The organism is Variovorax sp. JS1663 (assembly GCF_002157355.1).
Lineage (GTDB): Bacteria > Pseudomonadota > Gammaproteobacteria > Burkholderiales > Burkholderiaceae_C > Variovorax.
The window spans coordinates 1-111,079 of the sequence record NZ_LYMK01000012.1 but is presented as its reverse complement, the minus strand read 5'-3'; the positions used below and the strand labels follow the sequence as shown (position 1 = coordinate 111,079).

Genomic DNA, 111,079 nt, shown 5'->3' with positions numbered 1-111,079 from the left:
CGCGGTTGCCCTCGTCCTCGAGATAGGCCAGCGGCTGCGGATGGTCCGCGGGCCGCGTCCATGGCAGGCGGTAGGGCGCCAGCGCCTCGAGCGTCACGATCCATGGCGACACCGTGGTCGCGAAGTTCTTGGCGAGGAAGGGCCCGAGGGGCGCCATTTCCCAGAACTGGATGTCGCGCGCCGACCAGTCATTGAGCAGGCACAGGCCGAAGATGTGGTCTTCCGCGCGCGCCAGCGGGATCTGCTTGCCGGCCGCGTTGCCCTGGCCGATCCAGATGCCGAGTTCGAGTTCGTAGTCCAGCCGGGCGCATGGGCCGTAGGCCGGCGCGCGGGCACCGGGCGCCATCGTCTGCCCCATGGGCCGGTGGAAGCGCTGGCCGCTGACTCCGATCGTCGAGGCGCGGCCGTGATAGGCGATCGGGATCCACTGGAAGTTGGGCGTGATCGGGTCGTCGGGCTTCCATAGCCGCCCGACGTTGAGTGCGTGGTCGATGGAGGTATAGAAGTCGGTGTAGTCACCGATGCGCGCGGGCAATGCGAACTCCGCTTCCGCCAGCGGGATCAGGCATGCGCGCACGGCGTCGGCAACTTCCGTCGGCGCGTCGTCCTCGAGCAGCGCGAACACGCCATGGCGCAGGGCACGCCACACGCGCGGGCCGAGCGCGAAGAAGTCGTTGAGCGCGGACTGCGCGCAGGCGCGCGCGCCATCGAGCGCCGCGCCGTCGAGTTGCCGGCTGGAGGCCAGTGCCGCCAGGTCCAGCACCTGGTCGCCGATCGCGATGCCGCCCCGGTAGGGTTCGCGGCTTCCTGTGCGGTGGAACACTGCCATGGGAAGGTTCTGGATCGGGAAGTCGCAGCCTTCGGCCTGGGCCGTGGGCACCCAGCTGCGCACGCTTGCGTCATGCGTGTGGTTGAGCGTCGTCGTCATCGCGGCTGCACCGTGCTCGCCATCAGGGCATCGTCGAAGATCGCGACCGCGCGCGTCCAGCCGGCCGAGGCGCCGCGGATCTTGTGCGGGAAGCAGCTGATGAAGAAGCCGTCCGGCGGCAGCGACTCCAGGTTGTGCAGCTTCTCGATGTGGCAGTAGCCGATGTCGCGGCCGGCCTTGTGGCCTTCCCAGATCAGCGAGGCGTCGTGCGTCTCGCCGTATTTCTTCGCGGTGTGGACGAAGGGTGCATCCCAGCTCCAGGCATCGGTGCCGGTCAGGCGCACACCGCGCTCCAGCAGGTACATGGTGGCCTCGTAGCCCATGCCGGCGCCGGCGGCGACATAGTCGTTGTGACCGTAGCGCGAGCCCGCACGGGTGTTGACGACCACGATCTCCAGCGGCTTAAGCGTGTGGCCGATGCGCTTCAGCTCCGCCTCGACGTCGTCGGCGGTCACCACGTAGCCGTCCTCGAAATGGCGGAAGTCCAGCTTCACGCCGGGCTGGAAGCACCACTCCAGCGGCACATCGTGGATGGCGATGGCGGGCTTCTTCTCGCCCAGCGCCTTGTCCATCGTGGAGTGGAAGTGGTAGGGCGCATCGAGGTGCGTGCCGTTGTGCGTGGACAGCTGCACCAGCTCCACCGCCCAGCCCTCGCCGTCGGGCAGGTCTTCCTTCTTCAGGCCGGGGAAGAAGGGCTCGATCTGCGCGAAGGTGTTCTCGTGGGTGAAGTACTGGATCTTCGGCGCGAAGGCCGGCGGGTCGCTCATCACGTCGTTCTCCAGGTAGATCGAGAGGTCGACGAATCGTCGGGTCATGGGTGGGGCTCCTTGTCTTCAGGGACGCTGCCAGCGCAGCAACTTGTTCTCGGCGAAGGCCAGCAGCGCGTTGCTCGCGAAGCCGATCAGGCCCAGCAGCGCGATGCCGGCGAACAGCTCGCTGGCGCGGAAGGCGCGGGCTGCGAGCAGGATGGCCTGGCCCAGGCCGCTTTGCGAGGCGATCATCTCGCCGACCACGGCGACGATCAGCGAGATGGTGAGCGCCAGCCGCATGCCGGCCAGGATGTCGGGCATGGCATTGGGCAGGCCGATCTTCCAGACGAATGCCGCGCGCGGCATCTGCAGGCAGCGCGCCACTTCCGCGAGGCGGGGGTCGACGGCCGCGAAGCCGTGCACGGTGGCCAGCAGCACCGGCCACATCGCGCCGAAGGCGACCACGAACAGCACCATGCCGGGGTTGAGCCCGAAGATCGAGATCGCCAGCGGCAGCAGCGCCGAGGCCGGCAGCGGGCGGATGAATTCCAGCGTGGGCTGCACCCAGGCCCGCACCGCCGGCGAGACGCCGATGGCCGCGCCCAGCAGCACGCCGAAAAGCGAGGCCAGCAGCCAGCCCTCGACCATGCGGCGCACGGTGGCGAGCGTGAAGGCCAGCAGCTCGCCCTGGCCGCCGCCGCTGCGCAGGTTCAGGCCCTCGGCCAGGCTGGCGAAGGTGGCCTGCGGCGTGGGCAGGAAAACGCGGCTGACCCAACCGGCATTGCTGGCGATCCACCAGAGCGCGACAAGTGCCGCGAACAGGGCGGCCGAGCCCATCCAGGCGTTGAGTCGCGCACCGCTCATGCCGCGCTGCCCATGCGCCGCGCGACGTGCTGTTGCAGCCGCAGCATCGCCGCGTTCACCGCGAAGCCCACCACGCCGATCCAGCCCAGCCAGGCCAGCATCAGCGCCGGGTCGAAGCTCTGCTGCGCGATCATCGTTGCGTAGCCCATGCCGTGCGGGTTGGCCGCGATCTCGACCGTGACCGCGACCACCAGTGCCACCGCCACGCCCAGGCGCAGGGCGACGAAGAGGCGCGGCACGATGGCCGGCAGCACGATCTTGAAGGCGCGGTCGCGCGCGGACAGGCCCAGCACGCGGCTGACCTCGAGCAGGCGCGGCTCCACCTGCTGCACCGCCGACTGCACCAGCACCAGCAGCGGCCAGAAGGTGGCGAAGGCGACGATGGCCAGCTCCATGCGCAGGCCGAAGCCGAACGTCAGCATGGCCAGCGGGATCAGCGCGACCGAGGGCACCGGGCGCAGCACCTCGATCGAGAGCGCGCCGATCTGCGCCGCGCGGCGCGACAGGCCGAGCACGATGCCCAGTGCGATGCCGAGCACGGCACCGCAGACGAGGCCCAGCGCGGCCGTGCCCAGCGTGAAGCCGGTGGCCTGCCAGAGCGAGCCGTCCGCCGCGGCGCCGCCGAAGGCCTTCAGCGCGGCGCTGGGTGGTGCCAGCGCATCGCTGCCGAGCGCGGCGGCGCGGCGGGCGTACCACTCGAACAGGGCGAGCAGCAGCGCGGGAAAGACCCAGGGCCGAAGCCGCAGGAGCAGACCGCGCGTGAGGCCGTCACTCATGGCCGTGCTCGATGAAGGAGAAAAGCGCACGTCTGAGGCGCAGGAACTCCGGGTGCTCCTTGGTGGTGAGCTGATCGCGCGGACGCGGGATCTTCACGTCGATCATGCGCGCCAGGCTGGGCCGTCCCAGGCCGGGATCGGCCTGCAGCGCGATCACCCGGTCGCCGAGATAGATCGCTTCCTCCAGGTCGTGCGTGACGAACACAACCGCCAGCCCGTCCTCGCGCACCAGGCGCGCCAGCTCGTCCTGCAGACCCTGGCGCGTGAGCGCGTCCAGCGCGCCGAAGGGCTCGTCCATCATCATCAGCTCGGGCTTCTGCACCAGGCAGCGCGCGATCTGCGTGCGCTGCTGCATGCCGCCGGACAGCTGCATCGGGAATTTCTGCGCATGCCCTGCCAGGCCCACCTTGCGCAGCACCTCGGCGATGCGCGGCTCGCGCTCCTGCGGCGGCACGCCGGCCGCCTCCAGCGCCAGGCTCACGTTGCCTTCCACCGTGCGCCAGGGCAGCAGGGCGCGGCCGTAGTCCTGGAACACGAAGGCCACCTCGCGCGAGGGCGCGTTCACCGGCTGGCCGCGGCGCCGCACCTCGCCGCTGCTGGCGCGCACCAGGCCGCTGGCCGCGCGCAGCAGCGTGGTCTTGCCGCAGCCGCTGGGGCCGACGATGCACAGGAACTCGCCGCGCGCGACCTCGAAGGAGGTGGGCGACAGCACTTCGCGCTCTTCATAGCAGATGCGCACGTCGTCGACGCTGAGCAGCACTTCGTTCATTTGACGACGAGCTTCGCGATGTCGATCGGGGTCTTGAGCATCTCCTGCTCCTTCATCAGCCCGACCCAGTAGGTCAGCTGCTTGTCGCTCACCACGGGCCCCGGGGGCGAGATCTGGACCTTGGCGAGCACCTCGGGCGGCAGCTTGATGTACTTGCCGATGATGGCGCGCACGCGCGCGTCGTTCTTCGGCTGCTGCATGAAGGCGGCGGCCTCCTGCACCGCCTCGCGGAAGGCCCGTGCGGCGGCCGGATTCTTCTGTACCCATTCGCGCTTGGCCGCGTGCACGATCGTCTGGTTGCCCTCGGGCAGGAAGGTCGAGTAGTAGGAGGCCACGTAGCCGGCGCCGCTGTCGGTGATGCGGCTCATGAACGGGTCGGCCGAGACCACCGCGTCGATCGAGCCGCCGCGCAGCAGGTCGGCATGCTGCGGGAAGGCGGCCTCGACGAAGCTGACCTTGCGGTAGTCCACGCCCTGGTCCTTCAACCAGGCGCGGAAGGTGACGTGCAGGAAGGCGCCCAGGCCGGGCACGCCGATCTTCTTGCCCACGCAGTCCTGCGCGCTCCTGATGCCGGAGCCCGCACGGGCCACCAGGCCGAAGGCGGTGATGGTCTTGGAGGTGAGGCCGCCGCCGGCCACGAGGACCAGGTCGAGGCCGCCGTCCACCGCCTGCAGGAAGACCGAGGGCGTGGGCCCGCCGATCTGCAGCGAATCGGATTGCAGCGCGGCGGGGATGGTGGAGTTGAGCGGGATGAACTTGAGCTCCACGTCCAGGTTGCGCTTCTTGAAGGCCCCTTCCTCGGCGGCCACGAAGACCGAGGCGAAGTCGGTCACGGCGGTGTAGCCGAACACGATCTTCGTGGCGGCGGCCTGTGCGTGCGCCGGCAGCGCAAGAGCGGAGGGGCTCGCGGCGAGTGCCGCGAGCAGGGAGCGTCTATTCATCATGGCTCATGTTTCCTTTTGTCTTCGGTATGAGGGAGTCGGCGACCGTGACGGCTCTTGGGACTCGCTGGCATGCGCGGGCAAGCCGCCCAGTGCGAGGGTCAGTGCAATCAGATGGCCGCGTGGTCCTCTTTGCTACAGGATCGGGAGCAGCGAATGCTAGAGATGGCTTGCCGAGTTATCGATGCGCTGCGACATTTCGCGGAAGTTGGAGAGTCAGCCCTGTGAACGCGCCGCCAGCAGGGAGCGTCGTTCATCATGGTTTGCTTCTCCTTGAAATGGTTTTCTTCCTCGCGGCCCGGGGCGGCGGCAGCGCCGCGCGCAGGCCACCGACGATGAAGTTCACCAGCATCGGCGCCACGGCGGGGTCGCTGCGCCGATTCTCACCACGCGAAAGCCGCTCGACGCGGCTGTCGTTCAGGTGGTGCAGCAGCGCGCCCAGCGCGAACTGGTAGCCCCACGCCGCCTGGGCGCGCGTGGCATGGGGCAGGGCGACGTGCAATGCGTCGATGTAGGCCTCGGCCAGTGGGTCGAAGTAGCTGCGCAGCACGCGGTCGGCCTCTTCGGTCGCGTGGTAGAGCTCGCGCGCGACCAGCAGTGCGTAGTACTCGCCCTCGGCGCTGGCGCGCAGTGCGAGCACCGGCGCTGTGAAGGCCTCGACGATGCGCGGCAGTGTGCGCGTGTCGTCCGGGTCCATGCGCACGGCGCGCAGGCCCGCCAGGCGCTCCTCGATGCTGTGGCTCCAGTGCTCGAAGATCGCGTGGAAGAGCTCCTGCTTGGGACCGAAGTAATAGCCCACCAGCGCCAGCGGCACCCCGGCCTCGTCGGCGATCTGGCGGATGCTGACCGCGTGGTAGCCGTGCTGTGCGAACAGCTTCTCCGCCGCGAGCAGGATGGCCTGCCGGCGGTCAGGCCGCGTGGCCTCGGCGCGCGCGGCCCCTGCGCGGCGCGGCGACCGGCGAAGCGGAAAAGAGGGTGGCGCATGGTTGACCATGACCGGGATTGAACAAGTGTACAAACCTGTTGAACACTCGTACAAACCCTGAAGCCACCCGGCGAAACTGGTTACACCCTTCTTGCATCGCGGCGCGGGCGCGGGCTACAGTGCTCGACCGGCCGGCCGCGACGGCGCCGGATCATCAGGAGACAACCCATGGAGCTGCGGCAGCGCGAGCACATCGACGCCGTGGTCGAGCTCACCACGCGCAGCGTGCCGCCGCAGGCGCTTCTCCAGCAGCACGACGCGGTCATCCGCTCGTCATGGCAGCGCTGCGTGCACGAGCACGGCCTCGACCCCACGCGCATGCAGGAAGCCCGCATCCTGCCCTGGGGCGAACTGCGCGAGCACCAGGAGCGGCTGGAGGACTTCACGCAGATCGCGCGCCACGGCCTCACCGCGCTCTACCAGCAGGTGGCAGGCACCGGCTACGTGGTGCTGCTGACCGATGCGCAGGGCGTCACCGTCGACTACCTGGGCGATCCCAACTCGGGTGTGAGCTTGCGCCGCGCCGGCCTGTACCTCGGCGCCGAATGGACCGAGACGCATGCGGGCACCTGCGCGGTCGGCACCGCGCTGGCCACCGGCGAGGCGCTGACGGTGCACCAGGCCGACCACTTCGACGCCACGCACATCCCGCTGACCTGCACCGCGGCGCCGGTGTTCGATTCGAGCGGGCGGCTCAACGCCATCCTCGACATCTCGGCGCTGGTGTCGCCGGGACCCAAGGCCAGCCAGCAGCTCGCGCTGCAGCTGGTGAAGATCTACGCGCACCACATCGAGAACGCGCAGTTCGCGCGCGCCCACCGCGACGACTGGATCCTCAAGCTCAATGCCGCGCCGGCCTTCGTCGACGTCAATCCCGACTACCTGATCGCGCTCGACGCGCGCGGCCGCATCGTGGGCCACAACCATCGCGCGCGGCAGATGCTCGAAGCGGAGCTCGGGCTGCCGGCCGCCGACCCGCAGGGAGAAAGCCCGCTGCTGGGGCGGACCTTCGAGAGCCTCTTCGATGCCCGCTTCGATGCGCTCGGCCAGTATCTGTACGCACGCCCCAGCGAGCAGCGGGTGGTGACGCTGGCCCGCAGCGGCGACGCGTTGTTCCTCGGCGCGGTGCCGCCGATCGAGCGCATCGCGTCGGCGAGCCGCAGCGAGGCCCCCGCGGCGGCGATTCCGGCGCCGTTGGCCGCCCTGAGCGGCGGCGACGCAGCCCTGCAGCGCCAGCTCCAGCGCGCCGCCCGCCTGGTCGATTCGCCGATCAACCTGCTGATCCATGGCGAGACCGGCAGCGGCAAGGAATACTTCGCGAAAGCCCTGCACGCGGCCAGCGCGCGCAGCCGGCGGCCCTTCATCGCGGTGAACTGCGCCGCCATCCCCGAGACGCTGATCGAGAGCGAGCTGTTCGGCCACCTGCCCGGCAGCTTCTCGGGCGCGGGCAGCAAGGCCAAGCGGGGGCTGATCCAGGAATCCGACGGCGGCACGCTGTTCCTCGACGAGATCGGCGACATGCCGCGCGAGCTGCAGTCGCGCCTGCTGCGCGTGCTCGCCGAGCGCGAGGTGCTGGCGATCGGCGCCTCGCGGGCGGTGCCGGTCGACATCCGCGTGATCTCGGCCACCCACCATCCGCTGGAGCGGCTGGTGCGCGAGGGGCGCTTCCGCGAGGACCTCTACTACCGGCTCAACGGCGCCCTGTTCGCGCTGCCGCCGCTGCGCGAGCGCGGCGACCTCGACTGGCTGATGCGCAAGCTGCTCGGTGAATCCGTCGCGCTGTCACCGGCGGCACGCGAGCGCCTGCATGCGCACCGCTGGCCGGGCAACCTGCGCGAGCTGCGCAATGTGCTGGAGTACGCGCGCGCCGTGTGCGAGGGCGGGCGCATCGAGGCGCATGACCTGCCGGACGGCTTCGGCGGCGAGGGAGCGCAGCCGGCCGCACCACCGCTGCAGCATGTGCATCCCAACGACCCGCACCACCTGCCGCCCGAAGGCATGCTGCTCATGCAGTACCTGCGCGCCGCCAGCTGGAACCTCAGCGCGGTCGCCCGCCAGCTGGGCATCAGCCGCATGACGCTGTACCGCCGAATGGCGCGACTGGGTATCCAGTCGCCCAACCGGCGCGATGTCGGCGAGGGTTGAGTTCAGCTGTATCGCGTGGGACAGGCGGACCTGTGACACCTGTATCGCGCAAGCCTGACAGAGGCCGTGACGGGCTGATTTTTCAAGGGTAATCCCGCGCTTTTCGACGCTGCGGCGCGCTCTGCGCACGTGGCACGTCGCTTGCGAAAACCTGGTGCGAACCACCACCAGGAGACACCCCGCATGCACCGCATCGCGCCAGCAGGGCAGCAGCAGCGACAGGCCACGGTCGGCATCATCGCCAACCCCGTGTCGGCGCGCGACATCCGCCGCGTGGTGGCCAATGCCAACAGCCTGCAGTTGGCGGACAGGGTGAACATCCTGTTGCGGCTGGTGGCCGCGCTGGGCAGCTGCGACATCGCGCGGGTGCTGGTGATGCCGGACCGCGAGGGCCTGCGGCCGATGCTGCGCCGCCATCTCGACCGGCTCCATGCCGCGGCCGATGAGGCCACGGTGCTGCCGCAGGTCGCCTGGCTGGAGATGCCCGTCACCGGCTGCGTCGACGACAGCTTCCGCGCCGCGCGCATGCTGCACGAGGCGGGCGTCGCGGCGATCGTGGTGCTGGGCGGCGACGGCACCCACCGTGCGGTGGTGCGCGAGTGCGGCGAGGTGCCGGTCGCCGGGTTGTCCACCGGCACCAACAACGCCTACCCCGAGATGCGCGAGGCCACGGTGGCCGGGTTGGCCGTGGGCCTGTATGCCGCCGGGTGCATTCCCGATGCGCTGGCACTGGTGCCGAACAAGCGGCTGGAGCTCAGCGTCAATGCCGGCCGCGCCGACGAGCGGCGCGACATCGCGCTGGTCGACGTGGCGATCTCCAGCGAGCACTTCATTGGCGCGCGCGCCCTTTGGAAGGCCGACACGCTGTCCGCGGTCTACCTCGCCTACGCGGAGCCCGAGGCGATCGGCATCTCCGCCATCGGCGGCCTGCTGGCGCCGGTCGGCCGGCGCGAGCCCGGTGGCCTCGCGATCGAACTGGCGCCCGAGGGCCGCACGATCTTGCGCGCGCCGATCGCACCAGGGCTGGTACGGCCGGTCGCGGTAAGCGGCTGGCGCCGCATGGCCGACGGCGTGCCCTGCCGGGTGCGCCAGGCCAGCGGCGTGATCGCGCTGGACGGCGAGCGCGAGATCGCCTTCGTTGCTTCCGACGAGATCACCGTCACATTGCGCGAACGCGCCTTCCGCTCGATCGACATCGCGGCCTGCATGCGCCATGCGGCGCGCGCCGGGCTCATGCGCGGCGCCGCGCCGGCCGTGGCCCCGGCCCCCGGCATCGCTTCACCCACCCCCCGTCCACTTCAAAGGAGACAGGCATGACCGCCAAAGCCAGAAGCGCCGAACCGGCGCACCTGCCCATCGACCGGCCCGAGCTGCTCGCGTGCTACCGGAAGATGCGCACCATCCGCGAATTTGAGGAGCGGCTGCACGTCGACTTCTCGCGCGGCGACATCCCCGGCTTCGTCCACCTCTATGCCGGCGAGGAGGCGGCCGGCGTCGGCATCCTGCACCACCTGCACGACGGCGACCGCATCGCCAGCACGCACCGCGGCCATGGCCACTGCATCGCCAAGGGCGTGGACGTGGTGGCGATGATGAAGGAGATCTACGGCCGCAGCGGCGGCTCCTGCAACGGCAAGGGCGGCTCGATGCACATCGCCGACCTGTCCAAGGGCATGATGGGCGCCAACGGCATCCTCGGTGCCGGGGCGCCGCTGATCTGCGGCGCGGCACTCGCGGCCAAATTCCGAGGCAAGGGCGAGGTCGGCATCACCTTCACCGGTGACGGCGCCTCCAACCAGGGCACCTTCCTCGAGAGCCTGAACCTGGCCGCGGTGTGGAACCTGCCGGTGATCTTCGTCATCGAGAACAACGGCTACGCCGAGTCGACCTCGCGCGACTACGCCACCGCGGTCGACAGCTACGTGGACCGCGCGGCCGGTTTCGGCATTCCGGGCGTGACGGTGGACGGCACCGACTTCTTCGCGGTGCACGAGGCGGCCGGCGAGCTGATCCGCCGCGCCCGCGAGGGCGGGGGGCCCTCGCTGCTCGAATGCAAGATGGTGCGCTTCTATGGCCACTTCGAGGGCGATGCCCAGACCTACCGCGGGCCCGGCGAGCTCGACGAAATCCGCGCCAACCGCGACTGCCTGAAGCTCTTCTCCGCCAAGGTCACGGTCGCCGGCGCGGTCGCGCAGCAAGAGCTCGACGCCATCGACCAGGAGGTCGCTGCCCTGATCGAACGCGCGGTGCAGGAGGCCAAGGCCGCGCCGCAGCCCACCGCCGCCGACCTGCTCACCGACGTCTACGTGAGCTATTGAACACGCCACATCACAGGAGACCTGACATGGCCCGCAAACTCAGCATGAAGCTGGCGATCAACGAGGCGATCGACCAGGAAATGACCCGTGACCCGAGCGTGATCATGCTCGGCGAAGACATCGTCGGCGGTGCCGGCGCCGACGGCGAGAAGGACGCCTGGGGCGGCGTGCTCGGCGTCACCAAGGGCCTGTACGCCAAGCACGGCGACCGCCTGCTGGACACGCCGCTGTCCGAATCGGCCTATGTGGGCGCTGCGATCGGCGCCGCCGCCTGCGGCATGCGGCCGATCGCCGAGCTGATGTTCATCGACTTCATGGGCGTGTGCTTCGACCAGATCTACAACCAGGCCGCGAAGTTCCGCTACATGTTCGGCGGCAAGGCCGAGACGCCGGTGGTGATCCGCGCGATGGTGGGCGCGGGCTTCCGCGCCGCCGCGCAGCACAGCCAGATGCTGACGCCGCTGTTCACCCACATCCCCGGCCTCAAGGTGGTGTGTCCGAGCACGCCGTACGACACCAAGGGCCTGCTGATCCAGTCCATCCGCGACAACGACCCGGTGATCTTCTGCGAGCACAAGAACCTCTACGGCTTCGAGGGCGAGGTGCCCGAGGGCGCCTACACCATCCCCTTCGGCGAGGCTCGCATCGCGCGCGACGGCAAGCACGTGTCCATCGTCAGTTATGGACTGATGGTGCACCGCGCGCTCGAGGCCGCCGCGACGCTCGCCAAGGAAGGCATCGAGGCCGAGGTGATCGACCTGCGCACGCTCTCGCCGCTGGACATCGACACGGTGCTGGAGACGGTGGAGAACACCGGCCGCCTGGTGGTGGTGGACGAGGCCAGCCCGCGCTGCAACATCGCCACCGACGTCGCCGCGCAGGTGGCGCAGCGGGCCTTCGGCGCGCTGCAGGCCCCGATCGAGATGGTGTGTCCGCCGCACACGCCGGTGCCCTTCTCGCCGGTGCTCGAAGACCTCTACATCCCCAGCGCCGCGCAGATCGCCGAGGCCGCGCGCCGCACCCTGGGCAAGGGAGGGAAGCACTGATGAGCGCTGCCGCCAACACGGCCATCACGCCGATCGTCATGCCCAAGTGGGGCCTGTCGATGAAGGAAGGGACCGTCAACGCCTGGCTGGTCGAGGAGGGCGCGGACATCACGGTCGGCATGCCGATCCTCGATGTGGAGACCGACAAGATCTCCAACGCGGTGGAGGCGCCTGATGCAGGGCGCCTGCGCCGCAAGGTGGCGGCCGAGGGCGACGTGCTGCCGGTCAAGGCGCTGCTGGGCGTGCTGGCGCCCGCCGAGGTGAGCGACGAGCAGATCGATGCCTACGTTGCGGCCTACGAGACGCCGGCCGACGGCGAGGACGAGGAGGCCACCGCCTCTGCCTACCAGTTCGCCGGGGTCGACGGCCTGCGGGTGCGCTATGCGCGCAAGGGGACGGGCGCGCAGACGGTGCTGTTCATCCACGGCTTCGGCGGCGACATGGACAACTGGCTGTTCAACCTCGATGCACTGGCGGACGGCCACACGGTGGTCGCGCTCGACCTTCCGGGCCACGGGCAATCGAGCCCGCAGCTGCCCGGCACGACGCTGGTGGCGCTGGCGGGTTTCGTCGCGCGCTTCATGGACGTGCTGGACATCGAGGATGCGCACCTGGTCGGCCACTCGATGGGCGGCGGTGTGGCGGCGCAGCTCGCGCTCGATGCGCCCCAGCGCGTGCGCTCGCTCACGCTGATCGACGGCGCCGGCCTCGGCGACGAAGTCAACAACGGCTACACCGAGGGCTTCGTCAACGCGCAGTCTCGGCGCGAACTCAAGCCGGTGGTGGAGCTGCTGTTCGCCGATCCGGGATTGGCGAGCCGCCAGATGCTCGACGACCTGCTCGCCTACAAGCGCCTCGACGGCGTGGCCGAGGCGCTGGGCGCACTGGGTGCCAGCCTGTTCGCCGACGGTCGCCAGCGCGAGCAGCCGGGCCGCCGGCTCGATGCGAAGGCCCTGCCGGTGCTGGTGCTGTGGGGCGAGCAGGACCGCATCATCCCGGCAGCGCACGCACGGCAGGCGCCGGAGGGCGCGACGGTCCACGTGCTGCCGGGCGCCGGGCACATGCCCCAGATGGAGAAGGCCGGCGAGGTCAACGCGCTGCTTCGGCAGCACCTGGCGCGCTGAGGCGAGGGCGAAGCGCGGCCCATTCACAATGGCGCGCTGATGCCCTTCAACCTCGTCGACCCGGCCGCGCTGCCCGCCGACCCCATGGCGGCGGAGTCCGTGCTGCTCGACCGGGCGGCAGCCGGCGATTCCGTGGCGCACGTGTGGGAGGCACCGCTCTCGCTCGCCGTGCCCCGCAGCTACCGCCGCCATGCGGAACTCGATGCAGCGCGGGCGCGCTTCGCCGCGGCGGGCTGCCCGGTGCACCTGCGTCTGTCCGGTGGCGGGCTGGTGCCGCAGGGGCCGGGCATCCTGAATCTCAGCGCCGCCTGGATGGAGGCGGGCGTGGCCGGCGAGCGGGCCGAGCCGATCTACCTCTGGCTGTGCGAGCTGCTGCGCGATGCGCTGGCGGATGTCGGCGTCGCGACGCATTGGCAGGCGGTCGAAGGCTCCTTCTGCGATGGCCGCTTCAATCTCGCCTGGGGCGAGGGCGCAGCCGCACGCAAGATCGTGGGCACCGCGCAGTACTGGCGGCCAATCGTGGGCACCACGCCGCGCCGGCACGCGGTGCTCGCGCATGCGGTGCTGCTGGTGGACGCCGATACGTACGAGGCCAATGCGCGCGCCAATGCCTTCGAGGCTGCGATCGGGAGCGGCCGCAGCTACCGTGAGGACCGCATCGTCAGCGTCGCGCAGGCGCGTGCGGTCGGCGGGGTGCCGTCCGGCGGTCCGTGCATGCCGGCCTTCTCCCAGGCGTTGAGCGAGTGCGTGCGCGCGGCGCCGTCACCCATGGGACATTCCCGCTGACACGACCGGCGCGGGCGCCGATACCCTCGGCTGTCATGACAGCGCCCTTCGTCCCCCGGATCCGTCTCTACCAGAACTGGCTGCGCGACCAGCGCGGCCTCGTCTTCGATTCGTACGATGCGCTATGGCGCTGGTCGGTCAGCGACCTCGAGGGCTTCTGGCGCAGCATCTGGGACTACAGCGGCCTGCAGTCGCCGGCACCGCCCGGCCAGGTTCTGGTCGAGGCCCGCATGCCCTGTGCTCAGTGGTTTCCGGGCACGCAGGTCAACTACGCGCGAGAGGTGCTTCGGCATGTCGACGCGGCGCAGGCGGCCGGGCTGCCGGCGATCGTCAGCGAGAACGAGCTGGGCGAGGTACGCGAGATGTCCTGGCCCGAGCTGCGCCGGCAGGTCGCGGCCTTCGCGCTCACGCTGCGTGCGCTGGGCGTGGAACGGGGCGACCGCGTCGCCGCCTACCTCCCCAACCGGCCCGAGACCATGGTCGCTTTCCTGGCCTGTTCCAGCATCGGTGCGGTGTGGAGCGTCTGCGCGCCCGACATGGGCACGGCCTCGGTGGTCGACCGCTTCCGGCAGATCGAGCCGACGCTGCTGATCGCGGCCGACGGCGTGCACTACGGCGGCAAGGCGCTGGACCGCAGCGCCGTGGTGCAGGAACTGCGCGCCGCGCTGCCCAGCGTGCGCACGCTGGTGCTGCTGCGCACGCCCTTCGCCGCGCAGCGCATCCCGGCCGAGGCCGACTGGGCCGAGTCCATCGCGCGTGACGACGCGGCCACCGTGGCCTTCGAGCCCGAATGGCTGCCCTTCGACCACCCGGTCTGGATCGTCTATTCGAGCGGCACCACCGGCCTGCCCAAGCCCATCGTGCACGGGCAGGGGGGCATCCTGCTCAACATGTATGCCTGCGGGCTGCACCATGACCTGGGGCCCAGCTACGAGGCCAACAATGCCGGCGAGCGCTACCACTGGTACAGCTCGACCGGCTGGGTCATGTGGAACTCGCAGCTCGCGGGGCTGGCGTCCGGCACCACGATCTGCCTCTACGACGGCAACCCGGCCGGCAGCAAGGAGAAGCCGGACTGGGGCGTGCTGTGGCGCTTCGTCGCGCGGCACAAGATCACTTTCTTCGGCGCGGGCGCGGCTTACTTCGCCAACTGCATGAAGGCGGGCGTCCAGGCCCGCGACTGCGGCGACCTTTCACGGGTGCGCGCGCTCGGCAGCACCGGCTCGCCGCTGTCGGAAGAGGTGCAGCGCTGGGGCACGGCGCAAGTCCTCGCCGCCGGATCGCCTGCGGTGTGGTGGTACAACATTTCCGGCGGCACCGACTTCTGCGGCGCCTTCGTCGGCGGAAACCGCGAACTGCCCGAGGTGCCTGGGCAGATGCAGTGCCGTTTCCTCGGCGCCGCGGTCGAGGCCTGGAACGAACAGGGGCAGCCGGTGATCGGCGAGGTCGGCGAACTGGTGTGCACCCAGCCCATTCCCTCTATGCCGCTGTGCTTCTGGGGCGACGAAGGCAATGCGCGCTACCTCTCGAGCTACTTCGACATGTACCCCGGCGTCTGGCGCCATGGCGACTGGATCCGCATCGGCGAGGACGGCGGCTGCATCATCTACGGCCGCAGTGACGCCACCATCAACCGCCAGGGCCTGCGCATGGGCACCAGCGAGATCTACAGCGCGGTCGAGGGTCTGCCCGAGGTGCTCGACTCGATGGTGGTGGACCTCGAATACCTCGGCCGCGAGAGCTACATGCCGCTGTTCGTGGTGCTGCGCCCCGGCGTCGAACTCGACGATGCGATGCGGGCGAAGATCAACGAGGCGATCCGCACCCAGCTGTCGCCGCGCTTCCTGCCCAACGACATCTTCCAGGTGGCGGAGATCCCGCGCACGCTCTCCGGCAAGAAGCAGGAGCTGCCGATCAAGAAGCTGCTGCTGGGCCAGCCGATCGAGAAGGTGGTGAACCGCGAGGCCATGGCCAATCCGGGCAGCCTGGATTGGTTCGTGGCTTTCGCAGCGCGAAGGGGGGCGCAGGCGGAGGTGGCGGGCACATGAAGAAACGCACTGTGCAGGGCGGCCGCCTGTCTCGATGAGTTTCTCCTGGCGATGAGGAGTCCGCGCCGAGCGGCAGCGTGCTTTTTGCGGCACTGCAGCAAAAAAGGCGACGGCATGCTAAGGTTCCGAGCCTAGGGTTTACCCCTGCTCGCCGAACTCCCCATGTCGCCCGCCACCACCCCTCCCTCTTCCGCGCCGGCCCCCGGCTTCCTGCAGGCCGTGCTCGCCCTCGGCGTCGGCGGCTTCGCCATCGGCACCGGCGAATTCGTCATCATGGGCCTGCTGCCCGAGGTGGCGCAGGACATCGGCACCACGATTCCCCAGGCCGGCCATGTGATCAGCGCCTATGCCCTGGGCGTGGTGATCGGCGCGCCCGTGCTCGCCGTGCTGGCCGCCGGCTGGCCCCGTCGGGCATTGCTGATCGCGCTGATGGCGGTGTTCGCCGCCGGCAACTTCGCCAGCGCCCTGGCGCCGGGCTACCTGTCGCTCAACCTGCTGCGCTTCGCCAGCGGGCTGCCGCACGGCACCTACTTCGGCGTCGCGGCGCTGGTGGCGGCGGGCCTGGCCCCGGCCGGGCGGCGTGCCAGCGCGGTCGGCCTGGTGATGCTGGGCCTGACTGGCGCCACGCTGGTCGGGGTGCCCATCGCGGCCTGGCTGGGTCAGCATTTCGGCTGGCGTGCTGCCTTCGTCTTCGTCGGCCTGATCGCGGTGCTCGCCATGGCGATGTTGCTCCGCGCCTTGCCGCCGCTTCCCGCCTCCTCGGGCGCCAGCCCGTGGCGCGAACTGGAGGCCCTGCGACGCAAGCAGGTCTGGCTGACGCTGGGCATCGCCGCGATCGGCTTCGGTGGCATGTTCGCCGTCTTCAGCTATGTGAAGCCGACCTTGACCGAGGTGGCGGGGCTGCCGCTGTCCGGCGTGCCGCTGGTCCTGGCACTGTTCGGCGCCGGCATGGTGGGCGGCAACCTGGTGGGTGCGCGGCTGGCGGACAAGGCGCTGATGCCCACCATCGGCGGGCTGCTGGTGTGGGCGGCGCTGGTGCTCTGCGGCTTTTCCTTCGCGGCGCACCACGTGGTCACGGCGGCGGTCAGCGTGTTGCTGGTGGGGACCATCGTCGCCATCGGCCCGGCGCTGCAGATCCGGCTGATGGACGTGGCTGGCGACGCGCAGACGCTCGCGGCTGCGCTCAACCACTCCGCCTTCAACATGGCGAACGCGCTGGGTGCCTGGCTGGGCGGCGTCGCCATCACGGCCGGTCTGGGCTGGACCTCGACCGGCTGGGTGGGCGCGCTGCTGGCGCTGGCCGGGCTGGGGGTGTTCGTGTGGTCGCTGGCCAGCGAGCGCCGGGCGCCTTCGGGCGGCCAACCGGCCGTGGGACGCGCGGGCGCGTAGGCCGGGCCAGGGCGTTGACGCGCCCTACAGCCAGTTGCCCTGCGGCATCTGGATCGTGGTTGCCGGATCGCTGCCGCCGACCAGCGCACCGAAGACGATGCTCAGCAGCGAGACGAAGAGGCTCGCGAACAGGGCGGTCCAGAAGCCGGAAACCTTGAAGCCCTTCACCAGCGCCGCCACCAGCAGCAGCATCAGCGCGTTGATCACCAGCAGGAACAGGCCGAAGGTCAGCAGCGTGAGCGGCAGGGTGAGCACGATCAGCACCGGCTTGACGATGGCGTTGGCGAAGCCCAGCAGCAGGGCGGAGACCACCAGCGCCGAGGTGCTCTCGAATCGGATGCCGCTGAAGAGGTGGCTGGCCACCCAGAGCGAGAGGGCGATGATGGCCCAGTGGAGAAGAAAGGGGGCCAGGTCGTTCAGCATCGGCGGGCGTGGGCTTCTGGGTGTCGGAAGCGGGCCATCATATCGATGCGCCGGCGCTGCCGGCCCCCGGCGGGCTCAGCCCTTGCCGTCGTCGTTGCGCGGCGCCGCCTTGGGCATGAAGCGCCGCATCCAGGCGCCCAGGCCGGGTCGACGCGCTTCCTCGGCGGCGGTGGTGTCGGGGCGGCTGGCGTAATAGACCTCGCGCTCGTGCTCCAGCACGGCGGCCAGAGCCTGCAGGTTCACGGGGTTGTATTCCCACAGCCCGCTGACGATGAAATGGCCCATATGCTCCGCATTGGGCTTGGGCGCGATCACGATGTGGCCGGCGCCGAGGCTCTGCAGGAAGGCGGAGCGCGCACCGGCGAGCCGCATGCCGTCGCCGTAGCCCTCCACCTGCCGGCTCAACGACAGGCTGATGGCCTGCACCGAGGTGAAGTTCTCGGCGATGAAGTACACCATCTCGACCAGCGCGAGCTTGCTGATCTCCAGTTTCTGCTGGATGACGATGGCCGTCGGCGTGAAGTGCTCAATGTGAACCTCCGTGCCTTCCCGGTTGACGGGAACGGGGTCCAGGGTCGCGATGTGGAGCGAACCGTCGTACAGGTACATCGGCGCGCCGAGCACGTACGGGCTCGAGTCGGGTCCCGTGATTCGCAGTTTCGCTCTGGTCATGATTCCCTTGGGGTACGCCACTTTAGACCGGCCCGCGCCCGGGCAGACCGGGCCTGGCGACGATTTCGACGATTTGTGCGGGCAATTACCGATGATGACGGCGGTAAACCACACCGTCTTCCGCCGGACGATCTATGGCGCTTCGGTCGATGCATAGCTTTGCCTTACATGGCTGGTGGTTTGCCATCGATACAACCCGTAACCCCAGGTTGCCATTCGCCTGCCAAAGGAGACTTGAGAAGCCCGGGTCGCCCGCTGCCCCAGGGGGTTCGGTGATTACTTTAGGTAACACTTTGTACTATTCTTGCGACTAAAACTGGACGAGCGTCACATACAACTTGCGTCATAACTGTGCAAGTGGAGTAATGCGCAATCTCTTGTGGGAATTCCTCCCCTTCCTGGCCCGCCGGGCCGAGCAACGCAAATACTTCAAGGACACAGCCATGGAACTGTCGGAGATCGCGGAATACCAGGATCAACTCGTAGGTCAGCTGGAGGAATCCGGCCTCAACGTCACCTTCGGTGACGATCTGTCCGTGCTGTTGAAGACCTACGAAGCGGCCACCGGGACCGGCTACGTCCAGCTCCCCTTCGTGCTGGAGGATCCGAAGGACTTCAACCCCTACAACTTCTGGGTCTGCTTCGACGACGGCAGTGCCCCGGTGGCGCTGACCGGCTACCGGACCATGGTCAACGGCAGCAGCGTCCGCCGCGTCGGCGAGGCCTACAGCCAGGGCACGCTCTACCGGTGCAAGCAGAAAGAAGGCTGGCTGCCGCAGTCCGGCCCGGCGCTCGAGCCCCAGGCGCTCTATGGCTACATCGGCGCGGGCTGGGTGCATCCCCGCTATCGCGGCCACAACCTCGCGGGCTTCATCGCCCGCATCGCCCAGGCCGAAGCGCTGCTGCGCACGCGCGGCACGCTGGCCGTCTCGACCGCCATGACGGCCGAGGCTCTCTATCTCTCCGGGATGAACCTGCGCGCCAGCGGTCTGCATCACCTGCACGTCGAGCTGGTGCTGGACGGCTACCTGGGCATTGCCGAACACGACATGCGGCTTTACATCTCGCACAGCACCGGCGCCGAGCTGATGCGCTTCTACGAGCACGAACTGGCGATGCTGCGTCAGGACGCGACGATCCCGTGGCTCCATGGCCACGACAAGACCCATGCCGAGGTCGTGCTGGCCGAGGCCGGGCAACTCGGCGCGCCCGTCCACGCCGAACCTTCCAGCGTGCTGGCCGGCCTGACCGCCTGATCTCCTCCCCTTCGCGCCGCTGACCCGGCGGCGCCGGCAGCTTTCCGCGCCTTGCTTCGGGCGCGGGTTCTCTCCGATCTCCCTGTTCGCCCCGGGCGTGTGTCCACACCCGGGGCGACGTCGTTACGCGTCGATATAGTTGTATATCGGGATAATTAATATTAATATCTCGAAAGACGCAATTATCAAAGCTTGCCGCCGTTCCGTTGCGTCGCGAGAACGCGCGGCGCCATTGGAGAGCGCATGCCCCCAAGCATCGAGGACAGACTTTTGGAACTGGACATCGTGCTGCCGACGCCGAAGCCATCGGCAGCACGCTATGTCGCCGCGCAGCGGGTGGGCGACACCCTCTACGTCTCGGGAACGATGCCGATCGGCGAGGCCGGCCCGCTATGGAAGGGGACGCTCGGCCAGGACGTATCGATCCCCGAGGCGCAGGCCGCCGCGAGGACCGCGGCCGTCCTCGTCCTGGCCCATGCCAAAGCCGCGCTCGGCGAACTCGGGCGCATTCGCCAGTGCCTGCGGCTGGAGGTCTTCGTCCGGGCGACCCCGGCCTTCGAGGACCACCCGCAGGTCGCCAATGGCGCCTCCGAGCTGCTGCTGCAGGCCCTGGGCGACAAAGGTGCCCATACCCGCTTTGCCGTCGGAGTAGCCAGCCTGCCCTTCGGCGTCCCCGTCGAACTGGCGGCGAGCTTCGCCGTCGATTGATGTCTTCATCCCGCCGGCCCCACGCCGGCTTCATCCCCGAGGTCATGCCATGAATCAAGTGAATACCGAAGAACTGCCCGAGGTCGTGGACCAGCGCATCCTGGCCGGCTGGCGGCTTTCCGAATGGGCGGACAGGATCCTGGAGTACGCCGGCGTCGGCGTCACCCTGGTCGATCGCCTGGGCCGCTGCGTCTACTACAACCAGTGGGCCAAGGACCACCTGGACCGCAAGCCCGGCTACATCGGCGACGAGATCCACAACCGGCACCGCCGCGCGATCACCAATCCGCGCTTCGACGCCATGCTGAAGCTCTTCGAGGAGGGCCGCATGGAGCCGGTGCGCTACGTGGCGCGCCCCTACGGCAAGACCACCATCCTGGTCACCGTCTCGCCGATCTACGTCGAGGGTGAGCTGGTGGGCTACTCGCAGATCGTCCTGCTGAAGGACGAGGTCGAGGCGCTGTGCCAGCGCTTCAACGCCTCGGGCCGCGAATCCTTCGAGCGCGAGATGCTCCCGGATTCCACGCCGTCGAACGACGACTGAGCGCACCCGGCGAACGCCGCCACAACAACCAGGAGACAAAGAGATGCGCAAGCCGTTCTACAGGCAGCTCTACGTGCAGGTGGTCCTCGGCATCGCGGCCGGCGTGCTGATCGGCATGGCCTGGCCGTCCACCGGGATCGCCATGCTTCCCCTCGGCGAGGGCTTCATCAAGCTCGTGAAGATGGTCATCGGCCCGGTGATCTTCTGCACGGTGGTGTCCGGCATCGCCAGCATGCAGGGCATGAAACAGCTCGGCCGCATCGGCGGCAAGGCGCTGGTCTATTTCGAGATCGTGTCGACCATCGCGCTGATCGTGGGCGCCTGCGCCGCGACCCTGCTGCATCCGGGGCATGGCTTCAACATCGACCCGAGCACGCTGGACACCGGCGCGGTCCGCAACTACGCGGCGAAGGCCGAAGACCAGTCGATGGTGAAGTTCATCGTCAACATCATTCCCGACACGTTGATCAGCGCCTTCAGCCGTGGCGACATCCTCCAGATCCTGCTGGTTTCGATCCTGGTGGGGTTCTCGCTGAATGCGCTGGGCGACCGGGTGCAGCTGGTCCGGGACATGCTCGACCAGGTCACGCATTCGCTCTTCCGCATCATCCACGTCGTGACCAAGGCCGCGCCGATCGGCGCGATGGGCGCCATCGGCTTCACCGTCGGCAAGTACGGCCTGGGCTCGCTGCTGCCGCTGCTGAAGCTGATCGCCACCTTCTACGGCGTCGCCATCGGCTTCGTGGTCGTCGTGCTCGGCGGCATCTGCGCCATGGCCGGCGTCAAGATCTGGCGCCTCCTGCGCTACCTGCGCGAAGAGCTGCTGATCGTGCTGGCGACGAGCTCGTCCGAAGCCGCCCTCCCGCAGCTGATGGACAAGCTCGAGAAGGCGGGCTGCAGCAAGCAGGTGGTAGGCCTGGTGGTGCCGACCGGCTATTCCTTCAACCTGGACGGCACCAACATCTACATCAGCCTGTCGATCCTCTTCATCGCGCAGGCCATGAACATCGACCTGACGCTTTGGGAGCAGTTGACGATCTTCGGCGTCGCCATGCTGACCTCCAAGGGCGCCAGCGGCGTGGCCGGCGCCGGCTTCGTGACCCTGGCGGCCACGCTGGCCGTGGTGCCCACCGTGCCGCTGGCGGGGCTGGTGCTGTTGCTGGGCGTCGACCGCTTCATGAGCGAGTGCCGCGCCCTCACGAACTTCATGGGCAATGCGGTGGCGTGCATCATCGTGTCGGCCTGGGAAGGGGAGCTGGACCGCTCGCAGCTGAAGGAGCAGCTCGGCGACGCGGCGCTCGGACGCGCGGGCTATCCGGCCCGCTGAAGTCCGAGCCGCAGCGCCGACCCAGAAGGAGCAAGCCATGAACCTGTTCGGATTTCTCCGCCGTCCGCGCGCGCCGGCCGAGAGCGCCTCGGCGCTGCTCAACAGCGCGCTGGACCTGGCGCTCGACTTCGGCAACTGGCTCAGCCCGATCCAGGGGCGGCTCAAGGCCCGCCATCCGTCGCTGGATGCGCAGCAGCTCGACAGGCTCAACCAGACCTGCATGGACGCCATCCGCTTCGGGCAGCAGACGGCGCTGAGCCTTTCCCGCACGGTGGAACCGGCCTCGGTCCAGGGCCGCTTCGATGCGCTGTTCATCGAGCGCTATCCGTGGGCGAGCCAGGACAATCGCGAGCGCGCCTGGCGGCACTGCATCTACTATGCGACCAAGACCGCGCGCGTCGGCTGATCGACAGGCCGCCCGCGCGGGGGCGCTCCCTCATCGATCCCCGGACAAGCACACGCGACATGGCCATCAACGAAGCCAACATCTCCACCTCCCAGCTGCGCGCGGTCGTCGCCGTGGCCAAGTGCGGCAGCTTCGTGTCGGCTGCCTCGACGCTGGGCCTGTCCCAGTCCTCCCTGAGCCGCATCGTGCAGAGTGCCGAGGAGGCGCTGAACATGCCGCTCTTCGCGCGCAGCACGCGCAGGGTCGAGCTGACCGACTCCGGCCGGGAGTTCGTCGCGGTGGCCGAGCGGATCCTGAACGACCTGGGCATCGCCCTGCGGAACATGGAGGACCTGCGCTCGCTGCGGCGCGGACAGATCATCGTGTCCTCGCTGCAGTCCTTCGCCCAGGGACCGCTGTCGGCCATCCTCTCGAAGTACGCCGACAGCTTCAGGGGCGTCGAGATCCAGCTGCGCGAGGGCGTGCAGGAATCGGTCACGCAGGACGTGCAGAGCGGCGTGTCCGATTTCGGCATCTGCGCGGTCGACGGCATGGAGGGCGACTTCCACGTCGACGTGCTGGGCACCGAGTCCTTCCACCTGATCTTTCCCGAAGGCGCGCTGCGGGCCGATGTGGCGTCGCTCGGGCTGAAGGCGATCGATGGCCAGCGCCTGGTCTCGCTGCCCCTGGGGTCGCGCACGCGCGCGCTGATCGACGCCGCCTGCGCCGCCGCCGGCATCGGGGTCGATGCGTCCATCGTCGCCGCCAGCTTCGCCACCGTCATCAGCCTGGTGCAGCAGGGCGCCGGCGTGGCGATCGTGCCCTCCGGCATCGTGCCCAGCGCGCGCAACGCAGGGCTGCAGTCGGTCGCCCTCGACGATCGCATCCTGGTGCGCACGCTCGGCATCGCCCGCCTGCCGAACCGCACCCCCAATCCCGCCGCCAGCGAACTGCTGCGCCGACTGATGCAGGAGGTCAGCCCCTCATCGCTGGCGGGGACGCTCGGCACCACCCACGCTTCGACACGACCATGACTTCCCCGAACCCCTCCGACGCCACCTCGACCGCCCTCGGGCCGATCACCTACCGCGGAACCGTCTACCCCTGGCAATGCGACCACGTGGGCCACATGAACGTCATGTGGTACGTCGGCAAGTTCGACGAGGCCACCTGGCAGTTCTTCAACCTGCTGGGCCTGACGCCGGCCTACCTGCGCGAGCACCAGCGCGGCATGGCGGCGGTCGACCAGCACCTGAGCTACCTGCGCGAGCTGCATCCAGGCGACCTCGTCACCGTGCGCTCGGAGCTGCTGGAACTCAAGGAGAAGAGCGTGCGCTTCGTGCACGAGATGCGCGCCGACGGCGACGGCGGCCTGGTCGCCCGCTGCACGCTCAAGGCCGTGCACCTCGACACCACGCTGCGCAGCTCGTGCGCCTTTCCGCCGGAACTGGCGCAGAAGGCGCGGGACCTGTCCGGCTGGCCCCGCGAAGGCTGAGTTCAACCCGGCGCGTGACGCCGGTGGCCCACTTGGAAGTCGTTGCGCCCGCTGCGGTCCACGCCCCTGAGCAGCCACAGCGGCCGCTGCGCGAAGTTGACAGCCACGCCGGTCTTGCCGTCGGCCGGCCGGATGTCGCGCTCGAACACCGAGGTCGATGGCATGTAGCGCAAGGCCACGCCGGTGCGCCGCCGGTTCGAGGTGTTGGCGCGGGCGCCGTGGATCATGTAGACGTCGTGCAGCGACATCTGGCCGGGCTGCAGTTCCAGGTCCACCGCCTCGGCCTCGTCAAAGCTGCCGGCCGCCATACGCTGGTTGAGCGTGAGGTCGTCGCGGTCCTCGTGCAGGTGCGGATGCAGCACCTGCGCCTCGTGCGAGCGCGGGATCACGCGCAGGCAGCCGTTGGCCGAGGTCGAAGGCTCCAGCGCCACCCACACCGTGCAGTTGGCCAGCGGCCGGATCGGCCAGTAGTGGCCGTCCTGGTGCCAGGGCGTCTCGTAGCCCTCGCTGGCCGGCTTGCAGAAGACGTGGCAGCCCCAGAGGATCACGTCCTCGCCGATCACGCCGGACACCAGCTCGACGATCCCCGGGTCCATCGCCAGGTCGAGGAACTGACGGCTGCCGTGCACGCCCTCGCCGTTGTCGCCTTCGATGTGCGCCGAGACCAGCTTCTCGGGCCGCACGCCCGGGTTGCGCCGGATCAGCTCGTTCAGGGCGTCGTGCATCTGCGCCACCCGTCGGGGCGGCAGGCGGAATTCGGGAATCACCCAGCCTTCGCGCTGGTAGTGGGCGATCTCGCCGGGGGACAGCCGGGCCATGTCTTCAGGGCTCCTTGCCCGTCTTCATCGGATAGCCCGCCTCGCGCCAGGCCTTCATGCCACCGTCGAGCGCAACCGCATGCTGGAAGCCCATGTCGCGCAGCGTGGCCGCCGCCAGTGTCGAGATGTAGCCCAGCTCGCAGCAGCTGAGGATGCGCCGGGTGGGATCGGGCAGGTCCTGGTTGACGCGCAGCTCCAGCTGGCCGCGCGGCAGGTGGCGCGCGCCCGGCACGTGGCCGGCCTCGTAGGCTTCGCGCTCGCGCACGTCGAGCACGATCAGGTCGTCCTCGCCGGCCTCCACCCGCGCCTTGAGCTCGGCCAGCGCCATGAAGGGCACCGTCGCGCCCGCCTCGGCCAGGAGGCGCGCCACCGTCTTGCCGCCGCTCATATTGGTGCGCAGCGCCTCGGTGACGTGGGTGGGCATGGTGAGGTTGAGGTTCCTCATCATCTCGACGAACTCGGCGCGCTCGCGCTTCTGCAGCCGCGGGTTGGCGGCCAGCTCCTCGCCGATGGTCGAATGCGTGCGCCCCTTGTAGTCGTGCGCCGGGCAGACCTTCAGTGTCGGGTCCAGCTTCAGCACGCGGTTGAACAGGCTGTCGTACAGCGCCTCGGGGTCGCCGCTGGGCAGGTCGGTGCGGCCGGTGGCGCCGATCAGCAGGGTGTCGCCGGTGAAGAGCCGGTCCTCCACCTGCAGGCACATCGAGTCGGCCGTGTGGCCCGGCGTGTGCAGCACCGACAGCCGGAGCTTGCCCAGCACCAGCATCTCGCCGTCGGCCAGCCGCATGTCGACGAAGGGCGCCGGGCTGGCCCGGTGCATCACCACCGGCAGCTTGAGCTGGCGCGCCAGCTCGCGCGTGGCCGAGAAGTGGTCGGCGTGCGTGTGCGTGTCCACCAGGTAGCGGATGCGCACCCCGTCGCGCGCCGCCAGCCCGAGGTAGTGGTCGATCTGGCTGAGTTCCGGATCGATCAGCGCGGCGACGCAGCTCTGCTCGCAGCCCACCAGGTAGGACTGGCAGCCGCCGGTGGCAACCTGCTCGAAGAGCATGCGGCCCGCCGCGCGCTCAGCCGGGTTGCTTGACCACGCGCAGGTAGGGCTTGGGTGCGTTCCAGCCGCCCGGGAACAGCTTCTTGGCGTCTTCGTCGGAGACCGAGCCGGCGATGATCACGTCCTCGCCCTGCTTCCAGTTCACCGGCGTGGCCACCTTGTGCTTGGCGGTCAGCTGCATGGAGTCGAGCACGCGCAGGATTTCGTCGAAGTTGCGCCCGGTGGTCATCGGGTAGGTCAGCATCAGCTTGATCTTCTTGTCGGGGCCGATGATGAAGACGGAGCGCACGGTCGCGTTGGTGGCGGCGGTGCGGCCTTCGGACGTGCCGGGCTCCTCGGCGGGCAGCATGTTGTAGAGCTTGGCCACCTTCAGGTCGGTGTCGCCGATCATCGGGTAGGTGGGGCGGTGGCCCTGGGTCTCCTGGATGTCGTCGGACCATTTGTCATGGGCGTCCACCGGGTCGATGCTCAACCCGATCAGCTTCGCGTTGCGCTTGGTGAACTCGGGCTCGATCTTGGCCATGTAGCCCAGCTCGGTGGTGCACACCGGGGTGAAGTCCTTCGGGTGGGAGAACAGGACGGCCCATTGGTCGCCGATCCAGTTGTGGAAGTCGATATCCCCCTTGGTGGTCTTGGCGGTGAAATTGGGGGCTTCGTCGTTGATGCGCAGTGACATGTTCGCTCCTTCGAGTTGGTGGGCGGCGGGCGCCTTCTTGCCGTGCGGACGGCAAGAGTCGAAGCATAGAAGACTGGCGCGCCGTGCGCCAGCGTCGGGAATAGGACAGGACGGCGCCCCGGCCATGCCGCGGCGCACCATGCGCACCCTGGCGCGCCGCTCAGCTTTTCTTGGAGGTCTTCGCGAAGAACTGCGTCGGTTTGTGCTCGATCGAGTCGCTGCCGCACTTGGGGCAGCGCAGTTGCACGGTCGCGTGCTCTGCAATGTGCTCTGCGTGCTCGAATACCTCGCCACATTTCTGGCAACGGTACTGGTAGGTAGGCATGACGCACCTCCATCGTGACGGCCGCACATGCTAAACCCAAAGCGGGGGCCGGACCACCGCCATTCACCGGCGCACCGTCGCCTTCGGCTGCGGCATCCCGGCGGCTCATGGCGGCCCGGCCGCCTCCCCCATCAGCCAGTCGCGGAAGGCGGCCAGTGCCGGACGCTCCTCGCCGCTGGCAGGCGTGACCAGGAAGTAGCCACGCTCCGCGCGCAGCGGCCGGTCGCAGGCCACCACCAGTTCGCCGCGCTTCAGCTCCGGCTCGATCAGCATGCGCGGCATCAAGGCCACGCCGAGGCCGTGCGCGGCGGCCACCGCGATCATGGAGAACAGCTCGTAGCGCGGCCCGCTGCGCGCGCGCGGGGCGTCCACCTTCTGCGCATCGAACCACTGGTGCCAGCCGTCGGGCCGGGTGCTCTGCTGGAGCAGCGGCATCCGCGCGATCGCGGACGGCGACATCTGGGCCTTCGTGCCGAGCAGGGCGGGGCTGCAGACCGGCAGCACGTCCTCCGCCAGCAGCAGCACCGAACGCGTCCCGGCCCAGTTGGCGGCCTGTGCCGGCGTGCCCGCGTAGAGGGCGGCGTCGAAGGTGGTGTCGTTGAAGAGGAAGGGACGGGTGCGTGTCTCGATGTGCACCGTGATGTCCGGATGGCGCGCCGCGAAGCCTGGCAGCCGCGGGATCAGCCAGCGGGTGGCGAAGGTCGGCACCGCCGCCAGCTGCAGCGCGCCGCCCACGCCCTGCCGCGCCATCGCGTCCAGCGTGTCGCGCTCCATGCTGTCGAGCTGCCGCGAGATCTGCCGCGCGTAGTCGGCGCCGGCCGGCGTCAGCGCCACGCCGTGGCGCGTGCGGCGGAACAGCGCCATGCCGAGGAAGTCCTCCAGCGCCGTGATCTGGCGCGAGACCGCGCTCTGCGTCAGCGCGAGCTCCTGGGCCGCGCGGGTGTAGCTTTCGTGGCGAGCGGCGGCCTCGAAGCAGATCAGGGCCTGGGTGGAGGGGAGTCTTCGGCGCATGGTATGCGGGCGCTACATAGTTGATGGAGGCCGTTCACCTTTGGAATTCGGTCCCCGATTGTGCGTTGACGTGAGCAAAACGCATAACTGGGTGCCGAATCTTCGTTTGCGCTCGGCGGGGCAGCCGCTTAGGATCGCATTCAGCTTCCTCCCCCGACACATCCACCGGAGACCGCACATGGCCCACGCCGCCTTCCAATGGGACGACCCCCTCCTGCTCGACCAGCAACTCACCAGCGAGGAGCGCCAGGTGCGCGACGCCGCGCATGCCTACTGCCAGGGCCAGCTCGCCCCGCGCGTGCTCGAGGGCTTCCGCAACGGTGAGACCGATCCGAAGATCTTCCGCGAGATGGGCGAGCTCGGCCTGCTCGGCCCGACCATCCCCGAGCAGTACGGCGGCCCCGCTCTCAACTACGTCTGCTACGGCCTGATCGCCCGCGAGGTCGAGCGCGTCGACTCCGGCTACCGCTCCATGGCCAGCGTGCAGAGCTCGCTGGTGATGGTGCCGATCAACGAATTCGGCACCGAGGCGCAGAAGCAGAAATACCTGCCCAAGCTGGCCACCGGTGAATGGATCGGCTGCTTCGGCCTGACCGAGCCCGACCACGGCTCCGACCCCGGCAGCATGGTCACCCGCGCCAAGAAGGTGCCGGGCGGCTACTCGCTCACCGGCGCCAAGATGTGGATCAGCAACAGCCCGATCGCCGACGTCTTCGTGGTCTGGGCCAAGGAAGTCAGCGAAGGTGGCGCCGTCGGCCCGATCCGCGGCTTCGTGCTGGAGAAGGGCATGAAGGGCCTGTCCGCCCCCGCCATCCACGGCAAGGTCGGCCTGCGCGCCAGCATCACCGGCGAGATCGTGATGGACAACGTGTTCTGCCCCGAAGAGAACGCCTTCCCCGAGGTGCGCGGCCTGAAGGGCCCCTTCACCTGCCTCAACAGCGCGCGCTACGGCATCTCCTGGGGCGCGCTCGGCGCGGCCGAGGACTGCTGGCACCGCGCCCGCCAGTACACCCTGGACCGCAAGCAGTTCGGCCGCCCGCTCGCCGCCAACCAGCTGGTCCAGAAGAAGCTGGCCGACATGCAGACCGAGATCACGCTGGGCCTGCAGGGCTGCCTGCGCCTGGGCCGCATGAAGGACGAGGGCACGGCCTCGGTCGAGGTCACCTCGCTGCTCAAGCGCAACTCCTGCGGCAAGGCGCTGGACATCGCCCGCCTGGCCCGCGACATGATGGGCGGCAACGGCATCAGCGACGAATTCGGCGTGGCCCGGCATCTGGTCAACCTGGAAGTGGTCAACACCTACGAGGGCACGCATGACATCCATGCGCTGATCCTGGGGCGCGCGCAAACGGGCATCGCCGCCTTCGCGAACTGACATGGCCACGGCGGCACTCGAAGGCATCAAGGTTCTCGACCTGTCCCGCGTGCTGGCGGGGCCCTGGTGCACCCAGATCCTCGCGGACCTGGGCGCGGACGTGGTGAAGATCGAGCGCCCCGGCGTCGGCGACGACACCCGCACCTGGGGCCCGCCCTTCCTGAAGGACGCCCACGGCCGCGACACCGATCAGGCGACCTACTTCACCGCCTGCAACCGCAACAAGCGCTCGGTCACCATCGACATGGCGACCGCCGAGGGCCAGGCGCTGCTGAAGAAGATGGCGGCCCAGGCCGACATCGTGGTCGAGAATTTCAAGACCGGCGGCCTGAAGCAATACGGCCTGGACTACGAGAGCCTGCGCGCGATCAATCCCCGGCTGGTGTACTGCAGCGTGACCGGCTTCGGCCACGACGGCCCGCATGCCGCGCGCGCCGGCTACGACCTGATGATCCAGGCCACCAGCGGGATGATGAGCATCACCGGCCGACCCGACGAGGAGCCCGGCGGCGGCCCGCTGCGCGTGGGCGTGGCGCTGACCGACCTGTTCACCGGCGTCTACGCGGCCACCGCGATCCTGGCCGCCGTCGAGGTGCGGCACCGCACCGGCGAAGGCCAGCACATCGACATGGCGCTGCTCGACGTCGGCATGGCCATCCTGGCCAACCAGGCCAGCGCCTTCCTCAACACCGGCGTCGCGCCCAAGCGCCAGGGCAACAGCCACCCCAGCCTCGCGCCCTACCAGGACTTCCACACGAAGGACGGCGCGATGCTGCTGGCCATCGGCAACAACGGCCAGTTCACCCGCTTCTGCGAGGCGGCCGGCCAGGCCGAATGGGCCACCGATCCGCGCTTCACCACCAACACGCTGCGGGTGCGGCACCGCGAGGTGCTGGTCCCGATGATGGAGACCATCACCCGCACCAGGACCACCGCCGAGTGGATCGCGCTGCTGGAGGACAAGGCCGTGCCCTGCGGCCCCATCAACAACATCGCCCAGGCCTTCGAGGACGAGCAGGTCAAGGCGCGCGGCCTGGCCGTGGCGCTGCCGCGCGATGCCGGCGATGGCATCTCCCAGATCGTCGGCGTGGCGAGCCCGCTGCGCCTGCAGGCCACGCCACCGGTGATGCGGCGCGCGCCGCCGGCGCTGGGGCAGCACACGGACGAGGTGCTGGCCGAGCTGGGGCTGGACGACAAGCAGCGCGCGGCGCTGCGCGATGCGGGCGTGATCTAGAAGCAGCCCGCGTCCCGGCTGGCGATCGGGTCCGCCGCTACAGCACCCGCCCAACGATCGCCAGCGCGAACACTCCCACGCCCAGCGCGAGGTTCACTTCCACCAGCCTGCGGATGGTGTTGAGCTGGGCCGCGGCCACCGGCCATTCGCGCGCCGCCACGGCCCGCACCAGGCGCGGGTAGGGCGCGAAGCGGATGTGGAGGTACAGGCCCATCATCAGGAGCCCGATGCCGAGCATCGCGTGCACGCTCCAGTGCACGCGCGCGAAGCCGCCCGCGAGCCAGACCATGCCGAATCCGCTGGCCAGCAGCACGGCGATGGCGACCGCCACGCCCGCCAGGAAGCGCGACAGCGCCTGCGCCATCAGCGGAAGCCGCAGCGGCGGCTCCAGCACCGCGACGGCGGAGGGGCGGACGGCGAAATGCATCACTGCCATGCCGCCCACCCAGAAGGCGGCGGCGAGCAGGTGCAGCAGGAGCAGAAGGGCGTGGGGCATGTGCGGAGCTTAGTTCACGGCCAACGCCGCGCGCAGCTTCGCCACCAGGCGCCTTGCCTCGGGCTGAGTCGCGATGTTGGTGAAGCTCATCAGCAGGCCTTCGGTGCGCGGCCCGGCCTGATAGCGTTCCGACAGTGCGCGGCAACTCAGCCCCGCGGCCTGTGCGCGTTGGCTCAGGGTCTGGTCGTCACCCAGTCCGTGGAAGCGCGCGATCAGGTGCATGCCGCCGCTGCGCAGCTCGACGCGCACCGCGTCGCCGAAGGCGCGCTGCAGTTCCGCCGCCAGCACCGTGCGGCGCCGCGCGTAGAGCAGCCGCATCTTCTTGATGTGGCGCGCGAAGTGGCCTTCCCGCATGAAGTCGCAGACCACGGCCTGGATCAGCTGCGGGCAGCCATTGGATGTGACGCGCGCGGCCCGCGCGAAGCGCTCGACGAGGGGCGCAGGCACCACCAGGTAGGCCAGGGCCAGACCGGGGTAGAGCACCTTAGAGAAGGTGCCGGCGTAGAGCACGCGTTCCTGCCGGTCCAGGCTCTTGAGCGCCGGCAGGGGATGCCCGGCGTAGCGGTACTCGCCGTCGTAGTCGTCCTCCACGATCCACGCTCGGGCAGTCTGTGCCCAGGCCAGCAGTTCGAGCCGGCGCGCCATGCTCATCGCATAGCCCAGCGGCGCCTGGTGCGAGGGCGTGACGACCGCCAGCCGCGCATCGGGCGCGCGGCGCCGGCCCTGCGCCACGCGCAGCCCCTCCTCATCGACCGGTATCGGCACCACGCGCTGGCCGGCGTCCTGCAGCACTTCATGCGTCTGCGGGAAGCCGGGGTCCTCCAGCCACACGCGCTCGCCCGGTGCAAGCAGCGCGCGCGCCACCAGCGCGATGCTGGCCCGGTGGCCGGCGGTCACGAAGACCTGCGCGGGGCCGCATGCGATGCCGCGCGCCACCAGCAGGTGGGCCGCGATGGCTTCGCGCAGCGGCGCATGGCCCGCGGGGTCGCCGTAGTGCAGGTCGGCGAGGGCGAGCGAGCGCGCCCGCCGGGCAGCCAGCCGCGTCCAGAGCTTGCGCGGAAAGGCATCGAGCGCCGGCAGGCCCAGCTGGAAGGGGCGAGGCATCGGCACCGGCGCCAGTGGTGGCCCGGCCGGCGCCTTGCCCACCGGCGCCGCGCTGCGCGCGGGCCTGCGCCGCGGCAGTGCCGGCGAGACCACCGTGCCGGCCTGGCCGCGCGCCTCCAGGTAGCCCTGACCGACCAGTTCGGCATAGGCCAGCTCGACCGTGCCGCGCGCCACGCCCAGCTCGCCGGCCAGGCTGCGCGCGGAGGCCAGGCGCTCGCCGGGCTGCAGCAGTCCCTGCTCGATGGCAGCGCGGAAGCGCTCGCAGATCTGCCGGTACAGCGGCGTCGCCTGCGCGCGGTCCAGCTGCAGCAATGCCGCGTAGGAGGTGGGGGTCGTCGTCATGGCCCAGTCGTTTCCGCCAATCTTGGCTCTTTGTCCTGGTGCATCCTAGCCCTACGCTGAAGCCCTCGAATCGAATGGGAAGCACATGAGCGAAAAGAAAATCTTCCTGGCCGGCGCCACCGGTGCCGTCGGCTCGGTGCTGGGGCCGCTGCTGGTCGATGCCGGCTACACCGTCTACGGCAGCACGCGCCGGGCCGAGCGGGCGCAGGCGCTGGAAGCGCAGGGCATGGCGCCGGTCGTGGTCGACGTCTTCGATGCGCCCGCCCTGGCGCAGGCGTTGAAGCGCATCGCACCCGATGCGGTGATGCACCAGCTCACCGACCTGCCGCAGAAGCTCGATCCCGCGGCGATGGCCGATGCGGTGCCGCGCAACGCACGCGTGCGCAGCGAAGGCACGCGCAACCTGGTCGCGGCCGCGCTGGCGTCGGGCTGCGGCCGCATGGTGGCGCAGAGCATCGGCTGGGCCTATGCGCCAGGCCCCAAGCCCTGGCGCGAGGCGCAGCGGCTGGACCTGACAGCCGCGGACCCGCGCGGCATCTCCGTGCGCGGCGTGGCGGCGCTGGAAGCGTTGACGCTGGCCACGCCGGGGCTGGCCGGCACGGTGCTGCGCTACGGGCAGCTCTACGGGCCCCGCACGGCGACCCCGACGCCCAAGGGCGCCAGCCCGGTGCACGTCGAGGCGGCGGCCTGGGCCGCGCTGCTCGCACTGCAGCGCGGGGCCGTCGGCGTTTTCAACATCGCGGAGGAAGGGCCTGAGCTCGACTGCGAGAAGGCTCGGCGCGATCTCGGATGGCATGCGGGCCTGCGCTGGCCGGCGGAGGTGTTGGCATGAATGCAATGCCCCTCTCTTCCCGTCGCAGCCTCGCGCTCGGCGCGCTCGGGCTGGCCGCGGCCGGGTCGGCGCTCATGCCGGCGGCACCCCGGTCGGCTGCCCGATGGATCGACGACCTGTGCACCACCCTGGGCCGGCCGATGTTCGCCTCGGCGCCGGCACCCGCGGGCAGCGCCGCACGGCCCGCGACCCTCGTCAAGCCGCTGTCCTGCGAGCCCTTGCCGAACGTGCCCGGCAAGTCGCAGACCACGGTGCTGGTGGAGTTCCCGCCGCTGGCCTACTCGCCGGCGCACCGGCATCCGGGCTCGGTCACGGCTGTGATCATCGAGGGCACGGTGCGCTCGCAGCTGCAGGGCACGCCGGCCCAGGACTATCAGGCCGGCCAGAGCTTCTTCGAGCCGCCCGGCACGCTGCACGTGTTCGCCGAGAATCCGGACCCCTCGCGCAGCGCGAAGCTGCTGGCCTTCTTCGTGACCGACGAGAACTGCGGCCCATTGACGATCTACGAGTAGCCGTAGCCGGCCGCCGTGCTCAATCCACCTTGATCCCCGCCGCCTTCACCACCTGCTGCGCCTTGGCCGTCTCGTCGACGATGAACTTGTCGAACTGCGCGGAGGGCATGGTGAAGGGCTCGGCGCCCAGCTTGTCCAGGCGCTCCTTCAGGTCCGGCGCGGCCATGATCTTCGCGACCTCGGCCTGCAGCCGCTCGACCGCCGCCTTGGGCGTCTTGGCCGGCGCGAACAGGCCGACCCAGAACAGGTACTCCGAGCCCGGCACGCCGGCCTCGACCGTGGTCGGCAGCTGCGGCATCACGCCCGAGCGCTTGCCGGTGCCCACCGCCAGCGCCTTGAGCTTGCCGTCCTTCACCAGCGGCAGGGCCGACACCATGGGCGCGAAGAACCAGTCGATCCGCCCACCCATCACCTCGGTCATGGCCTCGGGCGTGCCGCGGAAGGGCACGTGCTGCGCCTGCACGCCCGCCGCCAGGCGGAACACCTCGGCGTTCATGTGGGTGGCCGAGCCGTTGCCGGCCGAGCCGTAGTTGAAGCCGCCGGGCCTGGCCTTGGCCTGCGCCACCAGGTCCTTCACGTCGGCGAAGCGGTTGGGCGCGACCACCAGCATGTTGGGCAGGCTGGCCATCGGCGTGATGCCGGCGAAGTCCTTGATCGTGTCGTAGGGCAGGTTCGGGTAGATCGAGGGGTTGACCAGGTGCCCTGCCGAATGCACCAGCAGCGTGTAGCCGTCGGCCGGCGCCTTCGCCACCTGCGCCGCGCCCAGCGTGCCGCCGGCGCCGGGCTTGTTGTCGATGATCACGCTGGTGCCCAGCGCCGGGCCCAGGCGTTCGGCCACCAGGCGGGCCACGATGTCGGTGCCGCTGCCGGCGGTGAAGGGCACGACCATCTTGATCGTCTGGCCCTTCGGCCAGTCGCCCTGGGCGTGGACGCTGCCCAGCGCGCAGGCCGCCAGGGCGGCCGCGACCAGCTGGCGGCGGCGGGGGATGAATGAGGTCATGGCGTTGTCTCCGATGAATCAGGAAAGGGAAAGAGCGGGGTTCAGGCCGCCGGCGGCGCGTTCGCCATCACCAGCGCGACCAGCACCGGCCGCGGGCTGCGGTTGACGAGTTGCCGCTTCTCGCCCGGCGCGAAGCGGCAGGAGTCGTAGGGGCGCAGCACCTGCTCGTCGCGCAGGCCGTCCTGTTCGGACACGACGTGCAGCTCGCCTTCGAGCACGAGGTAGAGCTTCTCGATGGGCGAGCCGTCCAGGCCGGTGTGGCCGCCGGGCAGGATCTGGCTCATGCCCATCCACATCTGCGACGAAGGCCCCGCCTCCTTGCCCTGCAGGCGCAGGCAGCGCATGTCGATGTGGTTGGGTGCCTCGTAGGCCGGCGCCTGGTCGAAACGGGTGACGTGCATCGCGCGTCCTCAGGGCCGCAGCACCACGCGGTCGGTGCTGCCGGAGAGCACCAGCCGGTAGGCGTCGGTTGCCTCGTCGAGCGCGAAGGCCCGGGCGATCGGGAAGGGCCTGAGCGTGCCGCGCTCGAAGCCCTCGCGCATCGCGTCGAGCTGCGCCGTGGCGGCCACGCAGCCCAGCGCCAGCGAGTCGATGCCCACGTAGGTGTGCATGCCGCGGTAGAAGGCGAAGATGTCGAAGGGCACCGCGCGGTCGTGGGTGGCGATGAAGATCTGCGTCGCGCCCTTGGCCATGGCCTTGTTGGCGGCCTCGAAGTAGGCGCTGCCCACGGTGTTGTAGACGATGTCGGCGCCGCGCCCGTCCGTAAGCTCGCGCACCCGCGTTGCCACGTCCTCGTTGCGCGCGTCGACCACGTCGACCGGCGCACAGGCGAAACCCTCGAAAGGCCCTGCGCGCCGCTGCACCGCGATCACGCGCGCGCCGCCCTGGGCGGCCAGCTGCACCGCGGCCTGCCCGACCTTGCCGTTGGCGCCCAGCACGAGCACGGTTTGCCCGGCCTGCGGCATGCCGCTGCGGCGGAAGCCTTCGTACGCCGTGACAAAGGGCACGCCGACCGCGCCGGCTTCGTCCATCGAGATGCTGCGCGGCCGCGCACGCAGGGCCTCGACCGGCAGCAGCAGGTAGCGCGCATGCGAGCCGTCGCGCGTGATGCCGATGTCGCCGCCGGAGCCGTAGACCTCGCGGCCTACCCACTCGGTGGGGCCCGCGACCACCACGCCCGCGAAGTCGCGGCCGGGGCTGCGCGGCCAGACGGCTTGCGGCATCAGGCCCAGGCTGGCCTTGACGTCACTCGGGTTCACCGCAGCGGCGCCGACGCGCACCACGGCGAAGCCCGGCTTCGCGGCGGGCTCCTGCTGCGGCGCGATGTCGAGCTTCAGCGCGTCGAGGTTCGCGGCCTTGTCGTGAAGGCGCACGGCGCGCGCGGCCGTGTCCGTGTTCAGCACTGCGTTCATGGTCACTGCCCTCCCGCCAGGCCGAGCATCGTGCGCGCCTCGCGCGCACTGGCGATCTCGCCGCCCAGGTTTTCGATGATGTCGCGCGCCTTGGCGACCAGCTGTGCGTTGCTTTCGGCCAGCACGCCCTTCTCCAGGTAGATGTTGTCTTCCATGCCCACCCGCACGTGGCCGCCCAGCAGCCAGGCCTGCGCGACGATGGGGAACTCCATGCGGCCGATGCCGAAGGCACTCCAGAAGGCGCCGCGCGGCAGCATGTCGCGTGCGTACATCACGGTCTGGGGCGTGGGCATGAAGCCGTACTTCACGCCCAGCACCAGGGTCCACATCGCGGGGCCTTCGAGCGTGCCGTCGGCGATCAGGTCCAGCGCCAGGTGGATGTCGCCGGAATCGAAGATCTCCAGCTCGGGCTTCACGCCCGCCTCGCGGATCACCTTCGCCATGCGGCGCACGTTCTTCGGCGTGTTGATGACCACGTCGGGGCCGGAGTTCATGGTGTTGAGGTCCAGCGAGCAGACATCGGGCCTGATCAGCGCGATGTGCTCCACGCGCTTTTCCGGCGGCAGCAGGCTGGTGCCGGGCGCGTAGACCTTGGGATCGTCCTCGCTCGGGATGAAGCGACCGCCCGGGCCGGTCGTGAGGTTGATGATCACCTCGCGGTTCTTCTGCCGGATGCGGTCGACCACGTCGCGGTAGAGCTCGACCTGCATCGAGGGCTTGCCGCTTTCCGGGTCGCGCACGTGGATGTGCACCTGGCCCGCGCCAGCCTCGGCGGCGGCCAGGCATTCGTCGGCGATCTGCGCCGGCGTGATCGGCAGGTGAGGGGTCTGCTCCGGCTTCACCAGGTTGCCGGTCACCGCGCAGGTGATGAGTGTCTTGCTGTTCACAGATGCCTCCCACCGTCCACCACGATGCGCGTACCCGTCACGAAGCGCAGCGTGGTCGCCAGCGCCTCGACCGTGGCCGCCACGTCCTCCGGCGTGCCGATGCGGCCCAGCGGCGTGGTCTGTGCCATCTTCGCCTTGAACTCCTCGCCGCGGCCCGGCACGAAGGCGGACTCCACCGCGCCGGGCGAGACCGAGACCACTCGCACGGCCGGCGCCAACGCCTTGGCCAGCGCATCGCCCACCACGTCGACGCTGGCCTTGGCCGCGACATAGGCCAGGTTGCTGCCGACGCCGGTGAAGCCGGCGATCGAGGAGATGTTGACCACCAGGCCGTCGCCGCTCGCCTTGAGCAGCGGCACGAAGGCGCGGATGGTGGCGAACACGCCGCGGAAATTGGCACGCATCAGGTCGTCGATCAGCTCGTCGGTCAGGCCATCGAGATCGGCGGCGGGCACGGGCCGCGTATAGCCGGCGCTGTTGACGAGGATGTCGCAGCGGCCGAAGCCTTCCTTCACGGCAGCGGCAGCGCGCTGCAGGCTGGGCGTGTCGACGATGTCGGCCTGCAGCGCCAGGTGGCGCTGGCCGGCCGCGGCCGGCAGGGCTGCGGTGCGCGCGGCCGCATCGGCCGCATCGCGGTGCAGCAGCACGCAGCTGGCGCCGAGCGCAGCCAGGCGCTGCGCGGTGGCGTAGCCGATGGCGCCAAGGCCGCCGGCGATGACGGCCACCCGGCCGTCGAGTCGGGGTGTGGGATCGAAGCTCATGGGGAAGTGCAATGGAGAAAAAAGGGAATCAGGGGATGGGCGGGCGCGGGAACTTCATCTCGCCGGGCTCGAGCACGAAGTCGTGCGCCAGCGTGGCGGCCTGGCCGTCCTGCTGCGCCTCGAAGCGGCCGATCAGCCGGCGCGTGACGCCGAACACCGGGTCGCTTTCCAGGTTCTCGTCGTCGTCGGCGAAGACCTGCGTGATCAGCACCTTGTGGCCGGGCTTGCTGACCATGAAGTGAAGGTGGGCCGGGCGGTTGGGGTGGCGCTGCTGCGCGCGCAGCAGCACGCCGCAGGGGCCGTCGGTCGGCACCGGGTAGCCGGCTGGGCGCACGGTGCGGAAGTGGAAGCGGCCCTCGGCGTCGGTCTCGAAGCGGCCGCGCAGGTTCATGTCGTCCTGCTGCGGGTCCTGGTTCTCATACAGGCCCACCGGCGAGGCCTGCCATGCATCGACGATGGCGCCGGCGATCGGCCGGCCTTCGTTGTCGCGCACCGTGCCCGTCACCTCGAGCGGAATGCCGGGCGTGTCTGAGCGGGCGATCGACTCGCCCGTGGTGCACAGCGGCGCGTTGGCGCGCCAGAAAGGGCCGAGCAGCGCGGCGGGCGATTCGCCCTGCGGGTCCTGGTTGTTCAGCAGCGCGACCAGGGTGGACACGCCCAGCAGGTCGGCGGCCAGCACGACCTCGTTCTTCTTCTCGCCGGTGGCCTGGCCAATGCCGACGATGAAGTCGAGCGCCTGCTCGAACTCCTCTTCGGTCAGGCGCACTTCCTGGACGAAGGCGTGCAGGTGGCGGGTGAGCGCAGCCATCACGGTGCGCAGGCGCTCGTCGGGTGTGCGGGCCATCGCGGCGGTCGCCATCTCGAGCACGGATTCGGGGGTGGTCACGATCTTCATGGGGCTGCCTTTGTCTTGCAAACGTTTGCACATTATGTGGCCAGGAATATTTCGCGCAAGCTCAGGGTTTACCAGCATTACTGTGAGGAATCGGGCGATACTCTGTTTGTCAGATCAGATCAATCGTTTGCATCAATGAGTCTTCAACCGCCTTCGGTCGTCACCATCCGCGACGTGGCGCAGGCGGCCGGCGTGCATGTCTCGACGGTGTCGCGGGCCCTGAATCCCCAAAAACGCGCCCTGATCAGCGAAGAGGTGCTGCGCGTCGTCGAGGAAGCGGCGCAGCGCCTGGGGTACCGCCCCAACCGCGCCGCCTCGGCCCTGCGCACGGGGCGCACCCACACCATCGGCGTGCTGGTGCCGGACATCACCAACGCGGTCTTTCCGCCCATCCTCCAGGGCATCGAGGCCAGCGCCTCGGCGCGCGGCTACTTCGTGTTCGTGACCAACGTGGTGGACCACGCCCTGGCCCGCCCGATCATCGAGCGCATGCTGGCGCAGCAGGTCGACGGCGTGGTGCTGGCGATCGCCACCCGCGACGATCCGCTGCTCGACTTCCTGCGGCAGGTCGGTATGCGCGCCGTGCTGGTGAACCGCGCCGACGAGAGCGGGCGCCTGCCCGCGGTGGTCAGCGACGATCGGCTGGCGATGAAGCTGGCGGTCGATCACCTGGTCGGGGCCGGGCACCGGCGCATCGCGCACCTGGCCGGGCCGCAGAACGTGCCCACCGGCGTGGCGCGGCGGCAGGGCGTGGAGCAGGCGCTGCGCGACCGCGGCCTGACGCTCGCCGCCGTGGCCGAGTGCGACAGCTACAGCCGCGAGGCCGGCCGCCGGGCCATGGCGCAACTCCTGGCGCAGCCGGAACGGCCGGAGGCGGTGGTCTGCTGCAACGACCTGGTGGCCCTGGGCGCCTACGACGAGATGCGGGCGCAGGGCCTGCGCGTGCCGCACGACATCTCGATCACCGGGCACAACGACATGCCGCTGGTCGACATGGTCGATCCGCCGCTCACCACCATCCGCCTGCCGCACCGCGAGCTGGGCTGGCGCGCGGCCGAGATGCTGTTCGACGAGATCGAGGGCCGGGCGCTGTCGGCCTCCACCGTGGTGCTGCGGCCCGAGCTGGTGGTGCGGGCGTCCACCTGCACCCGGGTCGTGTAGGACAACGCCGCATGCATGGCACCAGCACGGTGCTTGCGTGACAAGGATCACGCTGCAAATTGCAAGCTATGTCAAAAGACGTAACCAATTCGGGACCGCTCACTAATACTTTCGGTGATGCGAGATCACGAAACCAACACCGGCTGGTGGACCGAAAAGCCCGATCGGCAAGACCGCCCGTCGTCGTATGCCTCCCTTGGAAATGGCGGCACCCGGCGGCGCCGTAGCGAACCTGTCTGGACCCGGGCGGCGCTGATCGTCGCCCTGATGGTCACCCTGGGCTGGGCCGTCCTGCGGCTCGCGCGCCTTTGAGCGAACCCGCGACCGCCTGCGCGCCATGACCGCGACCCCGCTTCGCCGCACGGCCCCGGAACCGGCGGGCGCATCTGCATATCGCCATCCGGCGCCCCTCGTGGCCCTGCCGCAGGCGGTCTGCCCCGCCTGCGGCAGGGCGAATCGGCCGGCGGCCAGGTTCTGCATCGGATGCGTGGGTCCGTTGAAGGGCGCTGCACCCGCGCAGCGGGAGCCCGTGCCGCAACCTGCGTACGCCGCCACCGTGGCGTTCACGCGCGCGCAGACGGCTGTGCAGCAGGAGAGAGGGCGGCTCGCCGCGCCGCCGCGGCACGCGCTTCCCGAAAGGACGGACATCGAGGGCTTCCAGATCCTGCGCCCGCTCGGCGAGGGCGGATTCGGAATCGTCTACCTGGCCTGGGACCCATTGCTCGAACGCCACGTCGCGCTCAAGGAGTACATGCCCGCGGCCCTCGCGGTGCGCGCCGACGACTCGCTGGGCGTGTCGATGCGCTCCGAGCGGCATCGGGGCACGTTCGAGGCGGGCCTCAAAAGCTTCCTCAACGAGGCCCGTCTTCTCGCCAGCTTCGACCATCCGGCGTTGCTCAAGGTGTTCCGGTTCTGGGAGGCCCACGGGACGGCCTACATGGCGATGCCCTATTACGAGGGGCCAACGCTGAAGGAAATGCTGGCGGGCGAGTCCAGCCCGCCCGCCGAGGCGCAGCTGCGCGAATGGCTGCATCCCCTGCTGGATGCGCTCGCGATCCTTCATGAGAAGAAATGCCTGCACCGGGACATCTCGCCCGACAACATCCTGCTCACCAGCGCCGGGCCCGTTCTGCTGGATTTCGGCGCGGCGAGGCGCGTGATCAGCGACATGACGCAGGGGCTGACGGCCGTGCTCAAGCCCGGCTTCGCGCCCATCGAACAGTACGGCGGCGTGATGGCGCAGGGCCCTTGGACGGATCTCTATGCGTTGGCCGGCGTCGTGTACTACGCGATCACCGGCCGGCTGCCGCCCGCATCCGCCGGCCGCGTGGTGAGCGACGCGTTCGAGCCGTTGGCCGGCACGCATGGCGGCCTCTACGGCGAACGCTTCCTGCAGGCCATCGATGCCAGCCTGGCGCTGCGGCCGGAAGCCAGGCCGCAGGATGTGGGGCAGTTCCGCGCGCTCATCGGGGGCCCCGCCCTCGCGGACGCGCCGCCGCCAGCGCCCGCCGCCGCCGCACGGGAGGCTGGCCGGGATGCCGCGCCGGCCGCAGTGCCCAGCGCGCCTGTCGACACCGGGCCTGAGACCCATCACGCCCCCCTTGCACCGGCCGCGGCGGCGCGGGCGCGGCCCCGCCTTCGCCACGCCCCGGCCGCGCTTCTCCTGCTGGCGCTGGCGGGAAGCGCCGCGTGGTGGTTGGCCGGGGATGCGTCACGCGCGCCCTTGGACGCCCAGGCCGCCAAGGCACCAAGTGTCGTGCCCGACGCAACGGTCGCGGCGCCTGCCAGGTCCGAGCTGCCGCCGCAGGCTGCCGTTCGCGCTTCCTCCACGGTTCCCTCCGAGCCAGCCATTGCCGAAACGCCCCGGCCGGCCGCGGCGCGCGTTGTCGACGCGTCCGCGCGCCCGGCGCCCGCCGCAACGGCCGCTGCGGCCAAGCCGCCGTCGGCGCGGGCGAAGCCTGTGGCGATCGCATCGGAGCCGTCGCAACCCACGCAGCGCCCAGCCCGCACCGAGCCCGAGGCCCCACCCGCCGTCGCCCAGGCCAGTCGCCCCCAGCGCTGCAGCGACCTCGTCCTGAAATCGTCGTTGGAGGGGCTCAACCCCGACGAAGCCACCTTCCAGAAGAGCCAATGCAGATGAAATCCCACGCCTTTGTGGCGCCGCTGCTGTCCAGCCTGCTGCTCGCCCCCGCCTGTTTCACCCTCGCCGGATGCGGCACGCGGCCCGTGGCGGTGAGCGAAGAAGCCTTGCCCTACGACCGCGCCATCGCCGCAGCGGCCGACGAACTCTTCGAGCAAACCCGCACGCTACCCAGGCGCCTGGCCGGGCAGGACAGGGGAACGGTTGTGCTCGATCCGACCATCGCCGCCGACAGCGGCCAGCAGACCGTCGCGACCCAGCAGATGGACCGGGCGATCGGCGAGCGCCTGCAGCAGCAACGCCAGTTCGAGCTCCTGCCCTTCCAGGCTTCCAGCATTTCGACGGCGCAATACCTGCTCGTTGGTTCGCTGGCCCGGGCCCGCACTGCCTACCGTTTGAATCTGGCCCTGGTGGAGATCAGGAGTGGCGAGGTCATTGGCCAGTCCTCGGCGCTGGCGCACCAGGACGGCATCGACATGAAGCCGATGAACTACTACCGCGACAGTCCCGTGCTGATGAAGGACGAGACCGTGGACGGCTATGTCCGCACCAGCACCACACCGGCCGGCCACGCCGCCGATCCCACCTACCTGGGCCGCATCGCCGCAGCCACCACCGTCCACGAGGCGGCGGCACTCTACAACGCCGGCCGCTACCGTGAGGCGCTGGCTGAGTACCGCAAGCTGTCGGCAGCGCCGGGCGGCAACCAGCTCCGGGTGCTCAACGGCGTCTACCTCAGCAGCGTCAAGCTCGGGCGGGTGGCCGAGGCCGAGGAAGCCTTCGGCCGCCTGGTGGCCTACGGGCTCACGCAGAAGAACCTGAGCGTCAAGTTCCTCTTCAATCCGGGCAGCACGGAGTTCTGGTCCGACCACCGGCTCACCAGTGCCTACGGCATGTGGCTGCGCCAGATCGCGCGGCAGGCGGGCAGTGCGAAGACCTGCATGGACATCGTGGGCCACAGCAGCAAGACCGGGCCGGAAGCGGTCAACGACAGCCTGTCCGCCCGCCGCGCTTCGTTCATCCGCCAGAAGCTGAGCGCGGAATTGCCGGAGCTGGCCGGCCGGACGCGCACCGTGGGCATGGGTTCCAGGCACAACCTCGTCGGCAGCGGCACCGACGACGTCGTCGACGCGCCGGATCGCCGGGTCGATTTCAGCATCGTCGATTGCGCGGCCTGAGACGCCGAGGCCGCCGACCGAACCCCATGAGCAATGACATGAATCCGATGTCGAACATCGAAAACCAGAAGGACTACGAGCCCCCGCCTTCCCGCTGAAATCCGTTCGCGGACCTCAGCGCGCCCGCGAGGACTGCACCAGCGCCGGCACCTCGCTGCGGCCGATGCCGAGATCGAGCAGCTCGTGCTCGCTCATGCCCTTGAGCTGGAGGGCCTGTTGCCGAGCGCGGCGGCGCGCCTTCGACCGCGCGGCCCGATCGGCCAGCGCCTTCAGCAGCTTGAGCATCATCGATTCCATCGCATGTTCTCCTGACATGAACGCCATGGTGCGCTGCCGCGTGTTATTGTGGAAGTCGAAATTTCTGAGGCTACCAATCAGGATTACTGATGAGAGAGCTGAACCTCGACCAGGTCCGAACCCTGGTCGCCATCGCCGACCTGGGCACCTTCTCGGCCGCCGCGCAGTCCCTGCACCTGGCGCAGCCGACCGTCAGCCTGCATGTCGGCGAGCTGGAGTCGCGCCTGGGCGCGACGCTGCTGCTGCGCGGCGCGCGGCGGGTCACGCCCACGCCGGCCGGCGCCGTGCTGGTGGAGCGCGGCCGGCGCCTGCTGCGCGACGCCGACGACGCCATCGATGCGGTGCGGCGCCAGCACCAGGGACTGGCCGGCCGGGTGCGCATCGGCTGCAGCACCACCAGCGTGGTGGTCGACCTGCTTCCGCCGGTGTTCCATGCGCTGCTGGAGCGCTACCCCGACATCGTGCTCACGCCGAGCTTCCTGGGCTCGGAGTACTCGGTCTCGGGCGTGCTGGCGGGCGCGCTGGATCTGGCCATCATCGCGCTGCCGCAGCCCGCGATGCCGGGCCTGGCACTGGCGCCCTGGCGCCAGCACTCGATGATGGCCTTCATCCCCGCGCGCTGGCAGGCGCCGCGTCGCGTCACGCCGGCCTGGCTGGCGCAGCAGCCGCTGATCATGAACGAGCCGGGCTCGCGCATGTACGCGCTGACCATGGAATGGTTCGCGAATGCCGGCTTCGCACCGCGTGCGCGCATCGAGCACAACTACGACGTCGCCATGCGCGGGCTGGTCGCCGCGGGCTACGGCGTGGCGCTGCTGCCCGCGCCCGACGAAGGCAAGGTGGCCGACGCGGGCGAGCATGTGCAGACGCGGCCGCTGAGCCCCAGGCTCACACGCCACCTGGCCATCGCGTACCGCGCGCAGGGCACGCTGGACGGCGCCACGCAGCGGGTGATCGAGATGCTGCTGGAGTTCGGCCGCAGCTGACGGCCGGTCAGAAGATCGACAGGCCCGTCTTCGCGACGAAGAGCTCGAGCGCCTTCCTGCCCAGCAGCGAATTGCCCGTCGCATCGAGCGCCGGCGACCAGACGCACAGCGTGAGCCGGTCCGGCACCACCGCGACGATGCCGCCGCCCACGCCGCTCTTGCAGGGCAGGCCGATCGAGAAGGCCACGTCGCCGGCGGCATCGTAGGTGCCGCAGGTCAGCATCAGCGCGTTGATGCGGCGCGCATGCCGCTCGGTCGTGATGTCCGCCTCGCCGCTGCGCGGATGCGCGCCATCGCGGCACAGGAAGCCGGCCGCGCGCGCCAGCTGCACGCAGCTCATGCGCAGCGAGCACTGGTGGAAGTACAGGTCCAGCACCGCCTCGACGTCGTTGTCGAGCTTGCCGAAGCTTTTCATGAAGTTGGCCAGCGCGTGGTTGCGGTAGCCCGTCGCCGCTTCGGAAGCGGCCACCTCGGCATCGAAGGCGACGGGTTCGCCGCACAGGCTGGCCATCAGTGCCAGCAGCTCGGCCTTGGCGTCGCCGCGGCTGAGCAGGCGGTCTGCCACTGCGATCGCGCCGGCATTGATGAAGGGGTTGCGCGGCTTGCCTTGCTCGCTCTCGAGCTGCACCAGCGAATTGAAGGGATTGCCCGAGGGCTCGCGGCCGATGCGCTCCCACAGCGCATCGCCCATGTGCCGCATCGCCAGCGTGAGCGTGAAGAGCTTGGAGACACTCTGGATCGAGAAGGGCGTGGCGGCATCGCCCGCCTGCGCCTCTGCGCCCTGGCAGGTGCGCAGCGCGATGCCGAACTGCGCCGCCGGCACGCGTGCGAGCGCGGGGATGTAGCTGGCCACGGTGCCGGCCTGGCCCAGCAGGGGGCGGATCTCGTCGTGGATCTCGTCGAGGAGGGGCTGAAAGTTCATCGTCGATGAAGCGGCGTGGGGATTGGCGTTGTTCAGTTGGCCCGGCGCGCGGCGTCGGCCCGGACCATCGGCGGCGCCGTCTTCCGGTTGACCAGCACGATCCCAAGCGCCACGCCGGTCAGCGCGAGCACCAGCTGCAAGGTCAGCGGCTCGCTGAGCAGCAGCACGCCGAAGACCAGCGCGAACAGCGGGGTGAGGAAGGTGAAGGAGGAGATGCGCGTGGCCGGGTAATGCCGCAGCATCCACATCCAGGCCAGGTAGCTCGCGAAGGCGCCGATCACGGTCTGCAGTGCGATCGAGAACCAGGCGTAGCCGGAGTACGAGACGCCCCAGCGCTCGCCCAGCGCGATCGACAGCAGCGGCGACACCGCCGCCGTGACGGCGATCTGATAGAAGAGCGTCTTCTCGGCGCTCGCCGTGGCCAGCCGCGTGCTGCGGATCGCCAGCGTGGTGAGTCCCCAGGCGATGCCGGCCATCAGCGCGAGCGCGTCGCCCAGGAGCTGCCGCGAGCTGCTGTGGCCGAAGCTCTCGCTGAAGGCCACCACCACGCCGACGAAGGCGATGGCCAGGCCCAGCCATTGCGCGCCGCGCAACCGCTCGGCCGGCACGAAGCGCGGCAGCAGCAGCGCCACCACGAAGGGCGCGGTGTAGAGGAAGACGGTGAGCCGCGACGCGCTGGTGTGCTGCAGCCCGATGTAGATGCCGATGAATTCGGCCGTGAACAGCAGGCCGGCCAGCAGCCCGCCGGGCAGGGTGCCATCGCGCTCGAACAGGGGCACGCGGCGCCACAGGCACCACAGCCACAGCAGCAGCACGGCGCCGCTCATGCGGATCGTGGCCTGCCACAGCGGCGGTACCTCGGTCACGGTGGTCTTGATGAGGATCTGCTGCAGGCCCCAGAAGGCGCAGCAGAACAGCAGCAGCGATATGGCGCGGGTGTCGAGGTGGTTCTTTCTTTCGATCATTCGTTGTGTCTCGGGCTTGTCTCTTGTTGTGTGGTGCGGTGTTCAGGGCGTTGCGACCGGATAGGGTGGCTTGCCCTGCTGTCTTGCAGCGGCCCTCCAGCCAGCAGCTGGTGCCGCGCTCCAGCCGGGCGTGCATCTGCGAGCGCCGCTCGGCTTCGGTGTAGAGCGGGCCTTCGGGCACCGGGCACGTGCGCAGGCCCGAGGCCACCTGGAAGAAGGGATCGTCAAACCAGTTCTGCCTGTCGGGCCCGGCCGCTGCGGCCGGCGCGGCGACGGTGAGCGCGAGCAGGGCCGCCATGGCAACGCGGCGCCGTCCGCTCGCGCGCGACGGCAGGCAGGCAGGGCGGAGGGGCATCCGCCGATCGTAGCCTCCCCGCGTGAATTCTTCAGGCGCGCCCGGAAGGCTGCTGCTGCTGCTGTGCGCGGTGCAGGTCCGAGACGGGGTGCACGCGCTGGATCGGCGCACGCCGCACATCGCGCCGCGCGATCTCGCGCACCTCGCGCATCAGCGCGCGCGCATCCCAGTCGATCGGCCAGCCTTGCCACAGCCGCAGCGCGCCGTTCACGAACACGGCCTCGATCTGGTCGCGGTTCGCGAAGCGCACCAGCTCCCAGCCGAGGTCCCAGCTCGGCGCGAACTCGGGGACGTCCAGGTCCACGACCAGGAAATCGGCGGCCAGCCCCTCGGCGATGCGGCCGGTGAGTGCGCCCAGCCCGGCCGCCTCCGCGCCGCCGTGTGTCGCATGGTCCAGCCAGAGCCAGCCGCCGCCGCAGGAGGAATCGCCGTTCGCGAGACCCTGCGTCAGGCGCTGCGTGGCTTCGGCGGCGTCCATCAACCGGAAACCGTCGGCGCGCGTGCCGTCGGTGCCGAGGCCGAAGGGCACGCCGAGCAGGCCGAGCAGGCCGGCGTCGAGCACGGCATTGCCCTTCCACTGGCTGGCCACGGGGTTGTAGGCCACGGAGGCACCGCTGTCGCGCAGGAGGCCGATCTCGCGCGGGGTCAGCAGCGTGGCGTGGGCCAGCAGCGCCGAGGCATTGAGCGCGCCGCAGGCATGCAGCACTTCGAGCGGACGCAGCCCGCGCGCCACCAGCGAACGCTCTACCGCGGCCAGGTGTTCGTTGACATGGGTCTGGAAGCGCCGTCCGCTTTCCAGCGTGAGCGCGGCGACCGCGTGCAGCATGCGGTCGCTCGCCGCCTCGGGGATCGAGATGGCGAGCGAGGGATGCACCAGCGGGTCGTGCTCCAGCCGCGCGAGGAAGGTCGCGGCATCGTCGAGGATGCGGCGCGTCGCGGCCTCGTCGCCTTCGAGGCCCGCGTCGTTGCAGATCATGCCCAGCACGCAGCGGATGCCGGTATCGCGCGCGGCGCTCGCCACCGCATCGAGGCCGACCTGCGAGCGCGTGCCCGCATCGACCACGGTGGTGAAGCCGCCGCGCAGCGACTCCAGCGCGGCGAGCTTGGCGGACAGGTAGGCGGCCTGCTCGTCGAGCGTGGCCTCCATCGGCACCCAGATGCGGCGGAAGATCTCCGAGGGCTCGCCGAAGGCCAGCGCCTTGCCGAAGGACTGGGTGAGGTGGGTGTGGGTGTCGACCAGGCCCGGCATCAGCAGGCGCTGCGGCAGCAGGGCGGCTTCCAGGCCGGGATGCGCCTCGCGCAGCGCGGCGAGCGGGCCGACCTGCGTGAAGCGGCCGTTCTCGATGAGCACGGCCTGGCCCTCGCGCGGCCCCTCGGGCAGCATCAGCCATTCGGGGGCCAGCAGAAGGGGCTGGCGGGTGTTCAGGTGTTCGGGGGAGAGCATGGTCGTTTCCTCGTCGGGGCTCAGGCCCAGAGCAGCCACGCGAACCAGGCGCCGACCGCCAGCAGCAGCATGGAGACGAAGCGCTGCAACTGCCGAACGTCGAGCCCGGCCGCGGCGCGTTGCCCGGCAATGGAACCGGCGAGCATCAGCAGGCCGCACAGTGCCGCCAGCCGCAGGTCGAGCCGGCCTTCGATCGCATGCACCGCGCCGCTGGCCAGGGCGATCGGCAACTGCGACGCCTGCGCCGCCACGATGGCAAAGACGATCGGCTGGCGCAGCAGCATCAGGAGCGGGAGCACCAGCACCGGGCCGCCGGTGCCGGTGAGTGCGGAGCCCAGGCCCACCAGGGCGCCGAGCCCGAGCAGTGCCGCGGCGCCCAGCGGCGCGGCGGGCACGGTCGGCGTCTGCGATGCGCGCAGGCCGCGCCAGCCGGAGAACAGCACCAGCAGCGTCACGCCGGTCATCAGCACCGCGCCAGGCAGCCAGCGCACCAGCAGGGCGCCGGCCGCGGCCCCTGCCAGCGCGCCCGCCAGCAGGGGCAGGCAGCGCATGGCCATGTCGCGCTGGCGGCGCAGCGGCCCCAGCACCACCAGCGCCGGCAATGCGAAACCCAGCGAAGCGGCGGCAATGGCTTGCGGCAGCGGCACCCCGCCCAGTTGGGTCAGCACCGGCACCAGCAGCACGCCGCCGATGCCGCTGGCGCCGATCAGGCCGCCGGCCAGCAGCACCGCCGGCAGCAGGATCCACGCGCTGGACAGCGACATCAGCATGGGGCGCTCCTCGCGTTGTCTTATTCGGTCTTGATGCCGGCGGTCTGCACCACGCCCGCGATGGCCTTGCGCTCCTTCGCCAGGTAGTCGGCGAAGGCCGGGCCGGCGATCAGCTGCGGCTTGACCGCGATGTCGCCGAGCTTGCGTGCGATCTCGGGGTCCTTGAGGGTGGCATCGAGCGCGGCGACCCAGGCGTTCGTCACGGCGGCCGGCGTGCCGGTGGGCGCCAGGACGCCGAGCCAGGCGTCCATCTCCAGCCCCTTGAGCTCGGCCGACTCGGACAGCGCCGGAATGGCCGGCGCGCTGGGCGAACGGGCCAGCGAGGTGACGCCGAAGGCGCGGACCTTGCCGTCCTTGATGAAGGGCTGCGCCAGCGACAGCGGCAGCACCGCCAGGTCGACCTGGCCGCCGGCCACGTCGGTCAGCACCTGCGGGCCGGACTTGTAGGGCACATGCACCAGGTCCAGCCCGGCGCGCTGTTTGAAGAGCTCGGCCGTGACGTGCAGCGAAGTGCCCACGCCGTCGGTCCCGAAGTTGAGCTTGCCCGGCTGCGCCTTGGCCAGCTGGATCAGCTCGGCGGTGGTGCGTGCCGGCAGGGCGGTCTTGCCGATCAGCACGAAGGGCGAGGTGCCGACGGTGGCCACCGGCACGAAGTCCTTGAAGCTGTCGTAGCGCACCGCGGAGGGCGCCACCAGCGGCGCCACGTTGAGCGGGCTGGCCACCGCGAACAGCAGCGTGTAGCCGTCGGCCGCCGAGCGCGCCGCCTTCTGGGTGCCGATGGTGCCGGCGGCGCCGGCCACGTTCTCGATCACCACCGGCTGCTTGAGCAGCTCGCCGAGCCTGGCGGTGAGCAGGCGGGCCGTGGCATCGACGCCGCCGCCGGCGGCGAACGGCACAATCAGCGTGATGGGCTTGGCGGGATAGCTCGGCGTCTGGGCGAAGCCCAGGCCCGCGCTGAAGGCCAGCGCGGCGGCGGTGGAACGGATGAAGGCTCGGGTTGCGGACATGGTCGTTTCCTTGGTGTGTGATGAACGGAAAGAAGCACCCTGGCGGTGCAGAATCTACTTGTTATGACAAGTTATGACAAGACACGCAATCTGCATGCCAGCGTTGGCCGTGGGGGCTTGAATGCCTGAGCTGCCGCAGTCGCTCCATGCCCAGCTGCGCGACGCGCTGCGCGCGCGCATCCTCGACGGCGAACTCGCGCCCGGGGCCAAGCTGCCGTCCGAGTCGGAGCTCACTGCCGAGCACGGCGTCAGCCGCATCACCGTGCGGCAGGCCCTGGCGGCGCTGCAGACCGAGGGCCTGATCGTCAAGCTGCACGGAAAGGGGGCCTTCGTGTCCCATCCGAGGGCGGCGCAGAGCCTGAACCGTCTGCAGGGCCTGAACGAGGCGATGGCGCTGGAGCAGCATGCGGTGAGCAGCAAGCGCCTGGCCTGGCGCGAGGTGAAGGCGCCGCCGGCGGTGGCGCGCCAGCTGCAGCTGCCGGCGGGCGAGACGGTGTACCACCTGCAGACCCTGCGCTACCTGGACCGCGAGCCGCTCTCGCTCAACAGCTCCTACCTGCCGCGCTTCCTGGGCGAGCGGCTGGCGCGGGTGGACTTCTCGCAGCGCGACCTGATCGACGTGTTCGAGCGTGAGGGCGGCCTCGAGATCGGCGAGGCCCAGCTCGAGATCGGTGCCGGCCTGGCGAAGCCTCAGGAGGCGAAGCTGCTGCAGCTCGAACCCGGTGCGCCGGTGCTGCAGGTGGAGCGCCTGCTGCACCTGGCCGGCGGCGGGCCGGTGCACGTGGAGACCGCGGTCTACCGCGCCGACACCTTCCGCTACAAGCTCAACGTCCGGCGTTGAATCGAATTACAACGGGTGCTCGGTATAGAAGCGCCCGCCATGGAACAGCAGCGGCGAGGCACCCGGGCTGTGCGTGCAGCGCTCCACCTCGCCGACGAAGATCACGTGGTCGCCCTCGTCATAGCGGCTGCGGTTGAAGCACTCGAAGGTCGCCGCCGCGCCGGCCAGGACCGGCGCGCCGCCCAGGCCTTCGGTGAAGGCGACCTCGGCCCATCGGTCCACGTCCTTGCTGGCGAAACGCTCGGCCAGCGACTTCTGGTGGGCGCCGAGGATGTTGATGGCGTAGTGCGAACCGGTGCTGAGCGCGGCCATCGAGGCGGCGCTGCGTGCCAGGCTCCACAGCACCAGCGGCGGTGCCAGCGACACCGAATTGAAGGAATTGGCCGTCAGCCCCACCAGCCGGCCATTGGCCGCGCGCGCGGTGACGATGGTGACGCCGGTCGCGAACATGCCCAGGGCTTCGCGGAATTCGTCGGACGTGAAGGAGGGCGGTTGCGCCTGGGCGGGAGCGGTCACGGGGAAGCCGGAGAGTGAGGGGCTATTCTGGCCGATCGGCTTGCACGGCGTTGTCGCCCGGGTTCTAGCCGAAGAACCAGTAGCCGACGCCGATCGCGCCCAGCACCCCGGCCAGCTCGGCCAGCAGGGCGCAGCCCACCGCGTGCCGCGCCCGCTGGATGCCGACCGCACCGAAATAGACGGCCAGCACGTAGAAGGTGGTCTCGGTGCTGCCCTGGATGGTGGCGGCCACGCGGGCGGCGAAGCTGTCCACGCCCTGGTTCTGCATGGTTTCGATCAGCATCGCGCGTGCCGCGCTGCCGGAGAAGGGCTTGACCAGCGCGGTGGGCAGTGCGTCGACGAAGCGTGCATCCCAGCCGGTCAGGCCGACGGCCCAGCGGATGCCGGACAGCACCATGTCCAGCACGCCGGAAGCGCGCAGCACGCCGACCGCGCACAGCATCGCCACCAGGTAGGGCAGCAGGTTCTTCGCCACGTCGAAGCCTTCCTTGGCACCCTCGACGAAGCATTCGTAGACCTTCACCCGTTTCAGCGCGCCGGCCAGCAGGAAGACCACGATGATCCCGAACAGCGTCAGGTTGCCGAGCAGCGACGAAAGAGAGGCGAGCGCCGAGGCCGAGAGCGTGGCCAGCGTCGCCATGAAGGCGCCCAGCAGCAGCGCGCCGGGCAGGAGGTAGGCCAGCACCACCGGGTCCCACAGCTTCAGCCGCTGGACGAAGGCCACCGAGAGCAGTCCGACCAGCGTGGAGCAGCTGGTGGCCAGCAGGATCGGCAGGAAGACCAGCGTCGGATCGGCCGCGCCCTGCTGCGCGCGGTACATGAAGATGCTGACCGGCAGCAGCGTCAGCGAGGAGGCGTTGAGCACCAGGAACAGGATCTGCGCGTTGCTGGCAGTGTGCTCGCTGGGGTTGAGGCTCTGCAGCTCGCGCATCGCCTTCAGGCCGATCGGCGTGGCCGCGTTGTCCAGGCCCAGCGCGTTGGCCGCGAAGTTCATGGTGATCAGGCCGAGCGCCGGGTGCCCCGCGGGCACCTCGGGCATCAGGCGCCTGAACAACGGGCCCAGCAGGCGCGCCAGCCCGGCCACCAGGCCGGCCGCCTCGGCGATGCGCAGGAAGCCCAGCCACAGCGTAAGCGTGCCGAACAGCAGCACCATCACTTCCACCGAGAGCTTGGCCATCGCGAACAGGCTCTCGACCAGGGCGCCGAACACCGCGGTATCGCCGCCGACCAGCCAGCGCGACAAGGCAGCCAATGCCGCCGCCAGAAAAAAACCGAGCCACAAGCCGTTGAGCACGCGTATCCCTTGCTGCTGCCGTTGGCCGCCGATCATAGGGGGCCGCTTCGCATGCCCACGGCCACGCGGCGGCGTTACATTGCGGCGCATGCCGCTGCTCGCGAATATCCGCGCCGTCCTGCTGCTCGCCGTCGCCATCTGGCTCGGCGGCTGCGCCATGCTGCCGCCGCCGGGCCCGAGCACGCCGAGCCATGCGCTGACCGAGGTGGCGGACACGCGGCTGGCCGGGATCGTGAACCGCGCCACGCCGGCCGCTGGAACGGGCCCCTCGGGCCTGTCGGGCTTCCGGCTGCTGCCGGAGGCGGAGTTCGCCTTCGAAGCGCGCATCGCGCTGATCCGCCACGCACAGAAGTCGCTCGACGTCCAGTACTACCACATCCAGCGCGACGAGGTGGGCCTGCTGTTCCTGCGAGAGCTGCGCGACGCGGCCGCGCGCGGTGTCCGGGTGCGGCTCCTGATGGACGATCTCTACACCGGCGGCGAGGACGCGCTGCTGCTCGGCCTGGCTGCCCATCCGAACGTCGAGCTGCGCCTGTTCAACCCGCTGCCATCGCGTGCCGAGTCGCTGTCGATGCGCTTCCTGTTCTCGCTGCACGAGTTCGGCCGCATCAACCACCGCATGCACAACAAGCTGCTGGTGGCCGACAACAGCTGCGCGGTGACGGGCGGGCGCAACATCGCGAGCGAATACTTCATGCGCAACACCGCCGCCAACTTCATCGACATGGACCTGCTGTCCTGCGGGCCGGTGGTGCGGGAGATGTCCGCGGGCTTCGACCGCTACTGGAACAGTGCACAGGTGCGGCCGGTCGGCGACGTGGTCGCGAGCACGGTGGCGCCGGCGGCGCGGCGCGAGCAGTTCGATGCGCTCGCGAAGGCCGGCCTGCCGGAGCTGCCGGTGCGGCCGCATGACGTCATGGAGCGCAGCGCCGTCGGCCGGCAGCTCGACGGCGGCACGCTCGAGCTGCGCTGGGCCTCCGCGCAGCTGTACGTCGACGACCCGGACAAGATCACGCGCGGCAACGATGCCGAGGCCTTCCGCGGCAGCGTCACCGAAGGCGCGCTGCGCGCGCTCGACGCCGCTCGCCGTGAAGTGACCATCGTCTCGCCCTATTTCGTGCCCGGCGAGCGCGGCATGGCGATGATGAAGCAGGCCACCGGCGGACAGCCCGGGCGCATCTTCCTGGTCACGAACTCGCTGGGCGCGACCGACGAGCCCCTGGTCTACGCCGGCTACACGCGCTACCGCGCCGAGATGCTGCGCATCGGCGTGACCATCCGCGAGATCGCGCCCGAGCTCACCGGCCGCTCGGGCCACTTCGGCGATTTCGGCCGTTCGATCAGCCGGCTGCACGCGAAGCTGGCCGTGGTCGACGACCGGATGCTCTTCATCGGCTCGATGAACATGGACCATCGCTCCGCGGCGGTGAACACCGAATCGGGGCTGCTGATCGACAGCCCGGAGATCGTGGCCGACTACCAGACCCTCATCGCCGCCAGCCGCACCAATGCGGCCTACCGGCTGCGGCTCGCGCCGGACGGGCGCCGCGTGCAGTGGGTGGAGTCGGATGCCGAGGGCAACGACATCGTCCATGACGACGAACCGGGCGGCCACTACTGGCTGCGCTTCAAGAACTGGCTGCTTCTGCCCTGGGTGGGCGAATCGCTTCTGTAGGAAACGGTGTTCATGGCTCTTCATCGACGCGACCTGAACCGCGCCGCCCTGTGGCTGGCGCTCGGCGGCTGGTCCGCGCTGTGCACGGTGCAGGCGCAGCCGGCACCGCGCTGGCGCTCCGATCCCTTCACGCTCGGCATCGCCAGCGGCCAGCCGCGGCCGGACAGCGTGGTGCTGTGGACCCGCCTGGCGCCCGCGCAGGGCGAGGATCTCGAAGGCCTGCGCAGCTGCGCCGTGCGCTACGAGGTCTTCGCCGATGCCGGGCTGACGCGCCGTGTGGCGCGGGGTGAAGTGGTGACCGACGCGGAGCGTGCCTTCAGCGTGCATGCGCACGTGCAGGGGCTGGCACCGCAGCGGGAGTACTGGTATCGCTTCACCTGCGGCGATGCCCAAAGCCCGGTAGGTCGCACGCGCACCGCGCCCGCCGCCGATGCGCCGGTCGAGCGGCTGCGCCTCGCGCTCGCGGCTTGCCAGAACTACGAGCACGGCTACTACGCCGCGCACCGCGAGATCGCCTCGCGCGAGCTGGACTTCGTGCTCTTCGTCGGCGACTACATCTACGAGGGCTTCAGCCGCACCCCCGAATTGCGCCGGCACGCCGCGCCGATCCCGCTGACGCTCGAGGCCTACCGCGAGCGCCACGCGCTCTACAAGCGCGATGCGGACCTGCAGGCCGCCCATGCGGCGCACCCGTGGATCCTGACCTGGGACGACCACGAGGTGGTCAACGACTATGCGGACGATCGCGACCCGGACTACACCGACCCAGCGGCCTTCCTGCGCCGCCGTGCCGCCGCCTACCGTGCCTACTTCGAGCACATGCCGCTGCTGCTGCAGCCGCAGGGACCGGCGATGCGCATCCACGACCGCTTCGTCTGGGGCCGGCTGGCCGAGCTCTGGACGCTGGACTGCCGCCAGTACCGCAGCCACCATGCCTGCCCCGATCCGGCGCGCGACTGGGGCCGGCTGGTGATCGGCTGCGAGGCGCTGTCGGACCCGGCGCGCACCATGCTGGGCGCCGAACAGTCGCAGTGGCTGGCCCAGGGCCTGGCCGCCTCCGGCCGGCAATGGAAGCTGCTGGGCCAGTCCACCCAGATGAGCTCCACCAGCCTCGAGGCGCCGCGGGGCCGCCAGTCCTGGACCGACGGCTGGGACGGCTACCCCGAGGCGCGGCGCCAGCTGCTGCAGGGCATCGCCGACGCGAAGCTGCGCGACGTGGTGGTACTGGGCGGCGATGTGCACCGCTTCGTGGCGGCCGACCTGCGCGTGCGGCCCAACGACACGGCCTCGACGGTGATCGCGAGCGAGTTCGTCGGCGGCTCGATCAGCTCGCGCGGCGCCAGCCGGAGGGCCATGGAGGAGCTGCGGCGCGACAACCCCGACGTGGCGCATGCGCGCGGCGACGAGCGCGGCTATGCGCTGATCGAGGCGACGCCGAAGGAACTGCACTGCGAGTTTCGCGCGACCGTTCATCCGGTGGCGGCCGATGCGCGCTTCCAGTCGCAGGCGCGTTTCGCGGTCGAGGCCGGCGTGGCCGGAGTTCGGGCGGCCTGAGCCGCTGGATCAGGTCTTCGCCGGGGGCGACGGCACCTCGATCAGCAAGTCGGGGCGGAACCCCTCCTGTTCGCCCTTGCCCACGTAGCCCAGCGGATTCGCGACCACGCGGCAGCCGTCCTTCACATAGTCGAAGGCGCAGTGCAGGTGGCCGTGCAGCCAGAGGTCGGCCTGCGGGAGCAACTCGTCGAGCGCGTTGCAGAAGCCGGCGGTGCCGGGGCTCAGACCATAGCGCGGATCCGCGCTGGCGAGGGTGGGCGCGAAGTGCGTGATGGCCACGGTCGGGCCCTCGCAGGGCTGGGCCAATGCATGGCGCAGCCACGCCTGGCACGTCAGTGAGTGCTCTCTCAACGGGTCTGCGAGAAAGATCTCGCCACCGCGCGTCGTGGCGGCCTTCTCCAGATAGAAGTTGGCCGCGCGCATGGCCTTGCCACGCTTCTTGAGCGCTTCGGTCATGCTGTCGCCCGGCTCGACCAAGGCGTCGAAATCGGCCCACAGGGTGGTGCCGATGAAGCGGACGCCGTCAATCATGCGGGTCTCGCGCTCCAGCCACTGGATATCCAGCGCGTCGCAGAGTGCGCGCAGGCGTTCGTGCGTCACGTCGAAGTCCGCGTTGTCGTACTCGTGGTTGCCGGGCACATACAGCACCGGGGTCGGCCAGCCATGGCGGGGCGAAAATCGCGAGAGGCCGAATTCGTCATCGATGAGCGACGATCCTGCTTGATAGGAGCCGATGTCACCGGCAAGCACCAAGAGGTCCGCGCCCGGTGCCGGCGCGATCTCGAGCCGGGGGTGCACCTCCAGGTGCAAATCCGAAAGCAGCTGGAGCTTCATATCACGCAGTCTAGGCGAATATCCCCATGCGCATCGTGCATAGGGTGGGACTGGAATTCCTAGGGAAAACCCTTAATCTTGGTTCATCACCAACACCAGCGCGGGCCAAGGCCGCGCCCATGTCATGTTCAGCCTCGTTGCCCAGGTGGCACGCCTGTTTCGCTTCAAGACTTCCGAAACCGCCTCGAGCCCGGCGGCCGTTTTGATGGAAAGCGCCGGCTCCCGCGCCGGCATGAATGCGCACCAGGCCCAGGAACTGCGCGCCGCCGCCAGCGCCTGGCTCAGCGTCGTCCGCTGATCCAAATCGCTCAGGGCCCCGGCCGGGGCGGTTTCGCATCCGCGAATGCCGCCGCCGCGGAGCGCAACAGCGCCTGCCGCAGCCATTCGTGGGCGTGGCCGTGCTGGGCCCGCCGATGCCAGACCGCATCCACGTGCACCAGTGGCTGCTGGAAAGGCAGTTCGCGCAGCACCAGCTTTTCGTCGATGCCCGTGACCTTGACGAAATGGCGGGGCAGCACCGTCAGCAGGTCCGAATTGGCGACCACCCGGCCGGCGGTGAAGAACTGGTTGACGGTCACGACGACGCGCCGTTCCCGTCCCAGCGCGCCCAGCGTCTGGTCGATGAAGCCGTAGGGCCGGCCCGAGAAACTCACCAGCAGGTGCCGCGCGGCGCAGAAGTCGTCCAGCGTCAGGGGGCGGTCCGCCAGCGGATGGCCGTGGCGCATCACGCAGACGTACTCGCCGATGTAGAGCCGCTGGGTCTCGAAGGGCAAGGTCGCCGCGTCGGACTGGCCGCGCGCCGCCAGGTTGGCGACGACGGCCGGGAAGTAGCCGATCGCCATGTCCACCTCCTCGCCCTCCAGCAGCCTGCGGGGGTCGCGGGTGGTCAGCGGCAGCACGCGCAAGGAAACCGCGGGTGCCTCTTCCTCCACGATCCGGACCAGGCCGGGAATCAGCTCGGCCGCCGTCGCATCCGCCATGGCGAGGACGAAGGTGTCGTCGGCGATCCCGGCATCGAACTCGTGCGGCGCCAGCGTGTGCTGCAGCTGCCGCAGGGCATCGCGCACCCTCGGCCACAGCGCCAGGGCTCGCGGGGTGGGCTCGACGCCCGCGCCCGCCCGGCGCACCAGCTCGTCACCCAGGGTCTCGCGCAGGCGCCGCAGGGCGTTGCTGACCGCCGGCTGGGTGATCGAAAGGTTGCGCGCCGCCCGCGTGAGGTTGCGCTCGGCCATGACCTCGTCGAAGACGCGCAGAAGGTTCAGGTCCAGCGTGCGAAAGTTGACGTCTATCATTGTCTTGAATGATAGACATCATCAAGATAAATTGGAAAAACATCAGGGAAACCCCTAGTATCACGGCATCGGCTTCTGCCACCGTTGTCCTTAGGAGGGACTTTCATCATGACCAGCTTTGTCCACGTTGACCAACCGGCCACTCACCCGGGCGTTGCCCGTGCTGAAGCCGTCATCGAACACATCCGTGTTGCCCGCCGCAGTTTCGACGGCGCCCGCGGCCTCGCAGCCTTGCTGCTGGCAGCCATCGTTTCCTCGCTGCTCGTCGTCGCCGACAAGCTGATGTCGACCTGGAACGAAGGCGGCCTGCTGGTGGCTTGGCTGGTGCTGTGGGGCGTAGCCTTCGCCGCCATCGCCTTCTTCGCCGGCACGGCGCGCGGGCTCGCCGTTCGCGCCGTCTCCTCGGCACGCAACGCCGCCCGCCGCCGCGCTGCCGCCCGCGCCGATGCGCAGTTCCTGGCTTACGCCGAGCACGATCCGCGCATTCTTCGCGACCTGCAGGCGATCCGCTCGCGCCGTGAAGCCGAGCAGGCCGAAGCGACGGTGAATGCCGACGCCAACGTGCCCAGCCTGTACCAGGCGCTGCGCCAGGTGAACCTGAACCAGCACTATTGATCCCCTTGTGCCGGCCGCGCGCCGGCGTACCATGAAAAAAGCCGCCTTCGGGCGGCTTTTTCTTTGCGCGACGCCAGCCCGCTCAGGCGGCCAGGCGCTGTTCGATGGCGGCCTTGGTGGCCGGCAGCTCCTTTGGCAGGTGGTGTGCCAGTTGCTGGAACAGCTCCGCATGCAGCTTCAGCTCCGCCTGCCACGCCGCCTTGTCGATGTGGGTGACGGTCTTGAACTGCTCGGCGCTGAAGTCCAGGCCGGTCCAGTTCAGGTCCTCGTAGCGGGGGCTGACGCCGAACACGTGCTCCGTGCCCTCGCCGCGGTCTTCGATGCGGTCGATCATCCACTTCAGCACGCGCATGTTCTCGCCGTAGCCCGGCCAGGTGAACTTGCCGTCCTCGCCTTTGCGGAACCAGTTGGTGGTGTAGATCTTGGGCAGGCGCGCGCCGGTGGCTTCGAGCTTCTTGCCCAGGTCCAGCCAGTGCTGGAAGTAGTCGCTCATGTTGTAGCCGGCGAAGGGCAGCATCGCGAAGGGATCGCGCCGCACCACGCCCTGCTGGCCGGCGGCGGCGGCGGTGGTTTCCGAGCCCATGGTCGCGGCCATGTAGACGCCCTCGACCCAGTTGCGCGCCTCGGTCACCAGCGGCACGGTGGTGGAGCGGCGGCCGCCGAAGATGAAGGCGTCGATCGCCACGCCCTTGGGGTCGTCCCAGGCGGCGTCCAGTGCCGGGTTGTTGATCGCGGCGACCGTGAAGCGCGCGTTGGGGTGAGCGGCCTTGGCGCCCGTTTCGCGGGCGATGGCGGGCGTCCATTCCTTGCCCTGCCAGTCGATGGCGTGGGCCGGGGGCGTGTCGGTCATGCCTTCCCACCAGATGTCGCCGTCGTCGGTCAGCGCGACGTTGGTGAAGATCACGTCCCGGTCCAGGCTGGCCATGCAGTTCGGATTGGTCTGCATGTTGGTGCCGGGGGCGACGCCGAAATAGCCGGCCTCGGGGTTGATGGCATGCAGGCGGCCGTCCGCGGCCGGCTTGATCCAGGCGATGTCGTCGCCGATGGTCGTGACCTTCCAGCCCTCGAAGCCGGCCGGGGGGATCAGCATGGCGAAGTTGGTCTTGCCGCAGGCGCTCGGGAAGGCGGCGGCGACGTGGTACTTCTTGCCCTCGGGATTGGTGACGCCGAGGATCAGCATGTGCTCGGCCAGCCAGCCCTCGTCGCGGCCCATGTTGGAGGCGATGCGCAGGGCGAAGCACTTCTTGCCCAGGAGGGCGTTGCCGCCGTAGCCCGAGCCGTAGCTCCAGATCTCGCGGGTCTCGGGGTAGTGAACGATGTACTTGGTCTTGTTGCAGGGCCAGGACACGTCCTTCTCGCCCGGCTGGAGCGGCGCGCCGACGGTGTGCACGCAGGGCACGAATTCACCTTCGGCGCCCAGCACGTCGTAGACGGCCTTGCCCATGCGGGTCATGATCTTCATGTTGACCGCGACATACGGGCTGTCGGAGAGCTCGATGCCGATGTGCGCGATCGGCGAACCCAGCGGGCCCATGCTGAAGGGCACCACGTACATCGTGCGGCCCTTCATGCAGCCGTCGAACAGGGGCTGCAGCGTGGCGCGCATCTCGGCCGGCGCCATCCAGTTGTTGGTGGGGCCGGCGTCTTCCTTCTTCTCGGAGCAGATGAAGGTGCGGTCCTCCACGCGGGCGACGTCGCTCGGGTCGGAGTTGGCGAGGAAGGAATTGGGCCGTTTGGCCGGGTTCAGCTTCTTGAAGGTGCCGGCGTCCACCATCAGCTGGCAGAACCGGTCGTATTCCTCCTGGCTGCCGTCGCACCAGTAGATGGCTTCGGGCTTGCACAAGGCTGCCATGTCCGCCACCCAAGCGATCAGCTTGGCGTTCTTGACGTACGAGGGCGCCTGCACGGCAAGGCCCTTCAGCGCTGCGTTCATAAAGTCTCCTAAGTTGAAAAACCGTCTTTCCGAACGGGGCTCGGTGCCGTGAGGCCGGCGAGGTCCGTTGGAAAAAACGTCTTCCCGTCTCGGGAGAGGAGGATTGGGCAGCCCAGGCGGGTCTGCGATCCTCGACGGGCGGCGGCACACCCCGTGTCCGCCGCGGCCGCAGCCGGATGTCAGGCCATGTAGACGGCGATGGAGGCCAGCAGGAGCATCAGCACCCCGCCGGCGATGGGCAGCACGAGGGGCATGAGGGGAACGATCGACTCGACCGCATCGTGTTCGACGGCGGCGGCCTGGCCGGGCTCTACGGGTGTGGGGTTGGACATGCTGATTCCTTGGATAGGGAAAACTGAGGCCATTTTACCGACTGGCCGGTCGACCATGGTCTAGGGGCTTGCCCCGTTACCGTTGCTCCTGCGCCTCGAAGCCGGCACGGGCCAGGGCCTCGAGCACGGCCGACAGGTGCTCGCGCCCGCGGGTCTGCAGCACCAGCTCGATGTCCACGTTCTGCGCCGCCAGCATGGTGAAGGCGCGCTGGTGGTGCACCTCGTCGACGTTGGCGCCCGCTTCCGCCACAGTGGCCGTGATCTGGGCCAGGGAGCCCGGCACGTCGCGCGCACTGACGCGCACCCGGGCAAGCCGGCCGGCGCGCACCATGCCGCGCTCGATGATCGCCGCCAGCAGCAGCGGATCGATGTTCCCGCCCGAGAGCACCAGCCCGACCCGCTTGCCCCGGAACCGATCCGGATGCCGGATCAGCGCCGCCAGCCCGGCGGCGCCGGCGCCCTCGACCAGGGTTTTCTCGATCTCCAGCAGCATCAGCACCGCCTGCTCGATGTCGCCCTCGTCCACCAGCAGCAGGTCGTTCACCTGGGTGGCGATGATGGCCTGCGTCAGAACGCCCGGCGTGCCGACGGCGATGCCCTCGGCGATGGTGCTCTGGCCGATCGGATGCTGGGTGCCCTGGACCGCGTTGACCATGGTCGGGAAGCGCCGCGTCTGCACGCCCACGATCTCGATGCCGGGCCGGCGCGCCCTTGCGGCGAGCGCCATGCCGGCGATCAGGCCGCCGCCGCCCACCGAGACCACCAGGACGTCCAGGTCCGGCACCGCGTCGAGCATCTCCAGCGCCACCGTGCCCTGGCCGGCGATGATCGCCTCGTCGTCGTAGGGATGGACGAAGCTCAGCCCCTCCTGTCCGGCCAGGGCGAATGCGTGGGCGCGCGCGGCGTCCAGCGTGTCGCCGTGCAACACAACCTCGGCGCCGAAGCCGCGGGTGCGCTCGATCTTCACGCCCGGCGTGAAGCGCGGCATCACGATCAGCGCCCGCAGGCCCAGGCGCTGCGCGTGGTAGGCCACGCCCTGTGCATGGTTGCCGGCCGACATCGCGATCACGCCGCGCACCCCTTGCTCGGAGAGCTCGACCAGCTTGTTGCAGGCGCCGCGCTCCTTGAAGGAGGCGGTGAACTGCAAGTTCTCGAATTTCAGGAAGACCTGCGCGCCGACGATTTCCGACAGCGTGCGGGATTCCACGCAGGGCGTTTCCAGCACCTGCCCCTGCAGGCGCAGGGCGGCGCGCTCGATGTCTTCGATTCCAGGCATGGGCGGCATTGTGGACGGAATCGCAACATCCGGGTTTTTACCCTCCCCGAGACTTCCCGAAGCCAAAAGTCTGCGCTATGGTCGCGATCAATTCCCGATTCTCCTAGCTGGAGGTTGCTCGATGGTCAAGCGTTCCGGTGCCGATGTCGTGGCCGCGGCTTCCCGCGGTCATGCATTGCCGTCGCCCGGACTCAAGGAAGCACCGGTGCTCGAGCTCATGTGCTCGCACTTCGTGCTCACCCTCGCGGCCAAGCAGGGCCCGCGCTTCAACGTGCGGCGCGATCTCAACGGCCTGCTCTCGCTCACCGGCCGCCACCTCGTCTGGCCGGCGGTGGTGCTGCAGCGGCTGCGCGAATTCCTCGGGCGGCGCTGCGCCGGCAACGAGGTGTGGAAAGGGGTGGAGCAGTTCGACGGCCGCACCCTGCTGGAGCGCCACGGCGTCTGGCGCGGCCCCTACGAAGAGGGCACGCTCTTCTTCTACCTGGACGAATACGCCAAGGACCAGCCCAAGGACCTGCTTTCCGTGCTCGCGGTCACGCGCGACTGGCTCACGCATGCGCTGCGCAAGCAGTCCACCCTGGTCGAGAAGAACATCGATGCGCTCGCCGGCCTGCTGCAGCTCAACAAGGCCGAGCGCGCGTTGCTGCTCTACGGCACCCTGGCGCGCTACCAGCGCGACCTGCGCTCGCTGCTGGTCGAATTCAAGGTCAACAACGCGCCCGAGGCCTATGCGGCGATCGCCGAGGTGGCGGGCGTCAACGCCAGCGACGTGGGCGAGGCCCTGCGCGCCGGCTCGCGCCTGGAGCGCATCGGCCTGGTCGAGAACCTGATCTCCGAGCACAACATCACCGACCTGGCCGACCTCATGAAGGTCAGCGAGAAGCTGCCGCCGGTGCTGATGCGCGAGTACCGCGACCACAACGAGCTGATGGCGGTGTTCACGCGTCCTTCGGCGAAGAGCGCTCTCACAGTGCAGGACTTCGGCTTCGTGCAGGAGGAGGCGTGCATGCTCGTCACCCTGCTCGCCGCCGCCGTGGCGCGCAAGGAGCCCGGGGTCAACGTGCTGCTCTACGGCCCGCCCGGCACCGGCAAGACCGAGCTGGCGAAAGTGGTGGCGCAGGCCGCTGGCCTCGAGCTCTTCGAGGTCGAGTACGCCGACCGCGACGGCAACTCGCTCTCCGGCCGCGACCGCTACCGGTCGCTGCAGATCGCGCAGGTCTTCCTCAAGGGCAGCGCCCAGGCGGCCTTGCTCTTCGACGAGGTGGAGGACGTGTTCCCGCCCATCAGCACCGAGGCCGCCCAGCTGATGGCGCGGGCCGAGCAGATACCCGCGCCGGCCAGCGGCAGCGTGAGCGGCAAGGCCTGGGTCAACCAGATCCTCGAGTCGAACGCGGTGCCGACCCTGTGGGTCACCAATCGCATCGAGCAGATCGACCCGGCCTTCCGGCGCCGCTTCGCCTACCACCTGGAGCTGAAGTCGCCGCCGCCCGGCGCCCGCGAGCAACTGGTGCGCAGGACGCTGGAGGGCGTAACGGTGTCCGAGGCCTTCACCGCCAAGCTGGCGGCGCGCAAGGGCCTCACGCCGGCGCAGATCCGCACCGCGGTGCGCTTCGCGGGACTGGCCATGTCCGAAGGCGCTTCGATCGAAAGCCTGATCGAGCGGCAGCTGCGCAATGCCGACCTGGCGCTCGGCGTGGTCGACGGCCTCGGTGTGCGCCGCAGCGTCACCACCTACGACCTCGACATGCTCAACGTCGAGAGCCGCTTCGAGATCCCGCGCATCGTCGAGGCCCTCAAGGCGCGCGGCCACGGCACGCTGTGCTTCTATGGCGCGCCCGGCACCGGCAAGACCGCGCTGGCCGAGCACATCGCGAAGGCCATCGGCCGGCCGCTGATCATCAAGCAGGCGAGCGACCTGATGAGCAAGTACGTCGGCGAGACCGAGCAGAACATGGCCGCCATGTTCAAGGAGGCCGAGGCCGAGAAGGCCATCCTCCTGCTCGACGAGGCCGACAGCTTCCTGCAGGACCGCCGCGGCGCACAGCGCACCTACGAAGTCACCGAGGTCAACGAGATGCTGCAGGGCATGGAGCGCTTCGACGGCATCTTCGTGTGCACGACCAACCTGCTCGACCGGTTGGACCAGGCGGCACTGCGCCGCTTCACCTTCAAGATCAAGTTCATGCCGATGACGGCACCGCAGCGCGAGCGCATGTTCGTCACCGAGGCGCTGGGTGGCGATGCCGCTGGCCTGACGGACGAGGTCCAGCAACGGCTGGCCAGGCTGCCGCAGTTGTGTCCCGGCGATTTCGCAGCCGTGAAACGCCAGACCGATATCCTCGCGGTCGCGTTCTCTGCCGACGAGTTCCTGGACCAGCTCGAGGCCGAGCACCGCATCAAGCCCGAGGTGCGCGAGTCGCGCGGCATCGGTTTCGTTCACTAGCCATCACGTTCAGTCGCGCCTGGCACCGGCGCGCGGGGGAGATCTGCATGGAGTTCGTATGGCAGCGCGTGGCTGCGTTGGCCTTGTGCGCGGCAGCGTTGTCGGGATGTGGCGGTGGGGGAGGCGGCGGCGGTGATGGCTTTCTGCCGCTGGCCGCGCCTCCGCAGCAACAGCAGCAGCCGGCTGCGTCCGACGAGCCCATCGTCGAATCGTCCAGCGTCGCCGGCCTGTGCGCCGCCCCGCGCACAGGTATCGATCCGGACACCGGCGCCGCCTTTCCCGATCGCGGTGGCAGCCTCGATGACGAGAAGCGCTGGCTGCGCGGCTGGATCGACGAGACCTACCTCTGGTTCGACGAGGTGCCCCGCACCTTGCGGTCCGGCGACTACGCCACGCCCATCGCCTGGTTCAGCGTGCTCAAGACGCCCCAGCTCACCGCCTCCGGCCGTGCCAAGGACCGCTTCCATTTCACCCAGGACACGGCCGCGTACCAGGCGCTTTCGCGCAGCGGTGTCGACGTGGGCTATGGCATCGAATGGGCCTTCCTGAGCGCTTCCGCGCCGCGCGACATCCGGGTCGCCTACACGGAGGCGAACTCTCCGGCGGCGCAGGCCGGCATCGTGCGCGGCACCCGCGTCCTGGCGGTCGACGGCATCGATGCCGTCAGCGGCACCGACACCGCGCGGCTCAACGCCGGCCTGTCTCCCACGCGTGAGGGCGAGTCGCACAGCCTCAGGGTGCGCGCACCCGACGGAACCGAGCGCACGCTCTCCCTCGTCGCCGCGCGCATCCAGCGCGCGCCGGTCCAGAACGTGAAGACCATCGCCACCGCCAGCGGACCGGTGGGCTACATGCAGTTCAACGACCATCTCGCGACCGCCGAGGCCGCGCTGATCGCTGCCGTCAATCAACTGCAGAACGCAGGCATCGTCGACCTCGTCATCGACATGCGCTACAACGGCGGCGGCCTGCTCGACGTGGCCAGCGAACTGGCTTCCATGGTCAGCAGCGGTGCTGCGACCACCGGTGCCGTGTTCGAGCGCCTGGTGTTCAACGGCAAGAACCCCTTCCGGCTCACGCCCGCGCAGGCGAGCGTGCCGTTCCATGTGACGTCGCGCGGCTTCTCCACGCCATCCGGCCAGCCGCTGCCGCGCCTGGGTCTGTCGCGCGTCACCGTACTGGCCGGCCCGGACACCTGCTCCGCCAGCGAGTCGGTGATCAACAGCCTGCGCGGCGTGGGCGTCACCGTGAACCTGGTCGGCGGCGCCACCTGCGGCAAGCCCTACGGCTTTTTCCCGCAGGACAACTGCGGCACCACCTATTTCTCGATCCAGTTCCAGGGCGTCAACAACCGGGGTTCCGGAGACTATGGCGACGGCTTCGCGCCAACCTGCGCCGTGGCCGACGACTTCGACCGCGCACTGGGTGATCCGTCGGAGGCCCGGCTTGCGGCGGCGCTGACCTTCCTTAGCACGGGCGCGTGCCCGGCGGCCGGATCGACCAAGGCGGCTGTGGCCGAACAGATGAAGGCGGAGGCGCAGGGCGCAGGCTACCTGCTGCGGGCGCCGGTGCGCGAAAACCGCGTCATCGGGATGTCGTCGGGCCGGTAACGCCGGCGCGGACGGTTCAGAACGCGGCGCACACCCTCAGCACATCCGCGCCGTAGGCCTCCAGCTTCTTGCTCCCGATCCCGCTCACGCCCTGCAGGTCCTCGAGCGTGGCGGGCGCGCGCTCCGCGATGGCGGCCAGCGTGGCATCGTGAAAGATCACATAGGCGGGCAGGTTGTGCTCGCGCGCCACTTCGCCGCGCCATGCCTTGAGCGCAGCAAAGCGTGCCTGGCCCGCCGTGTCCAGCGTGGCTGCGGCCGGTGAGGGCGCCCCGCGGGCCGGCTTGTCGCGCCGCGATTTCTTGCGCTCGGCCGGCGCGGAGACCGATTCGCGCAGCATCACCGCCACCTCGCCCTTGAGCACGGCACGCGAGCCGTCGGTCAGCTGCAGCGTGTTGTAGGCCTGTGCATCGACCGACAGCGCACCGATCGCGATCAGCTGGCGCATCACGCCGCGCAACTGCGCCTCGGTGAACTCGCTGCCGATGCCGAAGGTGCTCAGGGCCGCGTGCCCGAACTGCGTGACCTTCTCGGTCGTCCTGCCGCGCAGGATGTCCATCACGTGGCCGGCACCGAAGCTGATCCCACTGTGCTGCTGCACGCGGTAGATGGTGCTGAGCAGCTTGCGCGCCGCATCGGTGCCGTCCCACACCTGCGGCGGATTCAGGCAGTTGTCGCAGTTGCCGCAGGGCGTGCTGTGCTCGCCGAAGTAGCGCAGCAGCCGCACGCGCCGGCAATCGCTCGCTTCGGCCAGCGACAGCAGGGCGTCGAGCTTGCCTCGCATCGCCTGCTTGAACTCCTCGCCCGCCGGGCTCTCATCGATCATGCGGCGCTGGTTCACCACGTCCTGCAGGCCGTAGGCCATCCAGGCGTCGGCCGCTTCGCCGTCGCGGCCGGCGCGGCCGGTCTCCTGGTAATAGCCCTCGATGTTCTTCGGCATGTCCAGGTGCGCGACGAAGCGCACGTCCGGCTTGTCGATGCCCATGCCGAAGGCGATGGTCGCCACCATCACGACGCCGTCCTCGCGCAGGAAGCGGTCCTGGTGCTTCTGGCGCACCGCGGCATCCAGGCCTGCGTGATAGGGCAGCGCTTCCAGCCCGGCATCGCGCAAGGTCTGCGCCATCTCCTCCACGCGCTTGCGCGACTGGCAGTAGACGACCCCCGCATCGCCCTCGTGCTCGCGCTGGATGAAGCGCAGCAACTGCGTCGTCGGGTCCTTCTTCTCGACGATGGCGTAGCGGATGTTGGGCCGGTCGAAGCTGGAGACGAACTGCCGCGCCGATTCCAGCTGCAGCCGCTCGACGATGTCGGCGCGCGTCAATGCGTCCGCGGTGGCGGTCAGCGCGATGCGCGGCACGCCGGCGTAGCGCTCGTGCAGCACCGTCAGCGCGCGGTACTCCGGCCGGAAGTCGTGACCCCACTGGCTCACGCAATGCGCCTCGTCGATCGCGAACAGAGAGAGCTTGCCGCGCTCCTTCAGGCTGTCGAGCTGCGACAGGAAGCGCGGCGTGGTCACGCGCTCGGGGGCCGCATAGAGCAAGGTGATCTCGCCGCGCATCAATCGGCGCTCTACCTCCTGCGTCTGCTCCCAGTCCAGCGTGGAATTGAGGAAGGCGGCGTCCACGCCGGCCTCGTGCAGCGCACCCACCTGGTCGTGCATCAGCGCGATGAGGGGCGACACGACCACCGTCACGCCGCGCCCTTCACGCTGGCGCGCGATGGCGGGGATCTGGTAGCACAGCGATTTGCCGCCGCCGGTGGGCATCAGCACCAGCGCGTCGCCGCCGGCCACGACGTGGTCGACGATGGCCTGCTGGGGGCCACGGAAATGCGCATAGCCGAAAACCTCCTGGAGGATTCGCTCGGGCACGGCGGCAGCGGGGGATTCGGGAGCCAGGAGTGACAAGGGTGATGGACTTGTGATGTCGGAGGGACACGCGCGCACCTCCCGTGCGCGCGGGAGTGGATTGTCTCCGATGCGGACGGCGCGGATTCGGACCCGGACCGCTGGCACACCCGTTGCTAGATTCCTGCCGTTCGCCGCCGCATGCACCTGTCTAGACAGCGTACAGCCCAAAAGAACCGCCCCGTGCACTATCAAGGAGCGGGAAAGCACCTGACTTGGTCTTCAATTCGGGGTTAACCTGTATATACAGGTGCGGCGCGGTGAACAAAACTCGGCCCATGCTGAAGCCGGACGCCCCGGCGCGGCGAGCCGAAGATGTTTGAAACGCTACAGGAGAACCCTCGATGGTCAGGACGCTCGGAAAAATCGCCTCGCTGCTGGCGGCTGCCGCATGCATGGCAGGCATGGCGGCAAACGCGCAGGCCCAGGAAACCAGGATCGTGCTGGGCATGTCCGGCTGGACCGGCTTCGCACCCCTCTCGCTGGCCGACAAGGCCGGCATCTTCAAGAAGCACGGGCTCGACGTCGAGCTGCGCATGATCCCGCAGAAGGACCGCCACCTCGCCCTGGCTTCCGGCGCCATCCAGTGCGCGGCCACCACCGTCGAAACCCACGTGGCCTGGAATGCCAATGGCGTGCCCATCGTCCAGATCTTCCAGATGGACAAGTCCTACGGCGCCGACGGCCTGGCCGTGCGCAACGACGTCAAGAGCTTCGCCGACCTCAAGGGCAAGGCCATCGGCGTCAGCGCACCCGGCACCGCGCCCTACTTCGGACTGGCCTGGATGCTCAGCAAGAACGGCATGAGCATGAAGGACGTGAAGCTGGTCTCGCTCGAGCCGCAGCCCGCCGCGCAGGCCTTCGTCTCCGGCCAGAACGATGCCGCCATGACCTACGAGCCGTACCTTTCCACGGTGCGCGCCAACCCGCAGGCCGGCAAGATCCTCGCCACCACCCTCGACTACCCGATGGTCATGGACACCGTCGGCTGCGCGCCCACCTGGCTCAAGGCCAACGGCAAGGCCGCCAAGGCGCTGGCCGACGCGTACTTCGATGCCATCGACATGATCAAGGCCGAGCCCGCCAAGTCCAACGAGCTGATGGGCGCCGCGGTCAAGCAGAGCGGCGAGCAGTTCGCCAAGTCCTCGGCCTACCTGCGCTGGTCCGACCGCGCGGCCAACCAGAAGTTTTTCGCCAGCGAGATCACGCCCTTCATGAAGGACGCGCAGGCGATCCTGCTGGAGTCCGGCGTCATCCGCAAGGCGCCCGACGACCTCGCCGCCACCTTCGACACCAGCTACATCAAGTAAGCCCGCCATGGACGCGACGCCTGTCATGAACACCCCCAAGCCGATGTCCGCGCCTTCCCTGCAGATGCCGGCCCCGGTTGCGGCGCGCAGGCGCCGCGCGCTGGCCCCGCTCGAGCCCGTCGGCGCGCGCGCACGCTGGCTGCTCGGCCTGGGCTTCTTCGTCGTCTTCGTGCTGGTCTGGGCCGCGTTCACGCTCGGCGGCTTCGTGTCGCCGACCTTCCTGGCCAGCCCGGTCACGATGGTGAAGGAAGGCTACCTGCTCTTCACCGAGTTCAACTTCATCCACGACATCGGGATGACCGTGTGGCGCGTGGTCGGCGGCTTCGTGCTGGCCGCGGTCATCGCCGTACCGCTCGGGATCGCGATGGGCACCTGGAAGAGCGTCGAGGCCTTCTTCGAGCCCTTCGTCTCCTTCTGCCGCTACCTGCCGGCCTCGGCCTTCATCCCCTTGCTGATCCTCTGGGCCGGCATCGGCGAAGCGCAGAAGCTGCTGGTGATCTTCATCGGCTCGGTGTTCCAGATCACGCTGATGGTCGCCGTCACCGTGGGTGGCGCGCGGCGTGACCTGGTGGAGGCGGCCTACACGCTGGGTGCGAACAGCCGCGGCATCGTCGCGCGGGTGCTGATCCCGGGCGCCGCGCCCGGCATCGCCGAGACGCTGCGCCTGGTGCTGGGCTGGGCCTGGACCTACGTGATCGTGGCGGAGCTCATCGGCTCCTCGTCCGGCATCGGCCACATGATCACCGACAGCCAGGCGCTGCTGAACACCGGCCAGATCATCTTCGGGATCATCGTCATCGGCGTGATCGGGCTGGTCTCGGACTTCGCCTTCAAATTCCTCAACCGTCGCCTGTTCGCGTGGAGTGCCCTGTGATGCAAAGCCAGCTTTCGATCCGCGGCGTTTCCCGCACCTTCACCGGCAACAAGGGCCAGCGCACGCAGGCGCTCTTGCCCATCGACTTCGAAGTGCGCGAGAACGACTTCGTCACCATCCTCGGCCCCTCGGGCTGCGGCAAGTCCACGCTGCTGCGCATCGTCGCCGGCCTGGACGATCCGAGCGAAGGCCGCGTGCTGCTCGACGGCCAGCCCATCGAGGGGCCGGGCGCCGACCGCGGCATGGTGTTCCAGAGCTACACGCTCTTCCCCTGGCTGACCATCGCGCAGAACATCCGCTTCGGCCTGCGCGAGCGCGGCATGGGCGAGGCGCAGCAGAAGGAGCGCAGCGACTACTTCATCGCCAAGGTCGGCCTGCGCGGCTTCGAGAACCACTACCCGAAGCAGCTCTCCGGCGGCATGCAACAGCGCACCGCGATCGCGCGCGCCCTGGCCAACGACCCCAAGATCCTGCTGCTCGACGAGCCCTTCGGCGCGCTCGACAACCAGACCCGCGTGCTGATGCAGGAGCTGCTGCTGGGCATCTGGGAATCGGCGCAGAAGACCGTGCTCTTCGTCACGCACGATATCGACGAGGCCATCTTCATGGCCAACCGGGTCGCGGTGTTCAGCGCGCGCCCGGGCCGCATCAAGAGCGAGATCGCCGTGGACTTCGGGCATCCGCGTCACTACACGATCAAGACCTCGCCCGAGTTCATGGAGATCAAGGCCCGGCTGACCGAGGAAATCCGGGCCGAGTCCATGGCCGCGGCCGAGCACTGAAGAAGGACAAGATGAGCGCCTCCGGAAAGCACCGCAACAGCAAGCCCGCGCAGCGCCCGGCGGCGGGCGCGCCGGTGCAGCCCGCCCTGGCGCTCTACGAGCAGGTCAAGTCCTTCATCACCCACAAGATCCAGGACGGCTCCTGGCCCGCCGGCCACCGCCTGCCCTCGGAAAGCGAGCTGGTCGCCCAGTTCGGCGTTGCGCGCATGACCGTCAACCGCGCCCTGCGCGAGCTGATGGAGCAGGGCCGCATCGTGCGCGTGGCCGGCGTGGGCAGCTTCGTGGCCGAGGACAAGCCGCAGTCCACCCTGCTGCAGATCGCCAACATCGCGAGCGAGATCCGCGCCCGCGGACACGACTACCGCTGCAAGTTCCTGGTGGCCGAGCGCATCGCCGCCTCGCCCGACGTGGCCGTGTGGCTGGACCTGCGGCCCGGCGAGTCGGTCTTCCACACCGTGTGCCTGCACCTGGAGAACAACCTGCCCGTGCAACTGGAGGACCGCCACGTCAACCCGCGCGTGGTGCCGGCCTTCCTCGACCAGGACTTCTCCGCCATGTCGCCCAGCGAGTACCTGGTGCGCAACGTGCCCTTCGACCAGATCGAGCACGTGGTCGATGCCGTGCTGCCCACGGCCGAACAGGCCGAGCGCCTGGACATGCCGGCCAACGACCCCTGCCTGCTGCTCACACGCCGCACCTGGACGCGCACCACTCCGGTGACCATGGTGCGCTGCCTGCACCCGGCCTCGCGCTACCGGCTGGGCAGCCGCTTCCGGGCCGACGGCAACCCGAGTTTCGGCTGACCACCGCGAACCAGGACCCTGCGCCTCGCACGCCGTCACTTGTATAGACAGGACCAACGAATGAACGACAAAGCTTCCTCCACCGAACCGCTGGTGCTCGTCCCCGGCGAGGTCGAGCTCGCCGCACTGCGCCGCGTGCACGCCGGCGGCGTGCAGCTCGCGCTCGCGCCCTCGGCCCGCGCGGGCCTGCTGGCCGCACAGGCCACGGTGCGCCGCATCGTCGATGCCGGCGAGGTGGTCTATGGCATCAACACCGGCTTCGGCAAGCTGGCCCAGACCATCATCCCGCACGAGCGGCTGGCCGAGCTGCAGCGCAACCTGGTGCTGTCGCACAGCGCCGGGACAGGCGAAGCGCTGCCGGACGGCGTGGTGCGCCTGGTGCTCGCGACCAAGGCGGTGAGCCTGGCGCGTGGCCATTCGGGCATCGCGCCGGAGATCGTCGATGCGCTTCTGGCCCTGCACAACGCGGGCCTGCTGCCTCGCATCCCGTCCAAGGGCTCCGTCGGCGCCTCGGGCGACCTGGCGCCGCTGGCGCACCTGGCCTGCGTGCTGATCGGCGAGGGCGAGGTCACGACGCCCGAAGGCGAGGTAATCGGCGGCGCCGTGGCGCTTGCGCGCATCGGGCTCAAGCCCTTCGTTCTCGGCCCCAAGGAAGGGCTGGCCCTGCTCAACGGCACGCAGGTCTCCACGGCGCTCGCGCTGGCGGGCCTCTTCGGCGCCGAAGACGTGTTCGCCGCCGGCCTGATGGCCGGTGCGCTTTCGCTCGAGGCGATCCAGGGCTCCATCAAGCCCTTCGACGCCCGCATCCACGCGGCGCGCGGCCAACCCGGGCAGATCGCGGTCGCCGCCGCGGTGCGCACGCTGCTCGAAGGCAGCGAGATCATTCCCTCGCACGCCGACTGCGGCCGCGTGCAGGACCCGTATTCCATCCGCTGCGTGCCCCAGGTCATGGGCGCCTGCCTCGACAACCTCGCGCACGCCGCGCGCGTACTGCGCATCGAGGCGAACGCGGCCTCCGACAACCCGCTGGTCTTCGACAACGGCGACGTGATCTCGGGCGGCAACTTCCACGCCGAGCCGGTGGCCTTCGCGGCCGACATCATCGCGCTGGCCGTGGCCGAGATCGGCGCCATCAGCGAGCGCCGCATGGCCCTGCTGCTGGACAGCGGGCTCTCGGGCCTGCCGCCCTTCCTGGTGCGCGACGGCGGCGTCAACTCCGGCTTCATGATCGCCCAGGTCACGGCCGCGTCGCTCGCTTCCGAGAACAAGTCGCTCGCCCATCCGGCCAGCGTGGACAGCCTGCCCACCTCGGCCAACCAGGAGGACCACGTGTCGATGGCCACCTTCGCTGCGCGGCGCCTCGCGGAAATGGTGCAGAACACGGCGGTGGTCGTGGGCATCGAGGCCATGGCTGCTGCACAAGGCATCGAGCTGAAGCGTGGCCCGAAAAGCTCGGCCTTGCTCGAAGCCGAATTCGCCGCCATCCGCGGGCGCGTGGCCTTCATCGACCAGGACCACTTCATCGCCACCGACATCGAGGCCATGCGCCAGTGGGCGCGCCGCAGCCAATGGCCGGCCGCCCTGCTGGACATCCTGCCCAGCCGTTCCTGAATCACTCCGCCCCTTGCATCGAAAGGACATGCCACCATGAATGCGCCCGACAAATTCGCCGTCCCCACCGCCGACCCCCGCCACGATCCGACGCGCGTGATCCGCGCGCCGCGCGGCAGCCAGCTCCACTGCAAGAGCTGGCTCACCGAGGCGCCTTTCCGCATGCTGCAGAACAACCTCGATCCCGAGGTGGCCGAGCGCCCGCAGGACCTGGTCGTCTACGGCGGCATCGGCCGCGCCGCGCGCAACTGGGAATGCTTCGACCAGATCCTCGCCTCGCTCAAGACGCTGGAGGATGACGAGACCCTGCTGATCCAGTCCGGCAAGCCGGTCGGCGTGTTCAAGACCCATCCTGACGCCCCGCGCGTGCTGCTCGCCAACTCCAACCTGGTGCCCAAGTGGGCAACCTGGGAGCACTTCAACGAGCTCGACCGCAAGGGCCTCTTCATGTACGGCCAGATGACCGCCGGCAGCTGGATCTACATCGGCAGCCAGGGCATCGTGCAGGGCACCTTCGAGACCTTCGTCGAGGCGGGCCGCCAGCACTACAACGACGACCTCTCGGGCAAGTGGATCCTGACGGCCGGCCTCGGCGGCATGGGCGGCGCGCAGCCGCTGGCTGCCACCCTGGCGGGCGCGGTCTCGCTCAACATCGAATGCAGGCAGTCGAGCATCGACTTCCGGCTGCGCACGCGCTACGTCGACAAGCAGGCCAAGGACGTCGACGATGCCATCGCGTTGATCCGGCAGCACACCGCGGCAAAGGAAGCCGTGTCGATCGCGCTGCTGGGCAACGCCGCCGAGATCCTGCCCGAGCTGGTGAGGCGCGCGAAGGCCGGTGGCCTCCAGCCCGACCTGGTGACCGACCAGACCTCCGCCCACGACCTGATCAACGGCTACCTGCCCGCCGGCTGGACCGTCGAGCAATGGATCGATGCGCAGAAGGACCCCTCGCAGCACGCACGCCTGAAGGCCGAGGCCGCCAAGTCCTGCGCCGTGCACGTGCAGGCCATGCTCGACTTCCAGGCCATGGGCATTCCCACGGTCGACTACGGCAACAACATCCGCCAGGTCGCCCTCGACGAGGGCGTGAAGAACGCCTTCGACTTCCCCGGCTTCGTGCCGGCCTACATCCGCCCGCTGTTCTGCGAAGGCAAGGGCCCCTTCCGCTGGGTCGCGCTCTCGGGCGACCCGGAGGACATCTACAAGACCGACGCCAAGATCAAAGAGCTGTTCCCCGAGAACACGCACACCCATCGCTGGCTCGACATGGCGCGCGAGCGCATTTCCTTCCAGGGCCTGCCCGCGCGCATCTGCTGGCTGGGCCTGGGCGAGCGCCACAAGGCCGGCCTGGCCTTCAACGAGATGGTGAAGTCCGGCGAGCTCAAGGGCCCGATCGTGATCGGCCGCGACCACCTGGACACCGGCTCGGTCGCCAGTCCCAACCGTGAGACCGAATCGATGAAGGACGGCACCGATGCGGTGTCCGACTGGCCGCTGCTCAATGCGCTGCTCAACACCGCGGGTGGTGCGACCTGGGTCAGCCTGCACCACGGTGGCGGCGTCGGCATGGGTTACTCGCAGCACTCGGGCGTCGTGATCGTCTGCGACGGCACCGACGCGGCCGCCAGGCGCATCGGGCGCGTGCTGTGGAACGACCCCGCCACCGGCGTGATGCGCCATGCCGATGCCGGCTACGAGCAGGCCGTCGCCACGGCGAAGAAGCATGCGCTCCAGCTCCCCATGATCAAGTAACGAGGCCCCGACCCATGTCCGAGATCTACCTGCACTACCTGAACCACCTGGACGTCCAGGCCCTGAAGATGACCGACGCCGAGATCGTCGCGGCGGTCGAGGAGGGCCTCGTGGCCCAGGGCCGCGGCGAGACCACCATCGAGCCGCGCATGCACCTGGTGCCCGAGAAGGACTACCCGGGCCACTTCAACGTGCTGCGCGGCTACATCCGGCCGCTCGGCCTGGCGGGCGTGAAGGTGGTGGGCGACTTCTACCGCAACTACGAACAGGGCCTCCCCTCGGAGCTCGCACTGCTCAATCTCTTCGATCCGAAGAACGGCGTGCCCGTGGCCATCATCGACGCCTCCGACATCACCGACATGCGCACCGGCGCGATCACCGCGATCGGCGCCAAGCACCTCGCGCGCAAGAACTCGAAGATCCTCGGCCACATCGGCGCGCGCGGCACCTCCTACTGGAACGTGCGCCTGCTGCATTCCATCTTCCACTTCGACGAGATCCGCGTGCATTCGCGCCGCCCCGAGAGCCGCGAGAAGTTCGCCGCGCGCCTGGAGCGCGACCTCGGCACCAAGATCACCATCACCGAGGACTGGGAATCCTGCGTGCGCGGCGCCGACATCGTGGTCGAGGCCTCGCGCCTGGAAAAGCCCACGCCCATGCTCAAGACCGAGTGGATCAAGAAGGGCGCTTGCGTGATCCCCTACGGCACCATGAGCGCGGTCGAGCTCTCGCTCACCGACATCATGGACAAGATGGTGATGGACGACTGGGGCCAGGCCAAGGCCGGCCCGCTGGGCGCGCTGCGCGCGCACGTCGACGCCGGCAAGCTGTCGGAAGAGACGCTGCATGCCGAGCTCGGCCAGATCGTCGCCGGCCTCAAGCCCGGTCGCGAGAGCGAGGACGAGACGAATCTGTTCTGGCACCGCGGCCTGTCGCTGTCGGACATCGCGCTCGGCTCGGCGATGCTCGCGAAGGCGAAACGCATGGGGCTCGGGCAGCAGCTGCGCTTCCGCTGACGCGCACGCCATGCCGCTGTTCGCCAACGCGCGGATGTACTCGGCCACCGCTTCGGCGCGGGCCGACTGGAAGGCGCTGCTGGCCTGGGTGCTGGCGCGCGCGGACCTGCGCTGGGAGGTGATCGACTACGACCCGCCCGCGCCGCTCTCCGCGCTGTGGGCGCGCGAGGACCTGGGGCTGGCGATGATGTGCGGCCTCCCGTTCTCGCAGCGCGAAGCGCGCCCCACGCTGGTCGCCGCGCCGGTGCCTTCGCCGGCGCGCTATGGCGGCCGGCCGGTCTACTTCTCCGACATCGTGGTGCGCGCCGATGCGAAGTACGAGCGCCTCGAAGACACCTTCGGCGGCGTCGTGGGCTACACGCTGGCCGATTCGATGTCGGGCGGCGTGGCGCTGCGCGACCACCTCGCGCCGTACCGCGCCGCGCGCGGATCGCGCCTCTACCGCCAGGCGGTCGGCAACCTGATCCATGCACGCGGCGTCATCGAGGCGCTGGCGGCCGGCACCATCGACGTCGGCCCGCTCGACAGCTACTACCACGACCTCCTGCGCCGCAACGAGCCGGCTTTCGCGCAGCAGGTGCGCAGCATCGCCAGCACCGCAGCGCGGCCCATCCCGCCGCTGGTCGCGACGGCCGCGCTTTCGCAGGACGAGCTCGCGCGCCTGCGCGACGCGCTGCAGGCGAGCACGCAGGCGCCCGAACTGCGCGACGCGGCGGAACGCTTGTTGCTTGCCGGCTTCGCCGTGCCCGATCCCGCGGACTACGAGGTCCTCGCGCGGATCGCCCGTCGTGATGACATGCCCCCCTTCGAGGAACTCTGATGATCCAGCGCCGTCTTGCTCTTGCCTTCCTGCCCCTGTTGCTCGCTACCGCGTCGCCCGTGCTCCATGCGCAGGCCTATCCCGCCAAGCCCGTGCGCGTGATCGTCCCCTTCGCGCCCGGCGGCCCGGCCGACGTGCTGGCCCGCGTGACCGGGCAGGAGCTCGCCGATGCGCTGGGCCAGCCCTTCGTGGTCGAGAACAAGGTCGGTGCCGCCGGCAACATCGGCGTCGAGCAGATCGCCAAGGCCATGCCCGACGGCTACACCGTGGGCATCGTGCCCGTGGGCAACGTGGCGGTGAACCCGAGCCTCTTTCCCACGCTGCCCTACAAGGCCAGCGATCTGGCGCCGGTCGTCATGCTCGCCACCGTCGAGAACGTGCTGGTGGTCAACGCCGACGTGCCGGCGAAGTCGCTCAAGGAGCTGATCGCGCTGGCGAAGCAGAAGCCGGGCACGCTCAGCTTCGCATCGCCCGGTGCCGGCAGCCAGGCCCACCTGGCCGGCGAGCTGATGGCTCTGGAGGCCGATCTCAAGCTGATCCACGTGCCCTACAAGGGCATCGGCCCGGCGCTCAACGACGTGGTCGGCGGGCAGGTGTCGATGATGTTCGGCGCCATGTCGGCGGTGCTGCCGCATGTGAAGTCCGGCAAGCTGCGCGCGCTCGGCGTCGCCAGCCTGAAGCGATCGGCTGCCATGCCCGACCTGCCCACCGTCGCGGAACAGGGCCTGCCGAAGTTCGAAGCCGTCTCCTGGTACGCGCTGATGGCGCCCGCAGGCACACCCGCGGCGATCGTCGATCGGCTCAACGCCGAAGCGGCCCGTTCCCTCGCGAAGCCCGCGATCCAGGAGAAGTTCGCCGCGCAGGGCCTGGAGCCGGGCGGCGGCAAGCCGCAGGAACTCGCCGCCTCCATCCGCAGCGAAACTGCGCGCTGGAGCGAGGTGATCCGCAAGCAGAACATCAAGCCCGACTGATGACCCTCGTTTCCTTTTCGCGCGCCACGCTGCCGGCCATGCCGTGGAAGAACGGTGGCGGCAGCACGCAGCAGATCGCCAGCTGGCCGCCGGGCGCGGGCCTCGACGACTTCGGCTGGCGGGTCAGCATCGCCACCATCGCGGCGGCCGGACCCTTCTCGATGTTCGAGGGCGTGGACCGGCTCATCATGCTGCTGGAAGGCGAGGGCGTGCGCTTGCAATCTCGCGACGGCCGCATCGACCATCGGCTCGATGCGCCGCACCAGCCTTTCGCCTTCGCGGGCGAAGCCGAGATCGACTGCGTGCCGCAGGGCGCTGCATCGAGCGACTTGAACGTGATGACCCGGCGCGGCCTGTGGCATGCCGAACTGCAGGTGTTCGATGACGCAGCCTCGGTCGCGTCCGCGCCGCATGGCGTGCTGCTGGCCTTGCGTGGCGATTGGCGCCTGAACGACGCGGGGGCCGTCTGCCGCGAAGGCGAAGGGCTGTGCTGGGCCGACGCGCCGCATGCATGGCGGGCCATGCCGTCCGGGCCGGGCGCGCGTCTCGCGGTCGTGCGTATCCTGCCAGCGGACGCGCAGCCTTGAGGGTCGAACGATGAACACCTTGAACGAACTTCCTTCCGCCGACGGCCTGTGGGTCGGCCTGCGACTCGCGCCCGGCGCGGCGCCCGGGCTGTCGCTGCCGGAGGGCGCCCAGGCCGCGATCGCTGTCGAGCAGGGCGTCATCCGGTGGATCGGCGACGCGCAGGCCGTGCCTGCGGGGCTGTCCGAAGGGCCTCGCCGTGACGGCGGCGGCGCGCTCGTCACGCCCGGCCTGATCGACTGCCACACCCACCTGGTCTACGGCGGCCAGCGCGCCAACGAGTTCGCGATGCGGCTGGCCGGCGCGAGCTACGAGGAAGTCGCGAAGGCCGGCGGCGGCATCGTCTCCTCCGTTCGCGCGACGCGCGAGGCCGACGAGGACACCCTGTTCGCGCAGGCCGCTCCACGGCTCGAGCAACTGCTGGCCGACGGCGTGTGCGCGATCGAGATCAAGTCCGGCTACGGTCTCTCGCTCGAGCACGAGCGCAAGCAGCTGCGCGTGGCGCGCCGGCTCGGCCAGGCCTATGGGGTGACCGTGCGCACCACCTTCCTCGGCGCCCATGCGCTGCCGCCCGAATACGCGGGGCGCAGCGTCGACTACATCGAGCTGGTCTGCCGGGAGATGATGCCGGCGCTCGCCGCCGAAGGCCTGATCGATGCGGTCGACGTCTTCTGCGAGCGCATCGCCTTCTCGCTGGAAGAGACCGAGCGCGTCTTCCAGGCGGCGCGCGCGCTGGGCCTGCCGGTGAAGCTGCATGCGGAGCAGCTCTCCGACATGGGCGGTGCGGCGCTGGCGGCGCGCTACGGGGCGCTGTCCTGCGATCACGTCGAGCACCTCTCCCCAGAAGGCATCGCCGCCATGCGCGCGGCCGGCACCGTCGCCGTTCTGCTGCCCGGCGCCTACTACGCGCTGCGCGACACGCACCTGCCGCCCATCGAGGCGCTGCGCGCGGCCGGCGTACCCATGGCCGTCTCGACCGACCACAACCCCGGCACCTCGCCCGCGCTGAGCCTGCTCCTGATGATGAGCATGGCCTGCACGCTCTTCCGCCTCACCGTGCCCGAGACGCTGGCCGGGGTCACGGTGCATGCGGCGCGTGCGCTCGGCTTGTCGGACACGCACGGCGTTATCGCCGCCGGACGGCCGGCGAACTTCGTGCTGTGGAATCTCCGCGATGCGGCGGAGCTGGCCTACTGGTTCGGCCAGCGGCCGCTGCGCACCGTGGTCCGGCAGGGCCGCATCGCGGGGGAGGGCGCACGGTGAGCCGAAGCCTCTTCGCTGCCGATGCGCTGCTGCCGCAAGGCTGGGCGCGCGATGTGCTGCTGGCCTGGGATGAAACGGGCCGGCTCATCCAGGTGCAGGCCGATGCGCAGGCGCCGCAGGGCGTGCCGCGCAGCGCGGGCCCCGTCATTCCCGGCATGCCGAACCTGCATTCGCACGCCTTCCAGCGTGCCTTTGCCGGGCTCACCGAGCATCGTGCCGGGCAGCAGGACAGCTTCTGGAGCTGGCGCACGCTGATGTACCGCTTCGCCGCGCGCCTCGGTCCGCAGCACATGGAAGCCATCGCGACCTGGCTCTATGCCGAGATGCTCGAGGCCGGCTACACCAGCGTGTGCGAGTTCCAGTACGTGCACCACGATGCCGATGGCCGCCCCTACGCCGACGACGCCACCCTGAGCCTCGCGCTGCTGCGCGCGGCGCAGCGCACAGGCATCGGCTTCACGCTGCTGCCGGTGCTCTACCAGACCAGCGGCTTCGGCGGTCTTCCGCCCAACGAAGGACAGCGCCGCTTCATCCGCACCACCGAATCGATGCTGTGCCTGCTCGATGCACTGAAGCCTGTTTGCGAAGCGCAGGACGCGCGCCTCGGCCTCGCGCCGCATTCGCTGCGCGCGGTGCCGCCCGCGGCACTGCAGGAGGCGCTGGCGGGCCTCGATGCGCTCGATGCGCGCGCGCCGATCCACATCCACATCGCCGAGCAGACCCAGGAGGTCGACGACTGCGTCGCGTGGAGCGGCCAGCGTCCGGTGGCCTGGCTGCTCGATCACGCGCCGGTCGACGCGCGCTGGTGCCTGGTGCATGCGACGCACATGGACGACGGCGAGTACGAGCGCGCGGCCGCGAGCGGTGCCGTCGCCGGCCTGTGTCCCACCACCGAAGCCAATCTCGGCGACGGCATCTTCGACTTCGCCCGCTGGCGCGCACATGGCGGCGCGTGGGGCGTGGGTTCCGACAGCCATGCCTGCGTCAACGCGGCCGAGGAGCTGCTGATGCTCGAGTACGGCCAGCGCCTCGTGACCCGGCAGCGCAACGTGGGCGCCGACGCGGCACACCGCCAGGTCGCGACGGCGCTGAAGCTGGCGGCGGTGCAGGGCGGCGCGCAGGCCGCGGGCCGCGACGTCGGCGGGTTGGCGGCCGGGCAGCAGGCGGACTTCGTGGTGCTCGACGCGCGCCATGTTGCCCTGCAGGGCCTGCCCGCGCCGGAGATGCTCTCGGCCCACGTGTTCGCCAGCCACCGCACGTCGGCCATCGATGCCGTGTGGGTCGGCGGCCAGGCGCGCGTCGCCGCCGGCCGCCATGCCCTGCACGACGAAGCCGCGGCCGCCTTCGTGGCGGCACGCCGGCAACTCCTCGAGGACTGAACCATGCCTTTCACCACCACCGAACCCCCCTTCCGCTTTCGCCGCGGCACCCGCCCGCTGCTGATCTCGATGCCGCATGCCGGCACGCACCTGCCGCCGCCACTTGCCGCGCGTCTCACCGAAGAGGCGCGCCAGGTGCCCGACACCGACTGGCACCTGGAGCGCCTCTACGACTTCGCCGACGAGCTCGGCGCCTCCGTGCTGGTCGCGACGCACTCGCGCTACGTGATCGATCTCAACCGCCCGCCGGACGGCGCGAGCCTGTACCCCGGGCAGAGCGTCACGGGCCTGTGCCCGGTCGACACCTTCGACGACACGCCGCTCTATGCCGCCGGCGACGTGCCGGGCGAGGCCGAGATCGCCGAGCGCCGCGCGGCCATCTGGGAGCCCTACCACCGCCAGCTGGCGGAGGAGCTCGCGCGCATCAAGGCGCGGCACGGCATCGCGGCGCTCTGGGATGCGCACTCCATCCGCTCCGTGCTGCCGCGCTTCTTCGAAGGCCGCCTGCCCGACCTCAATCTCGGCACCGCGCAAGGCGCCAGCTGCGACCCGGCGCTCGGCCAGGCGCTGCTGGCGATCGCGAAAGAGGCCCAGGGATTCACGGGCGTGCTCAACGGCCGCTTCACCGGCGGCTACATCACCCGGCACCACGGCCAGCCCGCGCAGAACGTGCACGCGGTGCAGCTGGAGATGACGCAGTGCAGCTACATGCAGGAGGCGCTCCCCTTCGACTACCTGCCCGAGGTCGCGGCGCGAGTGCAGCCGCACGTGCGAAGGATGGTGGAGGCCGTTCTGGGATTCGTGGAGGGGCGCTCCGCAGCCTAGGTCAACTTGCAGATCGACTCATTTCGCCGCCTGGAGAATCAGCCGCGCAACGGCCTCGGGTTGCGAGAGCATGGCGACATGGCTTGAAGGAACCTCGACGGTCGTCGCCTGGATCAGCTTCGCTCGATCACGCTGCATCTGTGGCGGGATGATCGTGTCGTTGCCGGCGACCAGGACGTAGGCGGGACGGCTCTTCCACGCCGCCTTGGTGACCGCTTGCGTGGTCGCTTTGCTGTGGAAAGGGCCCTGGGTCGCTGCGACGAGCTCCTGCTCGGCGCGCGGAAGATCGGCCGCGAAGTGCTTGAAGACTCCCTCATCGCTGATCTTCAGAAAGCCCTTGGAATCCGCCTGGATGAAAGGCCGACCGGCCGCCGGCGGGTAGTTCCTGGCCACGTCGGTCAGCGACTCCCCGGCGTCGGGCATGTGTGCGGCGATATAGACCAAGGATTTCACCTTGTCGTGGACGCCGGCCTCGGTGATCACGACACCCCCATAGGAATGGCCGACCAACACCACGGGCCCCTGCGCGATGTCGAGCGCGCGCGTGGTGAACGCGACGTCGTTCTCCAGGGAGTCCAGCGGGTGTTGGACTGCAACGACGCTCAGGCCCGTCTTCTTCAGCAGCGGGATGACCTTGTGCCAGGATGATCCGTCCGCGAAGGCCCCGTGCACGAGCACGACAGTCTTGGCGGCGGCCTGGGCCGCGGCCCAGGTCGGAACGACGCAGGCGATCGCGCAGGCGGCCATGGCTGCGGCCAGTCTGACGGATGCGCGGAAGGACTTCATGGCTTCTCCCGATGAGCGTTGCGAGGCACGGCAATGCTGCCGCTTTTGCTGGCCCGGCGGTATTGACCCATAGGCGTAGAAAAATCTCATCATTCATGAGATCCGTCGTCCTTCGCCTGCGCGCGCAACTCAAGTCTTCGCGCGGGTTCCGGTGATCGTCGGCAGTTCGGTGGCGGCGGAGTTGACGTTGACGCTTCGCTCGAAGCGCAAGTACGGCCCGCTGAAGCGGCACACGACCGTGTCGCGGAACGCGGATTCGACGAAGACCCAGGTCATCACGAAGGTGCGCTCGTCGAGCCACTCGCCGCGGGCCACCACGCGCATTACCTCGGGCTGGTATTCGTGATGAAGGGTGTTGCCGGTGATGGTGGTGTCGCTTTCGATGGGCTTCTGCAGGCCGGCCTGCACCTTGTGCGTGCCGCGCTCGTCTTCCATGGTGAAGGTGCAGGCGTCGCGCGTGAAGTCCAGCCGCACCGACTTGACCTTCTCCGGGTTCTCGCCGAAGTCGTAGCGCTGCCCGGAGATGCTCGCGGCGACAGGCGAGCCGGTCGGCTTCAAGGGCGGCAGCAATTGCAGCCTGCGCGTACGGTTCCTCAGCGCCGCGTAGTCCGTCTCACTGCTTGACGCCGTCTTGGTGAAAGCCGCGGGAAAGTGCTTGTACAGCATGCCCGCGTTGAATCCTGCCCTGGGCGGCAGCGCCGAATTGAGCGCGAGCACCGCGTTCTGATCGGGGAAGACCACCGAGTACTGGCCGAACAGGCCGTCGGCATGGTAGGCCCCGTTGGGACCCAGCCACCACTGGTAGCCGTACCTGTCCTTGGTGTGCGGCTCGTGGACCGAGGCGACCCATTCCTTCGTGAGGATCTGCTTGCCGTTCCACGCGCCGTTCTGCGCGTGCAGGATGCCGAGCTTGAGCGCATCGACGGTCTTCCAGCTCAGCCCGTTGGCGCCCGGCGAAATGCCTTCCGGGCCCACGTCCCATTCATAGCCGGTGATGCCCAGCGGCTCGAAGAAGCGCGGCTTCAGGTAATCGGCCGTCGACTGCCCCGTCGTCTTCGTGACGATGGCCGACAGCATGTAGGTGGCGGCGCTGGTGTAGACGAACCGGCTGCCCGGCACATGGACCACGGGAATCTTGAAGAACTCCGCGATCCAGCTGGTGCGGATGGGCCGCCAGACCGAGCCCGACACCATCGACTCGTGGCCCGTTCGCATGGTCAGCAGGTCGCGCACGGTCATGGCCGCGAGGTTGGCGCTGACGTCCGCGGGCAGATGCCCGGGGAAGAAGGACGCGACCTTGTCGTCGAGCCCGAAGCGGCCTTCGGCGATCGCCATGCCAACGGCGCACACGGTCACGCTCTTCGTGAGCGAGTGCGTCATGTGCCGCCTTTCGGGCTTGTAGGGGTCCCACCATCCTTCGGCCACCACATGCCCATTGCGCCACAGCATGAAGCCGTGCAGCTCGAAGGCGTTGCGCTGCGCATCGTCGAGGAAGGCGAGGATCGCGGCGGGCGAGATGCCTTGCGCCTCGGGGCGGCTGCGTGGCAGGCCGTCGGCAGACGCTGGCGCGGCCCTGTCGACCGCGGCCCAGCCGATGCCGGGCAGCGCAGCGATGGTGGCACCGCCAAGGGAAAGGTGCAGCAGGCCGCGGCGCGAAATGGTGGGGGGTGTCTCTTGCATGAACTTGGCCTCCTCGTGTGTTTGGGCGCATAGGCGGCCCTGTGTCACGGCGGCAACTGTCAGTCGCCTGTCGGCTGCGGCAGGGAAAACCCCGGCCGCAGCGACTCCGAAAGTCCCGGGCGGGACATGGGCCGCAGGCCGCTTCCTACAATCGCCGCATGCATCCCATCGCCTACACCCGTGCCCAGCAGCTTCCCGCCATTCTCGCGAGCCGCATCGCCATTCTCGATGGCGCCATGGGCACGATGATCCAGCGCTTCAAGCTGACCGAAGCGCAGTACCGCGGCGAACGCTTCAAGGACTTCGCGCGCGACGTGAAGGGCAACAACGAGCTGCTGTCCCTGACGCGCCCCGAGGTGATCCGCGACATCCACGAGGGCTACCTGGCCGCCGGCGCCGACCTGATCGAGACCAACACCTTCGGCGCGACGCGCATCGCGCAGGAGGACTACAAGATGGCCGAGCTGGCGCGCGAGATGAACCTCGAGTCGGCCCGCATCGCGCGCGCCGCCTGCGACAAGTTCTCCACGCCCGACAAGCCACGCTTCGTTGCCGGCGCATTGGGCCCGACGCCCAAGACCGCCAGCATCAGCCCCGACGTGAACGATCCCGGCGCGCGCAACGTGGGCTTCGAGGAGCTGCGTGCCTCCTACCACGAGCAGGTCGAGGCGCTGGTCGAAGGCGGCGCCGACGTGCTGCTGGTCGAGACCATCTTCGACACCCTCAATGCCAAGGCCGCGCTGTTCGCGATCGACGAGTATTTCGAAGCCAGCGGCGAGCGGCTGCCGCTCATCATCAGCGGCACGGTGACCGATGCCTCCGGCCGCATCCTCAGCGGGCAGACCGTCACCGCCTTCTGGCACAGCGTGCGCCATGCGCGGCCGCTGGCGATCGGCCTCAACTGCGCGCTGGGCGCGGCCCTGATGCGGCCCTACATCCAGGAACTGGCGCGCGTGGCGGACGACACCTTCATCAGCTGCTACCCCAATGCGGGCCTGCCGAACCCGATGAGCGACACCGGCTTCGACGAGACGCCGGATGTCACCTCGCGCCTGTTGCACGAGTTCGCCTCCGAGGGGCTGGTCAACATCGTGGGCGGTTGCTGCGGTACCACGCCGGAGCACATCGCGGCGATCGGGCAGGCGGTGTCGCCGCTGGCAGGGCGGGCGCTGCACCGCGCGGCCTTTTATCCCGAGGCCGCCTGAGCCTTCACGCTGGCCGCCGCATTGCAAAGGCCGGGTGAAGAAGATGTCCAAGGGTTAGAACGGTCCACCGCCCCTCCTGCGGCGCGTTGGACAGGTAGGCCGTGGCCGATTGACAGCGCTTCGGCGCGAGGCCTACCCTGGACCGCAAAGGAACCCGTATGAAGAACATCCTCGGCCGGCGCTGGATCGCCATCGGCCTCCTGGCGTTCGCGCTGCCTCTCGCGGCCTCGGCCCAGCAGGCCTTCTCGCGCGGCACCGTCAACCTTCGGGCCGGGCCCTCGGGCGACTATCCGCTGGTCGCCCGCCTGGGCCCCGGCCAGCCCTTCGAGGTGCTGGGCTGCACGAGGGGCTACAGCTGGTGCGACGTGGTGCTGCCCGACGGGCTGCGGGGTTGGCTGTTCGCGGCCAGCATCGACTACGCCTACGAGGACCGGCGCGTGCCGCTGGCCAGCTACGGCGCGATGATCGGCGTCCCCATCGTCGGTTTCGCGATCGGCAACTACTGGGGCGACCACTACCGCGACCGCTCCTGGTACGGCGAGCAGCGCTGGTGGCATGGCCGGCCGCCACCACCCCCCGTGGCGGGCTGGCGGCCGGTGCCGGCGCCGCGGCCGGACTGGCGGCCCAACCCCTGGCATGACCGGGACCCGGGCTATCGGCCGCGGCCGGACCCGGGCTTCCGGCCTCAACCGGGCTGGCAGCAGCCGCCACCCGCGCCACGGCCACCGCCGGACCACGGCTTCCGTCCGCCGCGACCCGATCGTGATTTCCGCCAGCCGCGGCCGGACCAGGCGCCCGCGGGTCGCCCGCCCCAATTCGGCCAGCCGCCGGCCATGCATCCGGGACACCCCGGGCGCCCGCCGCAGGCGCAGCCGGCACCCCCGGCCGCTTTCCCGCCCGGCTCCGTGCCCAGGGCGGCCGCGGACATGCGGCAGAGGCAGATGGACCGGATCAACCGGCCGGTATCGCCGTCGGCCGATAGGCCCTAAGGCGTCCTAGTCCTTCTTGCGCGCGATCAGCGCCACGAAGCGCTGGGCGCCCAGGCCCAGCGGGCGCTCGCGCGACCAGACCACGTCGACCCACAGGTCCAGCCCGTTGCTGAGGTTCTCGAAGGGGATCTCCACCAGTGCCCCGGCCGCCACGTGCGGCCGCGCGAAATTGCGCGGCAGCCAACCCCAGCCCAGGCCGGCAGTGATCAGGCTCAGGGCGGCCAGGGCGTTGTCGGTGCGCCAGACATGGCGGGCGAACACGAAGCGCGGGTCGCTGGTGGCCAGGTCGCGGCCGGCCACCACGATCTGTCGGGTGTTGCGCAGGTGGTCCTCCCGCAGCCGGCCGCTGGCGGCGGCCAGCGCCGGGTGGCCGGGCGCCATGACGGCCACCATCATCTCGTTCGCCACTTCCTGGAAGGCTTCGCGGCCGTCCATGCTGGGCCGCTCGAAGACCAGCGCCAGCTGGGCGCGGCCACTGTGCAGCAGGGCCAGCGCATCGGCCTGCGGCGCCGCGAGCACTTCGACCTCCAGCTGCGGGTAGTCCCGCGCCAGCGTGGCCAGCGGCCCGCTCCAGGGCGCGGCCAGCAGCTCGGGTGCGATGGCGAGCGTGAGGCGGTTCTCCAGGCCCTGCGTCAGGGCCAGGGCCTGGACCTGCAGCTCCTGGAGCTGCGCGGCCAGCAGCCGGGCCTGCGGTTCGAGCGAGCGCGCCGCGGCGGTGGGCTGGGGCTCGCGGCCGCTGCGGTCGAACAGGGGGAGGGCGAGCTCGGCCTCCAGGCTGGCGATCGCCATGCTCACGGCCGAGGGCACGCGGCGCAGGGCCCGGGCGGCGGCCGAGAAGGAGCCATGGTCGAGCACGGCCAGGAAGACCTGCACGTTGTCGCTGGTGAAACTCACGATCTATCAATAAAACTGAAAGAAGATGACTTTTTATATCAGCAGGTGACACATAAAGTCCAACCATCGTCATCGGAAACGGGAAAGAAATCATGCAAGGGCTCAAGCGCCGCGTCGTCTACATCAGCCTCTACGAGGGCATCGCCATCGTCGTGGCCAGCGCCGGCCTGGCGCTGATGACGGGGCAGAGTGCCGGCCATTCGGGCGTGGCGGCGGTCATGGCCTCGGTCATCGCCGTCCTCTGGAACCTGAGCTTCAACGCCTTGTTCGAGCGCTGGGAGTCGCGCCAGAAGGTGCGCGGCCGCAGCCTGCGGCGGCGCATTGCCCACGCGATCGGCTTCGAGGGCGGACTGGTGGCCTTCCTGGTGCCGGTGTTCGCCTGGTGGCTGGACGTGAGCCTGTGGCAGGCGCTGGTGATGGACCTGGGCCTGGTCGTGTTCTTCCTGGTCTACACCTTCGTCTTCAACTGGGCCTTCGACGTGGTGTTCGGGCTGCCGGCCTCGGCGGCCGCGGCCGCGCAGCCGGCGTAAAATCGCCGGCTCCCAAGGAGCGTTGCAGCGCGGCCTCCCTTGTCGAGGGCGCCGCGTCAGGCTTGGGCTTCCATCCGCTGGAGTGCAACGACGCTCGCCTGATCCCCATTTGCAGGTGAGCCCATGTCGTCCTCCGAATCCTCCCCCGTCCTCGTCCCCCCCATGAAGCTGTCCGGCCTGGAGCCGGTGCAGATCGGCGAGGGCACCCTCTTCGTCAACATCGGCGAGCGCACCAACGTCACCGGTTCCAAGGCCTTCGCCCGCATGGTCCTCAACGGCCAGTTCGAGGAGGCGCTGGCGGTGGCGCGCCAGCAGGTCGAGAACGGCGCGCAGGTGATCGACGTCAACATGGACGAGGCCATGCTCGACAGCCAGGCCGCGATGGTGCGCTTCCTCAACCTGATCGCCAGCGAGCCCGACATCGCGCGCGTGCCGATCATGGTCGACAGCTCCAAGTGGGACGTGATCGAGGCCGGCCTGCGCTGCATCCAGGGCAAGGGCATCGTCAACTCGATCTCGATGAAGGAAGGCGTCGACAAGTTCAAGCACGAGGCGAACCTGGTCCGACGCTATGGCGCGGCCGCGGTGGTGATGGCCTTCGACGAGAAGGGCCAGGCCGACACCTACGAGCGCAAGATCGAGATCTGCGAGCGCGCCTACCGCGTCCTGGTCGACGAGGTGGGCTTCCCGCCCGAGGACATCATCTTCGACCCCAACATCTTCGCGATCGCCACCGGCATCGAGGAGCACAACAACTACGCGGTCGATTTCATCGAGGCCACGCGCTGGATCAAGAAGAACCTGCCTGGCGCGAAGGTGAGCGGCGGCGTGTCGAACGTGAGCTTCAGCTTCCGCGGCAACGACCCGGTGCGCGAGGCGATCCACACCGTCTTCCTCTACCACGCGATCCAGGCCGGCATGGACATGGGCATCGTCAACGCCGGCATGGTGGGCGTGTACGACGACCTGGAGCCGTCCCTGCGCGAGCGGGTGGAGGACGTGGTGCTCAACCGCCGCCCCGATGCGGGCGAGCGCCTGGTCGAAGTGGCCGAGAGCGCCAAGAGCGGCGCCAAGGACGACAGCAAGAAGCTCGAGTGGCGCGGCACGCCGGAGCAGCCGGTGTCCGTCAACCAGCGGCTGTCGCACGCGCTGGTGCACGGCATCACCGACTTCATCGTCGAAGACACCGAGGAGGCCTACCGCGCCATCCTGGCCAAGGGCGGCCGCCCGCTGCACGTGATCGAAGGCCCGCTGATGGACGGCATGAACGTGGTCGGCGACCTGTTCGGCGCCGGCAAGATGTTCCTGCCGCAAGTGGTGAAGTCGGCGCGGGTGATGAAGCAGGCCGTGGCCCACCTCATTCCCTACATCGAGGAAGAGAAGCGCCAGGACGAGGCCGCCGGCCGCGACGTGCGCAGCAAGGGCAAGATCATCATCGCCACCGTCAAGGGCGACGTGCACGACATCGGCAAGAACATCGTCACCGTCGTGCTCCAGTGCAACAACTTCGAGGTGGTGAACATGGGCGTGATGGTCCCGTGCCACGAGATCCTGGCGCGGGCCAAGGTCGAAGGTGCGGACATCGTCGGGCTCTCCGGCCTGATCACGCCCAGCCTGGAGGAGATGCAGTACGTCGCCGGCGAGATGCAGAAGGACGAGCATTTCCGCATCCGCAAGATCCCGCTGCTGATCGGGGGCGCCACCACCAGCCGTGTCCACACGGCGGTGAAGATCGCGCCGCACTACGAAGGCCCGGTGGTCTACGTGCCCGATGCCTCGCGCAGCGTGAGCGTGGCGCAGTCGCTGCTGTCGGACCAGGCCACGGCCTACATCGACGAGCTCAACGCCGACTACGACAAGGTGCGCCATCTGCACGCCAACAAGAAGCAGGTGCCGCTGTGGCCGCTGGCCAAGGCGCGGGCCAACAAGACGCCGATCGACTGGACCGGCTATGCGCCGCCGGTGCCCAAGTTCACCGGCCGCCGCCTGTTCCGCAACTTCGACCTCGCCGAGCTCGCGAAGTACATCGACTGGGGCCCCTTCTTCCAGACCTGGGACCTGGCCGGCCCCTTCCCGGCGATCCTGAAGGACGAGGTGGTGGGCAGCGAGGCGGTGCGCGTCTTCGGCGACGGCCAGCGCATGCTCAAGCGCCTGATCGAGGGCCGCTGGCTCACCGCGAGCGGCGTGGTCGGCTTCTGGCCGGCGAACACCGAGAACGACGACGACATCGTGCTCTACACGGACGAGTCGCGCTCCGCCGCCGCGCTCACCTGGTGGGGCCTGCGCCAGCAGACCGAGAAGCAGGCCATCGAGGGCGTGATGCGGCCCAGCCGCTGCCTGGCCGACTTCGTCGCGCCGCGCGCGAGCGGCGTCAAGGACTATGTGGGCATGTTCGCCGTGACCGCCGGCATCGGCGTCGAGAAGAAGGAGAAGTTCTTTCTCGACGACCTCGACGACTACTCGGCCATCATGCTCAAGGCCCTGGCCGACCGGCTGGCCGAGGCTTTTGCCGAGGCGCTGCACCACCGCGTGCGCACCGACCTCTGGGGCTACGCAGCCGACGAGGCCCTGAGCAACGAGGCCATGATCGCCGAGAAGTACCGAGGCATCCGCCCGGCGCCCGGCTACCCGGCCTGCCCTGACCATAGCGTCAAGCGCCCGATGTTCGACCTTCTGCAGTGCCAGGACATCGGCATGAGCCTGACGGAAAGCCTCGCTATGATGCCCGCCGCCAGCGTCAGCGGCTTCTACCTGAGCCATCCCGAGGCGAGCTACTTCAACGTGGGCAAGATCGGGCACGATCAGCTGCAGGACCAGGCCGCGCGCCGCCACGAGAGCGAAGCGGACCTCGAGCGGCTGCTGGCGCCGAATCTCTGACACTGCGGCCGGCCGGCGCACGAGCTGCCGGCACACCGGGGAGTTCCTATTCAGACATTGATCTTTGCAGCCGCGCATTACGCGGCGCTGGCGATCTTCGCCGCCAGCTGCTGGGGCTTCGGGCGGGCGCTGTTCCTGCGCCTGGGGTCCCCGATGCGCGGCGACTTCTGGCTCGAGACGGCGATGGCGACTGCGCTCGGCGTCGGCATCTTCATCTGCGCTTTCCAGCTGCTGGGCATCGCCGGGCTGCTGAAAATGCCTGCGGTCCTGTTGATCGTCGCGGTCGGCTTCGCCGCGGCCTGCGTGCAGATGCCCGGCTGGGTGCGCCAGGCGCGCGCCCTGGCGCCCGGGCCGCGCCTGTCGTGGGTCGAGAAGGTCGCCTTGGCCGCACTGGCTCTGGTGGCGCTGCCCACCCTGTTCGAGCCGCTGGCGCCGCCGGCCGCCTTCGACGAGCTGATGTACCACCTGCCCTACGCGCGCCAGGTGGCGCAGAGCGGCACGCTGGGCATCCACGAGTGGCTGCGCTACCCCTGGTTCCCCTACAACTACAACCTGCTCTACGCGGCGGCGCTGGTGGTGGGCGACGACGTGCTGCCGCACTTTCTCAGCGCGCTGGCGGGCTGGCTGTCGGTGTGGATGGTCTATCGCCTGGGCCTGGCGTACCTCAACCGGGTCCTGGCCTGCGCGGCCGCCGCCATCTGGCTGGGCATGGGCGACTACGCCAGCGCGCTGATCGACATGGGTGTCGCGCTGTTCGTGCTGGCCGCCTGGATCGCGCTGTGGTGGTGGAACGAGGCGCACTCCGAGCGGCCGGACGAGGGCGTGCGCTGGCTGGCGCTGTCGGCCTTCTTCCTGGGCCTGGCGGCCGGGTCCAAGTACCAGGCCCTGACCTTCCTGCCGCTGGCGGCCTGGTTCGTGGTCCGGCGCGAGCGCCGGCCGCTGGCCTGGGGCGTGGCGCTGCTGTGCTTCCTGCTGCCCTGCATCTACTGGTTCGCGCGCAACTGGCTGATGACTGGCGACCCCTTCAACCCCATCGGTGCCAAGCTGTTCGGCTTCAGCAACTGGAACCCGGCCGACTACAAGAACCAGCTGGACGACGTGCGCGCCCATGCCGCGCTGCCCAGCTTCCTGATCTGGCCCGTGCTGCTGGCGCCCTTCAGCCGGGCCTGGCGACGCACGCCGGCGGTGCATGCGGCGATCGTCTTCTGCGCCTATTCGCTGATCGTGTGGGCGCTGACCTCGCGCTACCCGCGCTACATGACGGCCTCATTCCCGCTGCTGGCGCTGGTGGCGGTGCTGGGCTGGCAGGTGCTGCTGGGATGGATCGCGTCCGGGCTGCATCGGCTCGTGCCGTCCGGCGGCGCGGCCTGGCCGGCGCGCACGGGTGTCGTGGCCGCCGGCCTGTTCCTCGCCCTGCTGGCGGTGGTGTCCTGGCGGCACAGCGAGCGCAGGCTCGCCCACATCGCGATCGCACCCGCGGCCCGCGAGGCTTTCCTGCGGGCGAACGTGCCCGGCTACGCGGTGATGAATTTCGTGCGCGAGCATGCGACCGGCCGCGTCTACCAGATCGCGCTCAGCGAGGCGATCTACTACGGCCCCAACCCCATCTGGGGCGACACCCTGGGGCCCTGGCGCTACGCGGATTTCCCGCTGCTGCCGGCGGCCGATGCGGCGCGCCGCTTCGCCGGGCTGGGCTTCGAGGCGGTGGTCATGCCCGACGCGGTCGCCACCACGCTGGCGGCCGACGAAGGCTTCCGCCGCCATTTCGTTCCCATGATCGAGCAGGACGGCGCCCGGGCATACCGTATCCTGCCCAACGCACCATGAACGACGCTTTCTCCGACGCCCTGCGCTCCGCGCCGCGCATCGCCGCGGTCATCCCCTGCTACAACGAGGCGCTGGCCATCGCGCAGGTGGTGGCGGAATTCCGCACCGCACTGCCGGAGGCCGAGATCCACGTCTTCGACAACGCCTCCACCGACGACACCGCCGCCATCGCCCGCGCCTGCGGCGCGCAGGTCACCTACGTGGCGCTGCCCGGCAAGGGCAATGTCGCGCGCCGCATGTTCGCGGACGTGGAGGCCGACATCTACGTGATGGTCGACGGCGACGCCACCTACGACCTGGGCGAGCTGCGCCTGCTGGTCGACACGCTGATCGAGGGCAACCTCGACATGGTGGTCGGCTCGCGCCAGGACGACGGCCACGACGTGCAGACCTACCGCGCGGGCCACCGCTTCGGCAATCGCCTGCTGACCGGCGCCGTGGCCGCACTGTTCGGCGGCCGGCTCACCGACATGCTGTCGGGCCTGCGCGTGTTCTCGCGGCGCTATGCCAAGTCCTTTCCCGCGGTCTCGAAGGGCTTCGAGATCGAGACCGAGCTCACCGTCCACGCGCTGGAGCTGCGCATGCCCTTCGCCGAGCTGCCGGTGCGCTACCGCTCGCGGCTCGAGGGCTCGCACAGCAAGCTCTCCACCTACCGCGACGGCTGGCGCATCCTCAAGACCATCTGCAAGCTCTTCGTGAGCGAGCGGCCCCTGCTGTTCTTCTCGGCCATCGCGGCGGTGCTGGCAGTGGGCTCGGTCATCGGCGCCGTGCCGCTGGGCATGACCTACCTGGAGACCGGCCTGGTGCCGCGCCTGCCCACCGCCGTGCTGTTGACCGGCACCATGCTCAGCGCCATGCTGGCCTTCGTCTGCGGCATCGTGCTGCACACGGTGACCATCGGCCGCCAGGAGGCCAAGCGCCTGCGCTACCTGGCGATCCCGGGCGTGCGGCACCCGCAGCCTGCCGAGCGGCCCTGATGCGCATCGGCCGCGAGTTCCTCCTGTTCGCGCTGGCCGGCGTGATCGGCTTCGTCGTCGACGTGACCGTGCTCTACCTCGCGGCCCCTTTCCTGGGCTGGTACGCAGCGCGGGTGCTGTCCTTCGTCGCCGCGGCCACCGCCACCTGGGCGCTGAACCGGCGCTACGCCTTCGCCGCGCGGCATTCGGGCGGCTCGCTGGCGCGGGAGTACCTCGGCTATTTGCTCACCATGCTGGGCGGGGCGGTCGTGAACTACGGCGTCTACGTGCTGACGCTGCATACCTTTCGTGGCCTCTGGGTCCCGGCGCTGGGCGTGGGGCTGGGCAGCGGCGCGGGGATGGTGCTCAACTTCCTCTCGGCGCGCTACCTGGTCTTCCGGTCCCGGCGCGGCCATTGACCGGCGCCATCGACCTGTCGCCAATACGCCAAATGGCCAGGGTCGTGGCCATTGTTTCGACATGTAGTTAAAAGTACTATTGCTCCGAGGGTGGGAGAGTCACTTACCCGCGGAGAACACATGCCGACTTTGCTGTTGATGCGGGGGGCCCGCTTCGCCCGCAGGATCCGCCTTCCCGATGGCGAGGTCCGGATCGGGCGCTGGGCTGGCAACGAGATCGTTCTGCCCAGCCCGGTGGTGAGCAAGGTGCATGCCGTGCTCAAGTGCCAGGGCGCTTTCGCGACCGTCAAGGACGCGCGCAGCACCAATGGAAGCTTCGTGAACGGGGCGCGGATCGACACCGCGCCGCTGCTGGACGGCGACCGCCTGCGCCTGGGCGACATGGAACTGATGTTCTGCGGCCGGGATGACCCCACGGCCGAGCTGGTGCCGAGCCGTGCGCTGCCGACGCCCGGGGAAGCCGCCGCGACCGACCTGGCCGTGCTGGAAGTGAGGAAGGAAAAGCCATCGACGGCCCGGCCGCCCCCGCGCAACCGCGCCCAGCCGGTGGCCGAGGGCATCGCCTTCACTCTCCCGATGCGCGGCCGCGAGGTTTCTGCGCTCATCACCTACGAGGCCCTGGCCCTGCACTTCGGCGTCTACGCGATCGGCGAGGATGGCTACAGCCGCGCCGTCGACGTCTACGAGGCGAACACGCTGGCCATCCACGTGGCGGCCACCTGCAGGTACCAGCAGTCGGCGCAGGAGCCGGTGGTGCTGCGCGCGCGCAATTTCTAGCACTGGCGCTCCTACCGGAGAACACCGCGGAACCGGCGTTGCCGGGCCGCTGGTGTGGCCCCCGGTGAGGGGGTTCGCGGACCACACGAAGTGGGGAGCCTGGGGGTGAGCTTCAGTGCGCGCCCGACGCCACCACCGGGATCTCGGTCGCCGGCGGCGTGTTGCGGCTGCGGCCGCAGCGCACGATGCCGTCGATCATGACCATGCCGATGCCGGGGATGTCGCCCATCTGAACGCTTTCGAGCAGCGTCCGGCCGGACGTGTGCTGCGCCCGGTCCATGAACACGAAGTCCGCCGCGCGGCCCGGCTCGATCAGCCCGCAGTTCAGCTTGCGGATGCGCGCCGTGTTGCCGGTCGCGAAGCAGAACACCAGCTCGGCCGGGATGTTGGCCAGCGAGGACAGCATCGACACCATGCGCAGGATGCCCAGCGGCTGCACGCCCGAGCCGGCCGGGCCGTCGGTGCCCAGGATCACGCGGTGCGGGCACTTGAGGTCCAGCGCCGCCTTGGCCGCGGCGATCGCGGTCCGCTCGTTGCCGTTGTGGACGATCTCGATGGCGCGCGCGGACTTCTCGCACAGTTCGCACACGTGCGCCTCCGACAGCGAGGTGTGGCCGCCGTTGATGTGGCCGATGACGTCGGCATCGGCCTCGAGCACCGTGTCCTTGTCGATGTAGCCCGAACCCGGCACCGACGGGCCGCCGGTGTGGATGGTGCTCTGGATCCCGTACTTGCGTGCCCAGGCCACCATCTCCTTGGCCTCGTAGCCGGCCTTCACCGTGCCCAGCCCGACTTCGCCCAGCAGGCCCACGCCGGCCTCGGCCAGTTCCTTGAAGTCGCTCTCGACCATGCCTTTCTCGATCACGGGTGCGCCGGCCAGCACCTTCACGCCGCCGGGACGGAAGTTGTCGAAGGCACGCTGGGCGGTGATGGCCAGCGCCTTGAGGCCGACGATGTCCTTCGGGCGGCCGGGGTAGTGCACCTCGCCCGCGGAGATCATCGTGGTGACGCCGCCGTTGAGGCTCGACTCGATCCAGTTGAGCTGGCTCTGGCGTGGCGTCCAGTCGCCGGCCACCGGGTGCACGTGACTGTCGATCAGGCCCGGGGCGACGCAGGTCTTCCTCGCATCGATGAGGGTCTGCGCGCCTTCGGTGTCGCAGTCCTTCTCCTTGCCGACGGCGACGATCAGGCCGTCGTTCACGACGATGGTGTCGGCGTCGAGGATGGGCTTGTCGAGGTCGCCCGAGAGCAGGAGGCCTATGTTCCGGATGACGACCTTGCCCGACTTTGCGGTGGCTGCGGCTTCTGCCATGGTTTTTCCTCGTGGGGGGTGGTTGCTGTGTCTTCTTCGGAGGCCCGTGCGTCGACCGTGCGCAGCACGGTCTCGATCACGAAGTCCTCCCAGTGCACGACCGCCTCCGGCGTCTCCAGCGGCTCGCCGAGGAAGGCGGTCAGCGTGTGGCGGTTGGAGGTGTAGAAGTAGCCGGTGGAGGCGATCAGCAGGTAGAGGTCGCGCGCCGCCACGTCCGCGCGGAACAGACCCTGCCGCACGCCGCTTTCCAGCAACTCCTGGATGATGGCGATCGCCCGCGACGAGTATTCGCGTGCCCGCAGCGACTTCGCGATGTGCCGGCCCTTGTGCAGGTTCTCGGTATTGAGCAGGGTGACGAACTCGGGGTTCTTGCGGTAGTAGCCCAGCACGAAGCGGATCACCGCCGCGAGCGCTTCGACGGGCCGGCTGGCATCGAGGTCCAGCGCGGCCTCGGCGTCGTCCATGCGGCGGTAGATGCCCTCGAGCACCGCGATGAACAGGCCTTCCTTGCTGCCGAAGTAGTAGTAGATCATCCGGTCGTACGAGTGGGCGGCCTTCGAGATCTTCTCGACGCTGCCGCCGTCGTAGCCGTACTTGGCGAACACCTTGGTGGCCGCGCGCAGGATGCTGTCGCGCGTGGCCTGCGCGGCCGCCTCGCGCACGCCGGTGCGGCGCGTGGCCGGCTTCGGTGCCACCCTGCGTCCCGCCATGGTCAGAAGCGGCCGCCGCCGGGCCGCCCCAAGGCGAGCCGCGCCGCTCCCTCGGGGGGTGGAGTTACACGGGCGAAGCCCGTGAAAAGCCGGGGGGTTGTCATTTCTCGGCGAAGGCGCGCTCTACCACGTAGTCGCCTGGGGTTGTCGTGTTGCCCTCTTTGAAGCCTCGTCCTTCGAGGATGTGCTTCAGGTCGACCAGCAGGCCGGGGCTGCCGCACAGCATGACGCGGTCTTCAGCGGGATTGAGCGGCGGCAGGCCCAGGTCGTCGGTGAGCTTGTTGGTCTCGATCAGGTCCGTGATGCGGCCCATGTTGCGGAACTCCTCGCGCGTCACGGTCGGGTAGTACAGCAGCTGCTTCTCGATCATCTCGCCCAGGAATTCATGCTTGGGCAGATGGTCGAGCACAAGGTCGTGGTAGGCCAGCTCATCGACCTGGCGCACACCATGCACCAGGACGACCTTCTCGTACTTCTCGTAGGTCTCCGGGTCGCGGATCACGCTCATGAACGGGGCGAGGCCGGTGCCCGTGCCGAACAGGTAGAGGCGCTTGCCCGGAAGCGTGTAGTCGATCAGCAGCGTGCCGGTGGGCTTGCGGCCCACGATGATGGTGTCGCCCACCTGGATGTGCTGCAGCCGCGAGGTGAGGGGGCCTTCTTCCACCTTGATGCTGAGGAACTCCAGGTGTTCCTCGTAATTGGGGCTCACGATGCTGTAGGCCCGCAGCAGGGGCTTGTTGTTCACCTTCAGGCCGATCATCGTGAAGTGGCCGTTCGAGAAGCGCAGCGCCGGGTCGCGCGTGGTGGTGAAGGTGAACAGGCGGTCCGTCCAGTGGTGGACGCTCAACACACGTTCTTCGCTGAATGCACTCATAGGAATCAGGGATGGTTAATGACGAAAGGGCGCACGGGCTGCGCCGGCGCGCGGAGCCGAACGAACATCAGTCTGCCGCAACCCCCCGATTGTCGGCGACACCTGAGGAAACACCATTGCCAGCCTCCGGTCTGTTTGCTACATTGCCTTTTCATGTAGTGTTTACCACATGAAATTGTAGGGAATGCTACACAAACGCCGATCCCGGCACAAGCGGGTTCCCGGCACATTTGTTGCACAGGCCCCAGGACTCAGCCCCCACGAATTCGAGAGAAGCCGCGATGACCGAACACTCCAAGACCGACGGAATGCCCAGCCTGGACATGACGCTCCCGCCCGACGTGTCGGGCCGTTCGCCCCTGCGCAACGAGCGCATGAGCACCAGCAAGGTCGAGTGCAATGCCTGCCCGGTGCTGTGCCAGATCTCCGAAGGGCGCACCGGTGCCTGCGACCGCTACGCGAATCGCGAAGGCGTGCTGGTACGGGTCGACCCGGTGCTGCTGCTGCGCCGTGAGCTGGGCAGCGAGTCGCCCGCCCTGGTTCCCTTCGCGCGGCCCGCGGCCGAGCCAGCGCCGGAAGGCGCGGAGCCCGACTGGAACGGCGATCTCCTTCATTCCGACGAGGTCTTCGTGACCGGCGTGGGCTCCTCCACCACCTACCCCGACTACAAGCCGGCGCCCTTCATCGTGGCCTCGAAGGCGCAGGGCGTGGACATGGTCACCGTCGTCACCGAAGGCATCTTCAGCTACTGCAGCTTCAAGGTGAAGATCGACACCGACCGCTTCCTCGGCGCCGAGCAGGCCAACGTGCGCTACAAGGGCGAGGTGGTCGGTCACGTGACCACGGCCGAATACGGCTCGCAGATGCTCTCGCTGGGCGGCGTGCACCACCTCACGGGCGGCAGCAAGAAGGAAGGCCGCCTCACCGCCGAGCTGATGCAGCTGCTGGGCAACAAGAAGGCGGTCGAATGCGTGATCGACGGTGGCGCCAGCATGGTCATCCAGGCCGGCCGCGCACCCATCGTCAACGGCGTGGAAGAGAAGCGCATGCGCGTGGGCTGCGGCTCGGCCGCCGTCGGCATCTTCGCGCGCCAGCTCTTCGGCCAGGCTGACGAGGTGGTGGTGGTGGACGACCACATCACCGGCGTGCTCACCGAGCACCAGGCCGGCCGCTGCCTCGACATGCCGCCCTCGGGCATCCAGATGCGCGGGCGCAAGTCCACGCCGGGGCGCTACTTCCAGGTGGCCAATCCGGGCAACGGCTGGGGCGGCACCGACATCGACGATCCGCTGTCCATCATCGAAGGCTGGGAGGAGGGCGTGGCCCGCCCCGGCCTGCGCCTGCTCATGACCTCCACCACCGGCGAGCATGCGCAGTGGTACGTGCTCGACGATCAGCTGCGTCCGGTCGAACAGGACATGCCCGATCCGGTGCGCCGCATCGTCGAGCGCATCGGCGAGAACTGCGAGCCCTCGCTGTGCACCGTGCTCTTCCTCGGCGGCGCCGGCGGCAGCCTGCGTGCCGGCGTGACCGAGAACCCGGTGCTGCTCACCCGCGCCATCAAGCGCGCACTGGTCAACGTGACCTGCGGCGGCGCGCCGGCCTATGTGTGGCCCGGCGGCGGCATCACCGTGATGGCCGACGTGCTGCGCATGCCCGACAACAGCTTCGGCACCGTGCCCACGCCCGCCATCGTCGCCCCGATCGAGTTCAGCATGCGGCGTGAGGACTACCAGGCGCTGGGCGGCCACATGGAGCATGTGTTCTCGCTCGAGCAGGCGCTGGCGCGCGGTGCCTGGCAGAACGACGGTGCGCCGCTGGCGCGCCAGTGGCTGCGCATGGACGCGGCCAATCCCTGGCCGCTCGGCCAGCCACCGATGCTGGGTTGAGGCAGGCGTGATCCGTGCGGCATCGTCCAGCGCCGTCCGTGCACTCGCTCGCACGGTGGTCCTTCTCCTCGCACTCGGCCTGGCCGGGTGTGCGGCGCCGACCCCGCCGCGCGCGGACGCGGCGGCCGGCATCGCGCTCAACAACCGCGGCCACGCGCTCGCGCAGCAAGGCCGCCATGCCGAAGCCGTTCCGCTCTACCGCGAGGCCCTGTCGCGATTGCCGGCCGACGACGCCGCGGGGGCCCGGAATCGCGCGTCCACGCTCAACAACCTGGGCGCATCGCTGGCTGCGCTCGGCGCCACGGCCGAAGCGATGCAAGCCTTCACGCAGGCGCTGCAATTGCGAGAGGATGTGCTCGGTCCGCAGGCGCCGCCGACACTGCTGTCGCGCCACAACCTCGGCATCGCGCTGGCCCGCCTGGGCCGGCCCCGGGAGGCGTGCGCACAAGCGTTGCCGGCGTGGCGCGGGCGCGTGCAGGTCCTGGGCGCCGACCATCCCGACACGCTGGCCAGCCGCCAGAGCGTCGAGTCGCTGCCGGATTGCCGTTGAGCGAGGCAATCATGAGCCGCCGGGCCGCTCCCAAGGCAAATACCGAAGCCGAAAGCGAAGGTCCTCCAATGAGTCAATTGCCCCCTTCCCAGGCAGCGCCCGGCGGCGCGCAGCGCCGACCGCTGGACGCGGGCCGCTGGCACTTCAACCATGGCCCGATCGACATCGTGGCCGAGGCGCACGGCGACGACGTCGAAGTCGCTGTCGCGCACGAGCTCGCCTGGCGGCGCTTCGGCACCGTGCTCGACGAGCTGGTGGCCGAGCTGCCGCTGCTGCGCCAGCCGGTGCGCGACGCATGCCCGCTGCAGGGCCCCATCGCACGCCGCATGTGGCGGGCCTGCGTGCCCTTCCGCGCCGCCTTCATCACGCCGATGGCGGCGGTGGCCGGCGCGGTCGCGCAGGAGCTGATCGCCTGCTACCAGCGCACCGGCATCGAGCGCGCCTGGGTCAACAACGGCGGCGACATCGCCCTGCATCTCGCGCCCGGCCGGTCGGCGCGCGTGGGCCTGTTCGCCGATCTGGCGCGCTTTGACCTGCGCGAGCGCGGGCCGCTCACCACCGACGGCCAATTCGAGCTGCGCGCCGAGATGCCGGTGCGCGGCGTCGCTACCAGCGGCTGGCGCGGGCGCAGCTTCTCGCTGGGCATCGCCGACAGCGTCACCGTCCTCGCGGGCACGGCCGCCGAGGCGGACGCCGCCGCGACCGTGATCGCCAACGCGGTGGACGTGCAGGACCCGGGCATCCATCGCCGGCCGGCGAACGAATGCAAGGACGACAGCGACCTCGGCGACATCCTGGTCACGGTCGACGTGGCGGCGCTCGCGCCTGCACAGGTGCAGCGCGCACTGGAGGCGGGCGCGGCACGCGCCAGGGATCTGCAGCGCGCGGGCCTGATCGATTCCGCCATGCTGGTTTGCCAGGGGCAGTGGCGCCTCGTGGAGCCCTTAAGCTCACCTTCGTCCGGCATTTCCGCCATCGCGAAACAGCCGCAGGCCGCTGCAGTTGGTTCAGTATTTGCTTAACGAAAAGCAGGACCGTTTCAATGATCGATATACGCCGTGTTTTCACCCAGGTCGAGACCATTCACCACGAGTTCGGCCCGCGTGCCGCGACGCCGCTGGTGCGTGGCGCCATCGCCGCGGTGCTGACCAATCCCTTCGCGGGCCGCTACGAGCCCGACATCCTGCCCATGATGAGCCTGCTCGACCCCGTGGGCGTGGACCTGGCGCACCGCCTCCATGCCGCGATGGACGTGCCGCTCGAGCGCATCTCCACCTATGGCAAGGGCGCCATCGTCGGTGCCGCCGGCGAGCTGGAGCATGGCGCGCTGTGGCATGTGCCCGGCGGCTACGCGATGCGCGAGCTGCTGGGCTGGAAGGGCGACCGCGCGGCCTACACCGCCGGCACGGTGGACGAGAAGAAGACCGGGCAGCCGGGCAACGCGCTGTCGATCGTGCCCTCCACGAAGAAGGTCGGGCCGCCCGGCGCGGCGCTCGACGTGCCGCTGACCAACATCAACGCCAGCTACGTGCGCGGCCAGTTCGACGCCATCGAGGTGCGCGTGCCCGGTGCGCCCGCGGCCGACGAGATCGTCTTCATCCTCGCGATGAGCACGGGCTACCGGGTGCACGACCGCGTGGGCGGCCTGCGGGCAGAAAACATCGCCAAGTGGGACGGACTGCGCTGAGGCGCATCACCTTCATCCAGAGACAACCAGGAAACAGAACATGAGCGCCAACATCCGCAAGCTCGTCGTGCAGATCGACGAAACCCGCAAGGAAATGGGCAAGACCATCGAGCCGCCCACCCGCCGCGCCGTGGCCATCGCGGTGATCGAGAACCCGTATGCGGGCCGCTACAGCGAATCGCTCGACGATCTCATCGCCATCGGCGAGGAACTCGGTGCACTGCTGGGACAGAAAGCCGTGAAGGCATTGGGCATCGAGCCCGGCCAGGCCCAGAGCTACGGCAAGGCCGCCATCGTCGGCGAGGCCGGCGAACTGGAGCACGCGGCCGCGATCCTGCATCCCAAGCTCGGCGCGCCGCTTCGCGTGGCGGTCGAGAAGGGCGCCGCGCTGGTGCCTTCGGCCAAGAAGCGCGGCACGCTGGGCACCGCCATCGACGTGCCGCTGGGCCACAAGGACGCCGCTTTCGTGCGCAGCCATTTCGACGCGGTCGAGGCCCGCGTGTCCGACGCGCCGCGCGCCAACGAGATCGTGGTCGCCGTCGCCGTCACCGACAGCGGCCGCCCCCTGCCGCGCATCGGCGGATTGCAGGTTTCCGAGATCAAGGGCGAAGACGGCCTCCGGTGATGAAGCTCTCCCCCAGGCTCCCCCACTTCGTGTGGTCCGCCAACCCCCTCTCCGGGGGCGCAGCCCGGCGGCCCGGCAAAGCCGGTTCCGCGGCTGCCCCCGAACGGCGAGTGCGCTGCGCGCACCGCGATGTTCCGACCGTTTGACCATTTCAACGAGGAGTTCCATATGACCATGCGTTTTGCCTTCAGGGCGGTTTCGCTCGCTGCTCTTGCCGTCGCGCTCATTCCGCTGGCGCGCGCCCAGGGCGTGATCAAGATCGGCGAGATCAACAGCTACAAGGCGCAGCCCGCCTTCCTCGAGCCCTACAAGAAGGGCATGGAACTGGCGGTCGACGAGATCAACGCGGCCGGCGGCGTCAACGGCAAGAAGATCGAGCTGGTCACGCGCGACGACAACGCCAACCCCGGTGACGCAGTGCGCGTGGCCGAGGAGCTGGTCTCGCGCGAGAAGGTGGACATCCTCGCGGGCACCTTCCTGTCGAACACCGGCCTGGCCGTCACCGACTTCGCCAAGCAGAAGAAGTTCTTCTTCCTGGCCGGCGAGCCGCTGACCGACAAGATCACCTGGCAGGGTGGCAACCAGTACACCTTCCGCCTGCGCCCCGGCACCTACATGCAGGCCGCGATGCTGGTGCCCGAGGCCGCCAAGCTCAAGAAGAAGCGCTGGGCCCTCGTGTACCCCAACTACGAGTACGGCCAGTCGGCGGTGGCGGCGTTCAAGAACCTGCTGAAGGCGGCGCAGCCCGACGTCGAGTTCGTGGCCGAGCAGGCCACGCCGCTGGGCAAGGTCGACGCCGGCAGCGTGGTGCAGGCACTGGCCGATGCCAAGCCCGATGCGATCTTCAACGTGCTCTTCGGCGCCGATCTCTCGAAGTTCGTGCGCGAGGGCAACACGCGCGGCCTGTTCAAGGACCGCGAGGTGGTCAGCGTGCTGACCGGCGAACCCGAGTACATGGACCCGCTGAAGGACGAGGCGCCCAACGGCTGGATCGTGACCGGCTACCCCTGGTACGGCATCACCACGCCCGAGCACAAGAAATTCGAGCAGGCCTACCAGGCCAAGTTCAAGGACTACCCGCGCCTGGGCTCGGTGGTGGGCTACAGCATGATCAAGTCGGCGGCAGCCGGCATCGCCAAGGCCAAGGGCACCGAGACCGACAAGCTGGTCGCGGCCTTCAAGGGCCTGCAGGTGGACACGCCCTTCGGCAAGATCACCTACCGGCCGGAGGACCACCAGTCGACCATGGGCGCCTTCGTCGGTCGCACCAAGAACGAGGGCGGCAAGGGCGTGATGGTCAACTACGTGTACCTCGATGGCGCCGACGCGAAATATCAGCCGCCGGTCGAAGAGCTGAAGAAGTCGCGCGCCAATGATTGACGCTCGCCCCCAGGCTGCGCGCACTTCGTGTCGCTTCGCCAACCCCCGGCCGGGGGCAACACCAGCGGCCCGGCGAAGCCGGTTCCGCGGTGTTCCCCGAACGGGCCTGGCTTTGCCGGCCGTGTGGCAGACCCGCGGGATGGAGTTCAAAGCTGAAGGAAATTAGATGAGCTTCTCCGGTTTCATCGTCCAGCTGCTCAACGGGCTGGCGAGCGCCTCTTCGCTGTTCCTGGTGGCGGCGGGGCTGTCGCTGATCTTCGGCGTCACGCGGATCGTGAATTTCGCGCATGGCTCGTTCTTCATGGTGGGCATCTACGTGGCCTACACGCTGGTCGAGAAACTGGGCACGGGCCTGGGTTTCTGGCCGGCGCTGGTGCTGTCGGCGCTGGCGGTGGGCGTGCTGGGCGCGCTGATCGAGGTGGTGCTGCTGCGCCGGATCTACAAGGCGCCCGAGCTGTTCCAGCTGCTGGCCACTTTCGCGCTGGTGCTGGTGATCAAGGACGCGGTGCTGTGGCTCTGGGGACCGGACGAGCTGCTCGGTCCGCGCGCGCCGGGGCTGTCGGGCTCGGTCACCATCCTCGGGCGCCAGTTCCCTTCCTACGACCTGTTCCTGATCGTGGTCGGCCCGGTGGTCCTGGGCCTGGTGTGGATGCTGCTCACGCGCACCCGCTTCGGCACCCTGGTGCGCGCGGCCACGCAGGACCGCGAGATGGTCAGCGCCCTGGGCGTCAACCAGGCCTGGCTCTTCACCGCCGTGTTCGCGCTCGGTGCCATGCTCGCCGGCCTGGGCGGCGCGCTGCAGCTGCCGCGCGAGCCGGCCACGCTGGAGATGGACCTCAACACCATCGGCGCCGCCTTCGTGGTGGTGGTGGTGGGCGGCATGGGCTCGATCCCCGGCGCCTATGCGGCCGCGCTGCTGATCGCAGAGATCAAGGCGATCTGCATCTGGCTCGGCGTGGTCGATGTCTTCGGCCTGAGCGTGTCCTTCTCCAAGCTCACCCTGGTGGTGGACTTCCTGGTGATGGCGGTGGTGCTGGTGTGGCGGCCCTGGGGCCTGTTCGGCCGGCCGCAGGCGCCGAGCCGCTACGTGGGCATGCAGGAAGAACCGTTGCGCCGCCCGAGCCGCGGCTACCTCGTCGCGGCAGCCGTCTTCGGGCTGGTGCTGGCAGCCGTGCCCTTCTTCACAGCCGACTCGCCCTACACCTCGGTGCTGATGATCGACCTGATGATCGCTGCGCTGTTCGCCACCAGCCTGCACTTCATCATGGGTCCGGCGGGCATGCATTCCTTCGGGCATGCGGCGTACTTCGGGCTCGGGGCCTACGGCGCGGCGCTGCTGGTGCGCGCCAGCGGCATGCCGATGGAGCTCGCGCTCATCCTGGCACCGCTGGTGGCGGCGGTCGGCGCCTTCGTCTACGGCTGGTTCGCGGTGCGGCTGTCGGGGGTGTACCTCGCGATGCTCACGCTGGCCTTCGCGCAGATCACCTGGGCCATTACCTATCAGTGGGACAGCTTCACCGGCGGCAGCAACGGGCTCACCGGCGTGTGGCCCGCGGCGTGGCTGTCGGACAAGCGGGTGTACTACTGGCTCACGCTGGCGCTCGTGGCGCTGGGCGTGCTGTGGCTGCGGCGCGTGCTGTTCTCGCCCTTCGGTTATGCCTTGCGGGCAGGGCGTGATTCGGCGCTGCGCGCGGATGCGATCGGCATCGACGTGAAGCGCATGCAGTGGGCCGCCTTCGTCATCGCCGGCCTGGCCGCAGGATTGGCGGGCGCGCTGTTCGCCTTCTCCAAGGGCAGCATCTCGCCCGAGTCGCTGAGTGTCGGCAAGTCGGTCGACGGGCTGGTGATGGTGCTGCTCGGCGGCATCCAGACGCTGGCGGGGCCGGTGGTGGGGGCCGTGACCTTCACCTGGCTGCATGACACCGTGGCGCGCAACACCGACTACTGGCGGGCGATGCTGGGGGGGATCATCCTGCTGCTGGTGTTGCTGTTCCCGCAGGGAATCGCCGGCTTCTGCAAGCAGTTGTTCGACCGGCGGCGTGGCGCGAAGCACCCCGGGTCGCTGGAAGAGGTGAAGGCATGAGCTTATTGAAGGTCACCGAACTCGGAAAATCCTTCGGCGGCGTCAAGGCCGTCGACGGCATCAGCTTCGACCTCGCCCCCGGCGAGCTGCTGGCCCTCATCGGCCCCAACGGCGCCGGCAAGTCCACCACCTTCAACATGGTCAACGGCCAGCTCAAGGCCGACCGCGGCTCGATCCTGCTCGATGGCGACGAACTGGTGGGCAGGAAGCCCCGCGAGATCTGGCGCAAGGGCGTCGGCCGCACCTTCCAGATCGCCGAGACCTTCGCCTCGCTCACCGTGGTGGAAAACGTGCAGATGGCGCTGCTGTCGCACGACCACAAGCTCTTCGCCACCTTCCGGCGCGCCGCCGACCACAAGCGCGAGGAGGCGCTGGCCCTGCTCGACCAGGTCGGCATGAAGGCCCAGGCCGACCGGCCCTGCAGTGTGCTGGCCTATGGCGACGTCAAGCGCGTCGAGCTCGCGATCGCGATGGCCAACTCGCCCAAGTTGCTGCTGATGGACGAGCCCACCGCCGGCATGGCGCCCAAGGAGCGCAACTCGCTGATGGCGCTGACCAAGCAGCTCGTGATCGACCGCGGCATGGCCGTGCTCTTCACCGAGCACAGCATGGACGTGGTGTTCGCGTACGCCGACCGCATGATCGTGCTGGCGCGCGGGCGCCTGATCGCGCAGGGCAAGCCGCTGGAGATCCGCGACCATCCCAAGGTGCAGGAGGTCTACTTCGGCAGCGGCAAGACCTTCGAGAAGATCGCCGAGAAGGCCGCGGCGGTGAACGCCGCGGTGGGAGCAGAAGCATGAGTTCACACGAGCAGCTGCTCGAGGCCAAGTCCCTGTGCGCCTGGTACGGCGCCGCCCAGATCCTCTACGACGTGGACCTCGAGGTCCGCCGCGGCGAGGTGGTGGCGCTGATGGGCCGCAATGGCGCCGGCAAGTCCACCACGCTCAAGGCGCTGATCGGCATGCTGTCCAAGCGCCGCGGCGCGGTCCGCTTCCTGGGCCACGACATCTCGAAGTGCGAGCCGCACCACGCGGCCAAGCTGGGCCTGGGCTTCGTGCCCGAGGACCGGCGCGTGTTCACCGACCTCACGGTGATGGAGAACCTCGAAGTGGGCCGCCAGGCCGCGCGGCGCTGGGGCGATGGCAGCGATGCGCCGCTGTGGACGCCCGAGCGCCTGTTCAAGCTCTTCCCCAACCTCGGCGAGATGCCGCAGCGACCGGGCGGACGCATGAGCGGCGGCGAGCAGCAGATGCTGACGGTGGCGCGCACGCTGATGGGCAACCCCTACCTCGTGCTGCTGGACGAGCCCTCCGAGGGCGTCGCGCCGGTGATCGTCGAGCAGATGGCCAACATGATCCTCGAGCTCAAGGCCCAGGGCGTGAGCATCCTGCTGTCGGAGCAGAACATGCACTTCGCCGAGCTGGTCTCCGACCGTGCCTACGTGCTCGAGAAGGGGCAGATCCGCTACCAGGCCTCGATGGCCGACCTCGCCACCAACGAGGAAGTGCGGCGAGCCTATCTGTCTGTATGAAGCTCTCCCCCAGGCTCCCCCACTTCGTGTGGTCCGCCAACCCCCTCACCGGGGGCGCACCCAGCGGCCCGGCACAGCCGGTTCCGCGGGTGCTCCCGAACGGGCCGGCTTCGCGGCCTGCGCATCGGTTTTTCACCACGAGGAGCGAATGACATGCATGACATGCAACGGAGAGTCTTTCTTCAGTCCACCGCGGCGCTTGGCTTGGCAGCCCTGTCAGCGCCGCTCTTCGCGGCCGCGAAGATCAAGCCCACGGACAAGTCGGCGCTGATCGTGGTCGACGTGCAGAACTGCTTCATCGACGGCGGCACGCTGCCCGTCAAGGGCGGGGCCGAGGTGGTGCCGGTGATCAACAAGCTCTCCACCGCCTTCGAGAACATCGTGGTCACGCAGGACTGGCACACCCAGGGCCATGCCTCCTTCGCCAGCGCGCATGCGGGGCAGAAGCCCTTCAGCAGCATCAAGCTGGCCTACGGCAACCAGGTGCTGTGGCCGGACCACTGCGTGCAGGGCAGCGACGACGCGGCGCTGCACAAGGACCTGAAGCTGCCCAGCGCGCAGCTCATCATCCGCAAGGGCTACCACAAGGGCGTGGACAGCTACTCGGCCTTCGAGGAGGCCGACCGCAAGACGCCCACCGGCCTGGCCGGCTACCTCAAGCAGCGCGGCATCAAGACGGTGTTCGTCACCGGCCTGGCCACCGACTTCTGCGTGGCCTGGACGGCGCTGGACGCGCGCAAGCACGGCTTCGAGGCCTACGTGATCGAGGACGCGACCCGCGCCATCGACCTCGACGGCTCGCTCGCCAAGGCCTGGAAGCAGATGCAGGCCAAGGGTGTCAAGCGCATCCAGTCCGGCGACGTCGAGGTCGGTGCCTGAGGAGTTCGCGCACCCGATGTCCGAGCTTGCCCTGAAGGTCAACGGGCGCGACGTCGCCTTGCCGGTCCCGGAGGCCGCCTCACTCCTGCACGTGCTGCGCAACGACCTGGGACTCAACGGGCCCAAGTACGGCTGCGGGCTGGGCCAGTGCGGCGCCTGCACCGTGTGGGTCGACGGCGTGGCCGCGCGGGCCTGCGTCATCCCGGCGCATGGCGTGGCGGGGCGCAGTGTCACCACGCTCGAGGGCCTGGGCACGCGCGAGAACTGGCATCCGGTGCAGCAGGCCTTCGAGCAGGCCCAGGCCGCGCAGTGCGGCTACTGCCTCAATGGCATGGTGATGCAGGCCGCCGCGCTGCTGGCGCGCGATCCGCATCCGGGCGATGAACGCATCCGCGCCGAGCTCTCGGGCAACCTGTGCCGTTGCGGCACCCACGTGGAGATCCTGGACGCGGTGCGGCGCGCCGCCGCGGCCATGGCAAAGGACGCCGCGTCGTGACCCGGCGTGCCGAGCAGCCGCGCCGCCGAAGCGATTTCCTGACGGCCCAGGGCGCGCTCGTCGTCGTGCGCGAGACGCCGCCCGCGCCGCCGGCCGCCAATGGCCAGCCCGCCGCGGTCCCCGGCAATCCCGCGGAGGGCCCCGAGATCCTGCTCGCGCTGTGGGACGACGGCAGCGTCACCGCGCTCAACGGCCACGTGGACCTGGGCACCGGCATCCGCACCGCGCTGGCCCAGGTGGTGGCGGAAGAGCTGGACCTGCCGCTCGCGCAGGTGCACATGGTGCTGGGCGACACGGCGCGTGCGCCCAACCAGGGCGCGACCATCGCCAGCGCCTCGCTGCAGATCCACGCCGCGCCGCTGCGCCTGGCCGCCGCGCAGGTGCGCGCCTGGCTGCTGGAGCAAGCCTCGGAGCGCTTCGGCGTGCAGCCCGCGCTGCTCGAGGTGCGCGAAGGCCGCATCCATGCCGGCGAGGACCCGGCCTTCAGCGTGGGCGTCGGCGAACTGGTGGCCGGCGGGCGCACCGTGCTGCAGCTCGATGGCGGCGCCCGCCTGAAGGACCCGAAGGACTACCGCATCGTCGGCACCGCGGTGCCGCGGGTGGACATTCCGGCCAAGCTCGCGGGCGAGCTGGTGTTCGTGCACGACATGCGCGTGCCCGGCATGCTGCATGGCCGCGTGGTGCGCCCGCCCTACGCGGGCGCGGACCACGGCGACTTCATCGGCAACACGCTGGAGTCGGTCGACGAAACCTCCATCGCCCACATCCCTGGCATCCGTGCGGTGGTGGTGATCCGCGACTTCGTCGGCATCGTGGCCGAGCGCGAGGAACATGCGGAAGAAGCGCTGCGCACCCTGCGCGTGCGATGGAAGGCCTGGCCCGGCCTGCCGGCGCTCGACGACCTGGAGGGTGCGCTGCGCGCGAATCCGGCGACGCAGCGGCTGCTGGTCGACGAGGGCCACGTCGACGAAGGCCTGGCCGGCGCCGCGCAGCCGATGCCGCGCACCTATGTCTGGCCCTACCAGATGCATGCGTCCATCGGGCCTTCCTGCGCGCTGGCGCACTGGCAGCCCGAGGGCGAGGCCGGCGTGCAGCTGCGCGTCTGGGCCGGCTCGCAGAACCCGCACGTGCTGCGCGCCGACCTCGCGAAGCTCATGGGCGTGGAAGACGTCGCGGTCGACGTGGTGCGCATGGAAGCGGCCGGCTGCTACGGCCGCAACGGCGCCGACGACGTGGCCGCCGACGCGGCCCTGCTCGCGCGCGCGGCCGGCGCGCCGGTGCGGGTGCAGCTCACGCGCGAGCAGGAGCATGCCTGGGAGCCCAAGGGCGCGGCGCAACTGATGCAGGTCAACGGCGGCCTCGACGCGGACGGCAACGTGGCCGCCTATGACTTCGAGACCTCCTACCCCTCCAACGGCGCTCCGACGCTGGCCCTGCTGCTGACGCGCACGGTCGAGCCGCTGGCCCAGGCCTTCGAGATGGGCGACCGCACGGCGCGCCCGCCCTATGCCTACGAGAACCTGCGGGTCAAGGTCAACGACATGGCGCCGATCGTGCGCGCCTCCTGGCTGCGCGGCGTCTCGGCGCTGCCCAGTTCCTTCGCGCACGAGTCCTACGTGGACGAACTGGCCACCGCGGCCGGCGTGGACCCGGTGGCATTCCGCCTGCGGCACCTGCGCGACCCGCGTGCGGCTGATCTGGTGCGCGAGACCGCGCAGAAGGCCGGCTGGCGCATGCGCACCGGCCCGCAGGAGAACGCGGACGGTGGCCTGGGGCCCGGCGGCGACGTGCTGTTCGGCCAGGGCTTCGCCTACGCCCGCTACGTGCACAGCAAGTGGCCGGGTTTCGGTGCGGCCTGGTCGGCCTGGGTGGCCGACGTGGAGGTGCACCGGACCACCGGCGAGGTGCACGTGCGCCGCGTGGTGGTGGGGCACGACGCGGGGCTGATGGTGAACCCGGCCGGGGTCGAGCACCAGATCCACGGCAACGTGGTCCAGACCACCAGCCGGGCGCTCAAGGAGCGGGTGCAGTTCGCGCCGAAGGCAGAGGCCGCCGTGGGCGAAATGCTGCCAGGGGTGCTGCCCACCGGCGTGGTCGCGAGCCGCGAGTGGGGCGGCTACCCGATCCTGAGCTTCCGCGAGGTGCCGGTGATCGAGATCGTGCACATGCAGCGGCCGGGCGAGCCGCCGCTGGGGGCAGGGGAGTCGTCCTCGGTACCCGGCACGGCGGCGATCGCAAACGCGATCTTCGATGCGACCGGGGTGCGCTTCCGGCAGCCGCCGTTCACGCCGGAAGTGATCCGTGCCGCGCTGAACCACCCGTCTCCACTCCCTCCCCCGCTGGGGGAGGGAGTGGAGACGGGTGGTTCAGCGCGGCACGGATC

106 protein-coding genes and 1 riboswitch (1 of these 107 cut by a window edge) are annotated in these 111,079 nt (G+C 69.5%); of the genes, 64 read left to right on the top strand and 42 right to left on the bottom strand.

Annotated elements, in window-relative coordinates; translation table 11 throughout:
* From fahA to A8M77_RS12625, 7 genes are all read right to left on the bottom strand, one after another.
* Positions 1-928 carry the 5' portion of a fumarylacetoacetase gene (gene fahA / locus A8M77_RS12655; RefSeq protein WP_086921850.1) on the bottom strand. Its footprint begins 398 nt before the window's first position, so only the first 928 of its 1,326 coding nucleotides appear in the window; its start codon is at positions 926-928; its stop codon lies beyond the left edge, outside the window.
* Positions 925-1,743 (bottom strand): cyclase family protein, encoded by an 819-nt coding sequence (locus A8M77_RS12650; protein WP_086921849.1) that lies wholly within the window; start codon positions 1,741-1,743, stop codon positions 925-927. Before A8M77_RS12650 ends, fahA begins: the two co-directional genes overlap by 4 nt.
* An 18-nt stretch (positions 1,744-1,761) precedes the next feature.
* Positions 1,762-2,541 (bottom strand): ABC transporter permease, encoded by a 780-nt coding sequence (locus tag A8M77_RS12645; protein WP_086921848.1) that lies wholly within the window; start codon positions 2,539-2,541, stop codon positions 1,762-1,764.
* Positions 2,538-3,317 (bottom strand): ABC transporter permease, encoded by a 780-nt coding sequence (locus tag A8M77_RS12640; RefSeq protein ID WP_086921847.1) that lies wholly within the window; start codon positions 3,315-3,317, stop codon positions 2,538-2,540. Before A8M77_RS12640 ends, A8M77_RS12645 begins: the two co-directional genes overlap by 4 nt.
* Positions 3,310-4,086 (bottom strand): ABC transporter ATP-binding protein, encoded by a 777-nt coding sequence (locus A8M77_RS12635; protein WP_086921846.1) that lies wholly within the window; start codon positions 4,084-4,086, stop codon positions 3,310-3,312. Before A8M77_RS12635 ends, A8M77_RS12640 begins: the two co-directional genes overlap by 8 nt.
* Positions 4,083-5,030, bottom strand: coding sequence for an ABC transporter substrate-binding protein (locus A8M77_RS12630; RefSeq protein WP_086921845.1), 948 nt, complete (start codon positions 5,028-5,030; stop codon positions 4,083-4,085). The genes A8M77_RS12635 and A8M77_RS12630 overlap by 4 nt, the downstream gene beginning before the upstream one ends.
* A 253-nt stretch (positions 5,031-5,283) precedes the next feature.
* The gene (locus tag A8M77_RS12625) at positions 5,284-6,021 is read right to left on the bottom strand and encodes a TetR/AcrR family transcriptional regulator (RefSeq protein WP_086921844.1); all 738 of its coding nucleotides are present in this window, start codon (positions 6,019-6,021) and stop codon (positions 5,284-5,286) included.
* Positions 6,022-6,180: 159 nt separating this feature from the next.
* Here A8M77_RS12625 and A8M77_RS12620 point away from each other — a divergent pair, with 159 nt between their 5' ends.
* The 8 genes from A8M77_RS12620 to A8M77_RS12585 all read left to right on the top strand — a co-directional run bounded on the left by A8M77_RS12620 (position 6,181) and on the right by A8M77_RS12585 (position 16,868).
* Positions 6,181-8,157, top strand: coding sequence for a sigma-54-dependent Fis family transcriptional regulator (locus A8M77_RS12620; RefSeq protein WP_086921843.1), 1,977 nt, complete (start codon positions 6,181-6,183; stop codon positions 8,155-8,157).
* Between the two features lie 183 nt (positions 8,158-8,340).
* Complete coding sequence (locus tag A8M77_RS12615) at positions 8,341-9,474, top strand: ATP-NAD kinase family protein (RefSeq protein WP_086921842.1); 1,134 nt, start codon at positions 8,341-8,343, stop codon at positions 9,472-9,474.
* Positions 9,471-10,475, top strand: coding sequence for a thiamine pyrophosphate-dependent dehydrogenase E1 component subunit alpha (locus tag A8M77_RS12610; RefSeq protein WP_086921841.1), 1,005 nt, complete (start codon positions 9,471-9,473; stop codon positions 10,473-10,475). Before A8M77_RS12615 ends, A8M77_RS12610 begins: the two co-directional genes overlap by 4 nt.
* A gap of 26 nt (positions 10,476-10,501) precedes the next feature.
* Positions 10,502-11,521 (top strand): alpha-ketoacid dehydrogenase subunit beta, encoded by a 1,020-nt coding sequence (locus A8M77_RS12605; protein ID WP_086921840.1) that lies wholly within the window; start codon positions 10,502-10,504, stop codon positions 11,519-11,521.
* Positions 11,521-12,645 (top strand): acetoin dehydrogenase dihydrolipoyllysine-residue acetyltransferase subunit, encoded by a 1,125-nt coding sequence (locus tag A8M77_RS12600; RefSeq protein ID WP_086921839.1) that lies wholly within the window; start codon positions 11,521-11,523, stop codon positions 12,643-12,645. Before A8M77_RS12605 ends, A8M77_RS12600 begins: the two co-directional genes overlap by 1 nt.
* Before the next feature lie 39 nt (positions 12,646-12,684).
* Entirely contained in the window at positions 12,685-13,431 is a 747-nt protein-coding gene (locus A8M77_RS12595) for a lipoyl protein ligase domain-containing protein (protein ID WP_086921838.1), read from the top strand.
* A gap of 35 nt (positions 13,432-13,466) precedes the next feature.
* Complete coding sequence (locus A8M77_RS12590) at positions 13,467-15,479, top strand: acetoacetate--CoA ligase (protein WP_086921837.1); 2,013 nt, start codon at positions 13,467-13,469, stop codon at positions 15,477-15,479.
* A gap of 162 nt (positions 15,480-15,641) precedes the next feature.
* A complete protein-coding gene (locus tag A8M77_RS12585; protein WP_086921836.1) occupies positions 15,642-16,868 on the top strand; it encodes an MFS transporter in 1,227 nt (408 codons plus the stop codon).
* Positions 16,869-16,892: 24 nt separating this feature from the next.
* On the opposite strand, the gene A8M77_RS12580 is transcribed toward A8M77_RS12585, so the two are convergent.
* Both A8M77_RS12580 and A8M77_RS12575 read right to left on the bottom strand, forming a co-directional pair.
* Positions 16,893-17,291, bottom strand: a complete 399-nt coding sequence (locus A8M77_RS12580) for a phage holin family protein (protein WP_086921835.1) — start codon at positions 17,289-17,291, stop codon at positions 16,893-16,895.
* 75 nt (positions 17,292-17,366) lie between these two features.
* Positions 17,367-17,963, bottom strand: a complete 597-nt coding sequence (locus tag A8M77_RS12575; protein WP_143694590.1) for a hypothetical protein — start codon at positions 17,961-17,963, stop codon at positions 17,367-17,369.
* 365 nt (positions 17,964-18,328) lie between these two features.
* Between A8M77_RS12575 and A8M77_RS12570 the strand changes: the two genes are divergently transcribed.
* From A8M77_RS12570 to A8M77_RS12540, 7 genes are all read left to right on the top strand, one after another.
* Positions 18,329-19,219: a hypothetical protein gene (locus A8M77_RS12570; RefSeq protein ID WP_086921833.1), complete on the top strand. Its 891-nt coding sequence runs from the start codon at positions 18,329-18,331 to the stop codon at positions 19,217-19,219.
* Between the two features lie 243 nt (positions 19,220-19,462).
* A complete protein-coding gene (locus tag A8M77_RS12565; protein WP_086921832.1) occupies positions 19,463-19,927 on the top strand; it encodes a RidA family protein in 465 nt (154 codons plus the stop codon).
* Positions 19,928-19,976: 49 nt separating this feature from the next.
* On the top strand, positions 19,977-20,471 hold the full coding sequence (locus tag A8M77_RS12560) for a PAS domain-containing protein (protein WP_086921831.1): 495 nt from the start codon (positions 19,977-19,979) through the stop codon (positions 20,469-20,471).
* 43 nt (positions 20,472-20,514) lie between these two features.
* Entirely contained in the window at positions 20,515-21,798 is a 1,284-nt protein-coding gene (gene dctA, locus A8M77_RS12555; RefSeq protein WP_086921830.1) for a C4-dicarboxylate transporter DctA, read from the top strand.
* Positions 21,799-21,835: 37 nt separating this feature from the next.
* Positions 21,836-22,204: a hypothetical protein gene (locus tag A8M77_RS12550; protein WP_086921829.1), complete on the top strand. Its 369-nt coding sequence runs from the start codon at positions 21,836-21,838 to the stop codon at positions 22,202-22,204.
* 59 nt (positions 22,205-22,263) lie between these two features.
* Positions 22,264-23,217 (top strand): LysR family transcriptional regulator, encoded by a 954-nt coding sequence (locus A8M77_RS12545; RefSeq protein WP_086921828.1) that lies wholly within the window; start codon positions 22,264-22,266, stop codon positions 23,215-23,217.
* Positions 23,214-23,678, top strand: coding sequence for an acyl-CoA thioesterase (locus A8M77_RS12540; protein WP_086921827.1), 465 nt, complete (start codon positions 23,214-23,216; stop codon positions 23,676-23,678). The genes A8M77_RS12545 and A8M77_RS12540 overlap by 4 nt, the downstream gene beginning before the upstream one ends.
* A 2-nt stretch (positions 23,679-23,680) precedes the next feature.
* Here A8M77_RS12540 and A8M77_RS12535 read toward each other — a convergent pair whose 3' ends face one another.
* The 5 genes from A8M77_RS12535 to A8M77_RS12515 form a co-directional block, all read right to left on the bottom strand.
* Complete coding sequence (locus A8M77_RS12535) at positions 23,681-24,496, bottom strand: phytanoyl-CoA dioxygenase family protein (RefSeq protein ID WP_086921826.1); 816 nt, start codon at positions 24,494-24,496, stop codon at positions 23,681-23,683.
* Between the two features lie 4 nt (positions 24,497-24,500).
* Positions 24,501-25,541 (bottom strand): MBL fold metallo-hydrolase, encoded by a 1,041-nt coding sequence (locus tag A8M77_RS12530; RefSeq protein ID WP_086921825.1) that lies wholly within the window; start codon positions 25,539-25,541, stop codon positions 24,501-24,503.
* A 16-nt stretch (positions 25,542-25,557) separates the two neighbouring features.
* The gene (locus A8M77_RS12525) at positions 25,558-26,217 is read right to left on the bottom strand and encodes a peroxiredoxin (protein WP_086921824.1); all 660 of its coding nucleotides are present in this window, start codon (positions 26,215-26,217) and stop codon (positions 25,558-25,560) included.
* A 160-nt stretch (positions 26,218-26,377) separates the two neighbouring features.
* Positions 26,378-26,542 carry an FmdB family zinc ribbon protein gene (locus tag A8M77_RS12520; RefSeq protein ID WP_086921823.1) on the bottom strand — a complete coding sequence of 55 codons (165 nt, stop codon included), beginning with the start codon at positions 26,540-26,542 and terminating at the stop codon, positions 26,378-26,380.
* Between the two features lie 105 nt (positions 26,543-26,647).
* A complete protein-coding gene (locus A8M77_RS12515; protein ID WP_086921822.1) occupies positions 26,648-27,553 on the bottom strand; it encodes a LysR substrate-binding domain-containing protein in 906 nt (301 codons plus the stop codon).
* A gap of 178 nt (positions 27,554-27,731) precedes the next feature.
* On the opposite strand from A8M77_RS12515, the gene A8M77_RS12510 reads away from it, so the two are divergent.
* On the top strand, positions 27,732-28,928 hold the full coding sequence (locus A8M77_RS12510; RefSeq protein WP_086921821.1) for an acyl-CoA dehydrogenase: 1,197 nt from the start codon (positions 27,732-27,734) through the stop codon (positions 28,926-28,928).
* A 1-nt stretch (position 28,929) separates the two neighbouring features.
* A complete protein-coding gene (locus A8M77_RS12505; RefSeq protein WP_086921820.1) occupies positions 28,930-30,162 on the top strand; it encodes a CaiB/BaiF CoA transferase family protein in 1,233 nt (410 codons plus the stop codon).
* A 37-nt stretch (positions 30,163-30,199) separates the two neighbouring features.
* On the opposite strand, the gene A8M77_RS12500 is transcribed toward A8M77_RS12505, so the two are convergent.
* Both A8M77_RS12500 and pdxR read right to left on the bottom strand, forming a co-directional pair.
* Complete coding sequence (locus tag A8M77_RS12500; protein ID WP_086921819.1) at positions 30,200-30,658, bottom strand: CopD family protein; 459 nt, start codon at positions 30,656-30,658, stop codon at positions 30,200-30,202.
* Between the two features lie 9 nt (positions 30,659-30,667).
* Complete coding sequence (pdxR, locus tag A8M77_RS12495) at positions 30,668-32,104, bottom strand: MocR-like pyridoxine biosynthesis transcription factor PdxR (protein WP_086921818.1); 1,437 nt, start codon at positions 32,102-32,104, stop codon at positions 30,668-30,670.
* Positions 32,105-32,189: 85 nt separating this feature from the next.
* Between pdxR and A8M77_RS12490 the strand changes: the two genes are divergently transcribed.
* Both A8M77_RS12490 and A8M77_RS12485 read left to right on the top strand, forming a co-directional pair.
* A complete protein-coding gene (locus A8M77_RS12490; protein ID WP_086921817.1) occupies positions 32,190-32,936 on the top strand; it encodes an NAD-dependent epimerase/dehydratase family protein in 747 nt (248 codons plus the stop codon).
* Positions 32,933-33,448, top strand: a complete 516-nt coding sequence (locus tag A8M77_RS12485) for a cupin domain-containing protein (RefSeq protein ID WP_086921816.1) — start codon at positions 32,933-32,935, stop codon at positions 33,446-33,448. The genes A8M77_RS12490 and A8M77_RS12485 overlap by 4 nt, the downstream gene beginning before the upstream one ends.
* A gap of 19 nt (positions 33,449-33,467) precedes the next feature.
* On the opposite strand, the gene A8M77_RS12480 is transcribed toward A8M77_RS12485, so the two are convergent.
* The 6 genes from A8M77_RS12480 to A8M77_RS12455 are packed head-to-tail and all read right to left on the bottom strand — an operon-like array spanning position 33,468 to position 38,403.
* Complete coding sequence (locus A8M77_RS12480) at positions 33,468-34,448, bottom strand: tripartite tricarboxylate transporter substrate binding protein (protein WP_086921815.1); 981 nt, start codon at positions 34,446-34,448, stop codon at positions 33,468-33,470.
* Between the two features lie 41 nt (positions 34,449-34,489).
* Positions 34,490-34,849 (bottom strand): cupin domain-containing protein, encoded by a 360-nt coding sequence (locus tag A8M77_RS12475; RefSeq protein ID WP_086921814.1) that lies wholly within the window; start codon positions 34,847-34,849, stop codon positions 34,490-34,492.
* A gap of 9 nt (positions 34,850-34,858) precedes the next feature.
* A complete protein-coding gene (locus A8M77_RS12470; RefSeq protein WP_192871597.1) occupies positions 34,859-35,860 on the bottom strand; it encodes a quinone oxidoreductase family protein in 1,002 nt (333 codons plus the stop codon).
* A gap of 2 nt (positions 35,861-35,862) precedes the next feature.
* Entirely contained in the window at positions 35,863-36,747 is an 885-nt protein-coding gene (locus A8M77_RS12465) for a 3-keto-5-aminohexanoate cleavage protein (RefSeq protein WP_086921813.1), read from the bottom strand.
* Positions 36,744-37,508, bottom strand: coding sequence for an SDR family NAD(P)-dependent oxidoreductase (locus A8M77_RS12460; protein ID WP_086921812.1), 765 nt, complete (start codon positions 37,506-37,508; stop codon positions 36,744-36,746). The genes A8M77_RS12465 and A8M77_RS12460 overlap by 4 nt, the downstream gene beginning before the upstream one ends.
* Positions 37,509-37,536: 28 nt before the next feature.
* Positions 37,537-38,403, bottom strand: coding sequence for a dioxygenase family protein (locus A8M77_RS12455; protein WP_086921811.1), 867 nt, complete (start codon positions 38,401-38,403; stop codon positions 37,537-37,539).
* 135 nt (positions 38,404-38,538) lie between these two features.
* On the opposite strand from A8M77_RS12455, the gene A8M77_RS12450 reads away from it, so the two are divergent.
* The 4 genes from A8M77_RS12450 (at position 38,539) to A8M77_RS12440 (ending at position 42,882) form a co-directional block, all read left to right on the top strand.
* On the top strand, positions 38,539-39,564 hold the full coding sequence (locus A8M77_RS12450; protein WP_086921810.1) for a LacI family DNA-binding transcriptional regulator: 1,026 nt from the start codon (positions 38,539-38,541) through the stop codon (positions 39,562-39,564).
* Between the two features lie 117 nt (positions 39,565-39,681).
* Positions 39,682-39,876, top strand: a complete 195-nt coding sequence (locus A8M77_RS35175) for a hypothetical protein (RefSeq protein WP_143694589.1) — start codon at positions 39,682-39,684, stop codon at positions 39,874-39,876.
* A 217-nt stretch (positions 39,877-40,093) separates the two neighbouring features.
* Entirely contained in the window at positions 40,094-41,704 is a 1,611-nt protein-coding gene (locus tag A8M77_RS12445) for a serine/threonine protein kinase (RefSeq protein WP_238136799.1), read from the top strand.
* Positions 41,695-42,882, top strand: coding sequence for an OmpA family protein (locus A8M77_RS12440; protein ID WP_086921808.1), 1,188 nt, complete (start codon positions 41,695-41,697; stop codon positions 42,880-42,882). The genes A8M77_RS12445 and A8M77_RS12440 overlap by 10 nt, the downstream gene beginning before the upstream one ends.
* Before the next feature lie 114 nt (positions 42,883-42,996).
* On the opposite strand, the gene A8M77_RS12435 is transcribed toward A8M77_RS12440, so the two are convergent.
* On the bottom strand, positions 42,997-43,179 hold the full coding sequence (locus tag A8M77_RS12435) for a DUF1127 domain-containing protein (protein ID WP_086921807.1): 183 nt from the start codon (positions 43,177-43,179) through the stop codon (positions 42,997-42,999).
* An 89-nt stretch (positions 43,180-43,268) separates the two neighbouring features.
* Between A8M77_RS12435 and A8M77_RS12430 the strand changes: the two genes are divergently transcribed.
* Positions 43,269-44,165, top strand: a complete 897-nt coding sequence (locus A8M77_RS12430; RefSeq protein WP_086921806.1) for a LysR family transcriptional regulator — start codon at positions 43,269-43,271, stop codon at positions 44,163-44,165.
* A 7-nt stretch (positions 44,166-44,172) separates the two neighbouring features.
* On the opposite strand, the gene A8M77_RS12425 is transcribed toward A8M77_RS12430, so the two are convergent.
* The 5 genes from A8M77_RS12425 to A8M77_RS12405 form a co-directional block, all read right to left on the bottom strand.
* On the bottom strand, positions 44,173-45,087 hold the full coding sequence (locus A8M77_RS12425) for a glutaminase (protein ID WP_086921805.1): 915 nt from the start codon (positions 45,085-45,087) through the stop codon (positions 44,173-44,175).
* A 32-nt stretch (positions 45,088-45,119) separates the two neighbouring features.
* Positions 45,120-46,052: a DMT family transporter gene (locus tag A8M77_RS12420; RefSeq protein ID WP_086921804.1), complete on the bottom strand. Its 933-nt coding sequence runs from the start codon at positions 46,050-46,052 to the stop codon at positions 45,120-45,122.
* 386 nt (positions 46,053-46,438) lie between these two features.
* Positions 46,439-47,851, bottom strand: coding sequence for an amidohydrolase family protein (locus tag A8M77_RS12415; protein ID WP_086921803.1), 1,413 nt, complete (start codon positions 47,849-47,851; stop codon positions 46,439-46,441).
* Between the two features lie 20 nt (positions 47,852-47,871).
* On the bottom strand, positions 47,872-48,621 hold the full coding sequence (locus A8M77_RS12410; RefSeq protein ID WP_238136798.1) for a sulfite exporter TauE/SafE family protein: 750 nt from the start codon (positions 48,619-48,621) through the stop codon (positions 47,872-47,874).
* A gap of 20 nt (positions 48,622-48,641) precedes the next feature.
* Positions 48,642-49,628 carry a Bug family tripartite tricarboxylate transporter substrate binding protein gene (locus A8M77_RS12405; RefSeq protein ID WP_086921802.1) on the bottom strand — a complete coding sequence of 329 codons (987 nt, stop codon included), beginning with the start codon at positions 49,626-49,628 and terminating at the stop codon, positions 48,642-48,644.
* A 121-nt stretch (positions 49,629-49,749) separates the two neighbouring features.
* Between A8M77_RS12405 and A8M77_RS12400 the strand changes: the two genes are divergently transcribed.
* Positions 49,750-50,469, top strand: coding sequence for a GntR family transcriptional regulator (locus A8M77_RS12400; protein ID WP_086921801.1), 720 nt, complete (start codon positions 49,750-49,752; stop codon positions 50,467-50,469).
* Between the two features lie 6 nt (positions 50,470-50,475).
* Here the strand turns inward: A8M77_RS12400 and A8M77_RS12395 are convergent, their stop codons facing one another.
* Positions 50,476-50,919 carry a flavin reductase family protein gene (locus tag A8M77_RS12395; RefSeq protein ID WP_443271091.1) on the bottom strand — a complete coding sequence of 148 codons (444 nt, stop codon included), beginning with the start codon at positions 50,917-50,919 and terminating at the stop codon, positions 50,476-50,478.
* A gap of 130 nt (positions 50,920-51,049) precedes the next feature.
* Positions 51,050-52,279: a nucleoside recognition domain-containing protein gene (locus tag A8M77_RS12390; RefSeq protein ID WP_086921901.1), complete on the bottom strand. Its 1,230-nt coding sequence runs from the start codon at positions 52,277-52,279 to the stop codon at positions 51,050-51,052.
* Between the two features lie 88 nt (positions 52,280-52,367).
* Between A8M77_RS12390 and A8M77_RS12385 the strand changes: the two genes are divergently transcribed.
* Together A8M77_RS12385 and A8M77_RS12380 are read left to right on the top strand one after the other, a co-directional pair.
* Complete coding sequence (locus tag A8M77_RS12385) at positions 52,368-53,954, top strand: phospholipase D family protein (protein WP_086921799.1); 1,587 nt, start codon at positions 52,368-52,370, stop codon at positions 53,952-53,954.
* Between the two features lie 12 nt (positions 53,955-53,966).
* Positions 53,967-55,508 carry an alkaline phosphatase D family protein gene (locus A8M77_RS12380; RefSeq protein WP_086921798.1) on the top strand — a complete coding sequence of 514 codons (1,542 nt, stop codon included), beginning with the start codon at positions 53,967-53,969 and terminating at the stop codon, positions 55,506-55,508.
* A gap of 9 nt (positions 55,509-55,517) precedes the next feature.
* Here the strand turns inward: A8M77_RS12380 and A8M77_RS12375 are convergent, their stop codons facing one another.
* On the bottom strand, positions 55,518-56,342 hold the full coding sequence (locus tag A8M77_RS12375; RefSeq protein ID WP_086921797.1) for a metallophosphoesterase: 825 nt from the start codon (positions 56,340-56,342) through the stop codon (positions 55,518-55,520).
* A gap of 124 nt (positions 56,343-56,466) precedes the next feature.
* Here A8M77_RS12375 and A8M77_RS36430 point away from each other — a divergent pair, with 124 nt between their 5' ends.
* On the top strand, positions 56,467-56,640 hold the full coding sequence (locus A8M77_RS36430) for a hypothetical protein (protein WP_192871596.1): 174 nt from the start codon (positions 56,467-56,469) through the stop codon (positions 56,638-56,640).
* Positions 56,641-56,650: 10 nt separating this feature from the next.
* Here A8M77_RS36430 and A8M77_RS12370 read toward each other — a convergent pair whose 3' ends face one another.
* A complete protein-coding gene (locus tag A8M77_RS12370; RefSeq protein WP_086921900.1) occupies positions 56,651-57,631 on the bottom strand; it encodes a LysR family transcriptional regulator in 981 nt (326 codons plus the stop codon).
* Positions 57,632-57,742: 111 nt separating this feature from the next.
* Between A8M77_RS12370 and A8M77_RS12365 the strand changes: the two genes are divergently transcribed.
* Positions 57,743-58,249, top strand: a complete 507-nt coding sequence (locus A8M77_RS12365) for a hypothetical protein (RefSeq protein ID WP_086921796.1) — start codon at positions 57,743-57,745, stop codon at positions 58,247-58,249.
* A gap of 82 nt (positions 58,250-58,331) precedes the next feature.
* Here A8M77_RS12365 and A8M77_RS12360 read toward each other — a convergent pair whose 3' ends face one another.
* The 3 genes from A8M77_RS12360 to A8M77_RS12355 form a co-directional block, all read right to left on the bottom strand.
* A complete protein-coding gene (locus tag A8M77_RS12360) occupies positions 58,332-60,182 on the bottom strand; it encodes a phosphoenolpyruvate carboxykinase (GTP) (RefSeq protein WP_086921795.1) in 1,851 nt (616 codons plus the stop codon).
* A 179-nt stretch (positions 60,183-60,361) separates the two neighbouring features.
* Complete coding sequence (locus A8M77_RS36425; protein ID WP_192871595.1) at positions 60,362-60,514, bottom strand: hypothetical protein; 153 nt, start codon at positions 60,512-60,514, stop codon at positions 60,362-60,364.
* Between the two features lie 76 nt (positions 60,515-60,590).
* Entirely contained in the window at positions 60,591-61,790 is a 1,200-nt protein-coding gene (locus A8M77_RS12355; protein WP_192871594.1) for a threonine ammonia-lyase, read from the bottom strand.
* 121 nt (positions 61,791-61,911) lie between these two features.
* Between A8M77_RS12355 and A8M77_RS12350 the strand changes: the two genes are divergently transcribed.
* On the top strand, positions 61,912-64,233 hold the full coding sequence (locus A8M77_RS12350; protein WP_086921793.1) for an ATP-binding protein: 2,322 nt from the start codon (positions 61,912-61,914) through the stop codon (positions 64,231-64,233).
* Between the two features lie 47 nt (positions 64,234-64,280).
* Positions 64,281-65,843, top strand: a complete 1,563-nt coding sequence (locus A8M77_RS12345) for a S41 family peptidase (RefSeq protein WP_086921792.1) — start codon at positions 64,281-64,283, stop codon at positions 65,841-65,843.
* A 16-nt stretch (positions 65,844-65,859) separates the two neighbouring features.
* Here the strand turns inward: A8M77_RS12345 and recQ are convergent, their stop codons facing one another.
* Positions 65,860-67,746 carry a DNA helicase RecQ gene (gene recQ / locus A8M77_RS12340; protein ID WP_238136797.1) on the bottom strand — a complete coding sequence of 629 codons (1,887 nt, stop codon included), beginning with the start codon at positions 67,744-67,746 and terminating at the stop codon, positions 65,860-65,862.
* Between the two features lie 344 nt (positions 67,747-68,090).
* Here recQ and A8M77_RS12335 point away from each other — a divergent pair, with 344 nt between their 5' ends.
* From A8M77_RS12335 to hutG, 13 genes are read left to right on the top strand one after another with little or no spacing between them, the layout of a single operon-like run.
* Positions 68,091-69,056, top strand: coding sequence for an ABC transporter substrate-binding protein (locus tag A8M77_RS12335; protein WP_086921791.1), 966 nt, complete (start codon positions 68,091-68,093; stop codon positions 69,054-69,056).
* A gap of 25 nt (positions 69,057-69,081) precedes the next feature.
* Positions 69,082-69,930: an ABC transporter permease gene (locus tag A8M77_RS12330; protein ID WP_443271029.1), complete on the top strand. Its 849-nt coding sequence runs from the start codon at positions 69,082-69,084 to the stop codon at positions 69,928-69,930.
* The gene (locus A8M77_RS12325) at positions 69,930-70,712 is read left to right on the top strand and encodes an ABC transporter ATP-binding protein (RefSeq protein ID WP_086921790.1); all 783 of its coding nucleotides are present in this window, start codon (positions 69,930-69,932) and stop codon (positions 70,710-70,712) included. The genes A8M77_RS12330 and A8M77_RS12325 overlap by 1 nt, the downstream gene beginning before the upstream one ends.
* Positions 70,713-70,723: 11 nt before the next feature.
* Positions 70,724-71,515, top strand: a complete 792-nt coding sequence (hutC, locus tag A8M77_RS12320) for a histidine utilization repressor (RefSeq protein WP_086921789.1) — start codon at positions 70,724-70,726, stop codon at positions 71,513-71,515.
* Positions 71,516-71,575: 60 nt separating this feature from the next.
* Complete coding sequence (hutH, locus tag A8M77_RS12315) at positions 71,576-73,126, top strand: histidine ammonia-lyase (RefSeq protein ID WP_086921788.1); 1,551 nt, start codon at positions 71,576-71,578, stop codon at positions 73,124-73,126.
* Positions 73,127-73,162: 36 nt separating this feature from the next.
* A complete protein-coding gene (gene hutU, locus A8M77_RS12310; protein WP_086921787.1) occupies positions 73,163-74,881 on the top strand; it encodes a urocanate hydratase in 1,719 nt (572 codons plus the stop codon).
* Positions 74,882-74,895: 14 nt separating this feature from the next.
* A complete protein-coding gene (locus A8M77_RS12305) occupies positions 74,896-75,897 on the top strand; it encodes an ornithine cyclodeaminase family protein (RefSeq protein WP_086921786.1) in 1,002 nt (333 codons plus the stop codon).
* Positions 75,898-75,907: 10 nt separating this feature from the next.
* Positions 75,908-76,717 (top strand): phosphate/phosphite/phosphonate ABC transporter substrate-binding protein, encoded by an 810-nt coding sequence (locus tag A8M77_RS12300; RefSeq protein ID WP_086921785.1) that lies wholly within the window; start codon positions 75,908-75,910, stop codon positions 76,715-76,717.
* Positions 76,717-77,688, top strand: a complete 972-nt coding sequence (locus A8M77_RS12295) for a Bug family tripartite tricarboxylate transporter substrate binding protein (RefSeq protein WP_086921784.1) — start codon at positions 76,717-76,719, stop codon at positions 77,686-77,688. The genes A8M77_RS12300 and A8M77_RS12295 overlap by 1 nt, the downstream gene beginning before the upstream one ends.
* A complete protein-coding gene (locus tag A8M77_RS12290; protein ID WP_086921783.1) occupies positions 77,688-78,275 on the top strand; it encodes a HutD/Ves family protein in 588 nt (195 codons plus the stop codon). The genes A8M77_RS12295 and A8M77_RS12290 overlap by 1 nt, the downstream gene beginning before the upstream one ends.
* A 10-nt stretch (positions 78,276-78,285) precedes the next feature.
* Complete coding sequence (hutI, locus tag A8M77_RS12285) at positions 78,286-79,536, top strand: imidazolonepropionase (protein WP_086921782.1); 1,251 nt, start codon at positions 78,286-78,288, stop codon at positions 79,534-79,536.
* Entirely contained in the window at positions 79,533-80,915 is a 1,383-nt protein-coding gene (locus tag A8M77_RS12280; protein ID WP_086921781.1) for a formimidoylglutamate deiminase, read from the top strand. The genes hutI and A8M77_RS12280 overlap by 4 nt, the downstream gene beginning before the upstream one ends.
* A 3-nt stretch (positions 80,916-80,918) precedes the next feature.
* Positions 80,919-81,740, top strand: coding sequence for an N-formylglutamate deformylase (hutG, locus tag A8M77_RS12275; RefSeq protein ID WP_086921780.1), 822 nt, complete (start codon positions 80,919-80,921; stop codon positions 81,738-81,740).
* An 18-nt stretch (positions 81,741-81,758) separates the two neighbouring features.
* On the opposite strand, the gene A8M77_RS12270 is transcribed toward hutG, so the two are convergent.
* Both A8M77_RS12270 and A8M77_RS12265 read right to left on the bottom strand, forming a co-directional pair.
* Positions 81,759-82,526 carry an alpha/beta fold hydrolase gene (locus tag A8M77_RS12270; protein ID WP_086921779.1) on the bottom strand — a complete coding sequence of 256 codons (768 nt, stop codon included), beginning with the start codon at positions 82,524-82,526 and terminating at the stop codon, positions 81,759-81,761.
* Positions 82,527-82,655: 129 nt separating this feature from the next.
* Positions 82,656-84,206 (bottom strand): serine hydrolase domain-containing protein, encoded by a 1,551-nt coding sequence (locus A8M77_RS12265; protein WP_086921778.1) that lies wholly within the window; start codon positions 84,204-84,206, stop codon positions 82,656-82,658.
* A gap of 158 nt (positions 84,207-84,364) precedes the next feature.
* On the opposite strand from A8M77_RS12265, the gene A8M77_RS12260 reads away from it, so the two are divergent.
* Both A8M77_RS12260 and A8M77_RS12255 read left to right on the top strand, forming a co-directional pair.
* Complete coding sequence (locus A8M77_RS12260; RefSeq protein WP_086921777.1) at positions 84,365-85,411, top strand: homocysteine S-methyltransferase family protein; 1,047 nt, start codon at positions 84,365-84,367, stop codon at positions 85,409-85,411.
* A 158-nt stretch (positions 85,412-85,569) separates the two neighbouring features.
* Entirely contained in the window at positions 85,570-86,400 is an 831-nt protein-coding gene (locus A8M77_RS12255; RefSeq protein WP_086921776.1) for an SH3 domain-containing protein, read from the top strand.
* A 6-nt stretch (positions 86,401-86,406) separates the two neighbouring features.
* Here the strand turns inward: A8M77_RS12255 and A8M77_RS12250 are convergent, their stop codons facing one another.
* A complete protein-coding gene (locus A8M77_RS12250; protein ID WP_086921775.1) occupies positions 86,407-87,294 on the bottom strand; it encodes a LysR family transcriptional regulator in 888 nt (295 codons plus the stop codon).
* A 92-nt stretch (positions 87,295-87,386) separates the two neighbouring features.
* Between A8M77_RS12250 and A8M77_RS12245 the strand changes: the two genes are divergently transcribed.
* The 6 genes from A8M77_RS12245 to A8M77_RS12220 all read left to right on the top strand — a co-directional run bounded on the left by A8M77_RS12245 (position 87,387) and on the right by A8M77_RS12220 (position 94,680).
* Positions 87,387-87,824, top strand: a complete 438-nt coding sequence (locus tag A8M77_RS12245) for a PACE efflux transporter (RefSeq protein WP_086921774.1) — start codon at positions 87,387-87,389, stop codon at positions 87,822-87,824.
* An 8-nt stretch (positions 87,825-87,832) separates the two neighbouring features.
* Positions 87,833-87,927: riboswitch (S-adenosyl-L-homocysteine riboswitch) on the top strand.
* Positions 87,928-87,947: 20 nt separating this feature from the next.
* The gene (gene metH / locus A8M77_RS12240) at positions 87,948-90,701 is read left to right on the top strand and encodes a methionine synthase (protein ID WP_086921773.1); all 2,754 of its coding nucleotides are present in this window, start codon (positions 87,948-87,950) and stop codon (positions 90,699-90,701) included.
* Positions 90,702-90,758: 57 nt separating this feature from the next.
* The gene (locus tag A8M77_RS12235) at positions 90,759-92,528 is read left to right on the top strand and encodes an ArnT family glycosyltransferase (protein ID WP_238136796.1); all 1,770 of its coding nucleotides are present in this window, start codon (positions 90,759-90,761) and stop codon (positions 92,526-92,528) included.
* Positions 92,525-93,505, top strand: coding sequence for a glycosyltransferase family 2 protein (locus tag A8M77_RS12230; RefSeq protein WP_086921772.1), 981 nt, complete (start codon positions 92,525-92,527; stop codon positions 93,503-93,505). Before A8M77_RS12235 ends, A8M77_RS12230 begins: the two co-directional genes overlap by 4 nt.
* On the top strand, positions 93,505-93,903 hold the full coding sequence (locus A8M77_RS12225; protein WP_086921771.1) for a GtrA family protein: 399 nt from the start codon (positions 93,505-93,507) through the stop codon (positions 93,901-93,903). Before A8M77_RS12230 ends, A8M77_RS12225 begins: the two co-directional genes overlap by 1 nt.
* Positions 93,904-94,023: 120 nt before the next feature.
* Entirely contained in the window at positions 94,024-94,680 is a 657-nt protein-coding gene (locus tag A8M77_RS12220; RefSeq protein WP_086921770.1) for an FHA domain-containing protein, read from the top strand.
* Between the two features lie 112 nt (positions 94,681-94,792).
* On the opposite strand, the gene A8M77_RS12215 is transcribed toward A8M77_RS12220, so the two are convergent.
* From A8M77_RS12215 to A8M77_RS12205, 3 genes are all read right to left on the bottom strand, one after another.
* Positions 94,793-95,992 (bottom strand): amidohydrolase family protein, encoded by a 1,200-nt coding sequence (locus A8M77_RS12215; protein WP_086921769.1) that lies wholly within the window; start codon positions 95,990-95,992, stop codon positions 94,793-94,795.
* Positions 95,938-96,702 (bottom strand): TetR family transcriptional regulator, encoded by a 765-nt coding sequence (locus tag A8M77_RS12210; RefSeq protein WP_086921768.1) that lies wholly within the window; start codon positions 96,700-96,702, stop codon positions 95,938-95,940. Before A8M77_RS12210 ends, A8M77_RS12215 begins: the two co-directional genes overlap by 55 nt.
* A gap of 100 nt (positions 96,703-96,802) precedes the next feature.
* Positions 96,803-97,576 (bottom strand): ferredoxin--NADP reductase, encoded by a 774-nt coding sequence (locus A8M77_RS12205; RefSeq protein ID WP_086921767.1) that lies wholly within the window; start codon positions 97,574-97,576, stop codon positions 96,803-96,805.
* A 281-nt stretch (positions 97,577-97,857) separates the two neighbouring features.
* Between A8M77_RS12205 and A8M77_RS12200 the strand changes: the two genes are divergently transcribed.
* The 12 genes from A8M77_RS12200 to A8M77_RS12145 form a co-directional block, all read left to right on the top strand.
* The gene (locus A8M77_RS12200) at positions 97,858-99,465 is read left to right on the top strand and encodes a 6-hydroxynicotinate reductase (protein WP_086921766.1); all 1,608 of its coding nucleotides are present in this window, start codon (positions 97,858-97,860) and stop codon (positions 99,463-99,465) included.
* A gap of 55 nt (positions 99,466-99,520) precedes the next feature.
* Positions 99,521-100,015: a tetratricopeptide repeat protein gene (locus tag A8M77_RS12195; RefSeq protein WP_158100919.1), complete on the top strand. Its 495-nt coding sequence runs from the start codon at positions 99,521-99,523 to the stop codon at positions 100,013-100,015.
* Positions 100,016-100,083: 68 nt separating this feature from the next.
* Positions 100,084-101,037, top strand: coding sequence for a UPF0280 family protein (locus A8M77_RS12190; RefSeq protein ID WP_086921764.1), 954 nt, complete (start codon positions 100,084-100,086; stop codon positions 101,035-101,037).
* A gap of 20 nt (positions 101,038-101,057) precedes the next feature.
* Entirely contained in the window at positions 101,058-101,702 is a 645-nt protein-coding gene (locus tag A8M77_RS12185; protein WP_086921763.1) for an amino acid synthesis family protein, read from the top strand.
* A 40-nt stretch (positions 101,703-101,742) separates the two neighbouring features.
* Positions 101,743-102,327: an amino acid synthesis family protein gene (locus A8M77_RS12180; RefSeq protein ID WP_086921762.1), complete on the top strand. Its 585-nt coding sequence runs from the start codon at positions 101,743-101,745 to the stop codon at positions 102,325-102,327.
* Positions 102,328-102,495: 168 nt separating this feature from the next.
* Entirely contained in the window at positions 102,496-103,707 is a 1,212-nt protein-coding gene (locus tag A8M77_RS12175) for an ABC transporter substrate-binding protein (protein WP_086921761.1), read from the top strand.
* A 166-nt stretch (positions 103,708-103,873) separates the two neighbouring features.
* Positions 103,874-105,790 (top strand): ABC transporter permease, encoded by a 1,917-nt coding sequence (locus A8M77_RS12170; RefSeq protein ID WP_086921760.1) that lies wholly within the window; start codon positions 103,874-103,876, stop codon positions 105,788-105,790.
* A complete protein-coding gene (locus A8M77_RS12165) occupies positions 105,787-106,590 on the top strand; it encodes an ABC transporter ATP-binding protein (RefSeq protein ID WP_086921759.1) in 804 nt (267 codons plus the stop codon). The genes A8M77_RS12170 and A8M77_RS12165 overlap by 4 nt, the downstream gene beginning before the upstream one ends.
* The gene (locus tag A8M77_RS12160) at positions 106,587-107,321 is read left to right on the top strand and encodes an ABC transporter ATP-binding protein (protein ID WP_086921758.1); all 735 of its coding nucleotides are present in this window, start codon (positions 106,587-106,589) and stop codon (positions 107,319-107,321) included. The genes A8M77_RS12165 and A8M77_RS12160 overlap by 4 nt, the downstream gene beginning before the upstream one ends.
* Positions 107,322-107,474: 153 nt before the next feature.
* Positions 107,475-108,200, top strand: coding sequence for a bifunctional nicotinamidase/pyrazinamidase (pncA, locus tag A8M77_RS12155; RefSeq protein WP_238136795.1), 726 nt, complete (start codon positions 107,475-107,477; stop codon positions 108,198-108,200).
* Between the two features lie 16 nt (positions 108,201-108,216).
* The gene (locus A8M77_RS12150; RefSeq protein ID WP_086921757.1) at positions 108,217-108,696 is read left to right on the top strand and encodes a (2Fe-2S)-binding protein; all 480 of its coding nucleotides are present in this window, start codon (positions 108,217-108,219) and stop codon (positions 108,694-108,696) included.
* Positions 108,693-111,079: xanthine dehydrogenase family protein molybdopterin-binding subunit (locus A8M77_RS12145; RefSeq protein ID WP_143694588.1), on the top strand; the 2,387-nt coding region annotated here is incomplete at its 3' end. The genes A8M77_RS12150 and A8M77_RS12145, both read left to right, overlap by 4 nt.

Excerpts from the sequence above, each read along its gene's own strand:
- A8M77_RS12385 (WP_086921799.1), top strand. The coding sequence starts at position 52,368 with ATGCCGCTGCTCGCGAATATCCGCGCCGTCCTGCTGCTCGCCGTCGCC.
- A8M77_RS12225 (WP_086921771.1), top strand. The coding sequence starts at position 93,505 with ATGCGCATCGGCCGCGAGTTCCTCCTGTTCGCGCTGGCCGGCGTGATC.
- A8M77_RS12420 (WP_086921804.1), bottom strand. The coding sequence starts at position 46,052 with ATGATCGAAAGAAAGAACCACCTCGACACCCGCGCCATATCGCTGCTG.
- A8M77_RS12330 (WP_443271029.1), top strand. The coding sequence starts at position 69,082 with ATGAACACCCCCAAGCCGATGTCCGCGCCTTCCCTGCAGATGCCGGCC.
- A8M77_RS12245 (WP_086921774.1), top strand. The coding sequence starts at position 87,387 with ATGCAAGGGCTCAAGCGCCGCGTCGTCTACATCAGCCTCTACGAGGGC.
- A8M77_RS12365 (WP_086921796.1), top strand. The coding sequence starts at position 57,743 with ATGACCAGCTTTGTCCACGTTGACCAACCGGCCACTCACCCGGGCGTT.
- A8M77_RS12490 (WP_086921817.1), top strand. The coding sequence starts at position 32,190 with ATGAGCGAAAAGAAAATCTTCCTGGCCGGCGCCACCGGTGCCGTCGGC.
- A8M77_RS12515 (WP_086921822.1), bottom strand. The coding sequence starts at position 27,553 with ATGCGCCGAAGACTCCCCTCCACCCAGGCCCTGATCTGCTTCGAGGCC.
- A8M77_RS12640 (WP_086921847.1), bottom strand. The coding sequence starts at position 3,317 with ATGAGTGACGGCCTCACGCGCGGTCTGCTCCTGCGGCTTCGGCCCTGG.
- A8M77_RS12575 (WP_143694590.1), bottom strand. The coding sequence starts at position 17,963 with ATGACCAGAGCGAAACTGCGAATCACGGGACCCGACTCGAGCCCGTAC.
- A8M77_RS12440 (WP_086921808.1), top strand. The coding sequence starts at position 41,695 with ATGCAGATGAAATCCCACGCCTTTGTGGCGCCGCTGCTGTCCAGCCTG.
- A8M77_RS12590 (WP_086921837.1), top strand. The coding sequence starts at position 13,467 with ATGACAGCGCCCTTCGTCCCCCGGATCCGTCTCTACCAGAACTGGCTG.
- dctA (WP_086921830.1), top strand. The coding sequence starts at position 20,515 with ATGCGCAAGCCGTTCTACAGGCAGCTCTACGTGCAGGTGGTCCTCGGC.
- A8M77_RS35175 (WP_143694589.1), top strand. The coding sequence starts at position 39,682 with ATGCGAGATCACGAAACCAACACCGGCTGGTGGACCGAAAAGCCCGAT.
- A8M77_RS12325 (WP_086921790.1), top strand. The coding sequence starts at position 69,930 with ATGCAAAGCCAGCTTTCGATCCGCGGCGTTTCCCGCACCTTCACCGGC.
- A8M77_RS12220 (WP_086921770.1), top strand. The coding sequence starts at position 94,024 with ATGCCGACTTTGCTGTTGATGCGGGGGGCCCGCTTCGCCCGCAGGATC.
- A8M77_RS12350 (WP_086921793.1), top strand. The coding sequence starts at position 61,912 with ATGGTCAAGCGTTCCGGTGCCGATGTCGTGGCCGCGGCTTCCCGCGGT.
- A8M77_RS12610 (WP_086921841.1), top strand. The coding sequence starts at position 9,471 with ATGACCGCCAAAGCCAGAAGCGCCGAACCGGCGCACCTGCCCATCGAC.
- A8M77_RS12475 (WP_086921814.1), bottom strand. The coding sequence starts at position 34,849 with ATGCACGTCACCCGTTTCGACCAGGCGCCGGCCTACGAGGCACCCAAC.
- A8M77_RS12305 (WP_086921786.1), top strand. The coding sequence starts at position 74,896 with ATGTCCGAGATCTACCTGCACTACCTGAACCACCTGGACGTCCAGGCC.
- A8M77_RS12595 (WP_086921838.1), top strand. The coding sequence starts at position 12,685 with ATGCCCTTCAACCTCGTCGACCCGGCCGCGCTGCCCGCCGACCCCATG.
- hutC (WP_086921789.1), top strand. The coding sequence starts at position 70,724 with ATGAGCGCCTCCGGAAAGCACCGCAACAGCAAGCCCGCGCAGCGCCCG.
- A8M77_RS12185 (WP_086921763.1), top strand. The coding sequence starts at position 101,058 with ATGATCGATATACGCCGTGTTTTCACCCAGGTCGAGACCATTCACCAC.
- hutH (WP_086921788.1), top strand. The coding sequence starts at position 71,576 with ATGAACGACAAAGCTTCCTCCACCGAACCGCTGGTGCTCGTCCCCGGC.
- A8M77_RS12470 (WP_192871597.1), bottom strand. The coding sequence starts at position 35,860 with ATGAACGCAGTGCTGAACACGGACACGGCCGCGCGCGCCGTGCGCCTT.
- A8M77_RS12530 (WP_086921825.1), bottom strand. The coding sequence starts at position 25,541 with ATGCTCTTCGAGCAGGTTGCCACCGGCGGCTGCCAGTCCTACCTGGTG.
- A8M77_RS12600 (WP_086921839.1), top strand. The coding sequence starts at position 11,521 with ATGAGCGCTGCCGCCAACACGGCCATCACGCCGATCGTCATGCCCAAG.
- A8M77_RS36425 (WP_192871595.1), bottom strand. The coding sequence starts at position 60,514 with ATGTCCAACCCCACACCCGTAGAGCCCGGCCAGGCCGCCGCCGTCGAA.
- hutI (WP_086921782.1), top strand. The coding sequence starts at position 78,286 with ATGAACACCTTGAACGAACTTCCTTCCGCCGACGGCCTGTGGGTCGGC.
- A8M77_RS12480 (WP_086921815.1), bottom strand. The coding sequence starts at position 34,448 with ATGACCTCATTCATCCCCCGCCGCCGCCAGCTGGTCGCGGCCGCCCTG.
- A8M77_RS12260 (WP_086921777.1), top strand. The coding sequence starts at position 84,365 with ATGCATCCCATCGCCTACACCCGTGCCCAGCAGCTTCCCGCCATTCTC.
- A8M77_RS12190 (WP_086921764.1), top strand. The coding sequence starts at position 100,084 with ATGAGTCAATTGCCCCCTTCCCAGGCAGCGCCCGGCGGCGCGCAGCGC.
- A8M77_RS12415 (WP_086921803.1), bottom strand. The coding sequence starts at position 47,851 with ATGCTCTCCCCCGAACACCTGAACACCCGCCAGCCCCTTCTGCTGGCC.
- A8M77_RS12620 (WP_086921843.1), top strand. The coding sequence starts at position 6,181 with ATGGAGCTGCGGCAGCGCGAGCACATCGACGCCGTGGTCGAGCTCACC.
- pdxR (WP_086921818.1), bottom strand. The coding sequence starts at position 32,104 with ATGACGACGACCCCCACCTCCTACGCGGCATTGCTGCAGCTGGACCGC.
- A8M77_RS12645 (WP_086921848.1), bottom strand. The coding sequence starts at position 2,541 with ATGAGCGGTGCGCGACTCAACGCCTGGATGGGCTCGGCCGCCCTGTTC.
- A8M77_RS12395 (WP_443271091.1), bottom strand. The coding sequence starts at position 50,919 with ATGTTCGCGACCGGCGTCACCATCGTCACCGCGCGCGCGGCCAATGGC.
- A8M77_RS12180 (WP_086921762.1), top strand. The coding sequence starts at position 101,743 with ATGAGCGCCAACATCCGCAAGCTCGTCGTGCAGATCGACGAAACCCGC.
- A8M77_RS12300 (WP_086921785.1), top strand. The coding sequence starts at position 75,908 with ATGCCGCTGTTCGCCAACGCGCGGATGTACTCGGCCACCGCTTCGGCG.
- A8M77_RS12650 (WP_086921849.1), bottom strand. The coding sequence starts at position 1,743 with ATGACCCGACGATTCGTCGACCTCTCGATCTACCTGGAGAACGACGTG.
- A8M77_RS12630 (WP_086921845.1), bottom strand. The coding sequence starts at position 5,030 with ATGATGAATAGACGCTCCCTGCTCGCGGCACTCGCCGCGAGCCCCTCC.
- A8M77_RS12535 (WP_086921826.1), bottom strand. The coding sequence starts at position 24,496 with ATGGCCCGGCTGTCCCCCGGCGAGATCGCCCACTACCAGCGCGAAGGC.
- A8M77_RS36430 (WP_192871596.1), top strand. The coding sequence starts at position 56,467 with ATGTTCAGCCTCGTTGCCCAGGTGGCACGCCTGTTTCGCTTCAAGACT.
- A8M77_RS12335 (WP_086921791.1), top strand. The coding sequence starts at position 68,091 with ATGGTCAGGACGCTCGGAAAAATCGCCTCGCTGCTGGCGGCTGCCGCA.
- A8M77_RS12540 (WP_086921827.1), top strand. The coding sequence starts at position 23,214 with ATGACTTCCCCGAACCCCTCCGACGCCACCTCGACCGCCCTCGGGCCG.
- A8M77_RS12560 (WP_086921831.1), top strand. The coding sequence starts at position 19,977 with ATGAATCAAGTGAATACCGAAGAACTGCCCGAGGTCGTGGACCAGCGC.
- A8M77_RS12295 (WP_086921784.1), top strand. The coding sequence starts at position 76,717 with ATGATCCAGCGCCGTCTTGCTCTTGCCTTCCTGCCCCTGTTGCTCGCT.
- A8M77_RS12410 (WP_238136798.1), bottom strand. The coding sequence starts at position 48,621 with ATGCTGATGTCGCTGTCCAGCGCGTGGATCCTGCTGCCGGCGGTGCTG.
- A8M77_RS12485 (WP_086921816.1), top strand. The coding sequence starts at position 32,933 with ATGAATGCAATGCCCCTCTCTTCCCGTCGCAGCCTCGCGCTCGGCGCG.
- A8M77_RS12505 (WP_086921820.1), top strand. The coding sequence starts at position 28,930 with ATGGCCACGGCGGCACTCGAAGGCATCAAGGTTCTCGACCTGTCCCGC.
- A8M77_RS12150 (WP_086921757.1), top strand. The coding sequence starts at position 108,217 with ATGTCCGAGCTTGCCCTGAAGGTCAACGGGCGCGACGTCGCCTTGCCG.
- A8M77_RS12510 (WP_086921821.1), top strand. The coding sequence starts at position 27,732 with ATGGCCCACGCCGCCTTCCAATGGGACGACCCCCTCCTGCTCGACCAG.
- A8M77_RS12345 (WP_086921792.1), top strand. The coding sequence starts at position 64,281 with ATGGAGTTCGTATGGCAGCGCGTGGCTGCGTTGGCCTTGTGCGCGGCA.
- A8M77_RS12430 (WP_086921806.1), top strand. The coding sequence starts at position 43,269 with ATGAGAGAGCTGAACCTCGACCAGGTCCGAACCCTGGTCGCCATCGCC.
- A8M77_RS12605 (WP_086921840.1), top strand. The coding sequence starts at position 10,502 with ATGGCCCGCAAACTCAGCATGAAGCTGGCGATCAACGAGGCGATCGAC.
- A8M77_RS12460 (WP_086921812.1), bottom strand. The coding sequence starts at position 37,508 with ATGAGCTTCGATCCCACACCCCGACTCGACGGCCGGGTGGCCGTCATC.
- A8M77_RS12625 (WP_086921844.1), bottom strand. The coding sequence starts at position 6,021 with ATGGTCAACCATGCGCCACCCTCTTTTCCGCTTCGCCGGTCGCCGCGC.
- A8M77_RS12230 (WP_086921772.1), top strand. The coding sequence starts at position 92,525 with ATGAACGACGCTTTCTCCGACGCCCTGCGCTCCGCGCCGCGCATCGCC.
- A8M77_RS12565 (WP_086921832.1), top strand. The coding sequence starts at position 19,463 with ATGCCCCCAAGCATCGAGGACAGACTTTTGGAACTGGACATCGTGCTG.
- A8M77_RS12545 (WP_086921828.1), top strand. The coding sequence starts at position 22,264 with ATGGCCATCAACGAAGCCAACATCTCCACCTCCCAGCTGCGCGCGGTC.
- A8M77_RS12425 (WP_086921805.1), bottom strand. The coding sequence starts at position 45,087 with ATGAACTTTCAGCCCCTCCTCGACGAGATCCACGACGAGATCCGCCCC.
- A8M77_RS12160 (WP_086921758.1), top strand. The coding sequence starts at position 106,587 with ATGAGTTCACACGAGCAGCTGCTCGAGGCCAAGTCCCTGTGCGCCTGG.
- A8M77_RS12360 (WP_086921795.1), bottom strand. The coding sequence starts at position 60,182 with ATGAACGCAGCGCTGAAGGGCCTTGCCGTGCAGGCGCCCTCGTACGTC.
- A8M77_RS12585 (WP_086921836.1), top strand. The coding sequence starts at position 15,642 with ATGTCGCCCGCCACCACCCCTCCCTCTTCCGCGCCGGCCCCCGGCTTC.
- A8M77_RS12500 (WP_086921819.1), bottom strand. The coding sequence starts at position 30,658 with ATGCCCCACGCCCTTCTGCTCCTGCTGCACCTGCTCGCCGCCGCCTTC.
- A8M77_RS12255 (WP_086921776.1), top strand. The coding sequence starts at position 85,570 with ATGAAGAACATCCTCGGCCGGCGCTGGATCGCCATCGGCCTCCTGGCG.
- hutU (WP_086921787.1), top strand. The coding sequence starts at position 73,163 with ATGAATGCGCCCGACAAATTCGCCGTCCCCACCGCCGACCCCCGCCAC.
- A8M77_RS12215 (WP_086921769.1), bottom strand. The coding sequence starts at position 95,992 with ATGGCAGAAGCCGCAGCCACCGCAAAGTCGGGCAAGGTCGTCATCCGG.
- pncA (WP_238136795.1), top strand. The coding sequence starts at position 107,475 with ATGCATGACATGCAACGGAGAGTCTTTCTTCAGTCCACCGCGGCGCTT.
- A8M77_RS12455 (WP_086921811.1), bottom strand. The coding sequence starts at position 38,403 with ATGAAGATCGTGACCACCCCCGAATCCGTGCTCGAGATGGCGACCGCC.
- A8M77_RS12205 (WP_086921767.1), bottom strand. The coding sequence starts at position 97,576 with ATGAGTGCATTCAGCGAAGAACGTGTGTTGAGCGTCCACCACTGGACG.
- A8M77_RS12380 (WP_086921798.1), top strand. The coding sequence starts at position 53,967 with ATGGCTCTTCATCGACGCGACCTGAACCGCGCCGCCCTGTGGCTGGCG.
- A8M77_RS12355 (WP_192871594.1), bottom strand. The coding sequence starts at position 61,790 with ATGCCTGGAATCGAAGACATCGAGCGCGCCGCCCTGCGCCTGCAGGGG.
- A8M77_RS12170 (WP_086921760.1), top strand. The coding sequence starts at position 103,874 with ATGAGCTTCTCCGGTTTCATCGTCCAGCTGCTCAACGGGCTGGCGAGC.
- A8M77_RS12525 (WP_086921824.1), bottom strand. The coding sequence starts at position 26,217 with ATGTCACTGCGCATCAACGACGAAGCCCCCAATTTCACCGCCAAGACC.
- A8M77_RS12615 (WP_086921842.1), top strand. The coding sequence starts at position 8,341 with ATGCACCGCATCGCGCCAGCAGGGCAGCAGCAGCGACAGGCCACGGTC.
- A8M77_RS12270 (WP_086921779.1), bottom strand. The coding sequence starts at position 82,526 with ATGAAGTCCTTCCGCGCATCCGTCAGACTGGCCGCAGCCATGGCCGCC.
- A8M77_RS12435 (WP_086921807.1), bottom strand. The coding sequence starts at position 43,179 with ATGGAATCGATGATGCTCAAGCTGCTGAAGGCGCTGGCCGATCGGGCC.
- A8M77_RS12520 (WP_086921823.1), bottom strand. The coding sequence starts at position 26,542 with ATGCCTACCTACCAGTACCGTTGCCAGAAATGTGGCGAGGTATTCGAG.
- A8M77_RS12175 (WP_086921761.1), top strand. The coding sequence starts at position 102,496 with ATGACCATGCGTTTTGCCTTCAGGGCGGTTTCGCTCGCTGCTCTTGCC.
- hutG (WP_086921780.1), top strand. The coding sequence starts at position 80,919 with ATGCCTTTCACCACCACCGAACCCCCCTTCCGCTTTCGCCGCGGCACC.
- A8M77_RS12290 (WP_086921783.1), top strand. The coding sequence starts at position 77,688 with ATGACCCTCGTTTCCTTTTCGCGCGCCACGCTGCCGGCCATGCCGTGG.
- A8M77_RS12400 (WP_086921801.1), top strand. The coding sequence starts at position 49,750 with ATGCCTGAGCTGCCGCAGTCGCTCCATGCCCAGCTGCGCGACGCGCTG.
- A8M77_RS12265 (WP_086921778.1), bottom strand. The coding sequence starts at position 84,206 with ATGCAAGAGACACCCCCCACCATTTCGCGCCGCGGCCTGCTGCACCTT.
- A8M77_RS12165 (WP_086921759.1), top strand. The coding sequence starts at position 105,787 with ATGAGCTTATTGAAGGTCACCGAACTCGGAAAATCCTTCGGCGGCGTC.
- A8M77_RS12375 (WP_086921797.1), bottom strand. The coding sequence starts at position 56,342 with ATGAAGCTCCAGCTGCTTTCGGATTTGCACCTGGAGGTGCACCCCCGG.
- A8M77_RS12405 (WP_086921802.1), bottom strand. The coding sequence starts at position 49,628 with ATGTCCGCAACCCGAGCCTTCATCCGTTCCACCGCCGCCGCGCTGGCC.
- A8M77_RS12200 (WP_086921766.1), top strand. The coding sequence starts at position 97,858 with ATGACCGAACACTCCAAGACCGACGGAATGCCCAGCCTGGACATGACG.
- metH (WP_086921773.1), top strand. The coding sequence starts at position 87,948 with ATGTCGTCCTCCGAATCCTCCCCCGTCCTCGTCCCCCCCATGAAGCTG.
- A8M77_RS12580 (WP_086921835.1), bottom strand. The coding sequence starts at position 17,291 with ATGCTGAACGACCTGGCCCCCTTTCTTCTCCACTGGGCCATCATCGCC.
- A8M77_RS12450 (WP_086921810.1), top strand. The coding sequence starts at position 38,539 with ATGAGTCTTCAACCGCCTTCGGTCGTCACCATCCGCGACGTGGCGCAG.
- A8M77_RS12570 (WP_086921833.1), top strand. The coding sequence starts at position 18,329 with ATGCGCAATCTCTTGTGGGAATTCCTCCCCTTCCTGGCCCGCCGGGCC.
- A8M77_RS12210 (WP_086921768.1), bottom strand. The coding sequence starts at position 96,702 with ATGGCGGGACGCAGGGTGGCACCGAAGCCGGCCACGCGCCGCACCGGC.
- A8M77_RS12635 (WP_086921846.1), bottom strand. The coding sequence starts at position 4,086 with ATGAACGAAGTGCTGCTCAGCGTCGACGACGTGCGCATCTGCTATGAA.
- A8M77_RS12550 (WP_086921829.1), top strand. The coding sequence starts at position 21,836 with ATGAACCTGTTCGGATTTCTCCGCCGTCCGCGCGCGCCGGCCGAGAGC.